Here is a 114,222-nt window from a genome sequence, read left to right on the forward strand (position 1 = left end):
TCAACCGGTTCTCGCACGCCAGCGCCACCGGTCCGGCGTTCAGCCGCGAGTGGGGCGACGACTACTTCTCGCGCACCGCGATGCCGGCGCTGCGGGTGCCGGACTTCAACATGTCGAGCGTGTCCCAGGCCCTGTGAGGGGCCAGCACGCACGCCAGCCGGGTCGTGTGCCTGAGTACGCGCTCTGACGCGCCGTCGGGCACACGACCCGGGCTGCGCCGTACGCCCCGCCGGGGCTCCGCGCCGTCCGGCCCGGCGCGGCGACTGACCACGCGAAACCCGCACCTCCCACGTGTTCCTTCACGTGGGAAGTGCGGGTTTCACGAGTTAACTTGTGAAACCTGCGCGCTCCTGGGGCGAGGTGCGCACCATCCCAGCCCCCGCCGGCTCAGCCGGGGACGCCCCCGGGCACCGGGGACTCCGGGTCGTAGGGCACCCGGGTGAACAGGAACGTGCGGATGTCCAGGTGGGCGATCGAGCCGTCCGGGCGCCGCACCACGCGCAGCTCCTCGCCGCGGTGGTGGCCGTGGGTGCCGATGATCCGCCCGTCGCGCACCGCGAACCGGTAGACCACCACCCCACCCTTGCGCGCCAAAAGTTCCACGCCACGTCGCCGGTTCTCCAGCTCGAACACGAACCGGGTGTAGCCCCAGTGCCAGACGCCGGGCAGGCCGGCCAGCTCCGGCGGCACCGCGGCCACCGGTCGCCACGGTGCCGGGATCGTGGGCTCGCTCGTCTCCAGCTCCTCGAGCAGCCGCGCGGCCAGCGCGGCGGCGCGCAGGCCGGTGGTGCCGTTGGCGAAGCCCACCACGCCCTGGCGCCGGACCCGGTCGACGAAGCACGTCGCGACGAAGCCGGGCATCGACCCGGTGTGCCCCACCAGGGTCCCGGAGCCCCCGGGGAACATCTGGAAGCCCAGGCCGTGCGCGTAGCCGATCCCGCTCGCGAGCTCCCCCGAGCGCGGCACGAACGCCTCCTCGAGCCGCTCGAGGCTCAGCACGTCCGGGTGTCCCCGCAGCAGGAACCGGGTCCAGGTCCCCAGGTCGTTCACCGTGCTCCACAGCTGACCGGCCGGCGCCATCGCGCCGGTGTCGGGGTGCGGCTCGCGCAGCAGGGTCCGCTCGTAGGGGTGCACGCTCCAGCCCTCGGCGTGCACGCCGTGCGCCTGGTACGACGTCCGGTCCATCCCCAGCGGAGCCAGCACCCGCTTCTGCAGTGCCTCCCACCAGGAGCGGCCGGTCAGCCGAGCGACCACCTCGCCCAGCAGGCCGTAGGCGAGGTTCGAGTAGTGGAAGGAGCCCTCGGTGCCCCGGGCCGCGTCGGCCCCGTCGTTGGCGGCGGCCAGCTCCTCGAAGGGCCCGTTCTCGGAGCGCTCCCACCACGGCCCGTTGGGCTCCGACTGCAGCCCGCCGGAGTGCGCCAGCAGCGACCGGATCGTCCGGTCGCCGTAGCCCACCTCGCCGAGCACGGCGCCGAGCGTGTCGTCCAGCGACAGCCGGCCCTCGGCGACGAGCTGGAGCACCAGCACCGCGGTCATCGTCTTGGTGATGGAGCCGATCTTGTACTGGGTGTCGCGCGGGTCGCCGGGCACGTCGCCGTACCCCTCGCACCAGACGAGCTCGCCCTCGCGCAGCACCCCGGCGACCACCGAGGGCGCCCGGTTCTCCACCTGGGTCTGGGCCAGCGCCAGCCGGAGCCGGTGCGCCGTCGAGTCGAGCACCGCACGCGTGGGACGCATCGCGCTCATTCGGCGAACGCCTCGAGCGGCGGGCAGGCGCAGACCAGGTTGCGGTCGCCGTAGGCCTGGTCGATGCGGGCCACCGGCGGCCAGTACTTGTCCGGGTCGATCCCGGCCGGGAAGACGCCGAGCTCGCGCGGGTAGCTACGCTCCCACTCGCCCACCAGCGCGCGCGCCGTGTGCGGCGCATGCCGCAGCGGGGACTCCTGGGGCGTCCACTCCCCCGCGGCCACCCGGTCGATCTCGGCGCGGATCGCGATCATCGCGTCGACGAAGCGGTCGATCTCGGCCAGGTCCTCGGACTCGGTGGGCTCCACCATCAGCGTGCCGGCGACGGGGAACGACATCGTCGGGGCGTGGAAGCCGTAGTCGACCAGACGCTTGGCGACGTCGTCGACGCTGACGCCGGTCTCCTTGCTCAGCGCCCGCAGGTCGAGGATGCACTCGTGGGCGACCAGCCCCCGGTGACCGCGGTAGAGCACCGGGAAGTGCTCCCCGAGCCGCGCGGCCATGTAGTTGGCCGACAGCACCGCGGTCGCGGTGGCCCGAGTCAGCCCCTCGGCCCCCATCAGCCGGACGTAGGCCCAGGAGATCGGCAGGATGCCCGCCGATCCGTACGGCGCCGCGCTGATCGGCCCGATCCCGTCGCGCTTGTCGGCCTCGGGGTGCATCGCGTGCGAGGGCAGGTACGGCGCCAGGTGCGCGCGCACCGCCACCGGGCCGACGCCCGGTCCCCCGCCACCGTGCGGGATGCAGAACGTCTTGTGCAGGTTGAGGTGCGACACGTCCCCGCCGAACTCGCCGGGGCGGGCGTAGCCGAGCAGCGCGTTCAGGTTGGCACCGTCGACGTAGACCTGCCCGCCGTGCTCGTGCACGATCTCGCACAGCTCGGTGATCGAGTCCTCGTAGGCCCCGTGCGTAGACGGGTAGGTGACCATGATCGCGGCCAGGTCGTCGGCGTGCTCGGCGCACTTGGCGCGCAGGTCGTCGAGGTCGACCGCGCCGTCCTCGCGTGCCCTGACCACCACGACGCGCATCCCGGCCATCACCGCCGAGGCGGCGTTGGTGCCGTGCGCCGAGGACGGGATCAGGCACACGTCGCGCGCGGCGCCGCCGTGGGCGCGGTGGTAGCCGCGGATCGCGAGCAGCCCGGCGAGCTCGCCCTGCGAGCCGGCGTTGGGCTGGATGGAGACCCGGTCGTAGCCGGTGACCTCGGCCAGCCAGCCCTCGAGGTCCGCGACCAGCTGGCGGTAGCCCGCGGCGTCCTCGGCCGGGGCGAACGGGTGCAGGTCGGCGAAGCCCGGCAGGCTGATCGGCTCCATCTCGACGGTCGCGTTGAGCTTCATCGTGCACGAGCCGAGCGGGATCATCCCGCGGTCCAGCGCGTAGTCGCGCGCCGAGAGCCGACGCAGGTAGCGCAGCATCTGGGTCTCGCTGTGGTGCGCGGCAAACACCTCGTGGGTGAGGTACGCCGTGGTGCGGCGCAGCGGGTCGGGCAGCCGGTCCTCGCACGCCCGGTCGAGAGCGTCGACGTCCACGGCCAGGCCGAAGGCCTTGAGCACGCTGGTCAGCGTGGAGCGGCTGGTGGTCTCCGAGGTCGAGATGCCGACCCGGTCGGCGTCGACCAACCGCAGGTGCAGACCCAGCGCGCGGGCGGAGGCGACCACGTCGGCGGCCCGGCCGGGGACCCGCACCGAGATCGTGTCGAAGAAGTCCCGGTGCTCGATCTCGAGGCCGGCCGACTCCAGGGCGGCGGCGATCACCGCGGCGTAGCGGTGGGTGCGGGTGGCGATCGCGCGCAGCCCGTCCGGCCCGTGGTGCACGGCGTACATGGCGGCCACCACGGCCAACAGCACCTGGGCGGTGCAGATGTTGGAGGTCGCCTTGTCGCGGCGGATGTGCTGCTCGCGGGTCTGCAGCGCCAACCGGTAGGCGGGGCGTCCCTCGGCGTCGACCGAGACTCCCACCAGCCGTCCGGGCAGGTGCCGCTCGAGCCCGGCGCCCACCGCCATGAAGCCGGCGTGCGGGCCGCCGTAGAACAGCGGCACGCCGAAGCGCTGCGAGGAGCCCACCACCACGTCGGCGCCGAGCTCGCCGGGCGCCTCGAGCAGGGTGAGCGCCAGCAGGTCGGCGGCGACCACGGCCAACCCGCCACGCTCATGGACCTGCCCGATCACCATGCGGGGATCGAGGATCCGGCCGGAGGCGCCGGGATACTGCACCAGCACTCCGCTGACCGGGGCGTCCCCGCCCGGCAGGCCCTCGCCGAGGTCGGCGACGACGACCTCGATGCCCATCGCCTCGGCGCGGGTGCGCACCACGTCGATGGTCTGCGGCAGCGCGTCGGCGTCGACGACGAACGGGCCCGAGGCCTTGCGGTTCGCGCGACGTACCAGCGTCATCGCCTCGGCCGCGGCGGTGCCCTCGTCGAGCAGGGAGGCGTTGGCGGTGGGCAGGCCGGTCAGGTCGCCGACCACGGTCTGGAAGTTCAGCAGCGCCTCGAGGCGGCCCTGCGAGATCTCCGGCTGGTAGGGCGTGTAGGCGGTGTACCAGCTGGGGTCCTCGAGCACGTTGCGCCGGATCACACCCGGCGTGATCGTCGCGTGGTAGCCCAGCCCGATCATCGCCTCGGCCGGGCGGTTGGAGGCGGCCAGGGCCCGCAGCTCGCGTGCGGCGACCTGCTCGCTGACCGGCCGCGGGAGGGACAGGGTGGCGCTGGAACGGATGCCGCCGGGGACGGCGGCGTCCATCAGCTCGTCGAGGGACTCGAAGCCCACGCGGGCGAGCATCGTGGCCACGTCGTCCTCGCGAGGCCCGATGTGGCGCTGCGCGAACGGCGCCACCGCGTCGAGCTGCGCGAGGGTGGGGCGGTCGGCCGGCTGACCCGCCTCGGGGGACGGACTGCTGACGGGATCGGACACGAAGGCTCCTCGATGACGGTCGTCCAGGACGCCTCCCCCTCTGTCACGCCCGCGCCACGTGCGCGGGCCGCTTCAGAGTCGCCTGCTCCGCACGGTCCGGGCGCCTGAGAGGTTCCGGGGAGGAATTGCCCCTTCGGCGCTCCGTCCGGCCCTGGTGCTCTCGGCCGGCGGAGACTCTCCCGTGCGGGATCGTCAGCCCTGCGAACCTACCATCTGCCCACCAGCGCCGGTTCAACCGAACAAGCCCCACCGCCTCACAGTCGTGCTGTGCGGTGGTGGGGCTTGTTGCGAAGAGCAGGTCAGCTGATCTTGCGGGCGGCGCGGCGGGCGGCGAGCTCGTCGCCGGTGCTCGCGTCGTCGGCGGAGGCGGTGCGCTCGCTGGGCAGCTCGGCGAGGGTCCCCTCGATCTCGCGCCACACGCCCCCGATGGCGATGCCGAAGACACCCTGGCCACCCTGGAGCAGGTCGATGACCTCGTCGTTGCTGGTGCACTCGTAGACCGAGACGCCGTCGCTCATCAAGGTGACGCGGGTCAGGTCGTCGGTGCCGCGGTTGAGCAGGTGCTGCACGGCGGTGCGGATCTGCTGCAGCGAGATCCCGGCGTCCAGCAGGCGCTTGATCACCTTGAGGATCAGGATGTCGCGGAACGAGTACAGACGCTGCGATCCGGAGCCCGAGGCGCCGCGCACGGTGGGCTCCACCAGGCCGGTGCGGGCCCAGTAGTCGAGTTGGCGGTAGGTGATGCCGGCGGCGTTGCACGCCGTGGGTCCCCGGTACCCCGTGTCGCTGGGCAGCGGCGACACGTCGTCGGTGAAGAGCAGCCCCTGCTCGCCTGCCAGCTCGGCGGCCTGCGCCGCCTGCTGATCCTGAGCCTTGGCAGGATTCTGCCCATTGTCGTTCACGCCCACGTACTTCCTCCGGTCAGATACTCCGTTATGCGTAACTCCCGAGGGGGAAGCGCTGGGGCTGCGGAAGCAACGACAGCGTTGGAGTTACAACAGAGACACTCCAAGGTAGATCCCCGAGGGTGGGTGGTCAACGCGCTCGGCGGCGTGTCGCAACCCTCAACCTCAAGGTGAGGGTGAGTCTTGACTCACTGGGAGTCGAAGTCCTCCGGAGCCACCTGGTCCAGGAACTCACGGAACTTCTCCACCTCGTCCTCCTGCTCCGCGGGCACCGAGAGCCCCGCTTCGTCGAGGACCTCCTCGGCGCAGACGATGCGGCTGCCGGTGCGCAGAGCCAGCGCGATCGAGTCCGACGGACGGGCGCTGACCTCGGTGCCCGAGCCCAGCACCAGCGTCGCGAAGAACACGCCGTCGCGCATGTCGGTGATCTGCACCTCGCTGAGCTCGGTGCCGGTCGCCTCGAGCACGTCCTTCATCAGGTCGTGCGTGAGCGGGCGCGGCGGCACCACGCCCTGCTGGGCGAACGCGATCGCGGTCGCCTCGACGGCCCCGATCCAGATCGGGAGATAGCGCTCCCCGCCGACCTCGCGCAGCAGCACTATGGGCTGGTTGGAGGGCATCTCGACCCTCACTCCGATGACATCGACTTCGCGCACATCACTCACCCTACTCTGCTGTCCACATGGCGCCGCGGCCCCTCAGGAGCCGCGCAGCCCGGCCTTCACCAGCATCGCGTGCAGACGCACAGAGAGCGCGGCGATCTCGTTGACCGCCTCCTCGGCGCGGGCCCGAGCGGAGGCGTCACGTCCCCCGCGCATCGGCGCCACCACCTGCTCCACCAGCCCGACCTCACGGTCCGCCGCCGACTTGAACGCACGCAGGTGGCGCGGCTCGATGCCGAACCCGGCGAGCTCGCGCGCGGTGCGCGCGATCACCAGCGCGTCGGCGTCGTAGTGGCCGGTGCCCGGGCGCCGCCGGACCAGCGCGAACTGCTCCAGCTGGTCGAGCAGCTCCTCGGAGATCTCGGCCACCTTGACCAGCTCGCGCCTCGACAGCCGAAGATCGCTGCGCTGCGCGAACGACTCGGCGCTGGGCAGCCCGTCCGCGGCCAGCGCGACCTGCGGCACCGTGGGCCCGACCGGCTCGATGGGCGGCGGCTCGAGCCCGCGGTCGATCGCGTCGAGGTGCTCGCCGATCACCTTCAACGGCAGGTAGTGGTCGCGCTGCATGCGCAGGATGTAGCGCAGCCGCTCGACGTCCTGGCCGGAGAACTTCCGGTAGCCGGCCTGGGTCCGCTCGGGCTTGATCAGCCCCTTGTCCTCGAGGAAGCGGATCTTGGGGATCGTCACCCCGGGGAAGTCGGCACGCAGCTCGTCGAGCACCTGCCCGATGTTCATCCGGGCACGAGAGGACCCCGGTGTGCCCGCCGACTGGGCGGCCGAGGCGCCTGCGGTGGGTCGCAAGACGTCAGCCGTTCGGGTGCCCGGAGAAGAACACGAGGCGGTACTTGCCGATCTGCACCTCGTCGCCGTCCTTGAGCTGCACCTCGTCGATGCGGTCCCGGTTGACGTAGGTGCCGTTCAGGCTGCCCACGTCGCTGACCGAGAAGGTCGACCCGACCCGGCGGAACTCCGCGTGGCGCCGCGAGACCGTGACGTCGTCGAGAAAGATCTCGCTGTCGGGGTGCCGGCCCGCGTTGACCACGTCGGTGTCGAGCAGGAACCGGCTGCCGGCGCCGGGTCCTCGCTGCACCACGAGCAGCGCGTGCCCGCTCGGCAGCGCGTCGACCGCCGCCGCGTCGACCGCGTTGAGCTGGCGATCGGAGGTGTCGGCCTTCTCCGGCACGCCGAAGGTGATCGTGGCGGTGGAGTCGCCCACGGCAGCGCCTCCGACCGCGGGCGTCTGCGAGGTCGGGGCGGGGTCGGAGTCAGTCACCAGGCGAGCGCCGCACTGCGAGCAGAAGCGGGCTTCGTCGGGGTTCTGCTTCCCGCAGGCGGTGCAGAAAGGCATCGGGTCTTCCTCCAGTGCGGCGTTCTCGGGGGACTTCCGGGGGTGACCGATCAAACCCTCAAGCAGGGGCTGAGGCTGATGGTTCCTACGAACCTATCAGCCGTCCCGGCTGGGGCAACCCGGATCGGTCGTTCGCTCACGACTCCAGCGAGGCGGTGTACGCCGCGGCGTCGAGGAGGCCGTCCACGACGGTCGCGTCTGCGGGCACCACCTCGAAGAGCCAGCCTGCTCCGTAGGGGTCGCTGTTGACGAGCTCCGGGGTCGCATCCAGCGCGTCGTTGCGGGCCACGACCTCGCCGGTGATCGGGGCGTAGACGTCACTGACCGACTTCGTCGACTCGAGCTCGCCACAGGTGGTGCCGCCTTCGACGCTCTCCCCCACCTCGGGCAGGGACACGAAGACGATGTCGCCGAGGGCGTCCTGGGCGAAGTCGGTGATGCCGATCCGCACGGCCCCCTGGCTCTCCCCCGGGACGCGGACCCACTCGTGCTCGCTGGTGTACTTCAGATCTTCGGGATACACGTCGATCTCCTCGTCTGGGCGGTGGGTCGGCGGCACGGGGGTGGCCGATCTCGGTGCAGGCTACTGGCCCGGGTCCGCCTGCGCGTAGTCCGGCTGCTCCGGCTGGCGGACGCTCTCGATGATGACCTCGTCGAGCTCCTCGACCTCGACGCTCGCGCCGTCCTCCTCGAGCTGCTCACGCGGGCCCTGGGCGAACTCCAGCGCCTCGGCGAGAGTGTTGGGCTCCCCGATCACCTCGATCACGAACGGCGAGGTGAGCAGCTGGCCGTCCAGGCGGATCCCGCCGGCGCCGTCCTCGAAGGCGCTCTGGGCGACGACGCGGACCCGGTCGTTGAACTCCATCGCCTCGGCCCCCGCGGTGCGCAGCTCCTGGACCGTGTCGAGGATGGACGCGACGCTGACCGTGCCGTCCTCCTCCTCGATGGTCAGCCGGATGCCCGGACCCGACACCGCGACCTGGCCGGCGAGGATGGCGAGGGCGTCGCCCCTCTCCTGGGCCTCCTCCAGCGCGGCCTGGCGCGAGGAGGTCGTCGTCTTCAGGTCGTCGCGGATCTCCTCGAGCCGGCTGATCTCGCTCTCCGCCCGCTCCGAGGTCCCCGAGAGGCCGTTCAGCACGTCGATCAGGTCCTGCTCGCGGTAGGCCGCGTAGGTCTCGTCGTCCTCGTTGGCGCGCACCTGGGTCACCGCGGCGAAGCCGACCACCGCCAGCAGCACCCCGACCACTGCCTGCGCCCGCGAGGGACGCATCAGGGCGCCGCCGAGCCGGGTGCGGCCCGACGCCGGCTCACGCTCCGGCCCGTCCGGCTTGCGCTCAGGCATGGAACAGGTGCCGTCGGATGGCGGCGACGTTGGAGAAGATCCGGATGCCGAGGACCACGATCACGCCGGTGGAGAGCTGTCCGCCGACGCCGAGCTTGTCCCCGAGGTAGACGATCGCCGCGGCGATCACCACGTTGCTCACGAAGGAGACGACGAAGACCTTGTCGTCGAAGATCCCGTCCAGGTAGGCGCGCAGGCCACCGAAGACCGCGTCGAGCGCGGCCACCACGGCGATGGGCAGGTAGGGCTCGAACCCCAGCGGGACATCGGGCTGGAGGATCAGTCCGAGGACGATCCCGACAAGCAGCCCCAGGGCGGCGATCACGACGTGGCTTCCTCTCCGGTGGAACGGTTGGCACCTGCGACATAGGGCTGGACATGGCGCAACTGCCGCGACTGCGCCGCAGGCAGCGACAGCGAGTCCACGGGCTCCATGTCGAAGGGTAGTTCGAGGCCGCGCTGCACGCGCAGGAACTCGAGGCCGCTCGACGTGTCGGCGAACCGCGACTGCAGCGACCCGGTGTCCCCGATCGCCAGGACCGTGTACGGCGCGGACACGGCGTGCAGCCGCGGCTCGCCGCTCAGGTAGACCGCGAGACCGGTGTTGTAGAACGCCGAGAGCGACGTCAGCCGCACGCCGTTCACGCTGATCGCCTCCGCCCCGGCGTTCCACAGACCGTCCACCAGCGCCGCGAGCTCGTAGGAGAGCAGGGCGTGCGCGGGGTTCCCGCTGGGGGCGGCTCCGACGGTGACGCGGAGGCCGGGGCCACGCACCGCCACGTGCCCGGTGCGGATCTCGAGCCGGCGCAGCCGTGACTCCGCGGCCTGCTCGTCCTCGGCGACTCTCTCCAGCGAGCTGGAGAGGGCGGCGTTCTGCTCGCGCAGCTCGGCGATCTCGCGCTGGGCCTCGGCGAACTCCGCACGCCCCGCGGTGACCTTGCTGATCAGGCTGGCGCGCCGGGTCTCGTCGGCGGTGGCGTTGCGCTCGGTCTGCACGAAGGCGACCACGATCAGCAGTCCGAAGACGGCCGCCACCACCGCGGCGGTCACGTGCCGCGGCGTCCGACGCTCCGACTGGTCGGGGTCGGAGCCGTCCGGCCCGTCCCCCTCGGAGCCGCGTGCGATCCGCGCCTTGCGATCGGCGACGACCTGGTAGTCCTGCTCCAGCGACTGCTGGGTGATCAGGGTGAGCAGCGGCAGGGTGACGTGATCGGGCAGCTGTCGACCGGGCCGCGGGGGCTCAACCATCGCTCACCTCGTCATCGGCGCGCTGCCCGCTGCCGGCCAGCAGCTTGCGGACCTGCCACACGTACAGCAGCCCGGCCCACCAGTAGAGCCCGATGCCCCAGAAGGCGAAGGCCCAGCCGAACACCTCGGCGAGCGTGGCGACCACACCCTCCCCGTCGCCGAGGAGCAGGAGCGGGAAGGCGTAGAGCAGGTTGAACGTCGCCGCCTTGCCCAGGAAGTGCACCGGCAGGGCGCTGTAGCCGCGGGTGCGCAGGAAGGGGACCATCGCGACCAGCATCACGTCGCGCAGCGGCAGTACGACCGCGACCCACCAGGGGATGATCTCGCGCAGGGCCAGGGCGACGATGACCGCCAGGATGTAGAGGCGGTCCGCGACCGGGTCGAGGATCTCCCCCAGCACCGTGCGCTGGTCCCAGCGCCGGGCGAGGTAGCCGTCAGCCCAGTCGGTGATCCCCGAGAGCATCAGCAGGCCCAGCGCCCAGGCGTCGGCCTCCGGGCCCAGCACGAGCCACAGGAACACCGGCACCCCGGCGAGCCGGGCCATGCTGAGCAGGTTGGGGACGGTCCATACCTGCGAGCGCTGCGTCATCTCGCCGGGCATGGGGTCGCCTGCATGTCGCGTGTCGCCAATCTCGTGTCTCTCGTCTGCCCCGACCGGGCGCTCCTCTCGGACCGTTCACACCCTAACGGCCACACCCCCGCGGCCCCGCGCCCACGGCGCCGCTCACGCGGACTCCTCGTGGTGCGCGGCGTCGCGGATCTCCCCCACCAGCTCCTCGAGGACGTCCTCCAGGGTGGCCAGACCGAGGAGCTTGCCCTCGGGGCTGACCACGCGGGCCACGTGGGCGCCCCGGCGCTGCAGCGTCTCCAGCGCGTCGTGCAGCGCGTCGCCCTCGCGGACCAGCGCGAACGGCCGGATCCACTTGTCGTCGATCACCCGGTCGCGGCGGGACTCGTCGGTCTCCAGCACGTCCTTGATGTGCAGGTAGCCGAGCAGCTCGCCGTCGTCGCTCTGCACCGGGAACCGGCTGAAGCCGGTGGCCGCGCACAGGTCCTCCACGTCGGCGGCGGTCGAGCCGCGCCGTACGGTGGCGAGCGTGTCGAGCGGCATCAGCACCGCGTCCACGGACTTCTCGGTGAAGCCCAGGGCGCCGGCGAGCCGGTCGTACTGGCCCTGCTCGAGCAGCCCCTCGCCTCGCGACTCCTCGACCAGCGCGGCGACCTCCTCGCGGGTGAAGGTCGAGCTGACCTCGTCGGTCGGCTCGACGCGCAGCAGCCGCAGCGCCCCGTTGGCGATGGCGTTCAGCCCGACGATGATGGGCCGCAGGACCGTCACCACGCCCATCATCGGCGGACCGAGCACCAGGGCGGCGCGGTCCGGCCCCGCCAGCGCGATGTTCTTGGGCACCATCTCGCCGAGCACCACGTGCAGGTAGACGACCACGGCCAGCGCGATCACGAACGCGATCGGGTGCAGCAGCTGGTCGGGCACGTGCACGGCGTGCAGCACCGGCTCCAGCAGGTGCGCCACCGCCGGCTCCCCGACGGCACCGAGGCCCAGGGAGCAGATGGTGATGCCGAGCTGGGCGCCGGCCATCACCAGCGACACGTTCTCCATGGCGCGCAGCGTGGTGCGCGCCACCCGCGAGCCCTCCTGGGCGCGGGGCTCGATCTGGCTGCGGCGCGCCGAGAGCAGCGCGAACTCGGCGCCGACGAAGAAGGCGTTGAGCGCCAGCAGGAGCACCGCGACGAGCACGGCGGTGAGGTCGCTCATCGGTCCCCCTCCCCCGCGTCGGCGTCGGCGTCGGCGTCGGCGTCGTCGAGGACGCGCAGCGACACCCGGTCGATGCGCAGCCCGTCCATGTGCTCGACGGTGAGCTCGGCCACCAGCTCCCGCGGGTGGTCGGGATCGGCCCGGTCGGGTACGACGACCCGGGTGTGGTCGCCGGCCACCGGGACCCGGCCCAGCTGGCGCAGCACCAGGCCGGCGATCGTGTCGTAGTCCTCGTGGTCGGGCAGCTCGATCCCGGTGGCGTCGGCCACCTCGTCGGGTCGCAGCAGCCCGGACAGCGACCAGACGCCGTCGCGGCGCAGCCGGGCCCGCGAGCCCATCCGGTCGTGCTCGTCGGCGATGTCGCCGACGATCTCCTCCACCACGTCCTCCAGGGTGACGATGCCGGCTTGCCCGCCGTACTCGTCGAGCACCACGGCCATCTGGAAGCCGTCGGCGCGCAGCAGCGTCAGCAGCGGGTCCAGGCGCAGGGAGTCGGGGACCACGATCGGCTTGACCATGATGTGCTTGATGCGGGTCGTGGCCCGCTCGGAGACCGGCAGTGCCACTGCGTGCTTGACGTGCACCGTGCCGACCACGGCGTCCTCGGCGTCGAGCACCGGGAAGCGCGAGTGGCCGCTCTGCCGGGCCAGCTCGATCACGGTGCTCGCGCGGTCGCCGGCCTCGACGCTGACGGTGCGCACCCGCGGCGTCATGATCTCCCCCGCGGTGCGGCTGCTGAACTCCACCGAGCGCTCCATCAGCTCGGCGGTGTCGGCGTCGAGGGTGCCCTGGTTCGCCGAGCGCTGGATCAGCGAGCTCAGCTCGTTCGCGCTGCGCGCCGAGCGGAGCTCCTCCTGGGGCTCGATGCCGAGGCGGCGCACCAGCGCGTTCGCGGAGTTGTTGAGGAAGCGGATCGGCACCGCGTTGAGCCGGGTGAAGCCGCGCTGGAAGCCCTGGGTGGCCCGGGCCACCTCCATCGGCTTGGCGATGGCGAGGTTCTTGGGCACCAGCTCGCCGAAGATCATCGTGAGCGCGGTGCCGAGCCCGAGCCCGAGCGCGATCGCGATCGGCGACACCCAGGACTCCGGGACCCCCGCGGCCCCGAGCGGGCCGTCCACCAGGTTGGCGATGGCCGGCTCGGCGAGGTAGCCGATGGCGAGATTGGTGATGGTGATCCCGACCTGGGCGCCGGAGAGCTGGGTGGACAGGGAGCGCAGCGCGCTCTGGATGCCCTCGGCGCCCGACTCGCCGTCGGCGACGGCACGGTCCACGCGAGCGCGGTCGATCGTGACCAGGGAGAACTCGGCGGCGACGAAGAGCCCGCAGAGCGCGACCAGCATCAGGGAGAGCCCCAGCAGGAGCAACTCGATCATTGACGCTCTCCCTCACGCAGCGCGGAACGGGAGAGCCGGGGACTTTGAGAACCGTCCATGGGCGGAGCTTGAGGTCCTTCTACGAGGGGGCGTGATCCCCCGCAGCCTACCGGGCGAGCGCCGATGCGTCCGAGCGATGCCGGACCGCGGCCCGCGACAGCGCCCCCCGCGGCTGGCCACGGCGGGCTAGGGTGCGCCCCATCAGCCACGCGATGCCGGGGTCCTCCCGCTCGGCGAAGGGAGCACGATGACCAGGAAGCTCACGACGTTCGCCTCCGGCGGCCACTTCTTCGAGGGGCCACGTTGGCACGAGGGCCGCTGGTGGGCCTCGGACTTCTACCGCCACGCGGTGTTCAGCTTCGCCGAGGACGGCACCGAGACCGAGGAGCTCTCGGTCCCCGGCCAGCCCTCAGGGCTGGGTTGGCTGCCCGACGGCTCCCTGCTGGTGGTGTCGATGAAGGACCGCCGGCTGCTGCGCCGGGCGCCGAACGGGGAGGTGTCGGTGTACGCCGACCTCTCCGAGGTCGCCACCGGGCACCTCAACGACCTGGTCGTGGACGCTCAAGGCCGCGCCTACGTGGGCAACTTCGGCTTCGACCTGATGGGCGGTGCCGAGATGCGCGACGCCTGCATCGCGCGCGTGGACCCCGACGGCTCGGTCACCGTGGCCGCCGAGGGACTGCGCTTCCCGAACGGGATGGTGCTCGAGGACGACACGCTGATCGTCGCCGAGACCACCGGCGCCCGGTTCACCTCGTTCCGGGTGGGGCCGGACGGGTCCCTCGACGACCGGAGCGTGTGGGCCTCGATGGGCGAGGTCCCGCAGACCACCTCGGTGATGGAGGCGCTCGCCACCGGGCTGCCCGCCCCCGACGGGTGCACGCTCGACGCCGAGGGGAACGTGTGGTTCGCCGACGCGGTCAACGGCCGGGTCTCGCGGGTGGCCCCGGGAGGCTTCGTCGCGGAGTCGATCCAGCTGCCGGCCGGGCTGGGCGCGTTCGCCTGTGCCCTGGGCGGCGAGGACGGTCGCACGCTGCTGATCTGCGTCGCCCCCGACTTCTTCGAGGAGAACCGGACGGCCGCGGCCGAGGCGATGCTGATGACCACCACCGTCGACGTGCCGCACGCCGGACTGCCCTGACGCCGCTCAGGCGGGCCCGTCCGAGCCCGGCTTCGTGATCGGGGCCGTCTCGACGGGCTCGTCGGGGCGGTCGTGCGCCTCGGTCTCCAGGGACCTGGCCACCGGGTCCGGCTCCGAGACCTCGGTGACGAGCTGGTCGAGGTAGCGCAGGATCACCGCGGCGACCGCCACGACCGGCACGGCGAGGAACGCGCCGACGATGCCGAAGAGCGTGGAGCCCAGCATCACCGAGAGCAGCACGATCGCGGCGTGCAGCTGCATGCTCTTCGACTGCAGCCACGGCTGCAGGACGTTGCCCTCCAGCTGCTGCACGCCCACGATCACCGCGAGAATGATCAGCGCGCCCGTCACGCCGTTCGACACCAGGGCGACCAGCACCGCGATGGCCCCCACGACCAGGGCGCCCACGATCGGGACGAACCCCCCCAGGAACGTCAGGATCGCCAGCGGTACGGCGAGCGGGACGCCGACGACGATCAGGCCGATGCCGATGAAGATCGCGTCGATCAGGCTGACCAGCGCCTGGGTGCGGATGAAGCCGCCGAGGGTCCCCCAGGTCTGGGCCGCGACCTCGGCCAGGTGCGGCCCGACCCGGCGCCCGCTCACCCGCCGCACCCACGGGATGAAGCGGCGCCCGTCCTTGAGGAAGAAGAAGGTCAGCAGCAGCGTCACGAACAGGGTGAGCAGCGCGGACGACACCGCGCCCACCCCGACCAGCACCCCCGAGGCGATGGTGCCGGCACTGTCGGTCAGCCAGCCCTGGGCCGCCTCGATCGCGTCGTCGACCTGCTCGCCGGTGACCGGGAGATCGCTGGTGCGCACCCAGTCCTGGATCTGCTGCAGGCCCTGCGAGGCGTCGTCGGCGATGTCGCCGGACTGCGACGCCACCGACGGCGCGATCCCGAAGCCGACGGCGACGAGCAGGCCGATGCCGCCGAGCAGGACCACCCCCGCGGCGAGCGAGCTGGGCAGTCGCAGGCGCCGCTCGAGGAACCTGGCCGGGGGTTGCAGCACCGTGGTCACGATCAGGGCGAGGACCACCGGCAGGAGGATCGACCAGAGCTGCTGGACGACCAGGCCCAGCAGGTAGGCGCCCAGCGCGATGAGCACCCATCGGGCGCTCCACCGCGCCACCCAGGCGAGACCGTCTCCGATCACCTTCTCGCGGGCGGGGGTGGAGGTCGGGGGGGCCGCCGGGGCCAGGTCGTCGTCGATCACGCCCCCGATAGTGCCAAGAAGTGCCTGACGATAAACAACGGCGCGCTCAGACCCGCTTGAACACGCGCAGCCAGTCCACCTGCATGCGCACGCTGGACTTGCCCCGGGGCAGCGACGGCATCCGGCCGCCCCGCAGCGGGTGCACGTGGGTCTGGAAGCCCGGCCACATCACCCGGTCGGGGATCGCCTCCCGGTTGCGGACCACGTGCACCACCCGGCCGTCGATCACGAACCGCAACGCCCGCGGGCCCCAGCGGACGCTGAAGACGTGCCAGCGGGTCAGGTTCGCGCGCGTGATGTGCTGGTCCAACCGGTGACGCACGGCGGTGCCGTAGTGGGCGGTGGTCATCACCCGGTGACGCTCGCCCCAGGTCTCGAAGACCTCGAAGTAGTTGATCTCCGGGGGCCAGCCGCGCCCCGGCCACAGCAGCGCGGTTCCCGACACCCCGGCGCCGCGGTCGAAGCGGATCCGGGCGTCCCAGCGCCCGTAGCGCCGCTGTGCGGCGCCCCAGCCCCAGGCCCCGATGCCGCCGCTGCGCCAGACCCCGCGCGCGTCGGGGTGGTTGGCGAGCGTCAGCACGCCCTTGCGCACCCACACCCGGTCCGGGTCCCACACGGTCCGCGGACAGCAGCCGGGCCGTCCTTCGAACTTGTTCCAGCGTTCAGTTCGGTAGCTGTTGAAATTCTCGGTGGCCACCCGCTGCCAGCCCTTGCGGGCGGCAGCGCCGGCCGGGGCCTGCGAGGACGTCGGGACCATCAGCAGGATCAGTCCCAGCACCAGCGCGACGCCGATCAGCCAGCGCAGCCAGGGCGCGCTGATCGGGGACCGGGGAGCGGGTCGAGCAGGGGGACGAGCAGAGGGACGAGAAGGCTGCATCAGGGAGGCTTCCGTTCGCTGCCCCCCGCGATTTTCACCGTAGCACCCGTGACCCAGACCACACCGGCCGCCGACCCGGCGTCCAGCGGCTCCCCCGCTCGCTCGGGAAGCCCCCAGGTGGCGAGCGCGGCCAGCACGAAGAAGCCCGCGAACACCGCGAAGAGCAGCCCGGTGCCACCGCCCACTGCGAGCAGCCAGGGCACCGACAGCGGCGCCACCACGGAGGCGATCCGCCCGAACCCGGCCGCCCACCCGGTCCCCGTCCCGCGCAGCCGGGTGGGGTAGACCTCGGGCGAGACCGCATAGAGGGCGCCCCAGGCGCCGAGGTTGAAGAACGACAGCCCCATCCCGAACCCGAGGATGGTGGCGCCGGTGTCGGCGTGCCCGAAGAGCAGGGCGAAGACCGCGGAGCCGAGCAGGAAGACCGACAGCGTGGCCCGGCGACCCCAGACCTCCACCAGCACCGCGGCGAGCGCGTAGCCGGGCAGCTGGGCCAGCGTGATCACCAGCGTGTAGCCGAAGGACTGCACCAGGTCCATGCCGGAGTCGACGAGCAGCTTGGGGATCCAGATGAAGGCGCCGTAGTAGGAGAAGTTCACCCCGAACCAGACCAGCCAGAGCGAGAGCGTGTGCAGGCGCAGCCCGGCAGCCCAGAGCGCCGCCGGGCCCGGGGTCGGCGCGGACGGCCCCGGGTCGGGAGCGGTGGCGGCACCACGGGGCGGCTCGGTGCCCGCCGACGCCTCGAAGCGTCGTACGGCGTCCTCGGCCTCGCGGTGGCGCCCCCGGCTCTCCAGGAAGCGCACCGACTCCGGCAGCCCGAAGCGCACCACCGCGGCGTAGAGCGCGGGGACGGCCCCGAGCGCGAGTGCCCAGCGCCAGCCGTCGTCGGAGAGCGGGATGACGTAGTAGCCGATCAGCGCGGCCAGCAGCCAGCCCACGGCCCAGAACGCCTCGAGCGCGACCACCACCCGGCCGCGGATCCGCGCCGGCGCGAACTCGCTGACCAGGGTGGAGGCCACCGGCAGCTCGGCGCCGAGACCGAGGCCGATGAGGAAGCGGAAGACCAGCAGCGAGGCCACCGACCACGACAGCGCCGCGGCACCGGTCGCCAGACCGTAGACCAGCAGGGTGATCGCGAAGACCTGGCGCCGGCCGATCCGGTCGGCCAGGAGCCCTCCCGCGCTGGCCCCGATCGCCATCCCGACGAAGCCGATCGCGGCGATCCAGGAGAGCGTGGTGTCGCCGAGGTCCCACTGGATCGCCAGGGCGGCCATCACGAAGCTGATCAGGCCGACGTCCATCGCGTCGAGGGCCCAGCCCATCCCGGAGCCGGCCACCAGGCGTCGGTGCTGACGGGTGAACGGGAGCCGGTCCAGCCGCTCGCTGCGGGTGAGGGCCTCGGCGGCCGGGCCGGCCGGGGTCGGTGCGTCCATCCGGATGTTCTACCGCACCCGCGACGGGCGGCACCCTACGCCCGGGCACTGGTCGGGACGCGGTTTACGGCACGGAAGTTGCGCCGGCCCTAAAGTCCCCGGCCCGGAAGACCGATTCGGATGGTGTCGCTGAACCCAACGAGGGGAAACCCAATGGCCGCCGAGATGACCCCAGTACCGGAGAAGGTCCGCCCGACCATGCTCCGGTGCCGCACCTGCACCGAGGTGAAGGAGGTGCGCGCCTTCACGGCCAAGGCCGCGATGAAGACCGGGTACCACCTGGACTGCAAGTCGTGTGAGAACGCCCGGACCCGCGCCCGGCGCGCGGCCGCCAAGCTCGGCCGCTCGAGCAAGCTGCCCGGCATCCCCGGGGCGCCGTCGGTGCTGGTCCCGGCGCCCTCGGCGCTGGAGCGCCGTGAGCGGGTCGAGGTCCGCCGGGCCCAGGTGGCCGCGGTCACCTCGCCCGAGGGGCTGCAGCACCTGCGTCGGCTGTACGGCGCGGGGCCGGTGCCGCCGTGCCGGGTCTGCGGCGCCGCGCTCACCCCGCGGGCGTCCAAGGGCGCCTACACGACCGAGTACGCCTGCAGCAACCGCAGCGTCTCGATCGAGGAGTTCCTCTCCCCCAACGGTCACCACGCGAAGTCGCTGTGGCGCCAGCCCCGGCCCGGCGACCCGCGCGTGATCGCCCTGCTCGACGTCGTCGAGGACAGCCTCGAGGGCACCGACGTGGCCCGGCTGATGGCCGACGTTCTGGCCCAGGCCCTGGGCGTCACCGACGACGGCGGGCTCGCCCGCCCGCTCGACCTGGCGCACATGGCCGCCTCCAGGCTCGCCGAGGCCAGCGGCGCCCAGCCGCTGCGCGCCGTGACCGCACAGCGCTGAGGACGCCTCGCGCGGTCCCCCCGCGCCCTCAGCCGGTCGGCGTGGCCAGCTCGTAGACGTGCGAGTGGTGGTCGGGGGTCTTGGCGATCATGAAGAGCTTGTCCATCTCCGGCTCCAGCGCGCTGACCTTGTCCAACGGCGCCCCGATGATGAGCTGGAAGCCCAGCGACTTCCACGCCTGCACCGAGCGGCCGGCGAACTCCGAGTCGGACTTCACGAACCCCTCGTCGAGGAAGACCGGCGCGAAGCGCGGACGGATCCGCTCCTCGTCGCCGAGCTGGTAGCGCAGGGCCGCGCCCACGATGAAGGCCACCAGCTCCTGGCTCTCGCCACCGCTCTTGCCGCCCAGCGTGGAGTAGGAGCCGACCTCGCGGTTCTCGCGGTCGTAGCGCACCGCCGTCACCTCGACGTGCTTGCGTACGTCGAGGAAGTGGTCGCGGCGGGCCAGCACGGCCGGCGAGGCGCCGTCGGGCCGGCTGATCAGCGTCATGAAGCTGCGCAGCCGGGCGAAGCGCTCCTCGACCTCCTCGGGGCTCAGGTCCTTGGTCGAGGTCGACGACAGCGACTTGAGGGTGCGCTTGAACCGGGTGACGTCCTCGCTGGCCAGGCGGCGCAGCTTGATCTGCAGGTAATCGCCCGCCGGGCCGAACTGCAGGGTGCCCAGGATCTCGTTGACCGGACGCAGCCGCTCCTCGATCTCCTCGACGGCGGTGTCGAAGGCGGCGTAGAGCGGCACCAGGTCCTGTCCCGACCAGCCCGCCAGCCGCCGGCTCCACTCGGCGCGGCGCGCGTGCAGGCCGGCCTCCACGATGTGGTCGAGGATGTCGCGGTAGCCGTCGACGGAGCCGACCTCGACGCCGAGGTTCGGGTCGGGCCAACGGCTCTGGTACTGCTCGAGCAGCGTGGTGATCGCCTCGGCGGCGCGTCGAGCCTCCTCGCGGGCGGCACGCGACTGCTCGGCGAGCCGACCGCGCAGGCGGCGCAGGTTGTCGTGGAAGCCGCGCAGGTCCTCGGGGTCGCCGACCTCGCCGAGCTGGCCGTCGAGGTAGGCGCAGGCCGCCTGGTCGAGGTCGACCCGCTGCTCGGCGTCGATGCGGTCGAGCTCGCGGGTGACGGTGTCCTTAGTGTCGGCGAGCTCCTCGGCGCGCCGGCTGAGCTCGTTGACCGCGGCCTGGGCGGTGTGCTTGCGGCTGCCGACCTCGTCGAGCTGGGCGAGCACCTCCGCACGCTCGGCACCGAGCTGGCTGAGCAGGTCGTTGCTGCCCAGCAGCCGCTCGTGGGCCTCGACGTTGGCGGCGATCCGGGCGTCGACGTCGTCGAGGTCGACGGTGCTCCAGCGGGTGTTGAGCACGGCCAGGTGGGCGTCGCGGCGCCGCTCGAGGTCCTCGATCCGGGCACGCACGTCGCCGTGCTCCGCGGCCAGCGCGTCGAGGCGCTCGTCGAGGGCGGCGATGTCGGCGGCGATCTCGCGCAACCGCGACTCGTTGGAGAACCCGATCATCCGGGTGCTGCTCAGGTCGCCGTGCGCGGCGCGGCGCCCGTTGCGGGTCTGACCGGACCGGCTGACCTGGGGCTCGCTGCCCCGGAAGTCGTGGGCGGTCTCCACGCACAGGTGGTCGGTACGGGGGCTGGAGACCCGGTCCTGGACCCACCAGGAGAACGGCGACTCCTTGGTGACCAGCTTGCCCGAGACCCGGCGCGGGTCGCCGACGCCGGGGCGGTGCGGGCGGTGCGCGACACCCTCGAAGTTGACCCGGATCGGCAGACGCAGGGAGTCGATGGCGCGGGAGAACTCCTCGAACCGGTCGTCCTCGACCAGCACGATCCGCGCCAGCGACGCCAGCGTCACCTCGACCGCGCGGCGCCATCCCTCCTCCCCCGGCGCGACGTCGACCAGCTCGGCCACGAAGGGAAGCTCGTCGGGGTCCATGCCGGCTGCCTCGGCGAGGGCCACCCGCGCCTCGTGCAGCGCGCGCGGGACGACGCTGGCGCGTCCGCTGAGGGAGTCGCGCTCGGCGACCAGCTCACGGCGGGCGTGCTCCTGGGGCCAGCGCCGCTCGTGCAGCGCGGTCTGCTCGGCGTCGAGCCCGGCCCGCTCGGTGGGGTAGGCGGCCAGGAAGTCGTCGGCCGCCAGGCGGGCCTTGTCGAACTCCGCCTCGTCGGCCGGCGGCGTGCCGAGCGCGCCGTACGCGGCCCGGAAGACCCGGCGGGCCTTGTCGGTGTCCTCGCGCAGGTCCTCGAGCCGCTCGCGCTCGTGGCGCAGCCGCTGCAGGCTCTGGCCGCCGTTCGCGTGCATCTCCTCGGCGAGGATGTCGGCGCGGTCCTGGAGCACCCGCTCGAGCGCGATCGCCTCGCGCGCGGCGAGCTGCTGGCGGGCCAGCTCCTCGTGGTTGGCGTCCTCGGCGCTCTCGAGCAGCGCGTCCTCGGTGCGCAGCGCCCACAGCACCAGCGGGGTGTCGCCGTCGCGGGAGACCCCGAAGGTGTCGATCAGCCGCTCCTGCTCCCGGGCCGTGTCCAGCTCGAGCTGCAGCTCGGGCAGGCGGCGCAGCACCCGCTCCTTGTCCGCCTCGGTCTGCATCGCGTCGTAGGCGGCCTCGAGGTCCTCGAAGTGCTCCACGGCGCGCTCGGCCTTGGCGTAGGTGCCGGGCTGCTCCAGGACCATCGACTTGTAGAGGCCGTCGACGGTGTTCACCTGCATCCCCGACTGCACGCGCGCCAGCAGGCGCAGCGCCTTGCGGCCGTCGCCGTTCTGGCCGATGCCGAGCCGGGTGTGCAGGGTCTGCTCGAAGGCCCGCACCGTCTCGTGGAGGTTGATGCCCTCGAAGGCGCCGCGCAGGGTGCGCTTGTCGAAGCGGGAGGCCGCCAGCGGCTCGAGCTCGCGCAGGTCGAGGTAGCCGTCGTAGGTGGCCCGGGTCTGCGACACGTCGGCGTACGTCGCGGCGCCGGCCCGCGCGTAGTACACGCGCAGCACCGTGAACCGCTGGCGACGGTCGTTGACGAAGGTCAGCGCCAGCGCGCCCCAGACGGGTCGCCCGTCGTCGCCGCGCAGCACCTTCTCGGTCGGACCGCCGGCCTCGCCGGCCCGGTTGTCGTCGATCTTGCCCTTGAGGTAGGTGAGCAGGTTGCGCTGGTCGGCCGAGCGGGCCTTGCTCGTGGAGACGTCGTTGGAGGCGCCGTTGAACGGCACGTCCGAGGGCATCATCACCGCGATGTAGGCGTCGAGGAACGTGCTCTTGCCGGTGCCGGTGGCGCCGGTCAGCAGCATCGAGTCGAGGGAGAACTCCACCGAGTGGTAGCCGTGGAAGCCGCCCCAGTTGACCATCTGCAGGGTCTCCGCGCGCCACTGCGTGGTGCCCTCGGTGGCGCCGGGGATGTGCATGAGCGGCTCTTGGGCGATCATGCGGGCACCTCGTCGTCCTGCTCGGTCTCGTCGGGCTCGGTCTCGTCCGGCTCGGTCTCGTCGTCCTGCTCGGCCTGTGCGTCGTCCGGGCCCCCGTCGTCGGGGTCGTCGCTGGTCGCCCGGGTCAGCCACTCGGCCAGCTCGTTGAGCCGCTGCAGGGGCAGCAGCACCTCGATCACCGGTGCCACCTTGAAGCGCTCGGGGTCGTTGGTGCGCAGCAGGATGCGCGCCTTGACCAGGGTGGCGAGGGCGTTCTCGGCCCGGCGGCGGTCACCGGAGCGGTCGGTGGCGTGCTCGGGCCGGAAGGCGGCGATCTCGTCGAGCAGGCCCTCGCGGTCCACCAGGACCACGCCGTTGCCGTCGGAGCGCTGGCTGCGGAAGCGCTGGCGCAGGACGACGAGCAGGATCGTCTCCTCGCGGGTGTAGGCGGTGTCGTGCAGCAGCGTCGGGAAGGCGGGACCGATCTCGGGGACGGCCTGGCGCTTGAACGCGACCTGGTAGGCGTGGTCGATGTGCAGATCGAGGAAGAGGTCGTTGAGCCGGCTCTTGAGCAGCGGCAGGTCGGCCAGCAGGGTGCGCCACTCCCCCGGGTTGCGCTCGGCGCTGAGGTAGCGGTGCTTGAGCAGCGCGACGAGGGTCCGTCGCTGCTCCATCGTCAGCGCGCCCTCGTCGCCCTCGAACAGCGAGAGCGAGGAGTCCTCGGCGGGAGCGTCGTCCTCGAAGGCGGCGTCGAGGTCGTGGACGTCATTCATCGACAGGTCCTTGCGTGGCGGGGGCGTCGGCGGGGGCGGGGACGGGTGCGGCGAGCCGGAGGACCGGGGTCTCGAAGACCCGGCGGGTGCCGTCGGGGCGGACCGCCTCGAAGCGGTCGACGGCCTGCTTGTCGGCGGTGGCATCCCACTGGGTGAGCAGGTGGAGCATCCCGACGATCTCCACGGGACGGCGCAGCTCGGGGGGCAGCGCGTTGAACACCTCGGCGGCCGAGGTGAGCTCGCCCTGGGAGACGGCCTCGCCGAGCAGGTCGCGCAGCTCGCCGAGCGAGGGGCCACCCTGCTGACGCAGCTGCTCGAGGCTGAGGCCGACGGGTGTCTCCACCGGGTCGGGGATGCTCAGCGACTCCGGTGCCACGTCGGCGGCCGGGTCGTGCAGGCGCTCGCGCAGGTGGGGCAGGTGGAAGGTGCCGGGGATCAGCTCCACCTCCACGCGGGAGCGGGGGCCTGCGGTCTCCATCCAGGTGACCAGCAGCCGCTCGACGTGGCGCAGGGTCTGGTCGACCTCCCGGTCGCGGGCCACGTCGTGGTGCACGATGTGCTCGCGCAGCGTGGAGGAGAGCCGGGTGCGCTGGGCGAGCACGTCGTCGATCCCGCGTCGGATGACGGCGACGGCGCTGCGGAAGTCGCGGTGGTCGTCGGGGCCGAGGCTGTTCGCGAAGGGGTGCTGCAGGATGGCCTGGATGTCGCGCCCGAGCTCGTCGAGCAGCTCCTTGTCGCGCAGCAGCTCGAAGGCACCCTCGAACGCGCGGCCCTCCTGGGTGGCCTCGAGCAGCTCGTCTGAGCGGCGCAGGTACTCGTCGAGCACCTCGCCCACCGGGCGGTCCTCCTCGCGGAAGTCGCGCACGATCTTGCGGTGCATGGCCGCCACCGACTCCTCGACGCGCTTGAAGTCGCCGGGCAGCTGGCCGATCAGGTCCATCAGGTCGACGTAGCCGGTCTGCATGTCGTCGATGCTGGCCGGCTCGATCTCTCCGCCGGCGACGATCCGGTCACGCTCGGCGGTGAGGCGCTCGATCTGGTCGTTGAGGCGGGCGACGCGGGTCGCCGGATCGGGGTTGGCCTCGGTGGCCCAGCGTCGTACGGCGTCGACGATGGTGTTGATCCGCGAGCCGCTGATCAGCGCCCGGTCCCGGGTCAGGCTCTGCACCAGGTCGAGCGCGTCGACGGCGTGCGAGGTGAGGGAGTACTCCTCGTCGCCGGACTCGTCGAGGGTGCGGTAGAGCCACTGGTCGCCCATCCACCGCAGGCACAACGAGCGGCCGGTCTGGTTGGGCGGCACCTCGACGCCGGCGATGCGCAGCTCGTCGAGGTAGGCGTCGATCTGGGTGTGCAGGCGGTCGGCGTGGACGGTGCGCACGTCGGAGCTGAACGACGTCCGGAAGACCGACAGCACCAGCGGGGCCCATTTGCGGTCGAGCAGACGCAGCGTCGGCCTGTCGAACGCCTCGGTGACCCGCGCCAGCTCGGCGACGATGCCGCTCATGCCCCTCCCGGGTCCTCCGCACGCGTCCGCCGGGTGCGGACGAGATGCCTGGAGGACGGTAGGCGCTCGCGGTGGCGACCTCGCATTCGGGGGTGTCGGCGGTCCAGCCGGGTGCGCCGCAGGTCACCTGCTGGGGCGCCGCCTCGCCCGGGCTCGGGCCAGTCTCCGCCAGATCCAGGCCGACGGGATCACCTCGTCGGCGAGGACGTACGCCGCGGAGGTCTCCTGGGTGAGCGTCGCCTCCAGGGCGTGGCGCGCCGAGGGGCGCCCTGCGACCAGGAGCCTGTCCCCCGGCCGGAGGAGCTCGTCGTCCTCAGGCGCCGGGGTCACCACCTCGTCACGCAGCAGGGCGAGCGGGACGGCGGCCAAGGGGCTCTCCCGATCGTTCGGGGAGCGCAGCAGGTCACCGAGACGCACCTGGCCTGCCTCCAGCCAGGGCATCACGGCGGGGGCGTCACGCTCGCCGATCTCGACGCGCCAGATGTTCGGTGTCCAGGGTCCGCACCGCTGGACCAGCCGGTCGACGACCTGCGCGGCCCACGCGTCACCGAGGTGCGGGACTTGGGGCAGGAAGCGCATCAGGGAGGGGTTGGCGAGGCGGGCGAGGACCTCGTGGGCGACCACCTCGGCGCGGACCATCGCGTGGTCGATGCCGAGCGCCTCGAACAGGGCGGCGTTGCCGGGCTCGTTGTGCCGGGCGACGAGGACCAGGTCGGGATTGGCGAGCCGTGCCACCTCCAGCAGCCACAGGTTCGTCATGTCGTTGTGGGTGGCGGCGACGAAGGCGACGGCGCTGGACAGGTCGGCCTCGTCGAGGGCGGCCTGCGGGAAGCGGTCGGCGCCACCCTGGACGCGCTCGCCCTCGACGACCGTCACCTCGATGTGCTCCTGGCGCAGGTCCGCGGTGATGTCGCGGCCGAAGTCGTCGAAGCCGCAGACCACCCAGCGCCCACGCGGCAGGGGCGGTCGGCGCTGTGGGAGCGGGGTGCCGGGCGCGCTGGTCAGCCACATCATCAGCTGGTGGGCCGCCGGGGAGCGGTACAGGATCCGCAGGTGGTTGCCGAAGCGCTCGAGCGGGTTGACCACCTCGGTGTCCCCGAAGGCGCGCATCCGGTCCTCGGTCTCGTGCGAGCTGGCCTGGGCGATCACCGGCAGGGTGGGCCGGATCAGCGACGTGGTCATCGCGACGTCGAGGTTGACGTCGTCGTGCTCGCTCAGGGCGAGGACGGCTTCGCAGTCGGCGCTGCCCAGCCCGGCGAGGATGAGGTTGTCGGTGTTGCGGGCGTCGCCGACCAGGACCGGGACGTCGGCCCGGTAGGCGTCCAGCTCGATGGACGCCGCCCGCTCGTCGTCGCGATCGATGATCACGAAGCGGCGGCCCATGTCGTCCAGCGAGCGGGCGATGCGCCGGCCGATCTCGCCGTACCCGATCAGCAGGAGGTACGGCGCGCCGATGTGGCGCACCTTGCGCTCGAAGAGCCGGCGGGCCACGGCGCGGCGGAAGGCACGGTCCTGCACCAGCGAGAGCATCGAGCCGATCGCGTAGGCCCAGCCGATCACCGACATGAAGATCGAGCCGGTGACCCACATCCGCTGGGCGGGCGAGAACGGGTAGGGCAGCTCGCCGAACCCGATCGTGGTGGCGGTGTAGCTCATGAAGTAGAAGGCGTCGAAGAGGCTGAGCCGGTGCGGCTGGCCGGCCGCGTCGGTGCCCGGGATCAGGGACAGTCCCAGCACGCTCAGCGCGAAGAGCGCGATGAGCAGGATCAGCGGCGCGCGCATCCGCCGCAGGACGAGGAAGATGCCGGCGGTGGCCTGCTCCTGGGCACCCTCGGGGAGCTCGACGGCGACGGCCTCCACGTGCTCGCGCCGGGTGCGGCCGCCGACGATCCCGGCCAGGCTGCTCGGTAGCCGGTTCCCCATGGGCTCGGCCCCGTCAGCGACGCTGGAACGAGACGGTCTCGACGACGAGCAGGACCACCGAGACCACGTTGGCGAAGAGCGCGCCGGCGGACAGCGAGACCACCGCCGAGGTCATCTCGACGGTCATGCCGGCCTCGGTCACGTGGCTGGCGTAGGACCAGACCACGGCAGCCGCGATGAGCTGCAGGCTGGCCACCAGGCTGGTCGCCAGGTGCACGGCGCCGATCTGGGTGCGGTCACCGAACTTGAGCACCGTGGCGATCAGGTTCACCACCACAGCGGCGAACAGCTCGTAGACGTTGTGCACCGCCGGGTCACCGATGTCGCCGAGGGTGAACCCGAAGTTGAGGGTCGCCGCGAGCAGCACGAAGAAGCCGAAGACGACATTCTCCAGGTTCATGGCACCCTCCCAGCGCGCGGACTCGGGCATCGTAGCCTCACCTACCCCGCCGAACGCGGAAGTCGGGAGGCCGCCGCGCCCGCCGGTGTGGCGCGGACGTGCCACTGACCCCGCCGGGTGGTGCCTGGGCGGGGTGCGGGGCGGGGCACCTACTGGTCGGGTGGAGGCAGGTCCGGCTTGGGCGGGGTGGCGTGCGGATTCGCGCGTCGGCGGTCTCGGGAGACGTCGAGGGTGCCGGTGTGGTCGCGCAGGTACTGGTAGCCCTGGGGGCTGGTCCACAGGTAGCTGCCCTTGTCGAGGGCGGTGTAGCTCCAGGGGCTGTGGGTCTTGTGGCGGTGATGTCGCCGGCAGAGTGGGGCGAGGTTGCATGAGCAGGTGGTGCCGCCGGTGGCGTGGTCTTGGATGTGGTCGCAGTCGGCGCGATGCTGCTCGGGCGTGAGGCGTCGGGCTGGTCGGGTGCACCAGGGGAAGACGCAGGTGTGGTCGATGAGGGTCAGGCGTTCGACGAGGCGGTCGGGGGTCTCGTAGGCGTTGACGTGGACGTGGTCCTCGAGATCGATGACCGGCTTCACGATCACCTGGGTGTCGGGGGTGGCGCACCAGTCGCGGATCTGGTCGACCGAGACGAAGGAGGCGGTGTTCTCCACGCGCGCCAGGTGTACGTCGGTGTCGTCGAGGCCCCGGGCGCGCAGCGCGTCGTGGGAGAGGTGGACGTAGAGCACCACCTGACGCGGTCGCCGGGCCTTATCGGTGTCGCCCTGCGCAGCAGTGTGCGGTTGATCGGAAGCACACGGTGCGTCGGATCCACCGCACTGACCTGCGGCTGCCTCGCCGGCGCCCAGGTCGAGGGCAAGCTGGCGCCGTGCCAGCTCCCCCGCGGCCTTCGCCCGCCGCACGCCCAACGGGTCCACCGACCCCAACGCCTGCTGCTGCGCCGCACCCGCAGCCACCGCAGCGTCGAGGTCCAACGCGTCGGCGAGGTCGAGCTCCCCGCGCACCGTCATGGTGCCGTCGTAGGAGACCTGATCGGTGTCGATGTCGAAACACCGCCCGTCCGCAGCCGCGCGGCGCCGCTGCTCGGCCTCCTCTGGCTGGAACCGCACCCGCGCCTCCTCGACCAACCGGTCCAGGGCGGCGACACCGATCTTGTGCGCCACCGCGGCGACGTGGGTGTCCACGAACCCCGCACCCGCCGGGACCAGGCTCAGCGTCGCGTCCGCGATGCGTCGTGCTTTCCACGCCACGAGGTCCCCAGTCACCACCCGCGCCCAGACCTTCGGCAGCCGGTGGCGCAGCTCGAGAGCCTGACCCACATACCGGCGCCCGGCGTCGGTAGACATGCCGATCGCGAGGGCGAACTCGGTGACCGCGAACTCCGCGACCAGAGGCGCCCCGGGTCCCGCGACCGGGATCCCATGGTCGCCGTACGGCCCGTGGATCACCGCCGCCGCCTCCAACGACTCCACCGAGTGCATCGCCGCCCAGTCCACCGCCAACTGCAGCTGACGAGCCTCGGCCGCATCCGCCGTACCCCGCGAGACCCGCGCGGCAGCCAGCACCGCACGAGCGGTGTCGGGGGTGGCGGTCCGGGTCATGGATCCACTCAAGCAGGCAGCACCGACACTCCTGCCCCCAGAAACCGCCCCGACACGCGGACTGTGGAGAACTCATCCGAAAGCGTTCTCGAAGACGCCCGCTCGCGCTCGCTCCTCAACCACCGAGACGGCTCTCACCCACCGCCGATCGAGGTGAGGGAACCCCACGAGCCACTGATGCGTCCCAGGGAAGTGATGCGTCTCCTCGCGCTGCCCTGCGTGGTCGCTGCGCTCGCCCTGACCGGCGGTTGTGGCGCCGCCCCCGGAACAGCGCAGCCCCACACGGAAGCCACGCCTCCGGCGACGGAGCCCGCCCCTAGGAGGGTGACGGTGAGCGTCAACCACTGCTTCGTCGTCCCTGTCTCGTTCGACGGCGAACAGTGGAACGTGCCGTTCGAGAAGCAGTTCGGCTGGGGAGGCCTGCAGCCCCGGCATTGGCAGGGCACCGGGCTCATGGTGCGCGTGGCCGAGGACCAGGCACGCTACCGCGACGACGGCGGTGCAGTCCGCGTGTTCAAGCCGGTCGACGATCCCGCTGTGCGCCCCGTGGAGACCGCTCCATGTGCCTGAACGCCCGGGTCTCAGCCCGTGCGCCCGAACCGGCCCGCGGCCCCTGACTGGGTCGTTCGTCGGGCCACCCTAGGCAGGCCCGCGTTCACCGGTTCTTCCGCGTACCCGCGCGAGCAGTAGCCAGCACGACGACCTCGCGCTACTAGGAGTCTGCGGGCCCGTAACCAGTTGCCCAGGCGCAGGTTCTTCGCTTCCTGGGCAGTGTCGCGCATGAAGCGATGGTGCTCGAACCCACCCTCGATCGCCGCGCCACTGTCCACGTGACGCAGGAACTCCTACAGCGACATGCTCATCACACCGCCTCGACGGTGGCGGTGACCGCGCCGTCAAGCGCCGCGATGCGCTCAGCGGCATCACCGTCGAGCCTGCCCAGAACCACGATGCCGGGGAAGTACGACTGGTCGCCGTAGTAGAGGACGAGGTGGTTCCCGGGTGCGTAGTAGCCCACGTCGCCAACGTCGGGGTCCATGCCCTCGGGCTGGCCGTCGAGGGAGAGCGGCTCAGGAAGCGGCCCGGTCTTCTCCACCCCGCCGTGGTCGACCATGTCGACGGTCACCGGCACCTGCGCGAAAAGGTCCTGGGAGGCGGCGCTGTCGTCCAGCGTCGCCGTGAAGCGCTGATCGCCGATCGTGATCCTCAGCTGCACGAGGTCCTCCCCGTCGGGCTGGTCATCGCCGGGTCCGCCGTTATGGCACCGATCATGGCAGCAAGCAGCAATTGGTGGCGGTTGCGCCTACTCGTCCTTCAGGGCCCGGTGTGGAGGGGAGGACGCACAGACGCTGTGCTTCATCCCGATCGGGTACCGCGCTCGCGACGTACCGTCCCCTGCGCCGGAGACGTGCCGCTCACCTCGTCACACGCGAGCCTGGTCCGCCAGCACCGCAGCCGCCATCTCCTTCGCCCGCGGGTACTGCGCCTTCCCGGCGGCCGAGCGCGGGATCTTGTCCACGACGGCGAGCACCCGCGGCAGCTTGTAGCCCGACAGCGACGCGCGCAGGAAGCTGCGCAGCTCCTCCAGCTCGACGGTGTGGCCCTCGCGGGGCTGGACCACCGCCGCCACCGCCTGCCCGTACTTCTCGTCCGGGACCCCGACCACGAGCACGTCGTACACGCCGGGGTGTGCCATCAGCGCGGTCTCGACCTCCTCGGGGTAGACCTTCTCGCCGCCGGTGTTGACGCAGTTGGAGCCCCGCCCGAGCAGCACCACCTTGTTGTCGGGCTCGATCCGCGCGAAGTCTCCCGGCACCGAGCAGCGCTCCCCGTCGATCTCGATGAACGTCTGGGCCGACTTCACGGGGTCCTTGTAGTAGCCGACCGGGACGTGGCCCATCCGCCCGAGGCGACCGACCTTGCCTACGTTGGTGGCGGGATCCAGCACCCGGTTGGCCTCGTCGAGCACGACGGTCGAGGGCCCGAGCGAGACCAGCGGGCCGTCGCTGCGGATGTTGCCCACCTCCTGCAGCCCGGTCCCTTGGAAGCCGGTCTCCGAGGCCCCGACGGAGTCGGTGAAGAAGCTGTTCGGGAAGGCGGCCATCCAGCGCTCCTTGACCGAGCGGCTGAAGATGGCGGCCGAGCTGGAGATCGCGATCAGGTCGGGGCAGTCGTAGTCGCCGGCCTCGTAGGTCTCGATCAACGGGCGCGCCATCGCGTCCCCGGTCATGAAGATCAGCTGGACGCCCTCGCGCTCGATGACCTGCCAGGTCCGCACCGGGTCGAACTTCGGCTCGAGGATCGTCAGGTGGCCGGCGAACAGGTGCATCAGCAGCCCCGCCTGCGCTCCACCGTGCATCAGCGGGCTCAGCGGGAAGGTGACCATCCGCCCGTCCTGCTTGGCCTGCTCGGACTGGTCGTACTCCCCCAGCGCCTGGCCGGTCATGAAGTCGATGCCGCCGCCGAGCACCCGCCAGAAGTCCTCGTGGCGCCACATCACGCCCTTGGGGAACCCGGTCGTGCCTCCGGTGTAGATGATGTGGATGTCGTCGGGGCTGCGCTCGTCGAAGTCCCGTTCGGGGCTCTGCCCGGCCAGCGCGTCCTCCCACAGCACTCCGCCGTACGACGAGAAGTCCGCGGTGCTGTCGGGCTCCATCACGTCCGGCATGACCACCAGGGTCTGCAGCTTCTGGTGCTTGGGGGCGCACCGCTCCACCAGCGGCGCATACGAACGCTCGTGGACGAGCGCGACCAGGTCGGCGTTGTCGAAGAGGTAGTCGAGCTCGCCCTCGACGTAGCGATAGTTCACGTTGACGTTGACCGCGCGGATCTTCGTCACCGCCATGACCGCGACCACGTGCTCGATGCTGTTCTTGGCGTAGACGCCAACGTGGTCGCCGGGGCCGACGCCCCGGGAGGCGAGGAAGTGCGCGAGCCGGTTGGCGTCGGCCTCCAGCTCGGCAAGGGTCACCATCCGGTCCCCCACCTTCACGGCGGGCTTGTCCGGGGCGGCATCGACGGCGTGTTCGAAGAGGTCAGCGATGTTGAGGGCCACGCCGGGCACACTAGAACACGTTCTCGTTTGGCGCCAGGGTCGCGGCACGACCGTGCAGACGCCGCCCCTGCGGCAGGCTCAGCCGAGGTCGAACTCCACCGGGTTGATCCCGACGGCGAAGCACGCGTCGCGCACGGCCAGCTTCTCGTTCTCGTCGAAGTTCCCGTCGGCGCCGCCGATGATGATGCCGATCTGGATGACCGCCCGCGCCTGGTCCTCCTTCTTCTTCAGCTTCCCGATCACCTGGAGGACCTCGAGCTTCCCGAAGTCGTAGTCGTTGTTGAGCTTGTCGCAGAAGCCCTCGAAGTCGGTGCGCAGGTCGGCGGCGGGGAAGACCTTGAGGACGTCGTTGCTCGAGATGAGTCCGACGACCTTGGCCCGCTCCCCGGCGTCGACGTTCCCGTCGGCCGCCGCGATCAGGGCGCACATGCCCATCGCGGCCTTCGCGAAGTCCTTGTTCTTGAACTGGCCGACCTTGAGCTGGAGCTGGTCGTTCATGTCGTTGCTGCGCTGCTTGAGCTGGTCCCAGAAAGCCATGGGTGCGTGGTTCCTCTGCGGTGGGCGACTGCGGCCGCGAGCGCGACCCAGGAGTTGCTGCCTCGACCCTACGGGGGTCTGCCCCACCAGCGTCGAAGATGACGAAACCCGCTCGGCGGGCACGATCACGCGGACAGCGGCTGCCGCCGCTCAGGCGCCGCACCGACGGCAGGGCCGCGGCGAGCAGCGAGCCGCCGGCCATCACCGCCACGCAGACCCACAGCCAGGCGGTCAAGCCGGTGACGGCGCTGATCGGGCCGGTGAGCACCAGCCCGAGCGGACGGGCCAGGAACGACCCGACGAGGTCGAAGGAGTAGACCCGGGCGAGCTTGTCTGGGGCGATGTTCTGCTGGATGGACAGGTCCCAGTTGATCGAGAAGAACTCCAGGCCGGCACCGTGCAGGAACGCGCCCAGCAGGAGCAGGGTGAGGGTGTCGCCGAGCGCGATGGCCGCCGGGAAGCACGCCGTCAGCGCCAGTACGACGGTGCCGACGAACAGCCCGCGGCGCGGCCGGAACCACAGCGAGACCAGACCGCCGGCCATGAACCCAGCCATCAGCGTGGCCAGCGCCCAGCCCCAGGCGGCCTCGTCCCAGGCGTCGCGCACGGCGATGGGCCCCAGCACGCCCTGCACCCCGCCGTAGAAGAGGTGGTAGAGGGTCGCCTGCAGGATCAGCGTCCACAGCCAGGTGTGCCGGAGGACCTCGCAGGCGCCCTCCCCCAGCTCGCCCAGCAGCGACGTCGACCCGTCTCCGGCCGGCAGCGGCGCCACCCGGAGCCGGTGGAAGCAGTACGCCGCCACCGCGAACGACGCGGCGTCCACGAGGATCGGCCAGCCCGGACCGGCCAGCGCGACGAGGATGCCGGCGCCGGCGAACCCGCCGATCATCGCCAGGTTCTGCAGCAGCCGTCGTAGCGTCACGGCCGTCGCCAGGAGCTCGTCGGGCACGGTCTGACGGGTCAGGGCCGACGATGCCGGACCGCTCAGCGCGGACAGTGCGCCGTTGAGCATGCCGACCAGGCCCAGCAGCAGGATGCTCGACCAGCCCCCGATCAGGCTCACGGCCATGAACCCGTGCGTGAGCGCGGCCCCGAGCGCCGAGCCCTGCATCAGCACCGCCCGCGGCAGCCGGTCCCCGAGCACGCCGCCGAACAGCGTGGTGAGCACGTTGGTCAGCGCGTAGGCAGCCCCGACGAGCCCGAGCTCGGTCGCCGAGCCTCCGAGGTCGAGCACGGCGAAGGCGAGCGCCACCGGTGTGATGGCGTTGCCCAGGGCGCTGGTCGTGGTGCCGGTGACCAGCCACCGGTAGTCCGGGTGGGCGAGGGGCGACGCGGGCGAGACGAGCGACACGGGCCGATCCTGGGGTCGACCCGCCTCAGCGGAACGCCGACTCGCCCGTCAGCGCCTGGCCGATGACGAGCTGGTGCACCTCGCTGGTGCCCTCGTAGGTCAGCACGGACTCGAGGTTGTTGGCGTGGCGCATCAGCGGGTACTCCAGCGTGATCCCGGCGGCGCCGAGGATCGTGCGGCACTCGCGCGCGATGGCGAGCGCCTCGCGCACATTGTTCAGCTTGCCGAGGCTGACCTGCTCGGGACGCAGCGTGCCGGCGTCCTTGAGCCGGCCGAGGTGCAGCGCGAGCAGCATCCCCTTGCCGAGCTCGAGGGCCATGTCGGCGAGCTTGGCCTGGGTGAGCTGGAAGCCGCTCAGGCTCCGGTCGAAGATCTCGCGCTGAGCGGCGTAGGCCAGCGCCGTCTCCAGGCAGTCGCGGGCGGCGCCGAGCGAGCCGAAGACGATCCCGAACCGGGCCTCGTTCAGGCACGACAGCGGCCCCGACAGCCCCCGGGCGCCGGGCAGCCGGGCGGTGTCGGGCAGCCGCACCCGGTCGAGCACGAGCTCGCTGGTGACCGAGGCGCGCAGGGACATCTTCCGCTTGATCTCCACGGCGCCGAAGCCCGGCGTACCGGTGGGCACCACGAAGCCGCGCACCCCCTCCTCGGTCTGCGCCCAGACCACGGCGACGTCGGCCACCGAGCCGTTGGTGATCCACATCTTGGTGCCGCTGAGCACCCAGTCGTCGCCGTCGCGCACGGCGCGGGTGCGCATCCCGCCGGGGTCGGAGCCGAAGTCGGGCTCGGTCAGCCCGAAGCAACCGATCGCCTCACCGGCGGCCATCGACGGCAGCCACTCCTCCTTCTGCTCCGGGGAGCCGTGCTGCCAGATCGCGAACATCGCCAGCGAGCCCTGCACCGAGACCAGTGATCGCAGCCCCGAGTCGGCCGCCTCCAGCTCCATGCAGGCCAGCCCGTACGCCGTGGCGCTGGTGCCGGCGCACCCGTAGCCCTCCAGGTGCATGCCGAGCACGCCCAGGTCGCCCAGCTCCCGGGCCAGCTCGCGCGCCGGGATGCGGCCCTCCTCGTACCAGTCGGCCACCCGTGGCTTGACCTTGGACTCGACGAACTGGCGGACCGTGTCACGCATCGCCCGCTCCTCGTCGCTGAGCAGGGCGTCGGTGCCGAAGAGCGCGAGCGGTGTCTGAGGCATGGGACTCCTCCGGGAGGTCGGTGGACGTGGCCGCGGTGCCACTGGAGCACACCATCACCGCCAATGTCTCACCATCCGTCTTTACGTCTATGTCTAGTGGATAACTATGCTTTAATCCCTCCGCGTCCTGCGACGCTCCGTCACGGGATCGAAGGAGGCCTGCTCCCCATGACACAGACCCACGCTCCGAGCGCCACGCTCGGCGCCCCACCCTCGGGGCCCCGGCCCCCGCGGGCCGCCTCCGGCGAGCGCGACGAGGTCCGGCGCGCGCGGCGCAGCCAGCGCCTCCGCCGGGCGGCGCTGCACTGCTCGTCGCTCGCGACGCTGGTGCTCGTGTGGTGGCTGGTCACCGAGGCCGGCCTGGTCCGCGCGCTGTACCTGCCCTCGCCAGGGGCGGTCTGGGATGCCTTCGTCCGCGCGAACACCGACCACCCCCTCAGCCCGGGATCCGAGCGGATGGTCCGCGGCGAGCAGAACTACTACCTGTGGGAGCACCTGCTCGCCAGCCTCCAGCGGATCGCGATCGGCGTCGGAGCCGGCGTGGCCGTCGGCGTGCCGCTCGGGCTGGTGATGGGGACGACCTGGCTGGGGACGCTGCTCGAGCCGTACCTGAACTTCCTGCGCTCGCTGCCGCCGCTGGCCTACATCGGGCTGCTCATCGTCTGGTTCGGCATCGGCGACACCTCCAAGATCTGGCTGCTGTTCCTGGCCGCGTTTCCCCCGGTGGCGATGGCCACCATCAGCGGCGTGCGCGGCGTGCGCGAGGACCAGGTCAACGCGGTCCGCTCGCTGGGCGCCTCGAGACGGCAGGTGCTCACCACCGTGGTCCTGCCGGCCACCCTGCCCGAGGTGCTGACCGGGATCCGGGTCGCCACTGGCTTCGCCTGGACCACCGTCGTCGCCGCGGAGATCGCCAACGGCATCCCCGGCATCGGCGGCCTCGCCTACCTGGCCGGCGAGCAGCTGCAGAGCGCGCTGGTCATCGCCTCGATCATCGTCATCGGCCTGGCCGCGATCGCCCTCGACCTCGGGTTGAAGACCCTCGAATCCGTCCTTGTCCCCTGGCGGGGCAAGGCATGACCGCCCGCACGGGCCTTGAGAAGGAGCATCAGTGATCACACCATCCCGGCGAGGTGCGGCCGCCCTGGCCGCCGCCGCGCTCGCGCTGTCCCTGTCCGGCTGCGTGGAGTCAGGACGCAGCACCAGCGCCGCGGCATCGGAGTCCGAGTGCCCCTGGGAGCCCGACGAGTCGGTGACGGCCAGCGCCCGCATCGCCTGGCAGCCCATCCCGAACGCGGACGTGGTGGTCAAGGACCTCGGCCTGCTGGAGGCCTGCATGCCGAACGCGAAGATCTCCTGGGTCCAGGCCGCCTCCGGGGGCGACGTGGTGAAGTACTACGGCTCCGGCGACGTCGACCTCGGGCTGATGGGCTCCTCCCCCGCGACCATCGCCTCGTCGAAGCCCGTCGTCGACGACGTCGACCTCTCGGTGGTGTGGATCCACGACGTGATCGGTGACGCGGAGTCCCTGGTCGTCAGGGACCCGGCGATCAAGGACATCAAGGGGCTGAGCGGCAAGAAGGTCGCGGTGCCGTTCAGCAGCACCGCCCACTACTCGCTGCTGCAGGCCCTGACCGACGCCGGGCTCGAGGCGGGCAAGGACGTCGAGGTGATCAACCTCGACCCCGACAAGATGCCGGCGGCCTGGCAGGGCGACCAGATCGACGCCGCCTGGGTCTGGGACCCGGTGCAGAGCCAGCTCCTCGACGACGGCGGGACGCGGCTGCTCTCGAGCGCGGACACGGCGGAGGCCGGGCGCCCGACGTACGACCTGGGGACCGCCAGCACGACGTTCCTCGAGGAGAACCCGGAGTTCATGGCGCAGTGGGCCAAGGCCCAGGACCACGCGGTCGGTCTCCTCAAGGACGACCCGGACGCCGCCACCGAGTCCATCGCCGCCGTGCTCGGCATCGAGCAGGCTGCCGCGAAGACCCAGATCAAGGGTCTGACCTTCCTCACCGCCGAGGAGCAGGCCGGTGACGAGTGGCTCGGCGGCAAGCTAGCCGAGGACCTCCTCACCACCGCCCGCTTCCTGCTCGACCAGGGCGGCATCGAGGCGGTCGGCACGCAGAAGCAGTACGCCGAGCACGTCGACGCCGCGCCTGCCCGGAGCGTGAGCGGTGGCTGAGCCGGCGCGCAGCGGGCACCAGCGCGAGGTGCAGTTCGAGGCCGTGTCGCATCACTTCACGGTGGGCGGCACCGCCATCCCCGCGCTCGGCCCCGTCGACCTCTCGATCCGGCCCGGCGAGTTCGTGACCCTCGCCGGGCCGTCGGGCTGCGGCAAGACCACCCTGCTGCGTCTGTTGGCGGGGTTCATGACCCCGACCGCGGGCGCTGTCCGCGTGGGCGCCGAGCCGGTGCGCGGACCGGGCGCCGAGCGCGGCGTCGTCTTCCAGCAGTCGACGCTGTTCCCCTGGCTCTCCGTGCGCCGCAACGTGGAGCTCGGCCCGAAGCTGCGCGGGGTGGCGTCGCGCGAGCGCGCCGAGATCGCGCGGCACCACCTCGAGCTGGTGGGGCTCTCGGAGTTCGCCGACCACCGCCCCTACGAGCTCTCCGGGGGCATGCAGCAGCGGTGTCAGATCGCGCGGGTGCTGGCGAACGAGCCCGACATCGTGCTGATGGACGAGCCGTTCGCCGCCCTGGACGCCCTCACCCGGGAGCGGCTGCAGGAGGAGCTCCTGGAGATCTGGCGGGCGACGGGCCGCACGATCGTGTTCATCACCCACAGCGTCGACGAGGCGGTCTTCCTGGGCTCGCGGGTGCTGGTGATGAGTCCGCGTCCGGGTCGGATCGTGCTCGACTGCCCGGCGGTGTTCGGTCAGGGCAGGCAGCCCGCGGCCGAGATCCGCGGCCTGCCGGAGTACGTCGCGCTGACCGAGCGGGTCCGCGAGGCCATCGCCGCCTGACGGCCTCGCGCCGGGCGCTCAGAGCGCGCGCGCGACCCGCCAGGCCGAGTGCACCGCACCCTGGATGTAGCCGACCTCGCCGGCGTCTCCGACCACCTCGACCGGGATGCCCCGCTCGACCAGCTCCTGCTCGAGCGGGGCTCCCGCCGCCACCTCGGAGGCGACGACGACCAGGTCGGCCGGGGCGAAACGCTCGTTGCCCTCGTGGTCGCGGTAGCGCACCGCGGTGGGGGTGATCTCCTCGGCGGTGGCCTGGCGCTCGATCTTCACGCCGTGCTCGGTGGCCGTGCGCACGGTGTTCCAGCGACGCGGCAGCGCCATCGGCAGCCCGGCCTGGGCGCCGCTCTCCAGCACGGTGACCGACTTGCCTCGCTCGGCGAAGAACTCGGCCAGCTCCAGGCCCACCAGCGAGCCGCCGATGACGGTGACGTTCTTGCCGACCGGCAGGAACGCACGCGTCGCGCGGCGCATCAGCTCCGGGTGACGGGTGGCTCCGGTGAGTCGCCCGGCCCGCGCGGCCCAGCGCATCAGGCGCCCGTTGCGGCTCTTGTCGGCAGGCGGGGCCTCACCGGTCCCGGTGAGCAGCGCGCGCAGCGAGTCTCCGGTCTGCACGTGCGCCAGCTCGGCTCCCGGGATGGCCGGCAGCCCGCGGTGTGCGCCGGTGGCGAGCACCACGGTGCTGGGCCGCAGCGCCGCGATCGACTCGGCCGTGGCCCGCTGCCCCAGCTGGACGACGACGCCGAGCCGCTCGAGCTCGTGCTGCTGGTAGTCCAGGAGGGGGCCGTTGGGCGGGGTGGTGAGCTGGGAGAACCAGGCGGAGCCGCCCAGCCGGTCGCCCGCCTCGACCAGCGTCACGCGGTGGCCGCGCTCGCGGGCCACCCGCGCCGTCTCCATCCCACCGGGGCCGCCGCCGACGACGACCACGTGACGCGGGGACACGACGGGCAGGAACGTCGCCTGCTTCTCGTCGCCCAGCGCCGGGTTGACCGCGCAGACCGGGGTGTCGTCCCAGAAGTTCTGCTCGACGCAGACGTAGCAGTTGATGCAGGGGCGCACGGACTCGCGGCGCCCGGCGCGCAGCTTGTTGACCAGCTCGGGGTCCACCAGCAGCTGGCGCCCCATCGCCACGAAGTCGGCGTCGCCGGAGGCGACGATCTCCTCGCCGACCTCGGGCAGGACCCGGCCGACCGCGATCACGGGGATGCCGACGGCGGCCTTCACCCGGCGGGTCTGGTCGCGGTAGGCGCCGACCTGGTTGGGAAGCGGGCCCTTGAGGAAGTCGCGGAACGGGTTGCGACCCCAGCCGGTGACGTGGATGGCGTCGGCTCCCGCGGCCTCGAAGAGGCGGGCGGCCTCGATGCACTCCTCGGTGCTGAGTGCGCCCTCCTCGCCGAACTCCTCGCCGGCCACCCGGACCAGCACGGCCAGCCGGTCGCCGACCATCGCCTTGACCGCGGCGATGACCTGGCAGGCCAGCTTCGCCCGGTTCTCCAGCGATCCGCCCCATCCATCGGTACGCCGGTTGTCGGCGCTGCTGAGGAAGCCGCCGAGGATGTAGCCGTGGGCGCAGTGGATCTCGATCGCGTCGGCACCGGCCTCCATCACCCGGCGGGCCGCCTGGGCGAACTGCTCGATCAGCCAGGTGATGTCGTCCTCGGTCGCCTCGCGGTAGGACGGAGCCTTGCCGGCGGTCACCCCCGCCATCAGCCGCAGCTCCTCAGGGGTGTTGTCGCGCAGCGAGCTGAGGTCCTGCTTGCCGACCGGCTTCGAGGGCACCAGCATCGGCCGGCCCTGGAGAGTGTCCACCCGGGCGACCTTGCCGTGGTGGGTCGCCTGGACGCACAGCAGGGAGCCGGCCGCGTGCACCGCGTCGGCGAGCGCCTTGAGCCCGGGGATGAACCGGTCCTCGGAGAGCGCCGGCTCCTTGAGGCTGGTGGCTCCGACCGGGAACGCCACCGCCGAGGCGGAGGTGATCACCATGCCGGTGCCACCGGCGGCCCGCGCGACGTAGTGCTCGATGTCCTCCGCGACGATCTCGCCCTCGTGGCACACGTTCATGTCCATCGCCGGCATGATCACCCGGTTCGGCAGGGTGATCGGGCCGATCCGGCCGGGAGACAGCAGGTGGGTGAAGCTCTGTCCGGTTCGGCGAGTGCGCATTCTCCCGACTGTAGGGCCGGGTCCGCCCGCCGTGGGCGTCGGCCCCGGAGAACGGGACATAGACGATGTCAGGGTTCAGCGCTTCTCGACCTCGGCGAGGGCGGCGGCCATCGTCCGCCGCGCGATCTCCTCCGCGAGCGCAGTGGGGTCGTCCAGTCCCCCGGCGGCGAGCCAGGCATGGTCGAGACGCATCTCGAAAGCGCCTTCGCGAGGCACGCCTGAGCTGCCTCTCCCCGGCTCGGGAGGCAGCAGGATCTGGTAGGTGATCGTCATGGTTCTTCCGTGCTTGTTCTCGCGGACGTCGAAGCTCACCGCGCGCACCGGCGGCCAGGTCAGATCACCGTGTTGCTGCTCTTCACCGAGGATGTCCCGCGCTTCGCGAAGGAGTGCGTTGATGCCTGGGTCCTTGCTCCAGACCGACTCAGGAGGTGGATCGGTGAACGTCGGCTCATACCTGATGTGGTGGCCAGGACCCAGCTCGTCCTTGAGTCTGGCGGCCAACGCTCGGCCACGCTCCTCCCAAGCATCGTGGTTCAAGGTGCCGAGACCGGACTCGAAGCTCTGGTACTCCTGCGACCACTGCAAGATGCTGTCCCGCAGGTCGTCGCTGATCGGGAGTAAGTACTCCAACTCGCCGCCAAAGGGGCCGTGATCCTCCAGCGCATAGCTGTTGCCCATCTCGCTGTGGGTGAACCAGATCCACATCGGCGGCTCCGGAACCTTCGAGCCCATCGACGCCTCTTCTCATCCCGTTCCCCAATTGGGCTAGTCCCATTCCGCGACGTCACCTGTGCACCTACGGCGGGAGACCGCCGACCCGGTCATCGCCAAGGCGTGCGCTCAAGGTGATGGGCAGACATACGTCCTTTCGCCCAATAGGACGCACTGGGGCGCGCGCTTTGGCCGCTCAGCCGTTGAACCCTGGGCCCTCAAGAGGGCTTGTTGACACGGCGCTCGTAGGCGAGTCTGCCGTGGCCGCTGACTGAAATCGCGCGCCGGCGCTGATCAGCTTCGTCGCCTGCGTACCTCACTAGGTGCCCGCCCCGACGCGAAGCCGCCCGACCTACTTTGCTGCTTCAAGTCCGGGTGCGCGCCAAGCGCGTGCTGACATGGACTCCGTCCGCCGGTGGCGCTACCAATCGTCGGGAAACTCGATGTCGTCCAGCAGGTCCCAGTCTGGACCAGGCACGTATGGATCGAGAGCCGGAGCGATGCGGCGCCAACGATCTCGAAGTGGCAGCCCGAATGCTGGATCGGCATGCGCCGCGTAGTGAACCCAGCCGGCGAGACGCTCGATGCTCATGGGCTTCGGCGACCTCTGTCGAGCGTCGCTGACTCCGAACCTCTCGGCGAAGTACAACTCACGACGAAGTCGCTCCTTCATTGGCCTTGGGATGTGAGCTCCAGCGTGGTCCCCAACGTAGAGCCCGGTGACGAACTGTGGACCCCCACGCCTCATGAATCGAGTCTTGGTGGGATTGATGCTCCACCCGAGGGTCCCAAGTTGAATCTCCAGAGACTCCAAGAAATCATCGTCGATTGAGTCCTTTGTGCCCGAGAACGCCAGGTCGTCCACGTAACGAGTAAACGTGACTCCGCGAGTTTGAGCGAACGCCGCCAGCGCTTCATCGGTCCTGAGGAAAGCCATGTTTGAGAGAAGCGGACTAGTGCTAAATCCCTGGGCTAGCTTGCCGTCAACGAGTGTGACTGATGCGACGAGCTCCGCGCACTCGTCAGTGAAGCCGAACAGGGCAAGTCCTGAGCAAACTTTTTCGCTCCCGATCGAATCGAAAAAGTCCTTGATGTCGACCTTCAGCACGACGTCCCGCCCCAGGTGGCACGCAGCATTGGTCACGGTGCCTCTCCCCTGTACGAACCCGTGAACCTCGTCAGGAGCCTCATACCCCGACGTGGATGTGAGACCCAGTCTGAGATGTTTGAGTACTCGGTCCAGCCCAACGTTTGGGCGCAGCACTTCTCGAGGGCGTCGTCGCTTCTGCGGCACGGCAATGCGCGTATAGCCGAGGCCGTCGACGAGGAGCATCTCTCCCCAACGGACTAGTACGTCAGCGGACTTCATGTGGCTGGCACTCGCCAAGGTTTCGACGTCGACTTCGAACATGTTCTCTCCGCTCGATGCGACCGAGGGTGGGCCCTGCGCCTGCTATGCAATCCAACGCGTGCGACTCGCACACCTCGTGGCTCCACCCTCGGTGCGTCTGTAAGTCTACCAACGCTCGATGTCGAAACCGCGGCGAATGACGCGGGAGCCATCAATCGAGCGCGCTACCGAGAGCGACCCCTCAATCGATCGAAAAAATCTTGACTCAAAGTTCAGTGGATCCAGCACCGGGGGTTCGTCTCCTTGACGTATGCGCCACTGATTGAACACATGGAGGACGTAATCAGGGAGGGCCAAGAGGCTTGGATCCCGCTTCATGCCGAACATGACGACGACTTCTGGGCCGTGTCGTCGAGTCGCGGTCGCGGCTCTTGTGGCTACTCGCCTGAAATACTCGTTCAACTCCTGTGCTGACTCGAAGAGGATCCTGACTTTGGGCCTTCCGTGGTAAGTTCGGAGAACGTCTCGCAAGAGTCGATCGAGAACCATCATCAGTCGCTGCTTCTCGGACAGCTCAGGCATCGACGACCCATCGCTGTAAACGATGAACGTCTTAAACGCCAAGTTGTCGGCGAGAAAGTCAACGAATGCCGACTTGACTTCCCGCGGGTCTGAAGATGCATGGAATCCGCGTCGTCGGAATTCCTCGAAGCTCGGTAGACCCTCGAGATAGAAGGTCCGTCGCCACGTTGTGTATAGCGCCTCGATGTCAGCATTCAGTCGGCGAGCCTCGCTTAATTCGATGACGATCGCCGCTGCTGCCACGAATGGGCTGTAACTCTCGTCCACTAGCACGAGCACCGAGCCCTCTGGATCGTCCAGATCGCTGTCATCGAACCCTGTGGTGTTCACGGGGTAAGAGCCAATGCTGGCGCGATCAAGGTCGTTGCCATCCCACTAGCATGCCAAAGGTCAGTGTCGATCCCTCGCGTCACACGTGTTCCTGGGCCAAGAGGGCGTTCAACGACTTGTGAGGTTCCCCAGACCGCTTGGCGCCCTGCCGTCGATCGCCAGCACCGCTAACCGCACGGGTCGACGAACTGCGTCCTTCCCCCGCGTGCCGGCACGGTCCGCGCCTTGAGGGGATCGAGTGGCGTGCGTCCGTAGGCGACCCGTTCCCCTTGATGGACAGCGGACAGGTCCTGTGGGACGCGATCCCCGGCAGGGTTCCTCTATCGGCGCGCAGGATGGCGAGCAACGGCCGTTGCTGATCGGTATCTCCGAGCAGACCGCACGATGGCTATTCCACCGACAATGCCAGGGATCTGCAGGAACACGACTGCGTTGAGTGCGTCGCTCGACAGCGGCAGCCGATCGAAGAACTGTGCGATCCCTGTGACGACGAGCATCACGTAGGACACCTGCATCAGGAACAGATGCCAGAACAGCCAGCCGGACTTGCCGCGGCGCCACACTGGTTGAGCTATTCCAGCCGCGGCCACCACAAGCACCAGCATCGAGACGGCATGGAAGATGCTCGGACCTTCCCGCAATTCGAAGATCCCAAATGACGAGAGAGCCATCACGGCGATGGCAGCGACGTACGTCCATCCCCATCGACGGTGTGATGCGGTGCCCTTCCTCAAGATCAGGACGACGGCCCCGCTGATTCCCGCGAACACGGCTGTAGCAACGTGCAGGAAGATCATCGGGGCCCATCCTGCCACCTCGATTCACCGTTCCAAGGTAGATGCCGTACCTGGCTCCGCAACCGGGACCGCCGAAGTTGCGTCTTTCCACCGCCTTAGCCCCCCATGTCAGGCCGCGGGAGTCACGTCGACAATCAGTGGAACGTGATCGGACCGACGCGGTAAGACCCAGTCCTCGTAGCTGCCGACGGTCATCGAGAGCCTGCTCGCCCACTCCTTGGGGACGAAGGCATGATCAATGTGGAACGGATGTTCCCGACGGAGCCAGCGGTAGTACGTGGGCTCGAGGGGTGCGCCCATCGCCCGGGTTGCCGTGAAGGCGCTCACGAGCCCGCGCTCTTCGAGCAGCCGCACATTCTCCGTGTGAGCCGCGGCTGTGGTGGCGATGGGAGCGTTGAAGTCACCTGCTAGCACGACCGGGCCGGCCAGCTTTGGCAGGACGTCATCGATGACGCGCCGTGCCTGCGAAGTGTAAGAGCCGAAAAGTCTGGGCTCTACACCCCAGAATCCCAACAAGGTGAACGAAGTGGGTCCAGTCACGGCCATGGGGAGCAACCCCGCCGTCGGCTGGATCTCGGTATGAGCTGTCACCCGCCATGGCTCTTGCGCGAAAACCCCTAGCAACTTAGGAGCGCCAGGGAGTGGCTGAACGTAGCTGGACGTAAGCCCGCGAACTTGGAGGGCGTCAGCTGTGATGCGGGTGCACTCAGCAACGACTGCGACATCGAAGTTCAACTCCCGCAGATGGACGTAGTTGGAAGAGAACTTCTCGTAGCAGTTCCAGGCGATGAGGCGCATGCACGAGAGTGTGTCCGGCCCCGCCCTGGGACCGGCCAAGCACCCTGGGTCAGACCCTTGACCTCCCGCGCTGCGGAGCGCCATAAGGCCGTGTGCAGCGTGAGCGACCACGCGGCCCTCCATCGCGTCGTCATGCTCGACATGAGGACGCGCGTCCATCGAGTGCAAGCCGTATGCGAGGGCCCTGAAATCAGATTTCGCCACGTACATCGTCCGCCGGATGCCATGCCGACCGCCTCGTTCGCGCCACTGAGGCAGATCAGGCCGGGAGGCAGGCTCAAGATTCCGAAGGGGCCCGGTCCGTCCCTGCGTTCTCATCCGCGACCTCCAGTGCAGACACGGCCGAAAGGTCCCGGGGTTCGGCGAGCTCAAGGCCGGCGAGATGCCTCTCCAGCCGCTTCGCCATCGGTCGGAAGGTCACGAACGTCAAGCCACCCGACGCGATTCCCCCCAGGACGGGAACGAACTTGGCGACGCCGTTCGCGAAGACCTGCTTCGTCATCCGAGCGCCGAGGAGCCCGGCGACCTTTTTGACCACGGGATAGACGGTCCCCTGCGTCAGCGCCTTCTGCGGCAGCTTCTTGACGACCTGGCCGGCAATCATCGTCGAGACCTTGGCGATCCCGGTCTGGGCAGTCTGGACGCCGAACATCACGCCAATGAAGAGCGTGAGGACCCCCGCAGTCGCCTCGTCGAGCTCCTCATCGTCAGCGAACAAGTCGGGCCAGCTGTAGATGTAGGCGAGCTTCTGTGCGATGCGGATGATGTGCCCGAAGTACTGCGCGAGATCGGCCGGCACAGTGCCCGTGATCGCAAAGCCCCCGGGGATGCCTGCAGCCGTTGAAAGCCCGGTGACTCGAGCCGTCTCGAAACGGATCGAGGTCGCAGCCACCTTCTCGATAACGCTAAGCGAAACACCCGCCGCGGCCGGCGTTTGCGCGATTGCTCGCTCGATCTGCTCGCCAGAGCAATGCCGCTTCAGGGCAGCGCGGAGGAAAGCGGCCCTGTCGATACGGACGCCAGGCAGCCGAGCCGACGCGTCAAGCACCTGCGTGAACTTCGTCCCAGAGCTTTCGATCTCTTTGCTCCCCGTCATGATGCGGATCGTAGGGCACTGGTGCCGCACATCGGCGCATGCGACGGTCGAGCCGCATGCCGAGGATCTGGTCGATTCAGAAGGGCGCCTCTGTAAACGCCAAGAGCATGTCGCTCACGACTGTGCGTCTTTCCACCGCCTGTCGGAGTCGCGGATCTACCGAGATCTGGTTGCCTGGCAGCCTGGGCGTCCCGCCTACTTTGACCCATGTCCAGCATTGGCGAACTCTTGCGCATAGATTTCGAGAGTCGCGGCGTCCGCTGCTGCGCATCGGCCCGCAGAAAAGTTCGGCCGTACGTCTAGACGTAGACAAACCAGTCGATCCGGTCAACCGGTGTCAAGGAGAATGGGATCGTCAATACCTAGGTAGGAGCTGCGCGGTGCCATTCCCGAACCGGACGAACGTGGGGTCGCTCGTTGCCGTCAACGATGCGACCTCCATCAGCCGTACCCGCCGGTCGGAGGCGACAGCCTGATGGCGTCGAAGTCGAAGCGCAAGAACGCTCGCATGAAGAGGAAGCGGCGCCGTCCGACCGAAACGGGCGGCATCGACCCGCACGTCGAGGTGGTGCTTGCGTCGGTCGAGGCAGTGTTCGACACCGTAGCGGACCTCGCCGGTTCTGCCGACCCTGGAGCTGCCGCTACGGCCGCACTCGTAGCTGCCGCCGACGAGATCGCCTCCCAGGTAGCTGGCATCGAGCCCGCGACCCTCATCGAGGTCGCCCGACTCGGCACACTGCCCTGGGCTCCCGAGGGCACGGTAGGGGTCGACCCCGACGCAGCCGTCGCTCGAGCAGAGCTCCTCGGTCTCATCGCGCTCGCCGCCAAGAACACGCCGCCCTCCCCTAGCATCGAGACAGACGAGGCGGCCGAACCCGGCGCCGGCGACGGTGTACAGCCGATCACCAACCTCATTCAGGGCACACTGCTCGGGCAGGTCGACGCCATCCTGCGCCTGGCGCAGGTTCGCGACCTCGTTGAGGCCGACAGGAGCAACCCGCTGGCATACGTCTCCGCGCTCATGCGGGGTTCGGAGATTTGGGTGCGGAACAACTCCTACCCGGACATGGTCGAGCAGACCGTCCGCGACCTGTTCGCTGCGCCGGCCGTCCGGTCGGCGCTGAAGGCTGACCTGGGCTTCGACGCGGACGAGGCGATCGCGGTACTGCACGCGTGCCACGAGGTCCAGGGCGACCTCATGAACGAGCGCATGAGGGCCATGTACGCGGCGATGCAGGTCGCGATGGACTCGGTCGGTCCCAACGGCGCCCCCGACCCGGACGCGGTCACTGTCGCTCGGACTGCCTGGACCGACGCATGTGAAGGCAACCCGGACGCGGTCGCCGCGACCGTCTCCCTGGTGGCAACGAAGTCCAGCCATGACCCGAGTGTCGCGGAGGCGGTGCTCAAGTATTTCTCGGTCGACATCGGGTCCTCGACGCCCTCAGATCTCGTGGACAAGTTCACTCGCGGCGACAACCCGCTCCGCACGCACCCGGTGGTCGCCGTCGGCGGTGACTTCATGCTGGTGCACAACGCCCACGTCTTCGGCGCAGTGCGCGAGAACCTCGAACAGCATCTGAAGGCCACCCCGGTTTGGGAGACGTACCAGAAGATGCGTGGCGACTTGCTCGAGGCGCGGACGACCGCCGCGCTCGCGCGGATCCTGCCAGGCGCGCATTTCCGCGAAGGGTTCAACTACTACGTCCCGGCGAACGCTGTCGAAAGGGGCCAGCCGCCTGCGACCTATACCAAGCGGGTAGAGGGCGACCACCTCATCATCGTCGACGATGTTGCATTCATCATCGAGGACAAGGCAGTTGCCGTCTCGCCCGACTCCCGGTCGGGTGAAACCCGACGGCTGCGGCGCGACCTGATAGGGATCGTCACCAAGGCCGCCGAACAGTCCAGGAGACTTCGCGACCGGATCGTGGAGGACAAGGGCGTAAGGATCGACGGGGAAGGGTGGGTCGACCTATCCCACATTCGGGAAATCCACACGATCGCGGTCTCCCTCGACGACCTGACCTCGGTCTCCACCGCTACCGCCGAGCTTGTAACCGCCGGCATCCTGACCGCCGACAACATCCCGTGGACGGTCTCCATCCATGACCTAGACCTCATCACGATGCTGGTCGACCACCCCGCTGAGTTCCTGCTCTACCTGCGCCGCCGCCGGAACGCGCTCACGACGGTCATGTATTCGACGGCGGACGAGCTCGACCTTTTCCTGTACTTCTTCTCCCAGGGCCTGTGGGTCGAGCCCGACCCGGATGCGATGCGGGCAGCGTTCCCGTTCCTCGGGCCGGTCAAGACGGCCGAACGGCGGCGGTTCGAGCAGCAGGCGCCGGGGCTCATCACGAGTCACACGGATGCGCTCGACCAGTGGTACTACGCCCAGAAAACGGCAGACGCCGGGGCGGCGGTTACGGTGCCGCCGAAGCCGGCCTTCGCGGCCAGCCCGCTCCGCCCCATGATTGACGAGCTGAGATCCCGTGGCGACTACGGATGGCTCAGCATCTCCGCGACGCTGCTGTCGGGTTCGGCAGCAGCACAGGCCAAGCTGGCGCACATCCCGCAAGACTTGCTGTCGAACCCGTTCGGAGATGGTCGCGAGCGCAGTCAGACCATTCCGTGGGTCGCGCCGACGCTCGAAGAGGCTTGGCTCCTTGCGTGGTTCACCCGCCCGGCGGGCCGCGACCCGAAGAAGTTCGAGGAGAAGGCTCGCAACTACCTCCGCACCAAGATGCATCAAGTGAGCATGCCGCGCGGCGCCGTGTTCGTGTTCAGCGAGCAGGCCAAGGAGTTGGTCGATGTGTACTTCGATGACCACGTCGGCGACCTCAACCCCGAGCTCGCGAGGCTCTCGCACTTCCTGATGCCACCCACTTCCTTCACTGGCCAGATCAACCCCGCCGGGAAGGTACGCGCCGGGACTCGAAAGCAGTCCGGTAAGCGCAAGTAGCACCCCTTCCGCTGAAGGTCGTGCCACACGCGCCGAACTTCGGTCTCCCGGGTGAACCGATCCACGGGAGCGGTGTCAAGAATCTGAGTAGGTTCGGACGACGAGAACGAGAGCGCGGCTCGAACGTGGTCGGTCCGATGCGTCTATTCGCCGCCCGGCGGACGCGCGACTCTGCCGCGCGCGAGCGAGCCCCTCATCGTCCCCCGCCGCTGCGGGGTTCATGCGCGCTCGACGACAAGCAGACCCCGGTCCACGCCGGAGCCGGCTCACCGGAAGGATGTCAGTTTGACGGTCAACTTCTATCTAAGAACTGCCAGTCCCTCCCCGTTTGGCAAGTATTGCTAGCTGAGCGTGCTCCGCAGCCAGGGGCACGACGTTGCTCGCGCTCAGGGAATCGCCGATCTGGCCGCCTCGTCGCCGGCAACGGCAACCCGACCATTGTCACGTTCAGCGACGGACCGCGGAGCACCTGCTACTCCGACTTCCGGACGTACGTTCGCGCCATGAACGGGCCAGGCGTCAACCCGTCTCGCACGGTGTGCGGGTCCGGCCCGAAGCCCGGTTCACGGTGGACCCGCGCGGAGTGCGGCGGCGGCCCCTCAGGCTGACTAGGCAAGGAACCGCCCGGTTGCGCCTCCCGAGCTGTTGCGGCCTGCCTAACGGTGGGGCCGCTTCGCCGTACCGTTCTCCCGTGTCTGCCGACCCATTCGTCCTCGCCTCACGCGTCATCACGCAGCAAGGCCGCCACCTCACCGTCCTCCTCAAGCAAGCCAACGACCTCGCCGACAACCCTCCCGAAGGCACTCCGGCACGTGCAGATTTCGACCACATCAACAACCACAAGCAGAAGAAGGACCTGCTTGGCCTGCGCTGGTGGGCACACAAGGGCTCCATCCTCAACCTTTCGTCCGGTGAAGAACACGTGCGCGGCTTGATGGCGATCGTCGTCTCCGAACAGTTGATGCCGCTGCCTGCGATGACGCTCGGCAGAGCCATCTACGAGGCCGCGTTCAACACGTTCTGGCTCATCCAGCCCGACGTCAGCACCGAGCAGCGCATCGCGCGATGGGCCGGCAGGCTCCTCCACGACAGTCAGGAGCCGCCGAACGCCCTTGATAGCTTCGGAGGGGCCGACGCCGCAGAGCGTGAGAAAGAGCGGGTCATCGAGGGACGCAGCCTCGGCCAGAAATTGATGAGGCAGGCCGGCATCGAGTTGAAGCTGAAGGGTGGAGATCGCAGCGAAGAGACGCGGCTCGTCACTTATCAGGGCGAGGCGTCACTGCTGACACCGAAAGTGACAGATCAGGTGGCTCGGTTCACCCCGAACCAGCAGTCTCTGTGGCCCCTGTTCTCCGGAGCAGCACACAGCCGCGGATGGCTGGTGGAGGGCCTCGAGGGTGACGCGGCAACGATCTGGTCGTCCGTGCTGGTGCCGCTGCTCGACGTGTCCGACGCGCTGGTGATCGAGGTGTGCACTTACTTCGGCTTGGACGCCCGCCCGACGCTTGAACGGACCCACCTACACCGCCGGACGATGCTGGCGCAGGCACGACCACAGCAGCAGGGGATGCGTGCCGGCTGGGACGCGTATAGGAAGGCTGGCGGGGCGCCAACTTTGCCGAGGCGGTGAGGGAGACCCCTTGCGGGCAACCGGCCAGAGGCTCTCGGCGCCGTCACGTGGCTCGAGCCGCGGCGGAGGTGCGTCTAACCGCCGCCTGACGGCGCGCCACGTCGCGGCGGACCGGCACGCCGACGACCGTGCGTTCAAGATGTCCAGGAGTCACCTGGGCTGGACTAGTTCGCGGCTCGGAGCTGGCCGGGCCTCGGGAGCTCGGTCGTCGGTGACCCTCCAGTACTCCAAGTCGCGCTGGCAGTAACTAGTCGGACAGGTCGGTCTGGGCTGCGGTGATGCGTTCGCGGATGCGCCCGATTTCTCGGCCGATGAGGACCGGCAGGTCGAGGGTCTCGACATCGAGCTCGGACACCCACGTGCGCGCATCGGCAGGGGTGAAGGAGTCTTCGTCGATGAAGCCACTCAACGCCAGGACGCTGGCACGTGACAGGCCCAACGACATCAGTGAGACCTCGCTGACGCGGGAGACACCGAGCTCGAGCATCATCTCGATGTCCATTGTCGAGGCTTGTGTCGTGATGCCTCGGGCGGCGGTCTCGAGGGTAAGGATGTTGAGATAGCACGACAGATACTTCGGCGCCTCGAACCTGGCGTACTTCTCAACGTCACCCATCGTCTCTCTGATGAGAGCTGGGAGCGGTCGGAGCTGGTTGCGGCCGCGGTAGAAGTCGTAGCGTTCGCGGATGATGCGCGCCAACGGGTAGCCGCGCATCCAGTTCACCATCACCATCGCGAGCTGGAACTGGCGGGCTTCGTTGCCGAAGTCCCCGCCGAGGAACTCGACGGTCAGGTTCAGCGCCTCGGTGTACAGCGAGTAAGCCTGCGGGTGGGCGGGACCTGGCAGCATCATCGCGGTGAGGGTGGCGTCGTCGAGGCTGGTGAAGAACTCGTGCAGTGCGTTCATCCGCAGCGGGTTGATGCCGGTGTGCCGAGTCAGAATCTCGAGGGGAACGGTAAGGCCCTCGAGGGCCTCTTCGAGCACGGCTTCGAGTTCGGCGATCGCGTTGGGCGCGTCGTGTGGTAGGCCTGGGATCTGTGCAAGCGGGATACCCCGGGCTAAGCGGCCGCACAGGAAGTTGAACACCGACTCGTACAGGGCAGTATCGGCGCCTTGCTCGTAGGTCGGGCCGGCGAGGATGAGGTCGATTAGGGACGCGGGTTCACGGATCGGTTCATCGGCGGCACGCTTGATGGGTTGGGCGGTCCGCAGACGTGGCGGGTGAGCCCACACGCCCTTGCGGCGCGGGTCCACACACACGATGTTCCCGCCGAACTCCTTGCCCCACCGACCCGCCCGGCCTGCCAGATTCCAGAAGTCAGCAGGCTCCATCGGGTTCCCGAGGCCTTTGCGCGGGGCGCGGACGAACAGGTTGCGGCACGGCAGGTTCACCCCCTCCAGCAGGGTGGAGGTGCAAACGAGGTAGGTCAGGGCACCGGTCTTGAAGAGCCGCTCGATCTCGGCCTTCAACAGGAGCGGCATGTTGCCGTAGTGAAACGCGACCCCGCGGCCGAGGACCTCGATGAGGCGGTAGCTGTCGTGCACTGCGGTGGCGGCGAGCTCTTGGAGCGCGATGATGTCGGCGTCCTCGCTCACGTCGGCTCCCTCGCCGAGGTGGTCGTGCAGGTACAGCGCGATGTCCTCGGCCTGGGCCTGGGTGTTGGCGTATACGACGTTCCCGCCCACGCCAGCAGCACTCGTCACCTCGCCCGTGCGAGCACCTCGGGCGGCGCCTGGGTTGGCGCCGAGAGCGACGGCGACGAGAGCAAACCGTTCGATGTCGGAGGTCGTGCGGACGGGCAGCTCGATGCGTCCGACGGCCAGGTGGTCGCCTTCGTAGACGAGCTCGACGTCCATCAGGACTGGTTTGCCCTTGACGCGGTCGACCCACAGCAGGTTCTGGTTGACGGTGACCATCGAGCTGGTGATCGGGGCGGTCTTGGCCTGGGCGGGTGCAGCTTCGAGGAGCAGCTGAGGGTTGGCGGTTAGAGGGGACGCGAAAAGGACCTGGGTTCCGGCGTCACGACGGATGGTCTCGTCGAGGACGAGTTGGAGCAAGACGCCCCGAGACCCGTCGCCAAACTTGTGGGCCTCGTCGATGAAGATGACGTCGGGCGCGAACATCGGTTTCTGTGCCTGCAGCAGGTGCAGTCGCTCCTGGGTCAGGACGTACACCTCCTTGTCGGCGTCTTCGCGGGTCGCGTCCCACGGCATCGTGTGGATGGCGACGTTCTTGGGGAATGAGTCGCCGAAGTCGGCGCTCACCTCCTCGATGAGGGCGCGCGTGGGGACGAGGTAGACGCCGACGAACTGTTCCTTGCGTGCGGCGGCGTCGAGGAACCACTGCTTGACGATGAACGACTTCCCGGCCGAGGTGGGTGCGGAGATACTGACCCAGGTGTTTTCGTTGGCTGCGTTCCAGAACGAGCGCTGGAACGCGTTGGTCGTGACGTGGTCGCCGTTGGCCAGGTCGATGCGCAGGTCGAGGCGACGGCGGATGACGTCGAGCTGCATCGTCGCGGGCGCGTTCGTCCAGGCGTTGGGATCTACGAGGTCGCGGGCGGCGGCAAGGTCGATGGCGGGCCGGTTCCCCGAACGTTCCAGGAGCAGGACTGCGGCCTCTCGTTCCTCGTCGTGCGCCTCAGGGTCCTGGAGACAGGATTGCAGGACACGTAGGACGGCGTCTTGAACCTGGGTCGATCGTGACTCGGTCGCAGCGCTGGCACACAGCAGCCCGTATGCCCACCTGCGCACGGCCACGTTCTCGCTTCCGGTGCCGCCCTCAGCACTTTCGGCAGGTCCGTGGGGAGCTGCCGCAGTGATGGCGGGAAGGTCACGCAAGAGCGTCGCTAGCATCGAACTGTAAAGAAGCCGTTGGAAGCGGTCCATCCGAGAACCACAGCGTCGACAGGCGAGACCGCACCAGCGACGCTGGCGGCATCGTTGGCTGGGCTGTCGACCAAGGCCTCGGGCTCGCCGGTGTCGTTGGGGCCTTGCGGGGGTTCGGTCATGCGTCGTCGTCCGCGATGGTGCCGTGCAGCTGCTCAGCCAAGGCCTTGCGGAACAGGCTCACGGATGGGAACGGCACGCAGAACACTTCGAGCTCGACCTTCTCGAGTTTGTGGGTGCCGATGCCCTTCTCGACTCGTTTGGTCCAGGCCTCCACATGCGAGGTGACGTCGGCGAGCACCTGGTCGACGTCCTGGGTGGTGGGGTACTCGTCGAGGTCGAACCCGATGAGGCAGGCGCCACGGATTTCGATGTTCTGCGACATCGGGTCCTCGTCGTCGAGGTAGCGCAGGAGCACGGCGGCTAGCTCCTCGTCGGTGACGTTGAGGTTGTCCCGCACGAGCATCAGATCGCGCTCGGATGCGTCAGCGTCCGGGGTCAGGAACGGTGCGAGGCTCTTGAAGCCGGAGTCGATGGCCTGGTTCGGCTTTTGGTACAGCTTCGACTCGCCCCAGTAAAGGGCGAGGTGCCCGGTGTCGGTGATGGTCGCGTGTACGCCGTCAACCCCGTGGTAGTGGACCGCGGCGTTGGTCTTGAGTGACATCTTCGCCAAGATCTGCGGGATTCCGAGCACGGACTCGAGCAGGACGTACAGCAGCAGCTCCCCGCCTTCGCCGGAGGTGGTGAGGTTGGCGAACAGGTCACGCGCTTCCTGCTCGAGTGCGGAGAACGCGGCCGGGCTACCGGTCTTGGCGTACGTGTCGGCGGCCTCGCTGATGCGATGCCGCGGGATGCAATACTCGGTGATTCGCTGGGCCAGGAGACGCGCGAGCTTTTTCACTCTTGGTCTGCCCTGGGTGTCACGGGCGACGAAGTGGCAGCGGACCGTGGCACGGGTGTTGTCGATGAGGACGGGCTCACCGACGCTGTGGAGTACACCGCCGAGCGCTCCGGAGTCCTGGCGGATCAGCTGGCGTACGGCATCGACGATCCACGGAGCAGCACCGATGTTCTTCAGCGCATCGATCGCCTCTGTGGACATGTGACCGCAATTTCAGTTCGGTTCCTGGACTTGTCGGTCGCCAAGATACGGCCGCCAGCCGCCCTAGGAGCGCATTTCAGACCGATGGCGCACGGCGGAAGCGTCGGTTCTCGAACCGCTGCGCCCTCATCCTTCCGACGAACCTGATGTCGCAGACGTCTGCGCATTGCGGTCACGAACTTTCCAGGGTCGCACCGTGCTTCGCTTCGGAGCGGCGGGTTCAGCGCTGCCAGGTCCCGCGGTTGCGAGTACGCCCGGCATGTCCGCGGAACAGGACACCGTGCCGGGGGGGAGCAGCGACCCCGCGGGCCCACTTGTAGTAGCCCGTCCTCGCCAGACGAGTAGTTCGACCATACGATTGATCGGATAGATGGCCGCGGGTCCAAACTGGCCCCAGACACTCGCCGAAGCCCACCAGTTCTGGCCTCCCGCGGGAACGACCTCCGTGCCAAGACCCGTGCCTTTCTGAAGTGCGTCTTTCCACCGCCTACGGACGCGTTGAGTCACGCCTCGGACTAGCGTCGCTGGCCAAAGAGCTTGGCGCGTTGGCGGCGGGCGGGCTGAGCCAAGCCATTCGCCGCACGGAGCATCCCGTGCCCGACTCGACCGTCTTCCCGTTCCGGCCCACCACCATGACCACGGCCCAACTCGCAGCCGTCTCCTACCTCGCCCGCTACTCGGGACGCACGCACAAGCTCTACGCCTACCAGCTCGGGCGCTGGTTCACCTGGTGCGAGAACCACGGACTGGATCCACTCCTCGGTATCCAGCGTGCCCACGTCGAGCTGTACATCCACCAACTCGGCGAAACCGGCCTGATGGACTCCTCCATCGTCACGATGATGCACGGCGTCCGCGGCTTCTTCCGGTTCGCACACATCGACGGTCTGAACACTGCCGACCCGGCCGTCTACGCACGCCTTCCCAAGGTCCAACACGACGAGTCCCGCACCCAGGGACTCGACCGACTCGAACTCATCCGCTTCCTCCAAGTCGCCCAGACTCTCACGGTGCACCACGGGGCGCTCGCATTCCTCCTCGGCATCAACGCCCTGCGCGCATCCGAAGCAGCCGCGGTACGCATCGAGGACTACGCGGAAACGCTGCGGGGACACCGAGTCCTGCACCTGGTCGGCAAGGGCAACAAGCCCGCCACCATGCCGATCACGATCCCAGTGCTGCGTGTCCTTGAGGCCTGCCGAGGACAGCGATCCGACGGGCCGCTCGTCCTGAGACCGACCACGGGAAAGCCGATCGACCGCCGAGACGTTTACCGGATGGTTGTGCGGGTCGCCGAGGTCGCGGGGATCCCCCGACACATCAGCCCACACTCACTGCGTAACGCCGCCATCACCAACGCCCTCGACGCCGGCGTCCCGCTGCGCGACGCGCAGATCCTGGCACGCCACGCTGACCCACGCACGACCGAGCACTACGACCGCGCCCGCGGAAACCTCGACCGACACGGCGTCCACTTCCTCACCGCCTACGTCGCTGGAGTGTGAACGTCCTGCGTCCCGTGCGCCCAGAAGGATATGTGCCCCTTTCCGAGGGACGACAAGGCCTTGTCGCTGACACGTCGCGACGTTTCCTCGTTTCCCCCCGGCGATTCAGGCCATTCGACTTCAGGACGCGATGTAGGCCAGCATTGCCCCATGGCAGCCGGCGCGACGATGCACACGTTCGAGATCGAGCTGGCCGACATGGATCGGGGCGTCTACGAGCAGTTCACGCTTCGGGCGGCGCGGCATCCGTCAGAAACCGAGGCGTACCTCGTGACGCGTGTGCTCGCCTACTGCCTCGAATACGAAGAGGGCATCGCGTTCAGCGAGGGGATCTCGGCGGCCGCCGACCCGGCGGTGCTCGTGCGCGACCTAAGCGGGAAGCTGCTGGCCTGGATCGAGGTTGGGGCGCCGGACGCCGCGCGCCTTCACGCGGGCAGCAAGGCTGCTGAGCGCACGACCATCTACACGCACCGCGACCACACCAGGGTGCTGGCGCAGTGGGCGGGCGCGAAAATACATCGCTCCAGCGAAATCGTCCTGCACAACTTTGATCCCAGGTTCATCGATTCCGCCGTGGACGCGATCGAGCGCCGCAACGCGCTCACGCTCACTGTTACCGAGCGGCAGCTCTACCTCGAACTGAATGGCGTGCACCTTTCGTCGGCGGTCCACGATCATCCGATCAGTTAGTGGCGCGGGCTCCCCTGGCTGGCGGCCCCGCTGTTGCCGCGCAGCACTTCATCGGTGCCAGCAGGGCACGCCCGCTCCACCGCGAAAGCGCTATCGCGCGCTGCCCTCCTAGTACCGCCGACGCCGCTTCAAACGCACATTGTGTACCGCAGCGGCCGGGCAAGGCAGCGGGCGGCATTGGTCGCTTTTGTCAGTCAGGTTCCGTGTTGCGACTGGCCCCAGGGTCCTCTTCTGGTTCGAACGAGTTGGGTTCACCCATCGTCAGTTCGATGCCCTCCCCGCCACCCTCACCGTCCAGCGGGTCGCGCTCGGCGTCGTCCTGATCTTCGGGCGTCTGGGACTCCGATCCTTCAGCAGGCTGCTTGCTCATAGCTTCACCATCTCCTTTGTGCCTGATAAGACGCTCGCGCCGACCGACCTGCACGTCAAGTCCTACGGCGGAACGACGCACCATTGGCCTAGGCAGGGACTAACAGTGCCGCGAAACCTCCGACCGCCGGCGAGTCGTTCGGAGGGCCTCGCACAGGTTGCCAGTGCGTCCTACCGCCGCGAGGCGGACGTGCGGATCTGCCAATGAGCGTGCCCCTCTGCCAGGCACCCTTCGTCACGCCTTACCGGCAGACGCCAACCGGCTCGTTGTCAGAAGCGGGCACGAATACGACGCGCTGTCCCAGTGCCTCGAAGACTGCGCGGTCCGCCGACTCCATCGTCAGCACTCCCGCTTGATGAGGGTCACCCCACTCAGCCGGTGGACCGCTCCCCTCCTGGTTGTAAAGCGGAGGACTGGCGTGCCACCAGCGCCCGTCGATACGGACGATCTCGACCCCACAGTGCGTGTAGACGCTGATGAACGGCGTGGCGCTGGGCTCCTCGGTGGACGCTGGTGCCGTCGTCGGCGTGCTGCTGATGCAGCCGGTTGAAAGCACCGCAGAGATGAGCACGGCGGCGTAGCGAATGCAGTGCGTCGGTCTGCCCACGACCTTTCGACGCATCAGCTGCACTGACGGTTCCCGTTCTCTGGACCGACAACGCCGGTATGTTGCGCTCTTTAGCGCCCCGGAACCAGCGCTTCGTCCCAGTGCTCGCGCTCGGCCGGCGGAGAGAGCCGGACGCTCGCGTACAGGTCACGTCCCTCCCCCGCACCTCCATGTCCGCAGCGGAGTCGACCAGCAGCGCGAACGCGCCGCGCACCAGGGTCTGGTCGTCGGCGAGCAGGACCCGGATCACGACGGCACCCGCCAGATCTCCGGTAGCGGCAGGCTGGCCCGTACCTCGAATCCTCCGGACTCGCCAGGCCCGGCGGACAGCTCGCCGCCGACAGCCTGCGCCCGGCCTGTCATCCCGACGATCCCGAAGCCGGCCGATGTCACGATCGAGTCCGGTCGCGCAGGCCCGTGATCGACGACCGCGATCCGCAGCCGGTGGCCGTCCTGGTCGAGTCGGACGGTCGCGTGCTTGGCCATCGAGTGTCGGATGACATTGGTCAGCGACTCCTGGATGATCCGATAGGCCGCCTCGGCCATGTGGCACGCAGCTCATGGAGCGTGGCTCGGCTCGTGTCCGACAGGCTGGGTGTTGCCCAGCCCCAGGCACTCTGCTAAGCCGTTCAGATGACGGAGGGCAAGGGTCCGCGGCGAGAAACGGTCGAGCTGCGGGTCCACGGAGTCCACGGCACCTCCCCCGCAGCGATGCTCGGTCTCGACATGGGCGAGGTGCGCCAGGTCGCCGGCGACAACCTGACAGGCGTGTACCGGTCGAGGAGCGGAGAGATTCCCTACCGCAGGCTGGAGGGTCTGCCGGTCGCGGTCGAGGCGTACTCCTGGGGCACGCTCACCTCCGGCGTACGAGGCTTCCTCGGCTGGGTCCAGCGGGCGCTGTGGCTGTTGTTGCTGCCGTTCGCGCTGGCGAATCTGGCGTACTGGGCACGGCTCCAGCTCGCGTCGAGCGGGCGGACGGCGCTGTGGAGCGCTCGACTGACCCGGCTCGGCGGGCTGCTGCTCACGGCGTTCATGGTGTTGATCCCCGCCATGATCGGCGTCGACTTCATCGCGTGGCAGTGCTACCGCGGCGACAGCCCCGGTTGCGAGACGCTGCCCGGCGCACTCGACTGGATGGCCGACCTGTCGGCCACCCAACGCCTCGCCGTCGGCAGCGTGCTTCCGCTCCTCTTCGTCGCGGGGCTGTGGTTCCTCTCCCGACAGTCGCTGCTGCGCTACGAGGAGGTCACGTTCGGCGGCCGGGAGCCTCTCGACCGGACGCTGGTGTTGCGACACCCCAGGCTCTGGAACGGCAAGCTCCGCACGCAGCAGCTGCAGCGGGTCCACCTCACCGTGGCCCTCGCGACCGTGGTGGCGTTCTCGGGCGGTCACGTCGTCAACCACCAAGTGGGCGGTGGGGGCCTGCTCGACGCCACGTTCCTGATCGCGCTCGTTCTGGCCGGGCTCGCGACCGGGTGGGCGATGACGCTGCACCCTGACGACGTCGAGTACGACGGCCGTGCTCTGGCGGGACGACGAGCTCGACCGGACGGGTACGCCGGATGGCACCGGCGGGTGCCCGGCGTACTGCTGGGCGCGATGTGCACGGCCGTCGCAGCCCACCTCGGGTTGCTGTGGATGCATTCCGGCGACGTGAACCAGCAGGTCGATTACGTCGGCGACAACACCTGGTTCATCGGCGTCTTCGTCTCCCTCACCGCCGTGCACCTGGCGCTGTTCACCAGCGAACGGATGTCGCCACGGTGGTGCATCGTCACCGTGCTCGTGGTCGTCCTCCTGGCCGCCGGCGCGATGACCAGCCACCTCGGTCACCTCGACGCGCTCCCCGGAGCGGCGACGGCCTGGCGGGTCGCGGGAATCGTGGCTGCCGGGGTGCTCGTCGTCGTCTTGGGGGTCTGGCAGGTCAGGAACGGTCGTAGACACCGGCAGGAGGCCTGGAACGGCGCGGGCGCCTCGGTGATGCTGGCGGCGGCGGCGTGGGTCGCCTTGCTGTTCACGACCGGCATCGTGACTGCCGCGGCGGACTACCTCAACGGCGCGGACCACGGCGTCGACGACCTGGTCTCGCGACTCGGCGACTCCTCGACCTCCATCGCCACCGAGGCGGTCATGCAGTCCGGCGATGGCTCGACCCTCGCGCTGACGGGCGACGTCGTCGTACGCGACGCGGTGATCACGCTCGAGGGAGGGCAACCGGTGATCCGCTCCGGAACCGTGGAGTCAGAGCGGATCTTCGACGTCGACGAAGAGGCGGTGGCCGATCTCGACGGTGTGGCCCTGCAGAAGGGGCGCACCCGACTCGAGGAGGGCGTGCTCATCCTCGACTCCGACAGGTTGCGGATCGAGGACTCCTGCGTGCGGTTGACCGACCAGAGCCCGTGCTCAGCGGAGTCGCGCAGGTTCCTCGTCGGCGGCCTGCTCGAGCTGGCCGACGTCGAACCCGAAGGCGCGACCGACGGCGAGGCGGGGATCCGCATCGCCAGTGAGGACTCGGTGGAGCTGCGCCCGTCGTCCGCGCCTGCGGTGCCACTCGTCGTACCGCAGGTCCTGATCTGGTCACCGCTGGCGCAGACCGCGTGGCTGGTCGCGATCCTCGGCTGGATGCTGATCGCGGTGTGGTCCTTCCGTCGCAGCCATCCGGCCATCGACGAGCTGGTCGAGCAGGAGATCCCGCCCGGCTACCGGTCCGAGTGTCGCAAGGCTCGCCGTCGCGCGGCATTCGCCCACCGCGCCGAGCGGCTCCTCGACGTCATCGGTGCGATCACCTCGGTGCTCGCGATCAGCCTCATCGTCGTGTCCGCGGGAGGGAACAAGGCGCCCTGGGAGATCTGGGAGGTCCTCGCTCCCCTGGCCACCCTCGGCATGTACGTCGCGCTCGCGCTCGGCGCCGGGCTGGTGCTGCTGGCCTCACGGGTCCGTACGTCGGAAGGGACGCGCAAGGGGGTCGGGGTGCTGTGGGACCTCACCACCTTCTGGCCACGGGCGGCCCATCCGCTGGCACCGCCCTGCTACGCCGAACGGGTGGTCCCCGAACTGCGCACGCGGGTGGACTGGGCGCTGCACTACGACAAGGACGGGACGGACCTCCGGGCCGGCAACCAGGTCGTCCTGTCCGGTCACTCGCAGGGCTCGGTCATCGTCTGCGCCGTGCTCAGCCGGCTCCCCAGCGCCGACCTGAAACGGACTCGGGTGATCACCTACGGCAGCCAGATCCGCGCGCTCTACGGACGGGTCTTTCCTGCGGTCTTCGGTCCAGACCAGATCGGCTACGAACCGACGCCGAGGATGACACGTCTGACCTGCGCCTGGCCGGACGCGCCGGTCACGACCTCCGACGCTTCGTCCCCGCCCTGGGAAGCAAAGCCGGAGAGCCTCGCGGGCCGCCTGCACACCGCCGGCGGTGCCTGGGTGAACCTGTTCCGCCGCTCCGATCCCCTCGGCTTCCGGGTCTTCAGCGATGTGGACCGGCCGCCCGACACCTATGTCCGCGAAGTGCCCGACGTGATCGTCGGAGATGCCGGACCGACGGTGAACACCCACAGCGGCTATCAGCACACACTCGCCTACCGCGAGGTCGTCGCGGCATGGACCGGAGAGCCCGTCCGGACCGACCCCGTCGAGACCACGCGCATTCCACCTCTGCCGGTCTGAGCAGTCCGCAAACCGTCCCGAGGCGGGAGAGCGCGGATCGGCCGGGCTCTACTCCCGGACCCGGCCGGTCTCATACCCCCACATCGCGACCTCCACCCGGTTACGGGCGCCGAGCTTGGCCATGAGGCTGCCGATGTGGGTCTTCACCGTGCTGAGGCTGATGTGGAGCTCGGCGGCGATCTCGGCGTTCGTGCGACCCCGCGCGATGGTGAGCAGCACCTGCTCCTCACGTTCGGTGAGCGGGTCGAGGGGCTGGGCGGGAGGAGCTGCCCGCCCCGTGCCCGCGAACGTCGACAGCAACCGGCGGGTGATGCTGGGCGAGATCAGCGTGTCGCCTCGGGTGGCCGCCCGGATCGCCTCACCGAGCAGCTCGGGTCCGGCGTCCTTCAGCAGGAAGCCGGTGGCGCCGGCCGACAGCGCGCCGTGCACGTACTCGTCCAGGTCGAAGGTGGTGATCACGACGACCGCGACCGGGTCCTCGACGCCCGGCCCGGCCAGCAGGCGCGTCGCCTCGACCCCGTCGAGGACGGGCATCCGGATGTCCATCAGGCACACGTCGGGACGGAGCTCGCGGGCCAGCCGCACCGCCTCCTGCCCATCGCGTGCCTCCCCCACGACCTCGATGCCGTCCAGGGTGCCGAGGATCAGTCGCAGTCCGGTCCGCACGAGATCCTGGTCGTCGGCGACCAGCACCCGGATGCTCACGCCGACACCTGCCGCGGCAGTGTCGCGCTGACGGCCCAGCCGCGACCGGGGCAGGGACCTGCCCGGCACGCGCCACCCAGGAGCAGTGCGCGTTCCACCATCCCGGTCAGCCCGAACCCCGCTTCCGGGGCGGGGTCGGCTGCGCCCGGATCACCGTCGTCACGGACGACGAGGCTGACCGTCGACTCGTCGCCGACGATGCGCACGTCGATCAGGCTGGCGTTCCGGGCATGCCGCAGGGCATTGGTGACCGCCTCCTGGGCGATCCGGAAGACGGCGGCGTCGATCGCCGCCGGGAGGACAAGGTCGCCCGTGACCCTGACCTCCACCCGCGCCCCGGCAGGCGAGGTCCCGGACAGCCGCTCGAGGTCGGCGACACCGGGCTGCGGGGCGTAGTCGGCGGGCGCCTCGTTGCGCAGTACCCGGACCATCGCCCGCATCTCCGCGAGCGTGCGCGACGCCTCCACCTCGATCACCTCCAGTGCCTCGAGCGGCGACGACGGGCTGGTCGCCGCCAGGGCGCGCCCTGCCTGGGCCTGGACGGCGATGGCAGAGACGTGGTGGGCCACCGTGTCGTGCAGCTCGCGCGCCAACAGGACCCGCTCCTCAGCCTTCACCTGCTCGAGCCCCCTTTCCCGGGCGCCGTGCTGCGAACGCACGGCCCAGCCCAGGGCGAACGCGCACATCAGGACCGCGACCCCGCCGATCGCGTCGGCCGTCCCGGTCCAGTTGGTGAAGAGCGCCATGGTGGCCGTGGCCAGGATGAGCGCCATTCCCGCCGCCGCCTCTCGGCCGGACCCCCACCGGAAGAGTGAGTAGGGCAGCAGCAGGAGGTAGACCATCGTGTTCATGTCGAGCGCCGGTGCATCAACCGCCATCAGCGCGATGTCGACGACCGCGGTCACGCCGAAGGCGGTCGCGACCACTGCGAGCGGGTGGGTACGCCTCCATAGCAGCAGCGGCGCCAGCCCGACCGCCATCACCACCGACAGCCCTCGGAGCGGCAGGTCCTCACGCAGGACACCCTCCAGTACCCCGGAGACCGTCACGACCGCCAGCAGCGCCCAGTCCCGCCATACCCGGACGGGTGGGGCCGAGGGCCGAGGTTCCTCCAGCAGGGACCGCAGTGGATTGCTCACCCCCTCAGCGTAGGGAAACAGCGCCGCCCCGGGACCGGCCGAAAGTCTGACCCGGCCCCCCGCCCCCCGGCCGAAGGCATGACGGGCTCGGAGCCTCACGGCCGATGCCCGGCGGGCACGAGCGCCGTCACGGTGGAGTCAGGTCCTGCGCACCCGGTGCAGGCCGACACAGGAGGCCACCATGTCCAGCGCACCCGAACGCGAGGGTTGAGCCGATGATCACTGTCGAGTCCCTGACCCGGAGGTATGGCGGCTTCACCGCCGTGGACGACGTCTCCTTCACCGCCCAGCACGGCCGCGTGACCGGGTTCCTCGGTCCCAACGGCGCCGGCAAGTCCACCGCGATGCGCGTGATGGTCGGTCTGACCGTCCCGACCTCGGGCTCCGCGACCATCAACGGAGAACGCTTCGCCGACCTCCCCAACCCCGGCCTGCAGGTGGGCGTGCTGCTGGACGCCTCCGCGCAGCACGCCGGTCGCACCGGCCGCGAGATCCTCGCGGTCGCCGCCGCCACGATGGGCCTGCCCGGCTCTCGCGTCGACGAGATGCTGGAACTGGTGAGCCTGACCCCCGCCGAGGCCAAGCGCCGGGTGCGCAACTACTCGCTCGGCATGCGCCAGCGGCTCGGTATCGCCACGGCACTCCTCGGAGACCCCGAGGTGCTGATCCTCGACGAGCCCGCCAACGGACTCGACCCCGCAGGGATCCGATGGATGCGCGACCTGCTGACGGGCTTCGCCAGTGAGGGCGGCACGGTGCTGCTGTCCTCACACCTGCTCCACGAGATCGAGGTCATCGCCGACGACCTGGTCGTCATCGGCAACGGCAAGATCGTCGCGTCCGGCAGCAAGGAAGAGCTCCTCGCCGCGGCCGGGACGCTCGCCCGCTCGACGTCACCGCGCGACCTCGCTCACGCGCTCGAGCAGGCCGGGATCCCCACCACGCTCGCCGGGGACGGTTCGGTCCGCACCGATGCCGACCCCGCCCGGGTCGGGGCCGCGGCCCTGGCCGCCGGCATCGCCCTCACCGAGCTCCGGTCCGCCGAGGGCGCCGGGCTCGAAGACATGTTCCTGTCGCTCACTGCCGACACCCAACGCGAAGGAGTTGCGTCATGACCGCCACGATCGTCCCGCCGGCCACCACCACCGAGGCCGCACCGGTCCGCCGGACCGCCCGTCCCATCCCGACCACTCGGCTAGTCAAGGTCGAGCTGCGCAAGATGTTCAACACCCGCTCGGGATTCTGGATGCTCCTCAGCATCGGCGTCCTGTCGGTCATCGCGACCGGGGCGGTGATCATCTTCGCTCCCGACAGCGCCGTCACCTACGAGAGCTTCGCGACCGCGATCGGCTTCCCCATGTCGGTGATCCTGCCGATGATCGCGATCCTGGCCGTCACCAGTGAGTGGAGCCAGCGCAGTGGTCTCACCACGTTCGCCCTGGTGCCGAGCCGCGGACGGGTGATCGGCGCCAAGGCGGTCGCGGCCGTCCTGGTGGGCCTCGGCTCGATGGCCGTCGCCTTCGCGGTGGGCGCCGTCGGCAACCTGGCCGGCTCTGCGCTCGCCGGCGTCGACACCGTCTGGGACGTGTCGCTGTCCACCGCACCCCAGATCGTGCTCGGCAACCTGGTCGGGATGGCGATCGGCTTCACGCTCGGCGTGGTGCTGAGGGCCTCGGCCGCGGCGATCGTCGGGTATTTCGTGGTCTCGCTCGTGCTGCCCGGCATCCTGGCGCTGCTCGCGTCGGTGCGGGAATGGTTCCTGGACCTGCAGCCGTGGATCGACTGGAACTACACGCAGGTGGAACTCTTCGAGGGCGCCACGAACACCGGCGAGGAGTGGGCGATGCTCGGCTCGACCACGATGATCTGGATTGTTGTTCCCCTCATCGTCGGGCTGCTCTCCCTGCGCCGTTCCGAGGTCAAGTAGTCACGCACCTGCCTACCGCATTTGCCGGATTGACCTAGGCACGCAAGCAGGCGTTCCGTGGAAAGGCTGGGGGGTTGGGCCCACGCGGTTCAGCTCCGGTGGACGCCGAGGAGTGGAGCTGGACATGCCCGTCAACCCGCATCTGGCCGGCAGGCCATCGCCCATTCATCGGCGCTGCGTCGCTGTGATCGCGGCGATGGCCGTCTTCGCAGCGACCGCCTTCGCCGTCGCACCCGCGACGGCGGGTCCCCAGGGCGGTGACGACGGATCCGGCAGCCCAGGCGCCGCCGGATCCGGAGATCCGTACTTCCCGCTCGACGGGAACGGTGGCTACGACGTCAAGCACTACGACCTGCGCCTGGCCTACCGACCCAGCAGCGACGTCCTCGCGGGCGTCGCCACCTTCCGTGCTCGAGCGACCCAGGACCTCTCCCGCTTCAACCTCGACCTCGTCGGACTGCACATCCAGAGCCTGCGCGTCGACGGCAAACGAGCCGGCTGGTCCCGCGACGAGCACGAGCTGCGCATCACCCCGGCCTCCGACCTGAGGCACGGCGAGAGGTTCGTGGTGCGCATCGAATACTCCGGGGTGCCCCAGCCCTTCGACGAGCCCGGACTCGGGCTCTCCGGCTTCTTCGCCACCGACGACGGGTTCATCGTGGCGGGGCAGCCGCACGGCGCAGCAGGGTGGTTCCCGGTCAACGACCACCCGAGCGACCGCGCGGCCTACACCTTCCACGTCACGGTGCCGGAAGGGCTCGAAGCCGTCGCCAACGGCCGCTTGGTCGACCGCGACCGACACCACAGGTGGACGACCTGGACCTGGGACGCACCCGACCCGATGGCGAGCTACCTGGTGACCGTCGACGTCGGACAGTTCGACCTCGACGGCTACGTCGAGGACGGCATCCGCTACCTCGACGCCGTCGACCCGGACCTCTACACCCCGACCACACCGACAACCGGCAGCCGGCTGGCGATCTCCCAAGCGGCGGACTCGGCGTACAAGCGCCTTGCCCGGACCGTGACCGTCCCCGCCGCCGGCGGCACCCTGAGCTTCGTCCCGCACCGGCAGACCGAGCCCACCTGGGACTTCTTCCTGGTCGAGGCGCGCCCGGTGGGCAGTACCGCGTGGACGACCCTCGCCGACGAGACCGGCCACACCACGCAGGACACCGGCGCCGACTGCGTCGGCCTGGTCGCCCTGCACCCGTTCCTGGGCGAGCACTACCTGACCGCCGACGAGGAGACGGGGACCTGCGCCACGACCGGCCCGACCGGCGAGTGGAACGCCGCGAGCGGCATGTCGTTCGGCCCCGAGGAGTGGGAGGTGGACCTCTCCCGGTTCGCCGGACAGCAGATCGAGCTCTCCTTGACCTACCTCGGTGACAGCGCCGTCAGCCTCGGCGGTGTCACCGTCGACGACGTCGAGACCTCGTGGGGCGAGGGCGCCACCTCGTTCGAGACCGGACTCGACGGATGGACGGTCCCGGGCCCGCCCGCGGGCAGCCCGGGCAACGAGAACGACTGGATCGTGGGCACCCAGGCCGAAGCGCCCGGCCCGATCGGGGACGTCATCGACGCCTCGCTGGCGCGACAGCCGGAGATCATCGACTTCCTGTCCGGCTACTTCGGTCCGTACCCATGGCGCGACGCCGGAGCGATCGTGGACGACATCCAGGGCCTCGGGTTCGCCCTCGAGACCCAGACCCGACCCATCTACGCCTTCGACTTCTTCACCGACGCCGTCTCCGGCGACGCGGTCGTCGTCCACGAGCTCGCACACCAGTGGTACGGAGACAGCCTCACCCTTCGCCGCTGGCGCGACATCTGGCTCAACGAGGGCTTCGCCACGTACGCCGAGTGGTTGTGGTCCGAGGCCGAGGGGCTCGGCACCGCGCAGGAGACCTTCGACTTCTTCTACAACGACTTCATCCCGCCCGAGGACCCCGGATGGCAGATCGCCATCGGGGACCCGGGAGCCGACCAGATCTTCGAGTTCCCGGTCTACTTCCGAGGCGCCATGACGCTACACCAGCTGCGACTGGCAGTCGGGGACGAGGACTTCTTCCGCATCCTGCGAGCCTGGGCAGGGTCGCAGCGCGGTGAGCTCGTCCGGACCGAGACGTTCATCCGTCTCGCTGAGCGGATCTCGGGCGAGCAGCTGGACGACCTATTCGAAGCCTGGTTGTACACCCCGGGCCGCCCCGCCCTGCCGGACGCCGCCGTGACCGAGCGAAAGGGGAACGGCGGTGTGCCACCGGCCGCGCGGGCGACGCTACGGATCGCGCAGGCGGAGGTCGGCGAACGACGCTGAACTGAGCAGGTTCGCGCTCGGCGCGCGAGTAGCCGCTTGCCGCCGTCGATCTTCTTGGGGGAAGCAAAGTAGTTCGCCGACTCCCGGCCAGACCGTCGGCTAACTCCGCGGCGCTCGTATGCCCCTACTGCTTGGAGCCTTCGATCGAGGCGGTGACGGGTTCGGGGGCGACGAGGATGCAGACGACGCCGCTGTCCTCGCTGAAGGACAGCTCGTTGCCCGGGGAGAAGTACAGCACCTCCAAGGATGACGTGTGCTCCGGGATGCCGACGTAGCCGGAGAACCGTTCCAGGCATCCAGCTGCACTGATCTGGTCCACTTCCTCCCGGGTCGTCCACTGGCCATCGAGATCGAAGTTGGCGTACACCTCGGCATCGTGTGGCTCGGAACACGGGAGGATGGGAACAGTCAGTTGCTCGTCACCGTTTGCTACGGGTGCGGGGAGGCAGTCGCCGACGCGCAAGCCGGTGATCGTGGTTCGGCCGCCGTCGGTGACCCGCCCGTCATCGTCACGCTCGGCGCCTGCGACAAGGAGCAGCGTGCCGACAATGATGCCGACGAACACCCAGGCGCCCACGACGCACAGGGCGGCCACGGCCATGCCCTTGCCGTGATCGCGGCCGTCCCTTGACCGCGAAATGACCTGAGCCGCGAGGATCACGGCGATGATCCAGGTGATGACGGAGGGGAAGCATGCCAGTCCCAGGGCCCAGCCTGCCCGCGTCTTCGACGGCCTATCCTGGTTGCCGCTCGGCGGGGGCGCGTAGCTCGGGAAGGGCGAAACCGGATAGGGCTCGTAGGGAGGGTGGCTCACTGCCCTAACAGTAGGTAGTGCACCACGGTAGCGTTTGTGTTTTCCAAGTAAGCCTGCCTGTGAGTGTGCGGCTCTTCCCGTGACCCCGCCTGCCGCTCGGCACATCCGTCGTAGAGGCGAACCAGTCGATTCTTCCTCCGCCAGCGTCCCGGCATGCCGTGGGGCGGATGCGGGTCGGGCTGATCTCCCGAGCTGCGGGGCATGCGGCGCAGCCATTCCGCCCTTCACCTGCCAGCCGGCGCCGCGCTTCCGTGCCCCATTAGCGACGCCAACTATGGGGTCAGCAACCGGATGATCTCCCGTGCCGGAGCCCCGCGGATGCCGGTGTACCCGGTCCCCGCCCACAGGTGGGCCGCCTGAGCGTCGCCGGCCGCCAGAGCCGCCGCGCGCAGTGGTGCGGTGAGGTGGTGCAGGTGCGGGTAGCCGGCCGGTGCGTCGCGGTGCTCGCGCATGAACCGGTTGCTCAGGCCCCTGGCCCATCGGCCGGTGAAGGCGCGGGTCGGCTCGGTGTGGGTGAACGTCGGGTCGACCAGGGCTGCGCGATGGACCGGATGGGTGCCCGCTTCGTCGGCCAGCAACAGGGCCGTGCCCACCTGGGCGGCCACCGCACCGCGTCGCCTCACCACCTCGACGTCCGACGCATCGCTGAGCCCACCCGCCGCCACCACCGGGACGTCCACTTGAGGAACGATGGCGGCCAGCAGCTCCACGAGGTCGGTGCGGGCGTCCGGCTCGGCCTCGAGGTCCCAGACGCCTCGGTGCCCGCCCGCCTCCGGCCCCTGGACGCAGAGAGCGTCAGCACCGCGCTGCACCGCTGCACGCGCCTCCGCGACCGTCGTCACGGTGACGGTCGAGTGAATCCCCCGCTCAGCCAAGCGCCCAAACACCTGGACGCTCGGGCAGCCGAAGGTGAACGAGACCGCGTCGGGGCGCAGGTCCAGCACCAGCCCCAGCTTCGCGTCCCACCCGTCGTCGTCCCAGCGCGGGTCGCCCAGACTCACCCCGCGCCGGGCGGCCTCGGGCAGCAACGAACGACGGTACGCGTCCAGCGCGTCGGGAAGCGCGTCGTACGGCTCGACGACGAACAGGTTGAGGCCGACCGGTCCTGACGTCGCCCGGCGCATCTCCTCGACCTCGGACGCCACCTTGGCGGCCGGCTTGTAGCCCGCGGCCAGATACCCCAGACCACCGGCCTCACAGACCTCGGCGGCGAGCGCCGGGCCCGAGGCTCCTCCGGCCATCGGCGCGCCCACGACGGGGACCCGCAGATCCCGAGGGTCGAACATGGCCCCAGGCTAGCCCCGCCGCTCAGGCGTGCGGAGCGAAGCGGTAGCCCATCCCGGGCTCGGTCACGAACAGGGTGGGCCGGGCAAGGTCAGGCTCAAGCTTGCGCCGGATGCTGGCGATGTGGACGCGCAGGTAGTTGGTCTGTCGCTCGAAGCTGGGGCCCCACACCGCCTGGAGCAGCTCGCCCTGGCGCACGAGGCGCCCACGTCGGCGCACCAGGTGCTCCACGATCTTCCACTCGGTCGGCGTGAGGTGGATCTCGGCGCCGTCGCGTGAGGCTCGCGAGTCTCCGATGTCCAGCGCCAGGTCCCCCACCTGGACGCAGAACGCCGGCTCCTCGCCGCCCGCTCGCCGGGTGACCGCCCTGATCCTGGCCAGCAGCTCCTCGATCGAGAACGGCTTGGTGATGAAGTCGTCCGCACCGAGGTCGAGCGCCTCCACCTTGTCGTCGGAGCCGGTGCGGGCCGAGACCACGATCACCGGGACCTGCGTGAAGGCCCGCAGCCGCCGCAGGACCGTGATCCCGTCCAGGTCGGGCAGCCCGAGGTCGAGCAGGATGACGTCGGGCATCCTCTCGTCGACGATCTGGAGCGCCGAGCGTCCGTCGCCTGCGGTCTCCACGTCGTAGTCGCGGGCCCGCAGGTTGATCGAGAGCGTGCGGAGGATGGCCGGGTCGTCATCGACCACGAGCGCGATCGTCATTCCTGTTCCCTGCCTGGTGTCTGGAGCTCGACGACGAAGGTGAGCCCTCCGCCGGGGGTCTCTTCGTTGCTGATGGTGCCACCCATCGCCTCGACGAACCCGCGGGCCACGGCCAGGCCGAGCCCCACGCCGTCCTGGTGCGGGACGTCGCCGAGCCTCTGGAACGGTGCGAACAGCCGGGTGTGCTCCCGGTCGCGCACCCCGGGGCCGCTGTCCGCGACCCGCAGAGTGACCACTCCGGCGCTCTCCGCGGAGTCGACCCGGATCCGCGCGCTCCGGGGGGTGTACTTCAGGGCGTTCTCGCACACGTTGGCGACCACCCGGTCGAGCAGGCCGGGGTCGGCCAGGACGTCGGTCTCCTCATCGATGTCGACCTCGATCCGGTCGCCCCCGTCCAGCGCGCGGATCGCGTTGCACGCCACCGAGGCCAACGGCACGGCCGTCAGCGAGACCTGCAGGGTGCCGGTGTTGATCCGGCTCATGTCCAGCAGGTTCGCCACCAGCGCGGTCAGCCGGTCGGTGGACTCCTCGATCGTCTCCAGCAGGTCGGCCTCGTCCTGGGCCGACCACACCACCTCCGCGCTGCGCAGGCTCGACACGGCGGCCTTGACGGCGGCGAGCGGCGAGCGCAGGTCGTGCGAGACGGCCGCCAGCAGCGCGGTGCGGGTCCGCTCGGTCTCGGCGAGTCGGTGCCGCTCCACCTCGGCGGCCCCCGCACGACGGCGTTCGTCCATGACCTTGGCGTAGGCGGCGTACGCGTTGAGCAGTCCGCGGTCCGTCGCGGAGAGCGGGGTGCCCTCCAGCACCAGGGTGGTCCGCTCGTCGACCGCCGCGGCCAGGTCGGCGCGCTCCGAGGAGGTGGAGGCCGCGCCGTGGCAGGCGACGACCTCCTCGACACCGCTCTCGGCGCGCCGCAGCACCGAGGCCCCGCGCGCCCCGAACACCTCGCAGGCCGAGGCGAGCAGCCCCTCCAGGTCGTCGCTGGAGTTGAGCAGGCTGTGTGACAGCACGGTCAGGGCGTCGGCCTCCGCGCGCGCCTTGGTGGCTTGGGCGGTACGCCGAGCCGCGGTGTCGACGACGGTCGCCACGGCGATCCCCACCACGATGAAGAGCAGGATCGCGAACGCGTTCTCCGGCTCCTCGATGGTCAGCGTGCGCACCGGAGGCGTGAACAGCAGATTGAGCAGCAGGCCGCTGCCCAGGGCCGAGACCACCGCAGGCAGCAGGCCGCCGATCAGCGCGGTGGCCACCACCACCACCATCAAGGCCATCGCCTCGGTCGGCAGACCGTGCAGGTCGTCGGTCCAGAGCAGCACCAGGCTGAGCAGGAGCGGCGCCAGCACCCCGAAGGCGAAGCCCAGGCCACGGCGGCGGGCGCTCAGGGTCTCGGGGGGTCGCCACCGACTGCCGGTGCGCGCATAGTCGTGGGTGACGATGTGGATGTCGATGTCCCCCGCACCGGCGATGACCCGCTCGCCGACGCCGGGACGCAGCAGCGTCGAGACCCGTCCGCGGCGGCTGGCGCCGACGATGAGCTGGGTGGCGTTCTCGGCCCGGGCGAAGTCGAGGATCGCCTCGGCCGGGTCGTCACCCACCACGGTGTGCAGCGTGCCGCCCAGCTCCTCGGCCTTGCCCCGCAACCGGGCCAGCTCGTCGGGGGACACGGTCGTCAGACCGTCGTTGCGCGTCACGTACAGGGCCCGCCACTGGGTGCCGGAGCCGCGTGAGGCGATCCGGGCGGCGCGTCTCATCAACGTGCTCGACTCCGGCCCGCCGGTGACCGGTACGACGAGCCGCTCGCGAGCCGGCCAACTGGACGCGATGCGGTGCTCGCTGCGGTAGCGGTCCAGCCCCTCCTCGACCCGGTCGGCCAACCAGAGCAGCGCGAGCTCGCGCAGCGCCGTCAGGTTGCCCTCGCGGAAGTACTGCGCCTGGGCTGCGTCGACCTTGTCCGCGGAGTAGATGTTGCCGTGCGCCATCCGTCGCCGCAGCGACTGCGGGCTCATGTCGACCAGCTCGATCTGGTCCGCGGAGCGCACCAGCTGATCGGGGACCGTTTCGCGCTGGCGCACCCCGGTGATCGCCTCGGTGACGTCGTTGAGGGACTCCAGGTGCTGGATGTTGACGGTGGTGACCACCTCGATCCCCGCGTCGCGGATCGCCTCGACGTCCTGCCACCGCTTCTCGAAGGTGCTGCCCGGGACGTTGCTGTGCGCCAGCTCGTCCACGAGCACCACCGCCGGCTTCCGCGCGAGCACGGCGTCGAGATCCATCTCCTCCTGGCAGGTGCCGCGGTAGGAGATCTGGCGCCGCGGCACCACCTCGAGGCCGACCAGCTGCTCCGCGGTGTGCACCCGCCCGTGGGTCTCGACGTACCCCACGACGACGTCACGGCCGCGCTGGAGCCGGCGATGCCCCTCGTCGAGCATGGCGAAGGTCTTGCCGACGCCGGGGGCGGCGCCCAGGTAGACCCGCAGCCTCCCGCGTTCCATGCGGACAGTCTCCACGCCGGTCTCCGCCACGCCGCCCCCGCCTCCCTAGGAGGTCCGCCGGTGCACGGCCAGGTTCAGGTCGAGCACGTTGACCCCGACCTCGCCGAGGAAGCCCAGCACCCGCTCGGCGGTGCTGTCCGCGATGAGCTCGCGCAGGGTCTCCTCGCTCACCCCGGTCGCGCGCGCGACCCGCGGCACCTGCAGGGCGGCATACTCCGGGGAGATGTGCGGGTCGAGGCCGGAGCCGGAGGCGGTCAGGGCGTCCGGGGGCACCTCGGACTCCTCGATGGACTCCGTCTGGGCGACCGTGGCGCGCCGCTCCTCGATCAGCGCGAGCAGATCGGGGCTGGAGGGGCCCAGGTTGCTGGGCGCCGAGGCCAGGCTGTCGTAGCCCCCCGCCGAGGGCCGGGAGTGGAACCACGCCTCGCCCTCGAAGCTCTGGCCCAGGAGCCGTGAGCCGACGACCATGCCGTCGTGGTGGACCGGTTGGCCGGTGGCGCGCTCACCCAGGAGCTGACCGACGCCCCAGACCGCGAGGGGGTAGCCGACGCCGAGGACGACGGTGAGCACGAGCAGGGCGCGCAGTCCGGCGAGGGACTGGCGGAGAAGGTCTGTGAGCATGGTGATCAGCCGATCCCGGGGATGGTGGAGACGATGAGGTCGAGGAGCTTGATGCCGAGGAACGGCACCACGACGCCGCCGACACCGAAGACGGTGACGTTGCGCCGCAGGACGCTGGTGGCCGAGGCCGCCCGGAACCGCACACCGCGCAGGGCGAGCGGGATGAGCGCGACGATGATCAGCGCGTTGAAGATCACCGCGGAGAGGATCGCCGACTGCGGCGTGGCCAGGCCCATCACGTTGAGCGCGTCCAGCGAGGGGTAGGCGGCCGCGAACATGGCCGGGATGATCGCGAAGTACTTGGCGACGTCGTTGGCGATCGAGAAGGTGGTCAACGCTCCGCGGGTGATCAGCAGCTGCTTGCCGATCTCCACGATGTCGATCAGCTTGGTCGGGTCGGAGTCGAGGTCGACCATGTTGCCGGCCTCCTTGGCGGCGGCGGTGCCGCTGTTCATCGCCACCCCGACGTCGGCCGCGGCCAGCGCGGGGGCGTCGTTGGTGCCGTCGCCGGTCATCGCGACCAGCCGGCCCCCTTGCTGCTCACGGCGGATGTAGCCCAGCTTGTCCTCCGGCGTCGCCTCGGCCAGGAAGTCGTCGACCCCCGCCTCGTCGGCGATCGCCCGGGCCGTGAGGGCGTTGTCGCCGGTGACCATCACCGTGCGGATGCCCATCGCGCGCAGCTCGGCGAACCGCTCGGTCATCCCCTCCTTGACCACGTCCTTGAGGTGGACGACACCGAGCACCCGGGCCGGGCCGTCGTCCCGTACGGCGGAGGGGTCCTTGACCGCGATCACCAGCGGGGTGCCGCCCTGGCGCGAGATCTCCTCGATGCCGTCGAGCACCTCGGTCGGCGGGTTGCCCCCGCCCCAGGCGGCGACCGCCGAGGTCGCGCCCTTGCGGATCTCGGCGCCGTCGGCCAGGTCGACACCCGACATCCGGGTCTGGGCGGTGAACTCCACGAAGCCGGCCCCGGCGGGCAGGTCGCGGTCGTCGGCGCCCTGGGCCAGGGCCAGCTCCACGATCGAGCGCCCCTCCGGGGTCTGGTCGGCCAGGCTGGAGAGCCGGGCGGTGTCGCGCAGCTCGGTCTCGCTCACGCCGGGGGCCGGGACGAACCGGCTCGCGCGGCGGTTGCCGTAGGTGATGGTGCCGGTCTTGTCGAGCAGCAGCGTGCTCACGTCGCCGGCCGCCTCCACGGCCCGCCCCGACATCGCCAGCACGTTGACGCGCACCAGGCGGTCCATGCCGGCGATGCCGATGGCCGAGAGCAGCGCCCCGATGGTGGTGGGGATCAGGCACACCAGCAGCGCGACGAGCACCACCACGTCCTGGGGTGCGCCGGCGTACGCCGCCATCGGGGCCAGGGTGGCCACCGCGGCGAGGAACACCAGGGTCAGGCTGATCAGCAGGATCGAGAGGGCGACCTCGTTGGGCGTCCTGCGCCGCGACGTCCCCTCGACCAGCGCGATCATCTTGTCGAGGAAGGTCTCCCCCGCGGCGGCGGTGATCCGGACCACGATCCGGTCGGAGAGCACCTTGGTCCCGCCGGTGACCGCGCTCCGGTCGCCTCCGGCCTCCCGGATCACCGGCGCGGACTCGCCGGTGATCGCGGACTCGTCGACGGAGGCGATGCCCTCCACGATCTCGCCGTCGCCGGGGATGACCTCCCCGGCCTCGACCACCACCCGGTCGCCGACCGCGAGCTGGGTGCCCGGCACCCGGCTCTCGTCGCCCGCCGCATCCAGCCTCCGGGCGATCGTGTCGCTGCGCGCCGCGCGCAGCGAGGCCGCCTGGGCCTTGCCGCGCCCTTCGGCGACCGCCTCGGCGAGGTTGCCGAAGATCACGGTCAGCCACAGCCAGACGGCCAGGCTGATCACGAAGACGCCCGGGTCACCGAAGGCGGCCACGGTGGTGATCACCGAGCCGATCCAGACCAGGAACATCACCGGGGAGCGCCACAGGTGGCGCGGGTCGAGCTTGCGCAGCGCCTCGGGGAGCTGTTCGAAACCCTGGGCGGCGAGCGTGCGCAGCGAGAGTCCCGCGGTGGGACGGCGGGCGGGGGGCGGCGCCGGTGCGACCGGCGGGGTGGACGTGATGGTGCTCATGCGAGTGCCTCTGCGATAGGTCCGAGGGAAAGGGCGGGGAAGTAGGTCAGGCCGGTGACGATCACGATCACGCCCACCAGGAGCGCCACGAACATGGGTCGGTGCGTGGGCAGCGTGCCGGCGGTCGCGGGGATCCGCGGCTGCTCGGCCAGCGAGCCGGCCAGCAGCAGGACCAGGACGATCGGGATCAGCCGGCCCAGCAGCATGGCCAGGGCCAGGGTGATCTGGAAGAAGTCCGAGGTGACGGTGAGGCCGCCGAAGGCGCTGCCGTTGTTGTTGGCCGCCGAGGTGTAGGCGTAGAGCACCTCGCTGAACCCGTGCCCGCCCGCGTTGCCCATCGCGTCCACGGTGGAGCCGCGGGCCATCGCGATCCCGGTGCCGACCAGGACCAGGGTGGGCGTGGTCAGGGTGTACAGCGCGACGTAGGTCATCTGCCGCGACCCGATCTTCTTGCCGAGCAGCTCGGGGGTCCGCCCGACCAGGAGGCCGGCGATGAAGACGGTGACGATGGCCATCACCAGGATCCCGTAGATGCCGGAGCCGACGCCGCCGGGCGTGATCTCGCCGAGCATCATGTTGACCAGCACTCCCCCGCCGCCGACGGGCGTGAAGGAGTCGTGGGCGGCGTTCACCGCGCCGGTCGACGTACCGGTGGAGACCATGCCGAACAGGGCCGTGGCCCACTCGCCGAACCGCGTCTCCTTGCCCTCCATCGCGGCGCCGGCCGCCTGTGCCGCCTGGGAGCGCGCGCCGGACTCGGCAGCCGTGACGAGGGTGAGGGACAGCGCCATCAGGATCCCCATCGCGCCGAGCACGGCCAGCCCCTGGCGGCGGTTGTCCAGCATCGTGCCGAGCGTGCGGGTCAGGCTGATCGGGATGACGAGCATCAGGAAGATCTCGAGCAGGTTGGTGAATCCGTTCGGGTTCTCCATCGGGTGCGCGGAGTTGGCGTTGAAGAAGCCGCCGCCGTTGGTGCCCAGCTCCTTGATGGCCTCCTGGCTGGCGACCGGGCCGCCGGTGAGCACCTGGCCGTGACCGGCGAGCGTGTCCATGCCCGTGTCGGTGAAGGTCTGCACCACTCCCCCGGCCATCAGCAGGACGGCCGCGAGGAACGCCATCGGCAGCAGGATCCGCAGCGTCCCGCGGGTCAGGTCGACCCAGAAGTTGCCCAGGTCCCCGCTGCGGACCCGGACGAACCCTCGGATCAGCGCGACGGCGATCGCCATCCCCACCGCCGCCGACAGGAAGTTCTGCACCGCGAGACCTGCCATCTGGGCCGTGAAGCCCAGCGTGGACTCGCCGCCGTAGGACTGCCAGTTGGTGTTGGCGACGAACGACACCGCGGTGTTGAACGCCATCGAGAGACCCATGCCGTCCAGGTCACGGTCCAGAGGAAGGTGGGACTGACCCATCAGGATCGCCATCAGCGCCAGGACGCCGACCAGGGAGAACCCGACCACGCTCAGCGCGTAGGCCTTGGGGCTCTGCCCCGTCTGCGGGTTCACCCCGCTGAGCCGGTAGACCAGCGCCTCGACGCGTAGGTGGGAGGTGCCCGTGTAGACGCGAGCCATGTAGTCGCCCAGCGGCGCGTACACCGCGGCGAGCAGGAGAGCCAGAGCCGCGATCTGCAGCAGCCCGGCGACGGTGTCGGACACTAGAAACGCTCCGGGAGGATCAGGGCCACGAGCAGATAGACCGCTACGCCGACGACCGCCAGGACGAGAAGACCGCTTTCCACATTCATGTCGCCCAGCCAAGACCGTCGTCGGCGAGGCACCCGCGATCTTGACGCCGACTTAACGGCGCTTGACGCGATCTTGTCTGCGCCCTGTTCCGCAGCCGCGTGCGGGAGTAGCGTCCGAACCGGCTGAGCCGTTCGGGCGGGCCGGGCGAGGGGAGCTGGCGATGGCGGACTCGTTGCTCTCGCGGAGCTGGCAGTACCTGGCGGTGCGGGGCGTGGCCGGCGTGGTCTTCGGGGTGCTGGCGATGGCGGCACCGCTGACCACGGTGATCGCCCTGGCGCTGCTGTGGGGGATCTGGGCCCTCTTCGACGGCGTCGGCGCGCTGGCCCAGGCCTTCAGCTCACACCGGGGCGCGGGGCGGTGGACGCTGGTCCTCACCGGCGTGGTGTCCCTGCTGGCCGCGTTCTTCGCCATCGCGCGGCCCGGGCTGTCCGCGGAGGCGCTGACCTGGGTCCTGGGGATCTGGCTGGTGGCGCGCGGGCTCCTGGAGGTCACGCTGGCGGTGGTCGACCGGGTCGAGTCGCGATGGGGGATGATCCTCGGTGGCCTGGTCGACGTCGTGCTCGGCGTGCTGTTCATGGCCAACCCCGGCCTCGGTGCGGTCAGCATCGCGCTGGTGCTGGGCCTGACCGCGCTCGTGTGGGGGGTCGTGCTGTGTGCGCTGGCGTTCTGGGTCTACCGCGCGGCCAGGAGGGTCGGCTAGGGCTCCTCGCCGTGAGCCGCCAGTAGACCGGCCCTCACCAGCATCCGCTCGACCCGTTCCCGTTCGAGGTCCCGAGCCGTACCGGGCCGCAGCGACTCCAGCTGCTGGTCCAGCTCGAGGGCCCGGCAGTCGGCGACCAGGACCTCGTCGTACGCCTCGAGCCAGCCGCGCCTGCGCGCCACCGGCATCCCCGGTGGAGCATGCCGAAGGGCGTCCCGGAGGCGCTGGGTGTCAGCGGCGAGCCGCTCGACCGGGGGGCCGGGCGGTGGCACGGGCCTCGCCGGGTGGCCGTCGAGCCACCGACCGAGACGACGGGCACGTGCGACGTAGACGCTCCAGGAGGGAATCACCCAGAGCGCACCCAGCACGGCGGCGACCAGGCCGACCTTGATCAACAGGCCAACGTCCACCTTTCGATGATCACCCCGGGCACTGGCCCAGACAAGATCCCGCGGAGCCGGTGACCGGTCAGCCCGCGCCGCCGAGGATCTCCGCCACGGCCGAGTCCACGTCCTCGGCCGTCGTCCAGCGGCCCAGCGAGAGACGCACCGCGCTCAGTGCGCGCCGCGGCTCGACGCCCATCGCGCTCAGCACGGGCGAGGGCTCGTGACGGCCGCTGTGACAGGCTGACCCGGTCGACGCCGCGAGGCGCGGCGCGGCCGCGAGGAGCTCGTGCCCGACGACGCCCTCGAGGCTGACGTTGAGCGTGTTGGGCAGGCGCTCGGCCACGGGCCCGTTCAGCCGGACCTCGCTGGGCCAGCGGCTCTGCAGACCCTCCTGCATCCGGTCGCGCAGCGCCTCCAACCGCTGCGGCACCCCGGTGGCCACGTCGTCGGCGGCGAGCCTGGCCGCCGCACCGAGGGCGGCGATCAGCGCGACGCTCTCGGTCCCTGCGCGCCGGCCGCCCTCCTGTCCCCCGCCGTACCCGATCGGCTCGAGGTCCAGACCGGCGCGCACGTAGAGCGCCGCGATGCCCTTCGGCGCGTACATCTTGTGGCCCACGACGGTGAGCAGGTCGACGTCGAGGGCGTGCACGTCGAGCGGGATCTTCCCGGCTGCCTGAGCGGCGTCGCAGTGCAGCAGGGCGCCGTGGGCGTGCGCGACGGCCGCCAGCTCCGCGATCGGCTGGAGCGCGCCGGTCTCGTTGTTGGCGGCCATCACCGAGACGACGGTCCGCGCGCCCGCCGTTGTCGGGGACCCGGGGTCGGCGAGCATCCGCTCGAGGAGCGCCGGGTCGACCAGGCCCTGCGGCGTCACCGGCAGCACGCTGACGCGGGTGCCGTGCAGGCGTGCCAGCGCCTCGCCGGCGCCCAGCACCGACGGGTGCTCGGTGGCCTGGGTGACGACGTGCGAGCGGGGCGAGGACGGCGACAGCACGCTGCCCCGCAGCGCGAGCAGGTTCGCCTCAGAACCCGACCCGGTGAAGACGACGTCACCGCCACGCGCACCGTCGCGGCGGGCTCCGAGGAGCCCCGCGACGTCGAGTCGGGCCTGCTCGACGACCCGGTGCGGCTCGTGACCGAACGCGTGCGCGCTCGACGGGTTGCCGAACGCGTGGGTCAGGTAGGGCAGCGCGGCCTCGAGCACCCGGGGGTCGACCGGGGTGGTCGCGTTGTAGTCGAGATAGACGGGGCCTGTCCGCAGACCCTCCGGCACGCCCGGCGGCTCGGCGCGCGAGCGATCGACGGGCTTCGTGGCAGGTTCCCGCTGCGGCATCGGCCCAGCGTAGTCGCCGCCTAGGCTCCGTCTCGGCTGTCGCGGAACACCGCCTCCCGGCCTTCGCGGCGGGCCAGGGCCGCCTCCTCGAAGTTGTCGGTGAGCAGCCGCAGGTAGCTGGCTGGACCACGGCCACCTGTGGCACCTGCCCGACGACCCGGACGGTGCGCGGCACCTTGTAGCCCGAGAGCCGGGGCCGCAGGTGGCGCCGGACGTCGTCGACGTCGATGCCCTGGCGCGGCGCGAGCAGGGCGGCGACCTGCTGCCCGAAGCGGGGATCGGGCAGCCCCAGCACCAGGGCGTCGAAGCCATGCCGACACCCTGGCCGCGCGTCTGATCCACGTCACTACCGCGCCCTGCGAGACCGGCGCGGCTCAGCCGCCTGCGGCACCCACCGGCCGCTGCTCGCACATCCGCCGCACAGCGGCACGCGACAGCTTGCCGGTGGCCGTCAGCGGCAGGTCGTCGAGGATGACGTAGTCGCTTGGCACCTTGTACGGCGTGAGCCGCTGGCGCACGTGCGCGGCCAGCTCCGCGTCGCTGGGGGGCTCGCCCACCGCGACCACGCAACCGAGGAGCCGCTGGCCCGAGCGGGCGTCGCGCACCCCGACCACGGCGACGTCGGCGACACCGGGATGCTCGCGCAGCGCGGCCTCCACCTCGCGGGGATCGACGTTGAAGCCCGAGACGATGATGGTGTCGTTGGCCCGCCCGGCGATCGCGATTCGTCCCGCGGCGTCGAGCTCGCCGAGGTCGCCGGTGTCGAACCAGCCTCCCGGGAGCAGGTCGTGGCCGGGCCCGTAGGGGCGGGCGACGTGGAAGCCGCGGACCTGGACGTGGCCGCGCACGCCCGCGGGCACCGCGCCGCCGAGCTCGTCACAGACCCGCACCTCGGTGTCCGGCAACGGCACCATCCACGCCAGCCGGCCGTCCGGGGCGCGTGGGATCGCCCCCAGCGCGACGGTGCCGCAGGTCTCGGTCATCCCGTAGCCGGTGGCCACCCGCGGAATGCCGAGCTGCTCCGCGAGCCGAGCCATGTCGGGGGCGGACACCTCGGTGCTACCGACGATCGCGACCCGGGTGTGCGGTGCCGGCGTGCCGAGGTCGAGGCCGGCGAGGTCGTGGTAGATCGTGGGCGGCCCGGCGAGCACGGTGATCCGCTCCTCGCGCAGCAGCCTCGTCAACCGCACCGCGTCGTAGTCGGGCAGCAGCCGGACGGTGGCGCCGGCCATCATCGCCACCAGCAGGATCCCGTTGAACCCGAAGGAGTGCGTCAGCGGCACGGTGGCGAGCCACACGTCGTCGTCGGTGGCGTCGAGCACGCGCGCGACGTGCGCGTAGACCCGCAGCAGCTGCTCGTGGCTCATCGGCACCGCCTTGACCTCGCCGGAGGTGCCCGAGCTGCACAGCACGAGCGCCGGGCCGGCGGCGGCGTCCGGCCCGCCCGGGGCTTGGCCGCGCTCAGCGGGCAGGGCTTCGGCGAGCAGGGCGTCGGCGGGCAGGGCGTCGGCGGGCAGGGCGTCGAGCTCCGCGAACGTGACCGCGCCCGCGGGGGGTGCCAGCGACTCGTCGATGAGCACCAGCCGCGGCGCGAGCTCGCCCAGCAGGCGCTGGCGCTCGACGTCCGGCACGCGATGCCCCAGCGGTACGACGGTCGCCCCGGCCCGCAGCACGCCGAACGCGGCGCTGACCCAGGCGGTGCGGTTGGGGCCCTGGACCACCACCCGATCACCCGCCACGACGCCCCGCTCACCGAGGAACCGGGCGACGGCACGAGCGCGACCGGCCAGCTCGGCGTAGGTCAGCGTGGTCGCGTCGTCGCGCACCGCGATGCTGTCGGGATGCGTGCGCGCGCGCAGCTCGCACAGCTCACTCAGCGTGCGGACCTCACCCTGGGTGATCATGCTCCGCATCAAAGCAAAGTGATCTGCTGCTTGCCCAGGTCCTCCCACCCATCGAAATCGCCGCGCACACGCGGTGCTCAGGCCAGCGCACCTCCATCGACGACGAACTCCGCACCGGTGGTGTAGGCGCTGGCGTCGCTGGCCAGGAAGGCCACCATCGCGGCGACCTCGTCCGGCGTACCTCGCCGCGGGATCGGCAGGTGCGAGAGGTCCATCGTGCTGCCGGCGATCATCGGCGTGTCGACCGAGCCCGGGCACACGCAGTTGACGCGGATCCCGCGTGGGCCGAGCTCGCGCGCGGCGGACCGGCTCGCCCCGCGCAGCCCCCACTTGGAGGCCGCGTACGGCAGCGCGCCGGCGTGCCCGCGCATCCCCGAGATCGATGCCACGTTCACGATCGCCGAGCCCGGTGGCATCAACGGCACCACGGCCTGCATGCCGAGCATCGGTCCCAGCAGGTTCACCTCGAGCACGGAGCGCAGGTCCTGCTCCGGCCAGGTGGTCAGGTCGCCGGTGCGGTAGACGCCGGCGTTGTTGACGAGCACGTCGAGACGACCGTGCCGCTCCCGGACCGCCGCCACCACCCGTTCCCAATCGGCGGCCGAGGAGGTGTCGTGGCGGTGGTGGGTGGCCCCTCCCCCGAGCCGCTCGGCCAGCGCCTCGGCCTCGTCGGCGCGCACATCGGTGAGCACCACCACGGCCCCCAGCTCGGTGAAGAGCGCGGCCTCGGCGGCGCCCTGCCCCCGGGCGGCACCGGTCACCAGCACGACCTTGCCGGCCAGGTCGACGACGGGAGCGCTCATGAGCCGAGCACGAATCCGACGTAGCCGCCGTCGCGCGACTCGTCGCACAGCGCGCCGTAGGCGGCGAACCCGCCCAGGTACGGCATGAACCCACGCGGCTTGCCCTCGACGTTCGCCCCCATGTACCAGGACTTCGCCTCCACGAAAAGCGTGGCGGAGGCGACCTCGTCGACGTGCGCCGTCCACGCCTCGGCCGCGTCGAGACGCGCCTCGACCTGGGTGTGCCCCTGCTCCTCGCAGTGCCGGAGCAGATCGACGACCCAGTTCACCTGCTGCTCCCCGGCCAGCACCATGTTGCTCAGCACCGAGGGGCTGCCGACGCCGGCCAGGTTGAACAGGTTCGGGAAGCCCGGCACGCAGAGACCGAGGTAGGTCACCGGCCCGTCGGACCAGGCCTCGGTGATCCGCTCGCCGCGCGGCCCGACGAGGTCGATCCGGGTCATCGCGCCGGTCATCGCGTCGAAGCCGGTGGCCAGCACCAGCACGTCGAGCGGGTGGAAGCCCGAGGCGGTCCGCACGCCCCCCGCTTCGATGACCTCGAAGGGGTCGCGGCGCAGGTTGACCAGCTCCACGTTGTCGCGGTTGTAGGTCTCGTAGTAGTTCGTGTCGGTGCAGATCCGCTTCGTCCCGATCGGGTGGTCGGTGGGCACCAGGTCGTCGGCGACGCGCGGGTCGCGGACGATCTCGCGGATCCGCTCCTCGGCGTAGACGCGGGCGAGGTCGTTGATCTTCGGGTCGATGGACTGCCGGGGGAACGCCTTGCCGAACAGCACGCCACCGCGCTGCCAGTAGTCCGCCAGCACGTCGCGGCGAGCCTCCTCGGACATCGCGAAGGGGTCCTCGGGGTGGCTCGTGTGGGGCGAGCCCGCCGGCCCGGCCCATGACAGCCGCCGGCGCTCGGGGTAGGCGAGCATCGCCTGCTCCCACTCCTCGTCGGACAGCGCACGGTTGAAGGCCGGTACCGAGAAGTTGGGGCTGCGCTGGAAGACCGTGAGGTGCGTGGCCTGCTCGGCGAGCAGGGGGATGCACTGGACCCCCGACGAGCCGGTGCCGATCACGCCGACGCGCTGACCGCTGACGTCGACCTCCTCGTCCGGCCAGCTCGAGGTCCGCAGGATCGTGCCCGCGAAGTCGGCGAGCCCGGGGATGGCGGGGTCAACCGGCGCCGAGAGGCTGCCGGTCCCCAGCACGAGGTACCGGGCGCGCAGCTCTTCACCGGCGTCGGTGGTGACCACCCAGCGCGACTCGTCCTCGTCGAAGCGGCCACCCACGACCCGGGTGTCGAAGCGGTAGTGCTGGCGCAGGTCGAAGCGGTCCGCGACGTGCTGGAGGTAGCGCAGGATCTCCGGCTGGGTGGCGTAGCGCTCGCTCCAACGCCAGCTGCGCTGCAGCTCCTCGTCGAAGGAGTAGGAGTAGTCGAGGCTCTCGACGTCGCAGCGGGCACCCGGGTAACGGTTCCACCACCAGGTGCCGCCCACCTCGGGTGCGGCCTCCACTCCGGCGACGCTCCACCCCTCCTGGTTCGCTCGGTGGACGGCGTACAGGCCCGAGAAGCCGGCGCCCACCACCAGGACGTCGACGGCTGTGCTGGTCATGCGTTCTCCTTCGTTGTGCCCGGGGCGCCGAGCAGGCGTCGTACGTCGTGCCACAGCAGGTCGCGGGCAGCGGCCGCGGCCCCGAACGGGCCGATGGTGGCGAAACCGTGGAACAGATCGGGGAAGTGCCGGTGCCGCACGGGCACCCCGGCGTCGCGCAGCAGCGCGGCGTAGCGGTGCCCCTCGCTGGACAGGGGGTCGAGACCGGCCGTGACCACCACGGCCGGGGCGAGCCCGGCATGAGTGGCGGCCCGGGTCGGGACGACGTGCTCGGGCGGGCTGGGCAGCGGTGTCGTGGCGGCATCCCCGCCGAGGTACTGGCGCCAGTACCACTCCATCGCCGCGCGGGTGTTGAAGTGGCCGGTCGCGTAGCGCCGGTAGCTCTCCGACTCGAAGTCCGGCTCGACCACGGGGTAGAGCAGGACCTGGCCGGCCAGCGGCAGGTCCTCCCGGTCGCGCACCCGCAGTGCGGTGACCGCGGCGAGGTTGCCGCCGGCGCTGTCCCCGGCGACGACGACCCGCTGCGGGTCGACGCCGAGGCGCTCGGCGCAGGCGTGCACCCATGCCAGCGCGGCGAGGGCGTCGTCCGCCGCCGCCGGCGCCGGGTGCTCGGGTGCCAGCCGGTAGTCGACCGAGACGACCACCGCGTCGACGCCTCGGGCCAGCGCGCGACAGAAGCCGTCGTGGCTCTCGATGCTGCAGAACACGAAGCCGCCGCCGTGCAGGAACACCACGCCGGGCCGGTCACTCGCCTCTCCGTGCGGGTGGTAGACCCGCACGCGGAGCTCCCCCGCGCCGGTCGCGACGAGATGGTCCTCGACCGCGCGCACGTCGTCGAGGTTCGTCGGTGGCACAGCGCGCGCCGCCACCGCGGCGCGCGCCTCGGGGCCGCTCATCAGGTGTACGGGTGGGAAGCCGTTCTCGAGGGTGGCGAGCAGCCCCGCCACCTCGCCTCCCAGGGCGTCGTCCAGCACGGTCACCGAGGCCTCCTGCCTGTTTTGGTCCGAACTATTCCTAACCGAAATACTGTGTCACCACAAGAGGTGAAGCCCACACCGACATATGTCGAAGGAGAACATGCCGGGTAGAGCGCACCGTTAGGCTCGTGGTATGACGAGTGACGTCCCCGAGACCCCGCTTCCCGACCTGCGCCCGACCAGCTGGGCCGTACTGGGCATGCTGTCCTTCGGCGAGGAGCTCTCCGGCTACGACCTGAAGAAGTGGGCCGACTGGAGCCTCCGCTTCTTCTACTGGGCGCCGTCGTACAGCCAGATCTACGGCGAGCTCCGCAAGCTGGAGGACTACGGCTTCGCCATTTCCCGGGTGGTCAACAAGGACGACGTGCGCGGCAAGCGGCTCTACCGGATCACCCCCGAGGGTGAGCGGGCGGTGGCGCGCTGGGCCGCGGAGGCGCCGGTGGAGCCGGTGGTGCTCAAGCACGGGGTGATGCTGCGGATGTGGCTCGGCCACGCCAGCGACCCGGCGCTGCTGCGCTCGATGCTCGAGGAGCACCGCAACCAGACCGAGAAGATGCGGGTCCGGGCCGAGGTGGACGCCGAGGGCGCGCGCGAGGAGCCGGGCTGGGCGTTCCCCGAGATGGTGCTGCGCTGGTCGGAGCGCTACTACGCCGACGAGCGCGACCGCGCCGACGAGATGCTCGCCGAGCTCGACGACGCGGTCGCCAAGCTCAAGCGCTCTCCGGGCGGACAGAGCTCGGCACGGCGCTCGTCTCAGGAGCTGCGCTCGCACAAGGCGTGAGCCTCTCGCCCAGCGTGGCGGCGAGGTCGGCGTGGTGGCAGGCGACGAAGTGCCCGGGCCCCGCCTCCTGCAGCTGGGGCTCCTGGGTGGCGCACACCTCGGTGGCGAGGGGGCACCGGGTGCGGAACCGGCATCCGCTGGGGGGGTCCAGCGGCGAGGGGAGCTCCGCGGAGCGGGTCTTCTCGGCCACCCCGTCGGCGTCGATGACCGCGCCCGGCAGGTGCGCCTCGGGCACCGAGTCGAGCAGCAGCTGGGTGTAGGGGTGCCGCGCATGCAGCGCGAGACGTCCGGACGGGACGATCTCGCAGACCTTGCCGAGGTACATCACCATGATCCGGTCGCTGATGTTCTTCACCACCGCCAGGTCGTGGGCGATGAAGACCATGCTGAGCCGGTAGCGCTCCTTGGTGTCCTCGAGCAGGTTCAGGATCTGCGCCTGGACCGAGACATCGAGGCTGGAGACCGGCTCGTCGCAGATCAGCACCTGCGGGTCCAGCATCAGCGCCCGGGCGATGCACACCCGTTGGCACTGGCCGCCGGAGAGCTCGTGGGGCCGGCGGTCCCAGACCACGTCCGGGTCCAGCCCGACGGAGCTGAGCACCTCCCGGATCTGGGCGTCCTCGACCTTCTGACCCCGGATCCGCGGGCCCTCGGCGACGAGGTCCTTGACCTTGCGCCGCGGGTTCAGCGAGGAGACCGGGTCCTGGAAGATCATCTGCATCCCCGCGCGACGCTTGCGCAGCTGGTTGCCCGAGCTGGCGGTGAGGGTGTCCCCACCGAGGCGGACCTCACCGCTGGTCGGCGCGGGCAGCTGCATCAGCGCCCGGCCGGTGCTGGACTTGCCACAGCCGGACTCGCCGAGGATGCCGAGCGTCTCCCCGTCGACGAGGTCGAAGCTGATCCCCGAGACGGCGTGCACGATGTCACCGCCCTTCGCCGGGAACTCCACGACGAGCTCGGAGACGCTGAGGACCCTCTCCTCGGGCGGGCGCAGGTGGATGCGACCGGATCCGGCCATCAGCTCTCTCCAGACTCGTTGACGGGGTGGTAGCAGGCATGCAGGTGTCGGACGGGGGGTGAGTCCCCGAGGTCGACGGTGGTGCCGAGCGCGGGGCCGCCGGCCGGCCGCAGCGCGGGAACCGCCTGGAGGCAGTCCTCGCGGGCGTGGCGGCAGCGCGCGGCGAACCGACACCCGCTCGGCGGGCGGACCATGTCCGGCGGGGCGCCGTCGATGGCCTCCAGCCGCAGGTGCGGCGCCTGCTCCAACCGCGGGATGGCGGCGAGCAGCGCCTCGGTGTAGGGGTGCTGGGGGGCGTCGAAGAGGTCACGCGCGTCGGCGGTCTCGACCACCCGGCCGGCGTACATCACCGCGACCCGGTCGGTGCGGCCCGCCACCACGCCGAGGTTGTGGCTGATCAGGATCAGCGCCATCCCGAGCTCGCGGCGCAACCGGTCCAGGAGGTCGAGGATCTGGCGCTGGACGGTGACGTCGAGCGCGGTGGTGGGCTCGTCGGCGATGAGCAGCTTCGGGTCGTTGGCCAGGGCCATCGCGATCACCACGCGCTGGCGCATGCCGCCGGACATCTCGTGCGGGTACTGGTCGATGCGCCTGGCCGCGTCGGGGATGCCGACCAGGTCGAGCAGCTCCAGAGCGCGCACCCGGGCCTGCTTGCGGTTCAGTCCGCGGTGCTTGCGCAGGGTCTCGGTGAGATGGGTGCCGATCTTCTTGACCGGGTTGAGCGCCGTCATCGGGTCCTGGAAGACCATCCCGATGGAGGCGCCCCACAGCTCGCGCAGGGCGCGGGTCGGCATCTTCTGGACGTCGCGCCCGTCGAAGTGCACGGACCCGGTCACGGTCATGTCCGGGCCGCTGGTGTGCAGGCCCATGATCGTGCGGCCCAGCACCGACTTGCCCGAGCCGGACTCCCCGACGATGCCGAGGGCCTCTCCGGGCGCGAGCGTGAGCGAGACGCCGTCGACGGCCTTGAGGTTGCCGCGGGCGGTCCGGATCACCGTGCGCAGGTCGTCGACCACGAGCAACGGCGCCGCGGCGGCGGGCGGGCGCTCGTCGATGAGCAGGGAGGTGTCAGTCATCGGGGCTCCTAGAGCTTCGCCGAGCGCGGGTCGAAGCGCTTGCGCGCCTTCTCACCGAGCGCGTTGAAGGCGAACACGGTCAGGAACAGCACGGTGCCGGGGACCAGCACGATGTGCGGGTGCTCCTCGAAGACCCGCCCCTCGCCCTCGGCGATCATGTTGCCCCAGGAGGGTGCGGGTGCCTGGATGCCGAGACCCAGGAAGCTCAGCGACGCCTCGGCGACGATCAGCACCGAGATGATCACCATGCCGTACGACGCCAGCGGCAGCAGCACGTTGGGCAGTAGCTCGCGGAACATCACCCGGGCGTTCGAGGCGCCCATCGACTTGCCGGCCAGCACGAACTCGCGCTGGGCGAAGGCCATCGTGCTCGCGCGGGCCATCCGGATCATGCTCGGCAGGGCGAGCAGCGAGAGGCCCAGTGCGATGTTGCGCAGCGTCGGGTCGAGGACCTTGGCCAGCGCGATCAGCAGGATCAGCGGCGGAACGGCGAGCAGGGAGTTGGTGAAGACGCCGACCACCCGGTCGATGCTCCCGCGGAAGTAGCCGGCCACGATGCCGATCGAGCCACCGACGACGATGCCGATCAGTACCGCGCCGATCGAGACGACCAGCGAGGCTCGGGCGCCGTAGAGGGTGCGGGCGAGCAGGTCGAGGCCGAAGTTGTTGGTGCCCAGCGGGAACTGGCTGAGCAGGTCGGGCCGCGCCAGCGCCGGGTCGAGCATCGTGGTGGCGATGTCCTCGTGTTCGCCCAACGGCAGCAACGGCGCCGCCACCGCTGCCGCGACGAGCAGCACCAGCCACACCAGGCACAGCCAGAGGGTCAGGTCGAAGGACGAGCCGAAACGCCACCGGCCCAGCTCCGCGGCCCCGAAGTAGAGGACCACGAGCGCGACCAGGGCCGCGCCCGCCTGGGTCCAGCCGGTGTCCTGCAGGCCCACGATGGCGGCGACCAGGCCGGCGACACCGATCAGGCTCAGCACGACGCCGCGCCAGGGCCGGGCTCGGTCGGTGCCGGGCTCGCCTGGCTCGCCGGGCTCGGTCGCGGTCGGCTGCTCGCCGACGGGGAGCGTGGCGAGGTCGAGGGGGGAGACGGCGCGCTCAGACATGGGACCTCCTGACCCGGGGGTCCAGGTAACCGTAGGAAACGTCGATCAGGGCGTTGGTGACGACGTAGATGACCGCGATCAGCAGGACCGCGCCCTGGACCGTGACGTAGTCGCCGGTGTTGGCGGCGCCGATCACCAGCGTGCCCATCCCGGGCAGCGCGAACAGGTACTCCACGATCACGGTGCTGCCGATGAGCCGGCCGAGACTGATGCCCATCAGCGTCATCAGCGAGAACGAGGACGGTCGCAGCGCATCGCTGAACAGGACGTGGACGGTGCCCATCCCCTTGGCCTTGGCCGCGAGGATGAAGTCCTCCTGGAGCGTGGTGATCAGGTCGGTGCGCAGGATGCGGGTGAACATCGCGGTCTCCGCGAGCGCGATCGTCAGGGCCGGCAGGAAGGCGTGGTAGAGGTTGTCGCCCAGCCCCTCGGTCGCCCGGGACCACTCCGCCCGGGGGAACCAGCCGAGCCCGTTGGCGAAGATCATGATCACCAGCAGGCCGACCAGGAAGCTGGGGATCGAGAGCACGCCGAAGGTGCCGGCGCTGATGATCCGGTCCACCCGGCCGCCGGCGTTGTAGGCCGACCACATCGCCAGCGGGAGGCTGAAGATCAGCGCCATCCCCATGCCGAGGGCGGCCAGCTCGACGCTGACCGGCATCGCGCTGGCGATCCGCTCGGTCACGTCGTGGTACGGCGGCACCACCGACTGGCCGAGGTCGCCGGTCAGCGCCGACCCCAGCCAGTCGAGGTACCGCACCGGGAGTGGGTCGTTGAGGCCGAGGTCCTCGCGGACCTCCTCATAGGCCTCCGGCGCGTGGCCCTCGCCGAGGATCGTCACGGCCGGGTCGGTGTCCATCATCGAGACCAGGGCGAAGGTGCCGAAGCTGACGACGAGCAGGACCGCGACGAGCTCGGTGAGCTGGATCAGCACGCCGCGCAGGCGCCCGCGTCCGCGGCGACGACGCCGCGGGGGCGCAGCCGATGGCGGGGGCGACGCGGCGCTGGTCGGATCGGATCGCAGCGTGGTGCTCATGAGCCGGCCACCGGGGGGTGGCACTGCAGCAGCATCGATGTGGTTCCTCTCGGGTGACGAGCCGGGGTGGGGGGTGGGCGGCGGGGACACCGGCCGATCAGGGGAAGGTGACGACCACGCGCGTCGCCTGCCCGCGGCGCATCTGGTCGAAGCCCGCGTCGGCCTCCTCCAGGGGGATCCGGCCGGACACCAGGGCGTCCAGCTCCAGGCGCCCCTGCAGGTAGAGGTCCGCGAGCACCGGGATGTCGCGGGGGAAGTGGTTGGCGCCCATCAGCAGCCCCCGCACGCCCTTGGCCGAGGTGACCAGCGGCAGGCCGGGCAGCACGAGCTGCTCGCCGACCGGCGGGATGCCCACGACGTTCGCGATCCGGCCGGCACGCAGCATGGCGACCGCCTGCGCGACCGTGGCCTGGCGCCCCACCACGTCGAAGGCGTGGTCCACTCCCCCGGTGAGCTCCTGGACCGCGGCGACGGGGTCGCTCGAGGCGGCGTCGACGACGTGGGTGGCACCGAAGCGCCGGGCCAGCTCCAGCTTCTCGGCGCCGAGGTCGACCGCCACGATCGTGGTGGCACCGGCCAGCCGCGCCCCTTGGACGACGTTCAGCCCGACACCGCCGCAGCCGATCACCGCCACGCTGTCCCCGGGCCGGACCTCGGCCCCGTGCAGCGCCGCGCCGACGCCGGTCAGCACCGCGCAGCCGAGCAGCGCGGCACGGTCGACCGGCAGCTCGGCGGGGACCCGGACCACCGAGTTGCGGTGCAGCACGGTCCGCTCGGCGAGGCCGCCGAGGCCGGCGACCTGACCGACCGGCTCGCCCGCGCGCAGCAGCCGGGGCACGGGCCGCCCGGCTCGGCCCAGGTCGTTGCGACGATCGCAGAGGAACGTGCGGCCCGCGCGGCACTCCGCGCAGTGCCCGCAGAACATCGACAGGCAGGCGACCACCCGATCCCCGGGCGCCAGGTCGCCGACCGCGGAGCCGACCCCCTCGATGGTGCCGGCGATCTCGTGGCCGGGCACGGTCGGCATCACCGTCGGCAGCTCGCCGTCGATCATGTGCAGGTCGGAGTGGCACAGTCCGCACGCCTCGACCCGCACGCGGACCTCGTCGGGGGCCAGCCAGTCGTCGAGCTCGAGCTCCTGGATCTCCAGATGGCCCGGGGCCGCGGTGAGGACGGCTGCGCGCACCAGGGTGCGCGTCGCGCCGGGCGTGGCCGCAGCCACGAAGGCGCCGGCGTCGCCATCGGTGGTCGGGTGGGTCGGGTAGGTCGTCACAGCTGAACCGCCTTGATCTCGAAGTACTCGTCCAGTCCGAATCGGCCGCCCTCGCGCCCGTAGCCGGAGTGCTTGTAGCCGCCGAAGGGCGCGGAGATGTTGAACTGGCCGCCGTTGACGGCGACCTGGCCGGTGCGCATCCGGCGGGCCACCGACAGGGCGCGGTCCGCGTCCGCGGACCAGACCGCCCCGGAGAGCCCGTAGTCGGTGGCGTTGGCGACCGCGATGGCCTCCTCCTCGGAGTCGACCGGGATCACGCACAGGACCGGCCCGAAGACCTCCTCGCGGGCGATCCGCAGGTGCGGCGCGACGCGCAGCACGGTCGGGCGCACGTAGTGGCCGCCGGCCGGTGCACCGGGTACCGGCCCGGGCCCGCCCGCGACCAGCACGGCACCCTCGGCGAGGGCGCGCTCCACATGGCCCACCACCCGCTCGCGCTGTGCTGCCGAGGCGACCGGGCCGACGTCCGTCGCCGCGTCGCGCGGGTCGCCGGTCACCAGCCGGTCGACGGCGGCGGCGAGGAACTGCTCGACCTCGGCGAGGCGCGAGCGCGGCACGATCAGCCGGGTCAGCGCGGCGCAGGTCTGTCCGTTGTTGAGCAGGCAGCCCTGCAGGGCGGCGGGCAGTGCCCGCGCGAAGTCGGCGTCGTCGAGCAGGACGCTGGCGGACTTGCCACCGAGCTCGAGGGTGACCCGGGTGATGCCCGGGGCCGCCAGCTCGGCGATGCGGGCACCGGTCCGGGTGGAGCCGGTGAAGCTGACGATCCCGACCCGGGGGTCGGCGACCAGCGGCTCGCCGGCCTCGGTCCCGGTGCCGATCACCAGGTTGGCGACGCCGGCCGGCAGCCCCGCCTCGGCCAGCACCTCGAAGAAGCCGATCGTGGTCAGCGGCGCGACCTCCGAGGGCTTGAGCACCACCGTGCAGCCGGCGGCGAGAGCGGGGACGAGCTTGGTGGCGAGCTGGTAGAGCGGGTAGTTCCAGGCGGTGATGGCCGCGGCCACCCCGATCGGCTCACGCACCACCAGCGAGTTGCCCACGCGCTCCTCGAAGACGTAGGACTCCAGCGCCGAGGCCACATCGCGCACCGCCGCGGCCACCAGGTGTCCGTGCACCGTGCCGGCCGCGCGGACCGGGGTGCCGACCTCCAGTGCGGCGAGCGCGCCGAACTCGTCGGCACGCTTGGTGACCAGGTCGGCGGTGGCGCGCAACAGCTCGACCCGCTCGGTCACCGTGCTCGCCGACCAGGCGGGCCAGGCCGCGTCGGCGGCGGCGCACGCCCGGTCCACGTCCGTGGCGCCGGCGCCGGCGAAGCGAGCGAGGACGGTTCCGTCCGCGGCGCTGCCCACCTCGATCCCGCCGCCGGACCCCTCGGCCCACTGTCCGTCGACGTACGTCGCGCGCGCCTGCTGCATGCCACTCCCCTCACCTCGTCCGACCCCGAGCCGAACATTTGCTTGCCAGGACGCAATATGTCATCTAGGAATAGTTCAACCTAATACATACGAGCGGTCAAGGGGCAACGCATGGAGACCAGGGAGCGCATCCACATCGACGGGGAGTGGGTCGAGCCGCACGGGACAGAGCACCTCGACCTGGTCGACCCACGCACCGGCGAGGTGCACGCGCGGGTGCGCCTGGCCGACGCCGAGGACGTCGACCGCGCGGTCGCCGGCGCCCGGCGCGTCGTCGACGAGGGCCCGGCCTGGCCCGTCGCCGAGAGGCTGACGGCGCTCCGGGCGCTGCACGAGCGGATCGCCGAGCGCACCGAGGTGTTCGCCGAGACGATGTCGGCCGAGATCGGCTCGCCGGCGGCGTTCGCGCGCCAGGTCCAGGTGGGGATGCCGCTGGCCACCCTGGCCACCACCCTCGACGTGCTCGAGGGCTACGCCTTCGAGGAGCCGCTCGGCGACTCCACCATCGCCCGGGAGCCGATCGGCGTGGTCGCGGCGATCTCGCCGTGGAACTTCCCGCTGCACCAGGCGCTGGCCAAGGTGGGCGCCGCACTCGCCGCCGGGTGCCCGGTGGTGCTCAAGCCCGCCGAGACCACCCCGCTGACGGCGTACCTGCTCGTGGAGGCCGCGCGCGACGCCGGTGTGCCGCCCGGGTGGCTGCAGCTGCTGCCCGGTCGCGGGGACGTGGTCGGCGCCGCGCTGGCCGAGCACCCCGGGGTGGACATGGTCTCGTTCACCGGCTCCACCGCCGTCGGGCGCTCGATCCAGCGCGCGGCCGCGGGCACGGTGAAGCGGGTGGCCCTCGAGCTCGGCGGGAAGTCGCCGAGCGTCCTGCTCGACGACCTGGACGACGAGGCGTTCGCGAGCGCGGTGCGCACCAGCGTCGGCTTCTGCATGATGAACACCGGGCAGACCTGCGCGGCCTGGACCCGCCTGGTCGTGCCCGAGGAGCGGTACGACGACGCGGTCACCCTGGCGAGTGAGACGGCCCGGGCCTTCGTCCCCGGGGAGAACCTGGGCCCGCTCGCCTCCGCGGCGCAGTGGGAGCGGGTGGTGGGCCACCTCGCGCGCGCCGTCGAGGAGGGGGCGGAGGTCGTCCACGGCGATCCCGCGCCCGACCGTCCGGCGCGCGGGTTCCACCTCGGCCCGGTCGTGCTCGGCCGGGTCACCCCCGAGATGGCGGTGGCCCGCGAGGAGGTCTTCGGGCCCGTGCTCGCGATCCAGGCCCATCGCGGCGACGACGACGCGGTCCGCCTCGCCAACGCCACCGACTACGGACTCTCCGCGGGCGTCTTCGGGGCCGACCCCGAGCGCGCCTTCGCCGTGGCCCGGCGGATCAGGTCCGGGACCGTGCACGTGAACGGCATCAACGGCAACCGGCTCGCCCCGTTCGGCGGCTACAAGCAGTCCGGCCTCGGCCGCGAGTACGGCCGCTTCGGCCTCGAGGAGTTCCTCGAGATCAAGTCGATCCAGCCCCCGCCTCGGGCCTGAGCCCCCACCCCCACGACCCTTCGGAGGATCCATGGCCCTCGACGCCGCCACCACCGCCCTGCTCCAGCAGCTCGCCGCCGCCGGCGGCCCACCCATGCACGAGACCTCCCCCATCGAGGCCCGCGCCCGGATGGCCGGCCTGGCCACCCTCTATCCGCCCGGCCCGGAGCCGGCGAGCGCCGAGGACGTCAGCGTGCCCGCCCGGGGCGGCACGCTGACCGCCCGGGTGATCTCTCCCGCCTCCCCGCGCGGGATCCTGCTCTACCTGCACGGCGGCGGCTGGGTGGTCGGCTCGCCCGCCGAGCACGAGTCGCTGGGGCGCGAGCTCGCCCACCGCACCGGGTGCACGGTCGTGCTCGGCGGCTACCGGCTGGCTCCCGAGAGCCCGTGGCCGGCGGCCGTCGAGGACGCCCAGGACCTGCTCGCCTGGGTGAGCCGGCATCGCGGCGACCTCGCCGGCGCCGACGCCCCGCTGGTGATCGCCGGCGACAGCGCCGGAGGCAACCTGGCCACGATCCTGACCCGCCACGCCCGCGACGCCGGCGGGCCCGAGATCGCGCTGCAGGTGCTGGTCTATCCGGTGGTCGACCACGACTTCGACAACGGCTCGTACACCGACCCGGCCAACCAGCTCGCGCTGAACCGCGACACCCTGCGCTGGTTCTGGGACCAGTACGTGCCCGAGGAGCACCGAGACCATCCCGATGTGTCGCCGGCCCGCGCCGAGCGGCTGGCCGGACTTCCGCCCGCGGTGGTGATCACCGCCGAGCACGACGTGCTGCGCGACGAGGGCGAGGCGTACGCCGCGGCGCTGGGCGCGGCCGGGGTGCCGGTGACGTGTCGCCGCTTCCCAGGCCAGATGCACGGCTTCTTCACCATGGTCGGCCTGCTCCCCGCCTCCTTCGAGGCGCTGGACCACGTCGCCGCCGAGATCGACCGGCACCTCGCCGGCAGCCACCCGACCCCGCTCACCGAGGAGCACGCATGAGTGCCACCGCCCCCGTCACCTCCGTCGACGCAGTGGTGGTGGGCGCCGGCTTCGCCGGCCTCTACGCCCTGCACCGCCTGCGCGGTCAGGGCCTGTCGGTGCGGGTGATCGAGGCCGGCTCGGACGTGGGCGGCACCTGGTACTGGAACCGCTACCCGGGTGCGCGCTGCGACATCGAGAGCGTCTTCTACTCCTACAGCTTCGACGCCGACCTGGCCCGGGAGTGGGAGTGGTCCGAGCGCTACGCCGCGCAGCCCGAGATCCTCGCCTACCTGCGTCACGTCGCCGACCGCTTCGACCTGCGCCGCGACATCACCCTGGACACCCGGGTGGTCTCCGCGCACCTCGACGAGCCGGCCGGCCGCTGGCGGGTCACCACCGATGCCGGCGAGGAGCTGTCCGCGTCGTACCTGGTGCTCGCCGTCGGCCTGCTGTCCAGCACCAACCTGCCGCAGATCGAGGGCCGCGACTCGTTCGCGGGGCCGACGTACCACACCGGCGCGTGGCCCCACGAGCCCGTGGACTTCACCGGTCGGCGGGTCGGCGTGATCGGCACCGGGTCCTCCGGCATCCAGCTCATCCCGCTGGTGGCCGATCAGGCCGCGCACGTCACGGTCTTCCAGCGCACGCCCAACTTCAGCCTGCCGGCGAAGAACGGCGCCCCGGACCCGGAGAAGGTGGCGCGACTGCGCGAGGACCACGCGGCGGTCAAGGAGGAGGTGCGGGGCTCGTCGTACGGCATCCTGCTCGAGCCGCCGACCTGCAGCGCCCTGGAGGTGCCGGAGCAGGAGCGGGAGGCCAAGTACCGCGAGCGGTGGGAGGAGGGCACGCTCACCGGCATCCTGCAGGCGTACAACGACCTGGTCCGCAACGAGGAGTCCAACCACACCGCGGCCGAGTTCGTGCGCCGCCGGATCGCGGAGATCGTCCGCGACCCGCAGGTCGCCGAGGACCTGACGCCGCGCGGCTACGCCTACGGCACCAAGCGCCCCTGCCTGGACACCGGCTACTACGCGACGTTCAACCGCGACGACGTCACGCTGGTGAACCTGCGGCGCACGCCGATCGAGCGGATCACCCCCACCGGGGTCGTCGCCGGGGGCGTGGAGCACGAGCTCGACGACCTCGTCTACGCCACCGGCTACGACGCGATGACCGGGCCGCTGCTGGCGATCGACATCCGCGGGCGCGACGGGCGCACCCTGCGCGAGGCCTGGGCGGACGGACCGCGCAGCTATCTCGGGATCGGGGTGTCGGGCTTCCCGAACATGTTCACCCTCACCGGGCCCGGGAGCCCCTCCGCACTGAGCAACGCGGTGGTCTCGATCGAGCAGCACGTGGAGTGGGTCGCCGATCTGCTGGCCCACCTGCGGGAGGCCGGGACCCCGATGGTCGAGGCGGACGAGCGCGCGGAGAAGGAGTGGACCGAGCACGTCCAGCTCGCCGGCAACGCGACGCTCTACCCCCGCACCGACTCCTGGTACATGGGCGCCAACGTCCCCGGCAAGCCCCGCGTCTTCCTGCCCTACATCGGCGGCGTAGGCAACTACCGCACCCACTGCGACCAGGTCGCCCGAGACGGCTACCCCGGCTTCCACCTCACCTAACCCCCCAGTCGGCGCAAACTCGCGTCGCCTGGGGCCCGAGTCGGCGCGAACTCGCGTCGCAGAGGGCCCGAGTCGGCGCGAACTCGCGTCGTACGGGGCGCGAGTCGGCGCGAACTCGCATCGTCGGGGGCGCGAGTCGGCGCGAACTCGCGGGGATGAGGATCCCTCCGGGCGTGACTTCGCGCAGCGTGTGAGCCGCCGCTGGATCCTCGAAGGGCCTGGGGATGCGCGTACGCCGCCCGGACTGGCCACATGAAACCCGCACTTCCCACACGTTCCTTCACGTGGGAAGTGCGGGTTTCATGTGGTGAGCGGGGAATCCGACACCCCCGCGACCCCCGCGATCGTCTCCCCGCTCGCCCCCTCCCCCGAGCTTCGGGCACCTGCCGGGGCCTCGGTGTTCACCACACGGCAGGCACTCGTCGTACCCACGCGACAGCACGCCGCCCGGCGGACCTGGACGGTTCGCCGGACGGCGTGCTCATCTCTCTGACTCAAGGCCCCGACGGGCTGCGTGACCGCAGGCCCAGCAGCCCGATTTCGGCGCCACTCGGGGCTGCCGACCGCGAAGTAAAGCCGACTCGGCCCCCGTACGACGCGAACTCACGCCGACTCGGCCCCCGTACGACGCGAGCTTGCGCCGACTCAGCGGCCGAACGACGCGAACTCACGCCGACTCAGCGGCCGTACGACGCGAACTTGCGCCGACTCGGCCCCCGTACGACGCGAACTCACGCCGACTCGGCGGCCGTACGACGCGAGCTTGCGCCGACTCGGCGGCCGTGCGACGCGAGCTCACGCCGACGGGGTGGGTCAGCTGATCCAAGCCTCGTCGAGGAGGACCATCGAGTTGGCCGCCCCCTTGACGCCGTGCACGTCGTCGTTCCAGGCGGTGAGCTCGGCCATCGGCATCCAGGCCAGGAACGGGACGCTCTCGTTCCACGCCTGCTGGATCTTGACCATCGCCGCCTGCTGGGCGGCCTCGTCGGCCGCACCCTGGAACTCCTCCAGCGCCGCGTCCATCTCCGGGCTGGTCGGCATCCCGTAGGTCTGGGTGCCGGTGCTGTGCAGCGACGCGAAGAGCTTCGAGAAGGGGTCGCCCTCGCGGTAGTTGATGCCCCAGCCGGCGAGGTCGTAGTCCCGCTCGACAGCCAGCTTGTTGATCAGGTCGGTGACGGTCGGGACCATCTCGATCTCGACCTCGAAGCCGACGGCCTCCAGGGCCGCCTTGACGACCTGGCCGGTGTCGCGCGACGCCGAGGTGTTCGAGTCGAGGTAGGTGATCTTGCCGTCGTAGCCCTCGGCCTTGGCCTCGTCGAGCAGCTTCTTGGCGCCCTCGGGATCGGGCTCGACGCCCTCCATCTCCTCGGAGAACCAGCGGGAGTAGTCGGGGAAGAGCAGCGTGCTGGCCATGCCGTGCCCGTCGTAGACGCGCTGGCGCACCATGTCGGGCGCGATCGCCATCTGGATGGCCTTGCGCACCCGGACATCGGAGCCGGGCCGGTCCTCGGCGCCGTTGATCAGCGTGGTGTCGCTGACGGCGACCAGGTTGGCGTAGCCACGGTGGCCGTCCTTGAGCACCCCGTCGACGACGTCGGGGTCGCGGAAGAACGCCATGTCAACGCTGCCGCTGTCGAAGGAGTCCTGGACCGTCGTCTGCTCACCCAGGTAGACGAAGCGCAGCTCGTCGAGGTTCGGGCGGCCGTTCCAGTACTTCTCGTTGGCCGCGAGCTTCATCTCCTCGCCGGCGCGCTGGTGCACGAACGTGAACGGACCGGCACCGACCGGCTTGAAGCCCTCGCCGACCGCGCCGGACGCCTCGCCGACGATCATGCCGGGGCCGGAGGCGAGCATCGCCGGGAACATCGCCCACGGCTTGTTCAGCGAGTAGACGACGGTCTTGTCGTCGGTGGCCTCGACGCCGGTGACGTTGCTCTTCCACAGCGCCGCCTCGGGAGCGGGCGCCGCGGCGTACCGCTCCTGGCTGGCCTTGACGGCGGCCGCGTCGAGCGGAGTGCCGTCGGAGAAGCTCACCTCGTCACGCAGGGTCAGGGTCCACTCGGTGTGGTCGCCGTTGGGCTCGATGGACTCGGCGAGCTGCGGGACGAAGTCCTTCGCCTCGGTGTCGTAGCGCAGCAGCACGTCGTAGATGGCCGCCATCTCCGTGCCACCGGTGGTCACCGCGGCGATCGTCACCGCCGGGTCGAGGCTGCGCGGCTCGGAGTAGATGGCATAGCTCAGCTCTCCGCCGGTCTTGGGCTCGCCAGCCGAGTCCTCGTCTCCCACCATGCCCTCGGTGTACTCGAACTCACCGCCGGAGGCGCCGCCGCCACCGCCGCTGCCGTCCCCGTCCGTGTCCTCGCCGCCGCCGCAGCCGACCAGCAGCATCATCGCCGCCACCAGCACCGCAGCGGGCCGCAGCACGCTTCTGCCTCGCTTCATCGCTTTCCTCCAAGTCGAGGAGCCCCAACGGGAAGGGGCACCACACCTGGACTATATCGGTTAGGCATACTCCGGGGAAGCATGTGGCAACCAGATACTTCCCCGGTTTCCCGCCCCGGTCAGGAGGGGCTCGGTCGGCCTCCGCGCACCAGCCGGCCGGGCAGCTCCCCGGTGGCTTCCCCGTCGACATAGGTCTCCACGCCCGAGACGAACGTGTGCCGATACCCGTCGGCGCGCTGCAGCAGGCGCCGCCCGCCGGCCGGGAGGTCGTGGTGCATCTCCGGCTTGTGCAGGTGCAGCCCGTCCAGGTCGACCACCAGCAGGTCGGCCTTGTGCCCGGGCACCAGCAGGCCGCGGTCGAGCAGCCCGACCGCCTCCGCCGTGGCCCGCGCCTGGCGCGCGACCATCAGCTCGATCGGGAACGTCTCCCGGTCGCGCACCCAGTGCTGCAGCAGCGTGGTCGGGAACGAGCCGTCGCAGATCGTGCCGACGTGCGCCCCGCCGTCGGAGAGCCCGGGGATCGTGAACTCGTGCCCGAGCATCTCCGCGCAGCCGTCGAGCGATCCGTCGACGTAGTTGGTGAACGGCAGGTAGAACATCCCGCGGCCGTCGTCGGAGATGAGGATCTCGTAGGCCAGCTCGAGCGGGGTGATGCCGCGCGCGGCCGCCCGGTTGGCGATCGTGGACGCCGGGTCGGGCTCGTAGTTCGGCGGGTCGGTGAGCTCGAACATGATCTCGAAGCGGTCCAGCAGGGCGCCGCCGATGAGGTTCGAGGCGTCGACGATCCCCAGCTCCAGGATCTCCGCGCGCAGCGCCGGCTCGCGCATCGCCCGGGCCTGCTCCGCCGGTGGCAGGTGCGAGATCCGCAGCCACGCCGGATTCGCCGCGAACGGGTTCAGCGTGCAGTCCAGACCCATCAGGATGCCGATCCCGCGCGCCGCGACCTGCGCGCGCAGCCGGTGCCCCTGGGCGTTGGCGCGGTCCAGGAAGGCGAGGGCCTTGCGGAAGCGGTCGGGGTACGACGGGCTCTGCGCCAGCGAGAACGACATCGGCCGGCCGGCCGCCGCCGCCATCGCGGTGATCAGGTCGAAGTCGGTCTCGATGGTGTCGTCGTCCCAGTCGGTGACCAGCTGCAGGACGCCCTGCCCGGTCGCGCCGACGGCCCGCGAGATGGCCACCAGCTCGTCGCGCCCCGCGGCGTACGACGGGGTCAGCTCGCCGGCGCGGGTCTTGTGGTTGAGGGTCCGCGAGGTGGTGAAGCCGAGCGCGCCGGCCTCGATCGCCTCGGCGGCCAGCTTCGCCATCAGCGCCACCTCCTCGTCGGTGGCCTGGGCGTGTGCGGCGGCCCGGTCCCCCATCGCCCGCACCCGCAGCGCCGCGTGCGGCACCTGGGCGGCGAAGTCGAGGTCGTGGGGACGGCGCTCCAGGGCGTCGAGGTACTCGGGGAAGGACTGCCAGTCCCAGGCCAAGCCCTCGGTGAGCGCGACGCCGGGGATGTCCTCGACGCCCTCCATCAGCGCGATCAGCCGCGCGTGGTCCGCCGGCACGGCCGGGGCGAAGCCCACGCCGCAGTTGCCCATCACCACGGTGGTGACGCCGTGCCACGACGACGGCTGCAGCCGGCTGTCCCAGGTCGCCTGCCCGTCGTAGTGGGTGTGCACGTCGACGAAGCCCGGCAGCACCAGCGCGCCGTCCGCGGCGACCTCGCGGTGCCCGCGGCCCGAGACCCGGCCGACCTCGACCACCACCCCGTCGCGCACCGCCACATCCGCGGTCCGCGGCTGCGCACCCGTCCCGTCCACGACGGTGCCCCCTCGCACCACCAGGTCATGCTCAGCCATCGTCGTCACCCTTCGTTCGGTAGTGCAGCAGCGTGATGCCGCTGTCGGGGTCGTCGTGGAAGACCGGGACCACGCGCATGCCCACCCGCAGGTCGCCGGGGTCCACCTCGACCAGCTCGGTGCTCACCCGCGGACCCTCGTCCCACTCGACGACGGCCAGCACCTGCGGTACGGCGTCGGCCCACGGCGGCGCCGTCGGTCGGTGCGCGACGGTGAAGGTGTGCAGCGTCCCGTGGCCCGAGATCTCGCGCCACTCCAGGTCGTCGGCGAGGGTGCCGGGCGCCAGCAGCCGGGGATAGAACACCCACTGGCCCCCCGAGGGGGAGAACTGGATCCGGATCCGGTGCTCGCGCAGCGCGTCCCAGTACGGCTGGGAGACCGGGGTCGGCTCCGGCAGCGGCCGGGCCTCGATCGCGGTGACGGTCTCGGTCATCTCACTCCCCCTGCAGGAGCAGGGCGACCTGCTCGCTCATGATGCCGCCGTTGCCGGTGACGAACGCCGTGTCACAGTCGGCGACCTGGGCCTGCTCGGCGCGCCCCATCAGCTGGCGCGCGGCGTCGACGACGTGGTGCATGCCGCCGGCCATCCCGGCTTGGCCGAAGGACAGCTGCCCGCCCGCCGTGTTGACCGGGAAGTCGCCGCGGAACGTCAGATCGCGCTCGGTCACCCACTGCATGCCGGTGCCCTTGGCACAGAAGCCCGCGTCCTCCAGGCTCATCAGCACGGTGATCGTGTAGCAGTCGTAGATCGACGCCATGTCGACGTCGGCGCGGTCCAGCCCGGCCATCGCGAAGGCCCGGTCCGCGGCCCGCGCGATCGGCGTGCGCACCAGGTCCTCGGCGTACGTCGGGGTCTTGAAGGCGACGTGCTCGCCGAAGCCGGTGATCCGCACCGGGCGGTGCCGCGAGCGCCGCGCCAGGTCGGCGTTGCCGACCAGCACCGCGGCTCCGCCCTGCACCCGCATGACGACCTCGAGCATGTGGATCGGGTCCGCGATGACAGGGCTGGCCAGCACGTCCTCGACGCTGAGCGGCTTCCCGTGGAAGACGGCGTCCGGGTGCGCGCACGCGTTGGTGCGCTGGTCCACGGCGATCTTCGCGGTGGCGCGCGGGTCGTAGCCGAACTCCGCGGCGTAGCGCTGGGCGATCTGGGCGTACGGCGCGTTCTGCCCGACGTTGCCGTACGGGATCTCGAACTCGGCCTGGGGCGAGCCGTACTTGCCGCTGGACGCGCCGTACCAAAGCGGCGCGCCGGGCGCCGACGTCCGCGCGGACCGCGGCAGCATCATCGACCCCGGCACCACGCACAGCACCGCCTCGCAGATGCCGAGCTCGACGGCCGCCGCGGCACGCCAGACCATCCCGGCCGCCGTCGCCCCGCCGAGGTCGACGCGCTCGCCGAAGTCCAGCGGCAGCCCCAGGTACTCCGAGAGCGTCGCGGGCGCGAACATCTCGGACTCCTGCACGCCGTGGGTGACCAGGCCGTTGACCACCGAGGCCGGCAGGCCGGCGTCGTCCAGGACGAGCTTGGCCAGTCGCGCGTACTGGTCGAGGGTGAACATCGCCGGGCCGCTCTGCTTCTTCTCCGCCGGCAGCTCGGCGATCCCGAGGATCGCGGCCTCACCGCGCAGGCCGCTCACCCGGCACTCCCCCGCAGCGGCAGGGAGACGGTGGCGCTGCCGGGCATCAGCACGTCCTCGCCGCGACGCCCGGCGACCTCGAGCTCCACCAGCCCGCGCCCGTCCTCGACCCGGGTCGCGGTGACCCGGCCGCCGAAGGACAGCTGCTGGCCGGGGAACGCGACGGCGCGGTTCTGCGCGGCGAACGAGACCAGCCGACCGGCGCCGCCGATCCAGTCGGTCACCGCCCGGGCCAGCAGCGCGGACTGCAGCGGGCCCTGGACCAGGACGTCGTCGTAACCCTCGCGCTCGCGCGCCCACTGCTTGTCGTAGTGGATGCGGTGGCCGTTGTAGGTGGCGGCGCTGAACAGGAACATCTGCGTCTCGTCGACGACCACCTCCAGGCTCGGGAGCTCCTGCCCGACGGCGACGTCCTCGAAGCACAGCTGCGCGTTCCTCACGCTCGGGCTCTCCTGCTGGCTCACGGCGGTGCTCCTCACGGGCGGGCGATCATCGACGTGGTGGCCTCGGCCACCAGCCGGTCGCGCTGGTCGGTGTACGTCGTGCGCCAGGTGACGAGCACGAACGGGCCGCTGCGGCCCTGCTTCTGCACGATCGACTCCACCCGGCGCTCCATCGTGAGCACGTCGCCGTGGCCGCAGGAGCGGTGGAACGTGGTGCTCTCGCCGCCGGCCATCCGGCGCGGGGCGTCGGGGAACGCCAGGTCTCCCGACGAGGCGCCCGAGGAGCCGTCGGCGCGCAGCCGGTCCATCGCGGTGACGCCGAGGACGGCGTACTGCAGGTACAGCGGTGGCGCGACGACGTCGTCGTAGCCGTGCGCGCGGGCGTGGTCCGGGTCGAACCAGAGCGGGTTGTCCTCGCCCACCGAGACCGCCCAGCGCTGCCAGTCGCGGCGGACGACCTCACCGGTGGCACGGGCGACCACCTCACCCACCTGGGCGGCGGCCGCGGCCGGCACCAGGTCCGGCACGGGTTCCTGCGTCTGCTGGGTCATCTCATTCCCTCTCCGGCCGCTCAGGCCAGCTGGTGGTCGGTCACGAGGCCGCGCGCCACCAGGTCGTCGTACTGCTCCCGGGACCAGCCCAGGACGGTCAGGTACACGTGCTCGTTGTCCTCGCCGAAGCCCGCCACGGGCCGGCCGAACGCGAGGTCGAGGTCGTCGCTGCGCCACGGGTGCCCGGGGTAGCGGTGGGTGCCGATCGCGGGGTGGCTGCGCTCGCGCCACCAGCCGCGGGCCTCGAGGTGGGCGTCGTCGAGCAGCTGCGGCTCGCTCACCACCTCCGCGGCCGGCACGCCGGCGCGCTGCAGGGCCGCGACGACGTCGTCGGCCTCCCGCCCGGCGCACCACTCGCCCAGCGCGGCGCGGATGCCGGCGCTGTGAGCGCGACGTACGGCGCCGTCCGCGTCGGCGCCCGGCAGCCGGGGGTCGTCCCCGAGGCCGGGCACCGAGAGCAGGCCGCGCCAGTCCCGGTCGTCGCGGACCGTGACCGCGACCCAGCGGTCCTCCCCGGCCACGCGCAGCACGTCCTGGACCGCCCACGGGTCGGCGTTGCCGAGCACCGGCGGGTCCCGGTGGTTGAGCTGGTGGTCGAGGAAGAGCTCGCCGACCTCGGCCATCACGTTCTCGGCCTGGGCGAACTCGACCAGTCCCCCGCGCCCGGTCGCCTCCCGGTCCCACAGCGCGGCCAGGACGGCGAACCCGACGCCGGCCGGCGCGGCCTCGTCCATGTGGTAGTTCTCGCCGGCCGAGTCGGGGTCCTCGCCCTCGTAGCCGTCCATCGCGGCGATGCCGACCAGGCTGTTGAAGTTGGGCCCGTAGCCCAGGTAGTCGCTCATCGGCCCGCTCATGCCCAGCGGCGGCATCCGCACCACGACCAGGCGCGGGTTCAGCTCGAGCAGCCGCTCGTGGCCGAGGCCGAGCTTCTCCAGCACCCCGTTGGAGTTGTTCTCCACCAGCACGTCGCTGACCGCGACCAGGTCGAGGAAGGCGCGGTGACCCTCGGGGGTGTCGAGGTTCATGCACGCCGAGAGCTTGTTGCGCGCGTGCCAGTTGAACAGCGCGGAGCGGTCGTAGGGGCGCTCGCCGGGATCCTTGTCGGGGTAGGTGCCCCCGTGGTAGCCGGTCTTCTCGAACGACGCCTTGGTCACCTTCGCCGACACCTGGCGGCTGAGCCGGTCGTTGCCCTCCACCCGGATCACCTCCGCGCCGAGGTCGCCCAGCAGCGCGGTCGCGCCGGGGCCCGACCAGACGACCGTCAGGTCGATCACCCGGATCCCGGCCAGCGGCCGGTCGTCGGGATCGATGCTCATGCGGGCACCTCCAGGGTTGCCTCGTGGCGCACCTGGGCGCCGTGCTGGTCCAGCAAGGGGGCGGTGGCCCGCAGCGCGTAGCCGCGCTCCATCCGCCACGGCGGCCCGGCGTACTCCAGCAGGCCCGCCCGGGGGTGCTCGGCGGCCACGAAGGCGCCGCGCTCGCGGAAGTGCGGGTGCGCGAGCACCTCGGAGACCGACAGGTACGCCGTGACCGGGATGCGCCGAGCCTCGGCCGCCTCCATCACCGCGATCTTGGGCCGCGCCGCGATCCACTCGGCGACGTAGGCCAGGAAGTCCGCGCGGTCGTCGCCGGCCACCGTCTGGCGGTCCAGGAACCGCTCGCGGAAGACGGCGTCGTCGGCGCCGACCAGGTGCACGAAGCGGTTCCAGAACGCCTGGTTGGTCACGTAGACCATCACGAACCCGTCGGCGGCCCGGAACGGCCCGGTGAAGGTGGCGCCGTGCCGGTGCGGGCTGCGCGCGCCGCGGGGGGCGGTGATGCCGGAGTAGGACGCCGAGAGCAGGTACGACGCGCGCCGGTCGGCGCCGGCCAGCAGCACCTCCTGCCCGGAGACGTCGATCGTCGCGCCGCGGCCGGTGCGCCGCGCGCCCAGCACCGCGGCGAGCGTGGCCTGCCCGGCGCTGCGCCCCACCGTGTAGTGCTCGAGCAGCCCGGGCTTGCGCAGCGGCTCGCGCTCGGCCTGCCCGGTGGCGTGCATCGGGCCGCCGGCCGCCTGCAGCACCAGGCCGCTGGCCTCGTGGTCGCGGCGCGGGCCGGTCTGGCCGAACGCGCTGATCCGGGTCACCACCAGCCGCGGGTTGGCCGCGCGCAGCACGTCGGGGCCGAGCCCGAGCCGCTCGAGGTGGCCGGGCCGGAACGACTCGACCACGGCGTGGGCTCCGCGGACCAGGCCGAGCAGCACCTCGCGGTCGGCGGCGTCGTGCAGGTCCAGCGCGACCGAGCGCTTGTTGGTGTTCAGGTGCAGGAACAGCGCGCTGCGCTCGGGGTCGGGTCGGTCGTCGGGGAACGGCCCCCAGCGGCGGGTGAGGCTGCCCTCGCCCGGCTTCTCGACCTTGACCACGTCGGCGCCGAAGTCGGCGAACAGCTTGGTCGCGTACTCGCCGGCGACCCAGCGGGACAGGTCCAGGATCCGCATCCCGGAGAGCACCTGGTCAGTCAAGGCCGTTCGCCTCCTCGAGCCAGCGGCCGGCGACGTCCGCGCCACCGCCGAGGGAGCCGAGCAGGCGGGCCCGCTCGGACCACAGGTGCAGGTCGGTCTCGACGACGTAGCCCATGCCGCCGTGCAGCTGGTGCGCATCGAGCGTGGTGCGCCGGTACGCGGACGCGGCGTGCACCACCGCCACCGCCGTCTCCCGCAGCGCCGGCCGGCCGCGGCCGTGCCAGAAGACCGCGCTGCGCGCCGCCAGCCGGGCGCCCTGCACCGCGATGTGCATGTCGGCGACCAGGTGCTGGGCGGCCTGGAACGACGCGATCGGGCGACCGAACTGCTCGCGGCCCCGGGTGTGCGCCACGGTCCGCTCCAGCACGGCACCGGCGCCGGCGGCCATGTCCACGCACTGCAGGGCGCGGACCAGCAGGGCGGCCCGGCGCACCTCCTCGGGCCGCAGCCCCGCGCCGTCGGGTCCGGTGAGGGCGTCGGGGGCCGCCACCGCCACGTGGTCGAGGTCGAGCTGGTGGAGGCGGTCGCCGTCGCTGGTCGGCAGCGAGGTCACCGAGACCCCGGCGGCCCGCGGGTCCAGCAGGAGACCGACGAGGCGATCCGGCTCGCCGTACGTGGTGAGCGTGGCGGTGGCCAGCACGCAGTGCGCGAGGTCGGCGTCCAGGACGTGGTCGAGGCGACCGCTCACCTCGACGGACCCGTCGGCGAGCAGCTCGGCGCGCAGGCTCGGGCGCACCTCGGCGGCGTCGTACGGGCTGGCCAGGGCCACCGTGCCCCGCAGCTCGCCGCGGCACAGGCCGGGCAGCACCCGCCCGCGCTGCGCCGCGGATCCGAGGGCGGTCACCGCGAGCCCGAGGTGCAGCGTGCTGAGCACGATCGTGGGGCACAGCGCCCGACCGGCCTCGGCGAAGACGACGGCCAGGTCGTCGAGGGTCCCGCCGGCGCCTCCGACCTCCTCGGCGAAGGGCAGAGCGAGCACCTCCGCGCCGACCAGGGCCGACCAGAGCTTCTCGGGGAAGCGCTCCGGGCCCGGCCCGCGCAGGCCGCGGACCAGCTCCGGGCCGCAGTGTGTGGTGAACAGGTCACGCAGGCTGGTCGCGAGATCGCGCTCCTGGGTGGTGACGACGAGCTTCACGGCGTTCCTCTCAGCGTCCGTAGGACGGCATTGCGTGGCCTCGTTGGGCGATGACGTCGCGCAGCACCTCGTTGGTGCCGGCGCCGAAGCGCAGCAGCGGGGCGATGCGGTAGAGCCGTTCGAAGCGACCGTCGTCGGGGGCGGCCGCGGTGCGGTGCCCGAGCAGCCCGTCGGGGCCGAGCAGGTCGAGGGCGACCTCGGCGATGCGCTGGCGCAGCTCGCTGGTGAAGATCTTCTCGGTGCTCACCTCGATGCTCGGGATCACGCCGTCGTCGAGCAGGGACGCGGCCTCGAAGCCCATCAGCGTGGCCACCTCGACGTCCGCGTCGAGCTGGGCGAGCCGGCGGCGCACCGCAGGATCGTGCGCGGGCACCCGCCCGTCGCGGCGCGGGCGTCGCGCCAGCTCGACCAGGTCGTCGACCGCGCGTCGCAGGTCACCGGCGTTGGTGAGCGCGCCGCGCTCGAGGTCGAGCGCGCCGGTGATGTAGCGCCAGCCCCGGTTCGCCTCCCCGATCAGGTTCGTCGCGGGCACCCGGACGTCGTCGAAGTAGGCCTCATTGGTGCGGTAGCCCGACCACGCGGTCAGCGGCCGGATGCTCACCCCGGGGTGGTCGATGGGCACGATGACCACCGAGATGCCCCGGTGCTTCGGGGCGTCGGGGTCGGTGCGCACGCACAACCACTCGTGCGTGGAGCGCTGGGCGCCGCTGTTCCAGGTCTTGGCCCCGTTGATCACCCACTCGCCGTCCTCCAGCGTCCCCTCCAGCACCGCCCGGGTGCGCAGGCTGGCCAGGTCGGTGCCGGCCCCCGGCTCGGAGTAGCCGACCGCGCAGACCATCTCGCCGCGGGCGATCGCGGGCAGGAACTCGGCCTTGTTGCGCTCGGTGCCGTGGCGCATGATCATCGGCGCCACCGAGGTCACGGTGAGGTCCGGGCCCGGGACGCCCCAATACTCGAACTCGCTGACCAGCAGGTGCTGGTAGATGGGCCCCAGCCCGAGGCCGCCGTGCTCGACCGGCCAGTTGAGCCCGAACCAGCCCTTCTCGCCGATCTTGCGGCGGAACGCGGCGAGCTCGCCGTCGCGCTTCTCGAGGTCGTGCTCCGCAAGCTCTGCACGCAGAGCCGCGGTGACATTCGCGCGGAGGAAGGCCCGCACCTCCTCGCGCCACGCGCGCTGGCCGGCATCGAGCTCGAAGTCCACCGCAGCCCCTCTCGTCAGTACGTTCTGAACTATGTCTAATCGGCATATACAGTCAATGGCAGCGGGGAGGTGGTGTCAAACATCGATCCCAGATCCGAGACAGGCGACCAGGCGGGCGCCGCGTCGCCGAGCACAGAGAAAGGGAGGGACGGCCATGCCCCTTGCCCAGGAGCGCGTCGCAGCGTCTGACCAGATGGATACGGAGGTCCCGCGCACCTCGGTGGTCGCCCGGGTCACCCGGATCCTCGACGTCTTCGGCCAGACCCCGGGACCACTGCTGCTCGAGGAGGTCGCCGCGATCGCCGGGCTGCCCCGATCGACCACGTTCCGGATCATGGCCCAGCTCGTCGAGCAGCACTGGCTCGAGCACGGGCAGCGCGGCTACCGGCTCGGCCCACGCGCGCTGGGAGCTGCCAGCCCCCTCCAGCGAGGCGAGCGGACGTACGGCCGGCTGCGACAGGCCGCAGCCAACGAGCTCAACGACCTGCACCTCGCCACCGGCGCGGTCGTGCACCTCGGGGTGCTCGAGGGGGGCCTGCTGCTGTACCTGGACAAGCTCGGGGGCGCCGCGCTGCACTCGGTGCCCTCCCAGGTCGGCGGCCAGGTCCCCGCCGACACCACGCCCATGGGCCGGGCGATGCTGGCGACCCTGAGCCCCGAACAGGTCGACGCCCTGGCCCTGACCACGGCGGACCGCCCGCGGCGGGGGGCACTGGACCGGGTGGACCTGCACGCGCGCCTGCACGCCTGCCGTCGGCGAGCCGGACTCGACGTGGTGCGCTGGCCCGGGATACGGGGCATCGTGGCGCTGGGGGCCCCCGTGCACGGCAGCAACGGGCTGGTCGCGGCGATCGGCGTGGCCGCGCGGGGCGAGCGGCTGATCCCCGAGACGCTGGCGCCCGTCCTGCTCGCCGCCTCCCGTCGCCTCACCTGCGAGCTGGGCGGTACGCCCCGCTCCGGGCGTCGGCGGACCCCAGGCCGGTAGCCGGCCGGGCGCTCACGGGAGGTAGCCGGTGTGCACGACCGGCTCCGGGCGATCCACCCGCACGGCCAGGCGAAGCCCGGCCAGCAACGCGTTGCGCAGCTCCCGGGGGTCGACGACGTCGTCGTATGTGGCGCTCGCGGCGAGCCGCCACGGTCCGGCGGCCTCGTTGGCGACCAGCGCCTCGCGGGTCTGTGGGTCGGCCCCCGAGGTGGCACCGCCGACCGCGGCCGGGATGCCACCGAGCATCGCCCCCGGGAAGGCAAGCGACAGGGTCTGTCCGCCGAACGCGTTCTGGCCCATCACCGAGCTGCCGAACCCGAACGCCTTGCGCACGGTGACGTGCAGCTTCGGGACCCGGGCCCGGTGCTGCGCGGCGTACATCCGGGCTCCCGACCGCAGGATGCCGGCGCGCTCGGAGGCGCTGCCGGCCAGGACCCCGGGGTTGTCGGCCAGCTGCACCAGCGGGAGGTGGAAGGCCGCCGCCCGCTCGACGAAGCGAGCGCCCTTCTCCGCCGCGGCAACGTCGATCGCCCCGGCCAGCACGTCCGGTTGGTTCGCGAGTACGGCGACCGGCCGGCCGCCCAGCCGGGCCAGTGCCGTGATCAGCGACCGCCCGTGCCGGGCCTGGACCTCGAGCAGTGACCCGGCGTCGACGAGCTCCTCGAGCAGCAGTCGCATGTCGTAGGGGCGACGCGGGTCCGGTGGCACCACGTCGAGGACCCGGTCCAGCAGCCGCTCGCCGGTGTCCGGCCCGGCACTGGTCGGCGGATGCTGCCACGCGTTCGAGGGCAGGTACGACAACCAGCGCCGTACGGCGTGCAGGGCGCTGCGCGCATCGGGTGCCACCTCGTGGACCAGCCCGCTGGCCTGCGCGTGCACCTCGGCGCCACCGAGCTCCTCCTTGGTGACCACCTCGCCGAGCGATGCCCGCACCAGCGGCGGGCCCGCGGTGAACAGCGACCCCTCGCCCTCCACCAGCACCACGTGGTCGGCGAGCGGCGCCGCCAGGGCGCCGTGCCCGGCGGAGGGGCCGGCGACCACCACGGCGGTCGGGACCAGCCCGGCCAGCTCGACCAGTGCCTGGAGGTCGTTGGGGGCCGGGCGGTGGACCGCGAGGGCGTTGGTCGCGCGGTGGCCGGCACCGGCGAGGACCAGCACCAGCGGCACCCGCTCCTGCCGGGCCAGCGCTGCCAGCCGGGCCCGCTTCGTCGCCCCGGCGGTGCCGATCGAGCCTCCGGCCACGGTGAAGTCCTCGACGCCGAGGAGCACCGGTCGACCGTCCACCAGCCCGGAGCCGGCGACGAACGCGTCCGCCGACACGGTGCCGTCGCCGGCCAACAGGCCGAGCTCGGCGAAGCTGCCTGCGTCGAGCAGCTCGGCCACCATGGCCCGGGCGTCGAGGCGGCCCGCGGCCCGGGTCTTCGCCAGCTTCTCCGGACCGCCCATCGTCCGCGCCGCGGCGCGGCGTCGTTCCAGGTCAGCCAGCAGCGGCGCCCAGTCGTCGCGGTGTCCGGTCATCGCGCTCACCTGACCTGGACCGAGCGCCGCATCACCTTGCCGGTGGCGTTACGCGGCAGCGACTCCGACGTCAGCGTCCAGCGGGTGGGGACCTTGTAGCGCGCGATCAGCGCCTGCACATGCGCGCGCAGCTCTTCCGCGCTCGCGGTGGCGTCCGGCTCGAGCACGACCACGGCGGCGACCTCCTCGCCCAGGTCGGCGTGCGGGACGCCCAGCACGATGCTCTCGCGCACGTCGGGGTGGGTGTCCAGGGCGTTCTCCACCTCGGCCGGGTAGACGTTCTCGGCGCCACGCAGGATCAGGTCGGAGCGTCGGCTGGCGATGCGCAGCCGGCCGTCGTGCATCGAGCCCAGGTCGCCGGTGCGCAGGAACCCGTCCGGCGTGGTCGCCGCGGCGCTCGCCTCCGGGTCGCGCCAGTAGCCGATCATCACCAGCGGTCCGCGCAGGCAGATCTCGCCCTCCACCCCGTCCGGCACCCGCCGATCCTCGGCGTCGCGCACCTCGACCTCCATGGTCGGCACCGGTCGCCCGACCGTGTCGGGATCGGCGGCGAGGTCGGCGGCGCCGGCCAGGGTGGCCGCGCTCGAGGACTCGGTCAGCCCGTACGTCGTACCCAGGGCGCGTCCGGCGAGGGGCAGCACCTCGCGCACCCGCTGCTTCAGCGTCGGCGCCGACGGCGCGCTGTTGACGGTGAAGGTCCGCAGCGAGGACAGGTCGTAGTCGTCGAGGCCGTGCCGCTCGGCGTGCTCGACCAGCCGGCTGGCCATCGTCGGCACCGCGCCCCAGTTCGTGACCCGCTCGGCCTCCACCAGCCGCAGCACCCGGTCGATGTCGAACTTGCCGAGGTGGAGCACCGCGGTGTCGCCGACGACGAGTCGGATCACCGCGATGTTGTGCAGCGCGGCGATGTGGAACAGCGGGGTGGCCAGCAGGAAGCGGCGCGGCGGCGGCGCCATCCCCAGCTCCGCGGCGACGGCGTCGTTGAGCAGGTGGAACCAGACGGCGCCGATCACGTTGCGGTGGGAGTGGGTGGCGCCCTTGGGTCGGCCGCTGGTGCCGCTGGTGAAGAACACGACGGCGGGGTCGTCCTCCCCGACGACCGTGGCGACGTCCGCGGGCAGCGCCGCCCCGGCGTACCGCTCGACCAGTGTCGGGAGGTCGCCCTCGAGCGAGAGCACCGCGATGCCGGGCTCGCCGACCAGCGGCCTGCGTGCGGCGTCGGTGAGGATCAGGGTCGGCTCGGTGCGCTCGATGGCGTAGGCGATCTCCGGCGCCGCCCACAGTGAGTTCATCCCCACCACGACCGCGCCGAGCGCCTGGGCCGCCCAGAACGCGACGATCCACTCCGGGCAGTTGGCCGCGCAGATCGCCACCCGGTCGCCGGGGCCGACGCCGTACTCGGTGCGCAGGGCCCGGGCCAGCGCGGCGACGGCGTCGAGGTGCTCGGCGTAGGTCAGCCGCGAGCGTTCGGTGACCAGGTACTCGGCGTCCCCGTGCCGCACCGAGGCGGCGAGCAGCTCGCCGAGGCTCCGCTGGCGATGGGCGAAGACCTGCAGCGGGCGTCCACGCACGTCCTCGACCCGGATCTCGAACGGCCGGCCCGGCGCGGTCAGCCTGGCCACCGCCTCGTCGCGGGTGGTCATCCCCGCGCGCTCCGCTCGACCTCGACGAAGAGCCCGCTGGCCTCGACGGTGCGCCGGCCCTCGTGCTCGATCCACCCCTCGATCCAGGTCTTGCGTCCCTCCCGGCTCACGATCCGCGCCCCCAGCGTCAGGGGCTCGTCGAGGGGCGTGCGGATCCGGTAGTCCAGCTCGAGCCGGGCGGTGACCGCGGGCCGGCCGCCGACCTGCATCAGCAGACCCAGCATGGTGTCCATCAACCAGGCTCCGACGCCTCCGTGCACGGAGTCCAGCGGTCCCTCGTGCAGGGCGTTGGCGGTCAGTGTGGCGCGTGCCTCGTCGGCGCCGAAGTGCACCTCCAGCGGCACCCCCCAGGGGTTGAGCACGCTCACCCGGTACGGCAGCCCGGCGTCCCGCGCCTGCGCCGGCGCCTCGAAGCCGGCGCGCACCACGCGCGCCCGGCGCCGCTGACCGAGCTCCTCGGCGACCCCGTCCAGCACCTCCCGCGCCCGGCGCAGGTCGGCCTCATCCATCTCGGTGGTCGCCACGGCGAGGTTCAGCCTGTGCACGGCCGCCACCAGCTCCTGGGCGGCGCTGCGGTGCCCCGCGTCGAGGTCGGCGGCGTACCGCCCGGGTGCGCGGCCGGTCGTGGTCATCGAGGAACCTCTCGGGGGGAAGGTGCACAGCAGGAGGCTCGGACGCTAACCGCGTACCCGGCCGCTTCACCCTGGGTTCCCGCTGAGCGAAACCGGGCTCCGGCTGCCCGGGCGCCGGTTTCCCCGGTCGGCCGGGGAACGCTGACCCTGTCGGCCGAAACTTCGCCCGACAACATCAGTGATTGACAGCGCGCACTACCCCAGGGGCCCCAGGGCGCGCTTGCGCCCCAGCCACCCGCCCGAGCGCCGCCCCCCGCTCGCCCCACAGGCGGCCGACTGCGCGCGCTACCGCTTCCGCTCCACGAACGCCGCCAGCGCTTCATCGTGGTCGACGGTGTGGTGGGAGAGGGCCTGCATGGCGGCGCTCAGCTCGAGCACGCTCTCCAGGCTCCGCTGACGCGACTCGCGCAGCAACTTCTTGGCCATGCGCACCGCATGCGGGGGGTTCTTGGCTACCCGGGCGGCCAGCGCGTGCGCCTCCTCGAGGAGCCGCTCTGGCTCGGTGACCCGCGAGACGAGGCCCCACTGCAGCGCGGTTTCGGCGTCCACCCGATCGCCGGTGAGGGCCATCTCGGCCGCCCTCGCAGGCCCGATCGTGTGGGTGAGCAGCCATGCGCCGCCGTCGCCGGGGATCAACCCCAGCTGCACGAAGCTCTCCGCGAAGAACGCCTTCGACGAGGCCACGCGCATGTCGCACATCAGCGCCAGGTCGCAGCCGGCGCCCACGGCGGGGCCGTTGACCGCCGCGATCAGCGGCACCTCGCAGCGGGCGAGCGCGAGCGGGATCTGCTGGATCCCGTGCCGGTACCCGTTGCGCTGCTCGTACGGCGTACCGCCGAACATCCCGCGCCGTTCGGCCATGTCCGCCACGTTGCCGCCTGCGGAGAAGGCACTCCCGGCTCCGGTGAGCACGACGCAGCGCACGTCAGGGTCGCGGTCGACGCGGTCGGCATGCGCCACGAACGCCTCGACGACGTCTGGTCCGGAGATGGGGTTGCGGGACTCGGCCAGGTTCATCGTCCACGTCTCGACGTGGTCGGTCTTCTCCACCAGCAGGACTTCGGTCATGGCGTGCTCCTCGACTTCTCAGGGCGTGCGGTTGCAGGTACGAATCACAGCGAGACGAGCACGATCTCCGGCCAGGTCAGCAGGAGGACCGCGATCACCAGCATCGCCACGGCGAAGGGGAAGGCTCCACGGAACACCTCACCGACCGGCCGGTTGGCGGCCCGCGAGACCACGAAGACGTTGAGCCCCATCGGCGGAGTCACCATGCCCACCTCGGCGAGCAGCACCACGAAGATGCCGAACCAGATCGGGTCGTAGCCCAAGGCGACGACAACGGGGAGGACGACCGGCACCGTCAGCGCGATGATCGCGATCTGGTCCATGAAGAAACCGAGCACGACGTAGACCAACCCGATGCAGAGCATGATCGTGAAAGCGGGGATCGTCAGTCCGGCGATCCACTCGACCAGCTCGGGGGTCACCTGGGTCTCGGTGAGGAAGTGGCCGAAGATGTG

Annotated in this window: 96 protein-coding genes, 2 pseudogenes and 1 riboswitch (2 of these 99 running past the window's edge); of the genes and pseudogenes, 22 read left to right on the forward strand and 76 right to left on the reverse strand. The window is 71.0% G+C overall.

All coding sequences use genetic code 11. The features are described from left to right. On the forward strand, positions 1-137 hold the 3' portion of the coding sequence (locus AC6EI4_RS11385; protein ID WP_498451508.1) for a metallopeptidase TldD-related protein. It extends 1,261 nt beyond the left edge of the window; 137 of the gene's 1,398 nt are visible here — the last part of the coding sequence; the start codon falls outside the window, past its left edge; the stop codon is at positions 135-137. 250 nt (positions 138-387) lie between these two features. Here the strand turns inward: AC6EI4_RS11385 and AC6EI4_RS11390 are convergent, their stop codons facing one another. The 13 genes from AC6EI4_RS11390 to AC6EI4_RS11450 form a co-directional block, all read right to left on the reverse strand. Next, the gene (locus AC6EI4_RS11390) at positions 388-1,746 is read right to left on the reverse strand and encodes a serine hydrolase domain-containing protein (RefSeq protein ID WP_498451509.1); all 1,359 of its coding nucleotides are present in this window, start codon (positions 1,744-1,746) and stop codon (positions 388-390) included. Then, positions 1,743-4,580: an aminomethyl-transferring glycine dehydrogenase gene (gcvP, locus tag AC6EI4_RS11395; protein WP_498451602.1), complete on the reverse strand. Its 2,838-nt coding sequence runs from the start codon at positions 4,578-4,580 to the stop codon at positions 1,743-1,745. The genes AC6EI4_RS11390 and gcvP overlap by 4 nt, the downstream gene beginning before the upstream one ends. A 160-nt stretch (positions 4,581-4,740) precedes the next feature. Continuing rightward, a riboswitch (glycine riboswitch) is annotated at positions 4,741-4,850 on the reverse strand. Between the two features lie 107 nt (positions 4,851-4,957). Continuing rightward, complete coding sequence (locus tag AC6EI4_RS11400) at positions 4,958-5,560, reverse strand: MerR family transcriptional regulator (protein WP_498425002.1); 603 nt, start codon at positions 5,558-5,560, stop codon at positions 4,958-4,960. Between the two features lie 191 nt (positions 5,561-5,751). After that, positions 5,752-6,219, reverse strand: a complete 468-nt coding sequence (locus AC6EI4_RS11405; protein WP_498425001.1) for a bifunctional nuclease family protein — start codon at positions 6,217-6,219, stop codon at positions 5,752-5,754. Between the two features lie 42 nt (positions 6,220-6,261). Next, positions 6,262-6,960, reverse strand: a complete 699-nt coding sequence (ftsR, locus tag AC6EI4_RS11410) for a transcriptional regulator FtsR (RefSeq protein ID WP_498425000.1) — start codon at positions 6,958-6,960, stop codon at positions 6,262-6,264. Between the two features lie 70 nt (positions 6,961-7,030). After that, the gene (locus tag AC6EI4_RS11415; protein ID WP_498424999.1) at positions 7,031-7,573 is read right to left on the reverse strand and encodes a zinc-ribbon and FHA domain-containing protein; all 543 of its coding nucleotides are present in this window, start codon (positions 7,571-7,573) and stop codon (positions 7,031-7,033) included. A gap of 136 nt (positions 7,574-7,709) precedes the next feature. Beyond that, on the reverse strand, positions 7,710-8,096 hold the full coding sequence (gene gcvH / locus AC6EI4_RS11420) for a glycine cleavage system protein GcvH (protein WP_498451510.1): 387 nt from the start codon (positions 8,094-8,096) through the stop codon (positions 7,710-7,712). A gap of 60 nt (positions 8,097-8,156) precedes the next feature. After that, complete coding sequence (locus AC6EI4_RS11425; protein ID WP_498451511.1) at positions 8,157-8,915, reverse strand: DUF881 domain-containing protein; 759 nt, start codon at positions 8,913-8,915, stop codon at positions 8,157-8,159. After that, the gene (locus tag AC6EI4_RS11430; RefSeq protein ID WP_498424995.1) at positions 8,908-9,240 is read right to left on the reverse strand and encodes a small basic family protein; all 333 of its coding nucleotides are present in this window, start codon (positions 9,238-9,240) and stop codon (positions 8,908-8,910) included. Before AC6EI4_RS11430 ends, AC6EI4_RS11425 begins: the two co-directional genes overlap by 8 nt. Continuing rightward, the gene (locus AC6EI4_RS11435; protein ID WP_498451512.1) at positions 9,237-10,163 is read right to left on the reverse strand and encodes a DUF881 domain-containing protein; all 927 of its coding nucleotides are present in this window, start codon (positions 10,161-10,163) and stop codon (positions 9,237-9,239) included. The genes AC6EI4_RS11430 and AC6EI4_RS11435 overlap by 4 nt, the downstream gene beginning before the upstream one ends. Beyond that, positions 10,156-10,764 (reverse strand): cardiolipin synthase ClsA, encoded by a 609-nt coding sequence (clsA, locus tag AC6EI4_RS11440; protein WP_498424992.1) that lies wholly within the window; start codon positions 10,762-10,764, stop codon positions 10,156-10,158. Before clsA ends, AC6EI4_RS11435 begins: the two co-directional genes overlap by 8 nt. A gap of 123 nt (positions 10,765-10,887) precedes the next feature. Next, positions 10,888-11,937, reverse strand: a complete 1,050-nt coding sequence (locus AC6EI4_RS11445) for a hemolysin family protein (protein ID WP_498451513.1) — start codon at positions 11,935-11,937, stop codon at positions 10,888-10,890. Continuing rightward, entirely contained in the window at positions 11,934-13,310 is a 1,377-nt protein-coding gene (locus AC6EI4_RS11450; protein WP_498451514.1) for a hemolysin family protein, read from the reverse strand. Before AC6EI4_RS11450 ends, AC6EI4_RS11445 begins: the two co-directional genes overlap by 4 nt. A gap of 247 nt (positions 13,311-13,557) precedes the next feature. On the opposite strand from AC6EI4_RS11450, the gene AC6EI4_RS11455 reads away from it, so the two are divergent. Continuing rightward, positions 13,558-14,451 (forward strand): SMP-30/gluconolactonase/LRE family protein, encoded by an 894-nt coding sequence (locus AC6EI4_RS11455; protein WP_498451515.1) that lies wholly within the window; start codon positions 13,558-13,560, stop codon positions 14,449-14,451. Positions 14,452-14,457: 6 nt separating this feature from the next. Here AC6EI4_RS11455 and AC6EI4_RS11460 read toward each other — a convergent pair whose 3' ends face one another. Genes AC6EI4_RS11460 through AC6EI4_RS11470 form a run of 3 tightly spaced genes read right to left on the reverse strand, consistent with a single transcriptional unit; the run spans position 14,458 to position 17,979 of the window. Continuing rightward, a complete protein-coding gene (locus AC6EI4_RS11460) occupies positions 14,458-15,669 on the reverse strand; it encodes an AI-2E family transporter (protein WP_498451516.1) in 1,212 nt (403 codons plus the stop codon). Between the two features lie 46 nt (positions 15,670-15,715). Next, positions 15,716-16,546, reverse strand: coding sequence for a glycoside hydrolase family 16 protein (locus AC6EI4_RS11465; protein WP_498451517.1), 831 nt, complete (start codon positions 16,544-16,546; stop codon positions 15,716-15,718). Beyond that, the gene (locus AC6EI4_RS11470; RefSeq protein WP_498451518.1) at positions 16,546-17,979 is read right to left on the reverse strand and encodes an MFS transporter; all 1,434 of its coding nucleotides are present in this window, start codon (positions 17,977-17,979) and stop codon (positions 16,546-16,548) included. The genes AC6EI4_RS11465 and AC6EI4_RS11470 overlap by 1 nt, the downstream gene beginning before the upstream one ends. A gap of 153 nt (positions 17,980-18,132) precedes the next feature. Here AC6EI4_RS11470 and AC6EI4_RS11475 point away from each other — a divergent pair, with 153 nt between their 5' ends. Beyond that, complete coding sequence (locus tag AC6EI4_RS11475) at positions 18,133-18,861, forward strand: hypothetical protein (protein ID WP_498451519.1); 729 nt, start codon at positions 18,133-18,135, stop codon at positions 18,859-18,861. 28 nt (positions 18,862-18,889) lie between these two features. Here the strand turns inward: AC6EI4_RS11475 and AC6EI4_RS11480 are convergent, their stop codons facing one another. The 6 genes from AC6EI4_RS11480 to AC6EI4_RS11505 form a co-directional block, all read right to left on the reverse strand. Then, a complete protein-coding gene (locus AC6EI4_RS11480; RefSeq protein ID WP_498451520.1) occupies positions 18,890-22,261 on the reverse strand; it encodes an ATP-binding protein in 3,372 nt (1,123 codons plus the stop codon). Beyond that, complete coding sequence (locus tag AC6EI4_RS11485) at positions 22,258-23,013, reverse strand: DUF4194 domain-containing protein (RefSeq protein ID WP_498451521.1); 756 nt, start codon at positions 23,011-23,013, stop codon at positions 22,258-22,260. Before AC6EI4_RS11485 ends, AC6EI4_RS11480 begins: the two co-directional genes overlap by 4 nt. After that, on the reverse strand, positions 23,006-24,517 hold the full coding sequence (locus AC6EI4_RS11490) for a DUF3375 domain-containing protein (RefSeq protein WP_498424977.1): 1,512 nt from the start codon (positions 24,515-24,517) through the stop codon (positions 23,006-23,008). The genes AC6EI4_RS11485 and AC6EI4_RS11490 overlap by 8 nt, the downstream gene beginning before the upstream one ends. 123 nt (positions 24,518-24,640) lie before the next feature. Further along, the gene (locus AC6EI4_RS11495) at positions 24,641-26,440 is read right to left on the reverse strand and encodes an NAD-binding protein (RefSeq protein ID WP_498451522.1); all 1,800 of its coding nucleotides are present in this window, start codon (positions 26,438-26,440) and stop codon (positions 24,641-24,643) included. Between the two features lie 13 nt (positions 26,441-26,453). Further along, positions 26,454-26,840, reverse strand: coding sequence for a DUF6394 family protein (locus AC6EI4_RS11500; RefSeq protein ID WP_498451523.1), 387 nt, complete (start codon positions 26,838-26,840; stop codon positions 26,454-26,456). A 149-nt stretch (positions 26,841-26,989) separates the two neighbouring features. Next, a complete protein-coding gene (locus tag AC6EI4_RS11505; protein ID WP_498451524.1) occupies positions 26,990-28,435 on the reverse strand; it encodes an HNH endonuclease signature motif containing protein in 1,446 nt (481 codons plus the stop codon). Positions 28,436-28,765: 330 nt separating this feature from the next. On the opposite strand from AC6EI4_RS11505, the gene AC6EI4_RS11510 reads away from it, so the two are divergent. Next, positions 28,766-29,005: a hypothetical protein gene (locus AC6EI4_RS11510; RefSeq protein WP_498451525.1), complete on the forward strand. Its 240-nt coding sequence runs from the start codon at positions 28,766-28,768 to the stop codon at positions 29,003-29,005. A 292-nt stretch (positions 29,006-29,297) separates the two neighbouring features. Here AC6EI4_RS11510 and AC6EI4_RS11515 read toward each other — a convergent pair whose 3' ends face one another. From AC6EI4_RS11515 to AC6EI4_RS11525, 3 genes are all read right to left on the reverse strand, one after another. After that, positions 29,298-29,651, reverse strand: coding sequence for a cyclophilin-like fold protein (locus AC6EI4_RS11515; RefSeq protein ID WP_498451526.1), 354 nt, complete (start codon positions 29,649-29,651; stop codon positions 29,298-29,300). A 207-nt stretch (positions 29,652-29,858) separates the two neighbouring features. Then, on the reverse strand, positions 29,859-31,490 hold the full coding sequence (locus AC6EI4_RS11520; RefSeq protein ID WP_498451527.1) for an acyl-CoA synthetase: 1,632 nt from the start codon (positions 31,488-31,490) through the stop codon (positions 29,859-29,861). Positions 31,491-31,568: 78 nt separating this feature from the next. Continuing rightward, complete coding sequence (locus AC6EI4_RS11525; RefSeq protein WP_498424966.1) at positions 31,569-32,027, reverse strand: tellurite resistance TerB family protein; 459 nt, start codon at positions 32,025-32,027, stop codon at positions 31,569-31,571. 98 nt (positions 32,028-32,125) lie between these two features. On the opposite strand from AC6EI4_RS11525, the gene AC6EI4_RS11530 reads away from it, so the two are divergent. Beyond that, positions 32,126-32,344, forward strand: coding sequence for a hypothetical protein (locus AC6EI4_RS11530; RefSeq protein WP_498451528.1), 219 nt, complete (start codon positions 32,126-32,128; stop codon positions 32,342-32,344). A 206-nt stretch (positions 32,345-32,550) separates the two neighbouring features. Here the strand turns inward: AC6EI4_RS11530 and AC6EI4_RS11535 are convergent. Both AC6EI4_RS11535 and AC6EI4_RS11540 read right to left on the reverse strand, forming a co-directional pair. Then, positions 32,551-33,378, reverse strand: a pseudogene (locus AC6EI4_RS11535) (MFS transporter); the annotation flags it as partial. A gap of 25 nt (positions 33,379-33,403) precedes the next feature. Next, positions 33,404-34,570 carry an acyl-CoA dehydrogenase family protein gene (locus tag AC6EI4_RS11540; RefSeq protein WP_498451529.1) on the reverse strand — a complete coding sequence of 389 codons (1,167 nt, stop codon included), beginning with the start codon at positions 34,568-34,570 and terminating at the stop codon, positions 33,404-33,406. Between the two features lie 168 nt (positions 34,571-34,738). Here AC6EI4_RS11540 and AC6EI4_RS11545 point away from each other — a divergent pair, with 168 nt between their 5' ends. The 3 genes from AC6EI4_RS11545 to AC6EI4_RS11555 are packed head-to-tail and all read left to right on the forward strand — an operon-like array spanning position 34,739 to position 37,536. Beyond that, positions 34,739-35,650, forward strand: a complete 912-nt coding sequence (locus AC6EI4_RS11545; RefSeq protein ID WP_498451530.1) for an ABC transporter permease — start codon at positions 34,739-34,741, stop codon at positions 35,648-35,650. 31 nt (positions 35,651-35,681) lie between these two features. Then, positions 35,682-36,758 (forward strand): taurine ABC transporter substrate-binding protein, encoded by a 1,077-nt coding sequence (locus AC6EI4_RS11550; RefSeq protein WP_498451531.1) that lies wholly within the window; start codon positions 35,682-35,684, stop codon positions 36,756-36,758. Beyond that, positions 36,751-37,536: an ABC transporter ATP-binding protein gene (locus tag AC6EI4_RS11555; RefSeq protein ID WP_498451532.1), complete on the forward strand. Its 786-nt coding sequence runs from the start codon at positions 36,751-36,753 to the stop codon at positions 37,534-37,536. The genes AC6EI4_RS11550 and AC6EI4_RS11555 overlap by 8 nt, the downstream gene beginning before the upstream one ends. A gap of 18 nt (positions 37,537-37,554) precedes the next feature. On the opposite strand, the gene AC6EI4_RS11560 is transcribed toward AC6EI4_RS11555, so the two are convergent. The 7 genes from AC6EI4_RS11560 to AC6EI4_RS11590 form a co-directional block, all read right to left on the reverse strand. Beyond that, positions 37,555-39,696, reverse strand: coding sequence for an oxidoreductase (locus tag AC6EI4_RS11560; RefSeq protein WP_498451533.1), 2,142 nt, complete (start codon positions 39,694-39,696; stop codon positions 37,555-37,557). A gap of 75 nt (positions 39,697-39,771) precedes the next feature. After that, a complete protein-coding gene (locus AC6EI4_RS11565) occupies positions 39,772-40,428 on the reverse strand; it encodes a hypothetical protein (RefSeq protein ID WP_498451534.1) in 657 nt (218 codons plus the stop codon). Positions 40,429-40,828: 400 nt separating this feature from the next. Then, complete coding sequence (locus tag AC6EI4_RS11570) at positions 40,829-41,818, reverse strand: reverse transcriptase family protein (protein WP_498451535.1); 990 nt, start codon at positions 41,816-41,818, stop codon at positions 40,829-40,831. Positions 41,819-41,923: 105 nt separating this feature from the next. Next, a complete protein-coding gene (locus tag AC6EI4_RS11575; protein WP_498451536.1) occupies positions 41,924-42,670 on the reverse strand; it encodes a hypothetical protein in 747 nt (248 codons plus the stop codon). A gap of 320 nt (positions 42,671-42,990) precedes the next feature. Beyond that, positions 42,991-43,467: a DUF2306 domain-containing protein gene (locus AC6EI4_RS11580; RefSeq protein WP_498451537.1), complete on the reverse strand. Its 477-nt coding sequence runs from the start codon at positions 43,465-43,467 to the stop codon at positions 42,991-42,993. A gap of 108 nt (positions 43,468-43,575) precedes the next feature. Then, entirely contained in the window at positions 43,576-44,265 is a 690-nt protein-coding gene (locus AC6EI4_RS11585) for an endonuclease/exonuclease/phosphatase family protein (protein ID WP_498451538.1), read from the reverse strand. Positions 44,266-44,542: 277 nt separating this feature from the next. After that, positions 44,543-45,361, reverse strand: coding sequence for a hypothetical protein (locus tag AC6EI4_RS11590; protein ID WP_498451539.1), 819 nt, complete (start codon positions 45,359-45,361; stop codon positions 44,543-44,545). A 508-nt stretch (positions 45,362-45,869) separates the two neighbouring features. Between AC6EI4_RS11590 and AC6EI4_RS11595 the strand changes: the two genes are divergently transcribed. Next, entirely contained in the window at positions 45,870-48,326 is a 2,457-nt protein-coding gene (locus AC6EI4_RS11595; protein WP_498451540.1) for a hypothetical protein, read from the forward strand. A gap of 691 nt (positions 48,327-49,017) precedes the next feature. Beyond that, complete coding sequence (locus tag AC6EI4_RS11600) at positions 49,018-49,956, forward strand: hypothetical protein (RefSeq protein WP_498451541.1); 939 nt, start codon at positions 49,018-49,020, stop codon at positions 49,954-49,956. Between the two features lie 247 nt (positions 49,957-50,203). On the opposite strand, the gene AC6EI4_RS11605 is transcribed toward AC6EI4_RS11600, so the two are convergent. Together AC6EI4_RS11605 and AC6EI4_RS11610 are read right to left on the reverse strand one after the other, a co-directional pair. Then, positions 50,204-52,846 carry a DEAD/DEAH box helicase gene (locus AC6EI4_RS11605; protein WP_498451542.1) on the reverse strand — a complete coding sequence of 881 codons (2,643 nt, stop codon included), beginning with the start codon at positions 52,844-52,846 and terminating at the stop codon, positions 50,204-50,206. Between the two features lie 118 nt (positions 52,847-52,964). Further along, the gene (locus tag AC6EI4_RS11610) at positions 52,965-53,948 is read right to left on the reverse strand and encodes a HamA C-terminal domain-containing protein (RefSeq protein ID WP_498451543.1); all 984 of its coding nucleotides are present in this window, start codon (positions 53,946-53,948) and stop codon (positions 52,965-52,967) included. A gap of 593 nt (positions 53,949-54,541) precedes the next feature. Here AC6EI4_RS11610 and AC6EI4_RS11615 point away from each other — a divergent pair. Together AC6EI4_RS11615 and AC6EI4_RS11620 are read left to right on the forward strand one after the other, a co-directional pair. Next, positions 54,542-55,453, forward strand: a complete 912-nt coding sequence (locus AC6EI4_RS11615) for a tyrosine-type recombinase/integrase (RefSeq protein WP_498451544.1) — start codon at positions 54,542-54,544, stop codon at positions 55,451-55,453. Between the two features lie 150 nt (positions 55,454-55,603). Further along, positions 55,604-56,143: a YaeQ family protein gene (locus AC6EI4_RS11620; RefSeq protein ID WP_498451545.1), complete on the forward strand. Its 540-nt coding sequence runs from the start codon at positions 55,604-55,606 to the stop codon at positions 56,141-56,143. Between the two features lie 190 nt (positions 56,144-56,333). On the opposite strand, the gene AC6EI4_RS11625 is transcribed toward AC6EI4_RS11620, so the two are convergent. Beyond that, a complete protein-coding gene (locus tag AC6EI4_RS11625; RefSeq protein ID WP_498424942.1) occupies positions 56,334-56,513 on the reverse strand; it encodes a hypothetical protein in 180 nt (59 codons plus the stop codon). Positions 56,514-57,366: 853 nt separating this feature from the next. Beyond that, positions 57,367-57,666 carry a sensor histidine kinase gene (locus AC6EI4_RS11630; RefSeq protein ID WP_498451546.1) on the reverse strand — a complete coding sequence of 100 codons (300 nt, stop codon included), beginning with the start codon at positions 57,664-57,666 and terminating at the stop codon, positions 57,367-57,369. Positions 57,667-57,753: 87 nt separating this feature from the next. On the opposite strand from AC6EI4_RS11630, the gene AC6EI4_RS11635 reads away from it, so the two are divergent. After that, complete coding sequence (locus AC6EI4_RS11635) at positions 57,754-60,792, forward strand: hypothetical protein (RefSeq protein ID WP_498451547.1); 3,039 nt, start codon at positions 57,754-57,756, stop codon at positions 60,790-60,792. A 48-nt stretch (positions 60,793-60,840) separates the two neighbouring features. Here AC6EI4_RS11635 and AC6EI4_RS11640 read toward each other — a convergent pair whose 3' ends face one another. Next, positions 60,841-61,497, reverse strand: a complete 657-nt coding sequence (locus AC6EI4_RS11640) for a response regulator (RefSeq protein WP_498451548.1) — start codon at positions 61,495-61,497, stop codon at positions 60,841-60,843. Further along, the gene (locus AC6EI4_RS11645; RefSeq protein WP_498425043.1) at positions 61,494-62,636 is read right to left on the reverse strand and encodes a sensor histidine kinase; all 1,143 of its coding nucleotides are present in this window, start codon (positions 62,634-62,636) and stop codon (positions 61,494-61,496) included. The genes AC6EI4_RS11640 and AC6EI4_RS11645 overlap by 4 nt, the downstream gene beginning before the upstream one ends. A 215-nt stretch (positions 62,637-62,851) precedes the next feature. On the opposite strand from AC6EI4_RS11645, the gene AC6EI4_RS11650 reads away from it, so the two are divergent. The 3 genes from AC6EI4_RS11650 to AC6EI4_RS11660 all read left to right on the forward strand — a co-directional run bounded on the left by AC6EI4_RS11650 (position 62,852) and on the right by AC6EI4_RS11660 (position 66,880). After that, a complete protein-coding gene (locus tag AC6EI4_RS11650; protein ID WP_498451549.1) occupies positions 62,852-63,751 on the forward strand; it encodes an ABC transporter ATP-binding protein in 900 nt (299 codons plus the stop codon). After that, a complete protein-coding gene (locus AC6EI4_RS11655; RefSeq protein WP_498425045.1) occupies positions 63,748-64,563 on the forward strand; it encodes an ABC-2 transporter permease in 816 nt (271 codons plus the stop codon). The genes AC6EI4_RS11650 and AC6EI4_RS11655 overlap by 4 nt, the downstream gene beginning before the upstream one ends. Before the next feature lie 196 nt (positions 64,564-64,759). Continuing rightward, positions 64,760-66,880 carry a M1 family metallopeptidase gene (locus tag AC6EI4_RS11660; protein WP_498451550.1) on the forward strand — a complete coding sequence of 707 codons (2,121 nt, stop codon included), beginning with the start codon at positions 64,760-64,762 and terminating at the stop codon, positions 66,878-66,880. A 124-nt stretch (positions 66,881-67,004) separates the two neighbouring features. On the opposite strand, the gene AC6EI4_RS11665 is transcribed toward AC6EI4_RS11660, so the two are convergent. The 8 genes from AC6EI4_RS11665 to AC6EI4_RS11700 form a co-directional block, all read right to left on the reverse strand. Continuing rightward, a complete protein-coding gene (locus tag AC6EI4_RS11665) occupies positions 67,005-67,694 on the reverse strand; it encodes a septum formation family protein (RefSeq protein WP_498425047.1) in 690 nt (229 codons plus the stop codon). A 272-nt stretch (positions 67,695-67,966) separates the two neighbouring features. Beyond that, entirely contained in the window at positions 67,967-68,980 is a 1,014-nt protein-coding gene (locus AC6EI4_RS11670) for a nitronate monooxygenase (RefSeq protein ID WP_498451551.1), read from the reverse strand. 22 nt (positions 68,981-69,002) lie between these two features. Next, positions 69,003-69,683 carry a response regulator transcription factor gene (locus tag AC6EI4_RS11675; protein WP_498451552.1) on the reverse strand — a complete coding sequence of 227 codons (681 nt, stop codon included), beginning with the start codon at positions 69,681-69,683 and terminating at the stop codon, positions 69,003-69,005. Further along, positions 69,680-72,175 (reverse strand): ATP-binding protein, encoded by a 2,496-nt coding sequence (locus AC6EI4_RS11680; protein ID WP_498451553.1) that lies wholly within the window; start codon positions 72,173-72,175, stop codon positions 69,680-69,682. Before AC6EI4_RS11680 ends, AC6EI4_RS11675 begins: the two co-directional genes overlap by 4 nt. A gap of 45 nt (positions 72,176-72,220) precedes the next feature. Next, positions 72,221-72,796 (reverse strand): potassium-transporting ATPase subunit KdpC, encoded by a 576-nt coding sequence (gene kdpC / locus AC6EI4_RS11685; RefSeq protein WP_498451554.1) that lies wholly within the window; start codon positions 72,794-72,796, stop codon positions 72,221-72,223. A 5-nt stretch (positions 72,797-72,801) separates the two neighbouring features. After that, positions 72,802-74,898 (reverse strand): potassium-transporting ATPase subunit KdpB, encoded by a 2,097-nt coding sequence (kdpB, locus tag AC6EI4_RS11690; RefSeq protein WP_498451555.1) that lies wholly within the window; start codon positions 74,896-74,898, stop codon positions 72,802-72,804. Beyond that, entirely contained in the window at positions 74,895-76,553 is a 1,659-nt protein-coding gene (gene kdpA / locus AC6EI4_RS11695; RefSeq protein WP_498425053.1) for a potassium-transporting ATPase subunit KdpA, read from the reverse strand. The genes kdpB and kdpA overlap by 4 nt, the downstream gene beginning before the upstream one ends. Continuing rightward, complete coding sequence (locus tag AC6EI4_RS11700; RefSeq protein WP_498451556.1) at positions 76,553-76,642, reverse strand: potassium-transporting ATPase subunit F; 90 nt, start codon at positions 76,640-76,642, stop codon at positions 76,553-76,555. The genes kdpA and AC6EI4_RS11700 overlap by 1 nt, the downstream gene beginning before the upstream one ends. Positions 76,643-76,803: 161 nt before the next feature. On the opposite strand from AC6EI4_RS11700, the gene AC6EI4_RS11705 reads away from it, so the two are divergent. Beyond that, positions 76,804-77,343: an HdeD family acid-resistance protein gene (locus AC6EI4_RS11705; RefSeq protein WP_498451557.1), complete on the forward strand. Its 540-nt coding sequence runs from the start codon at positions 76,804-76,806 to the stop codon at positions 77,341-77,343. Here AC6EI4_RS11705 and AC6EI4_RS11710 read toward each other — a convergent pair. The 7 genes and pseudogenes from AC6EI4_RS11710 to AC6EI4_RS11740 form a co-directional block, all read right to left on the reverse strand. Beyond that, positions 77,340-77,753, reverse strand: a complete 414-nt coding sequence (locus AC6EI4_RS11710; RefSeq protein WP_498451558.1) for a hypothetical protein — start codon at positions 77,751-77,753, stop codon at positions 77,340-77,342. The genes AC6EI4_RS11705 and AC6EI4_RS11710 overlap by 4 nt on opposite strands. Before the next feature lie 58 nt (positions 77,754-77,811). Further along, positions 77,812-79,059 (reverse strand): cysteine desulfurase family protein, encoded by a 1,248-nt coding sequence (locus AC6EI4_RS11715; protein WP_498451559.1) that lies wholly within the window; start codon positions 79,057-79,059, stop codon positions 77,812-77,814. 196 nt (positions 79,060-79,255) lie between these two features. Beyond that, a pseudogene (locus AC6EI4_RS11720) lies at positions 79,256-79,354 on the reverse strand (hypothetical protein); the annotation flags it as partial. A gap of 79 nt (positions 79,355-79,433) precedes the next feature. Then, positions 79,434-80,963, reverse strand: coding sequence for a class I adenylate-forming enzyme family protein (locus AC6EI4_RS11725; protein ID WP_498451560.1), 1,530 nt, complete (start codon positions 80,961-80,963; stop codon positions 79,434-79,436). Between the two features lie 77 nt (positions 80,964-81,040). Continuing rightward, on the reverse strand, positions 81,041-81,766 hold the full coding sequence (locus tag AC6EI4_RS11730; RefSeq protein WP_498451561.1) for an SDR family NAD(P)-dependent oxidoreductase: 726 nt from the start codon (positions 81,764-81,766) through the stop codon (positions 81,041-81,043). Then, positions 81,763-83,361: a flavin-containing monooxygenase gene (locus AC6EI4_RS11735; RefSeq protein ID WP_498451562.1), complete on the reverse strand. Its 1,599-nt coding sequence runs from the start codon at positions 83,359-83,361 to the stop codon at positions 81,763-81,765. Before AC6EI4_RS11735 ends, AC6EI4_RS11730 begins: the two co-directional genes overlap by 4 nt. Then, positions 83,358-84,341 (reverse strand): alpha/beta hydrolase, encoded by a 984-nt coding sequence (locus AC6EI4_RS11740; protein WP_498451563.1) that lies wholly within the window; start codon positions 84,339-84,341, stop codon positions 83,358-83,360. The genes AC6EI4_RS11735 and AC6EI4_RS11740 overlap by 4 nt, the downstream gene beginning before the upstream one ends. A 130-nt stretch (positions 84,342-84,471) precedes the next feature. On the opposite strand from AC6EI4_RS11740, the gene AC6EI4_RS11745 reads away from it, so the two are divergent. Continuing rightward, the gene (locus AC6EI4_RS11745; RefSeq protein ID WP_498425060.1) at positions 84,472-85,119 is read left to right on the forward strand and encodes a PadR family transcriptional regulator; all 648 of its coding nucleotides are present in this window, start codon (positions 84,472-84,474) and stop codon (positions 85,117-85,119) included. On the opposite strand, the gene AC6EI4_RS11750 is transcribed toward AC6EI4_RS11745, so the two are convergent. The 6 genes from AC6EI4_RS11750 to AC6EI4_RS11775 form a co-directional block, all read right to left on the reverse strand. Next, positions 85,049-86,137 carry an ABC transporter ATP-binding protein gene (locus AC6EI4_RS11750; protein ID WP_498451564.1) on the reverse strand — a complete coding sequence of 363 codons (1,089 nt, stop codon included), beginning with the start codon at positions 86,135-86,137 and terminating at the stop codon, positions 85,049-85,051. The two genes, AC6EI4_RS11745 and AC6EI4_RS11750, sit on opposite strands and share 71 nt — an antisense overlap. Continuing rightward, positions 86,137-87,213, reverse strand: coding sequence for an ABC transporter ATP-binding protein (locus AC6EI4_RS11755; protein WP_498425062.1), 1,077 nt, complete (start codon positions 87,211-87,213; stop codon positions 86,137-86,139). The genes AC6EI4_RS11750 and AC6EI4_RS11755 overlap by 1 nt, the downstream gene beginning before the upstream one ends. Before the next feature lie 8 nt (positions 87,214-87,221). Continuing rightward, entirely contained in the window at positions 87,222-88,322 is a 1,101-nt protein-coding gene (locus tag AC6EI4_RS11760) for an ABC transporter permease (protein ID WP_498451565.1), read from the reverse strand. Next, entirely contained in the window at positions 88,315-89,256 is a 942-nt protein-coding gene (locus AC6EI4_RS11765; protein WP_498425064.1) for an ABC transporter permease, read from the reverse strand. Before AC6EI4_RS11765 ends, AC6EI4_RS11760 begins: the two co-directional genes overlap by 8 nt. A gap of 199 nt (positions 89,257-89,455) precedes the next feature. Beyond that, positions 89,456-90,631, reverse strand: a complete 1,176-nt coding sequence (locus AC6EI4_RS11770; protein ID WP_498425065.1) for a Zn-dependent alcohol dehydrogenase — start codon at positions 90,629-90,631, stop codon at positions 89,456-89,458. After that, positions 90,628-92,043, reverse strand: coding sequence for an aldehyde dehydrogenase family protein (locus AC6EI4_RS11775; protein WP_498451566.1), 1,416 nt, complete (start codon positions 92,041-92,043; stop codon positions 90,628-90,630). Before AC6EI4_RS11775 ends, AC6EI4_RS11770 begins: the two co-directional genes overlap by 4 nt. A gap of 111 nt (positions 92,044-92,154) precedes the next feature. Between AC6EI4_RS11775 and AC6EI4_RS11780 the strand changes: the two genes are divergently transcribed. Genes AC6EI4_RS11780 through AC6EI4_RS11790 form a run of 3 tightly spaced genes read left to right on the forward strand, consistent with a single transcriptional unit; the run spans position 92,155 to position 96,168 of the window. Continuing rightward, complete coding sequence (locus tag AC6EI4_RS11780; protein WP_498451567.1) at positions 92,155-93,573, forward strand: aldehyde dehydrogenase family protein; 1,419 nt, start codon at positions 92,155-92,157, stop codon at positions 93,571-93,573. A gap of 31 nt (positions 93,574-93,604) precedes the next feature. Beyond that, positions 93,605-94,561, forward strand: a complete 957-nt coding sequence (locus AC6EI4_RS11785) for an alpha/beta hydrolase (RefSeq protein ID WP_498451568.1) — start codon at positions 93,605-93,607, stop codon at positions 94,559-94,561. Further along, on the forward strand, positions 94,558-96,168 hold the full coding sequence (locus tag AC6EI4_RS11790) for a flavin-containing monooxygenase (RefSeq protein WP_498425069.1): 1,611 nt from the start codon (positions 94,558-94,560) through the stop codon (positions 96,166-96,168). Before AC6EI4_RS11785 ends, AC6EI4_RS11790 begins: the two co-directional genes overlap by 4 nt. An 813-nt stretch (positions 96,169-96,981) precedes the next feature. On the opposite strand, the gene AC6EI4_RS11795 is transcribed toward AC6EI4_RS11790, so the two are convergent. The 10 genes from AC6EI4_RS11795 to AC6EI4_RS11840 form a co-directional block, all read right to left on the reverse strand. Beyond that, positions 96,982-98,610 carry an ABC transporter substrate-binding protein gene (locus AC6EI4_RS11795; protein WP_498451569.1) on the reverse strand — a complete coding sequence of 543 codons (1,629 nt, stop codon included), beginning with the start codon at positions 98,608-98,610 and terminating at the stop codon, positions 96,982-96,984. Between the two features lie 119 nt (positions 98,611-98,729). Beyond that, positions 98,730-100,451, reverse strand: coding sequence for an N-acyl-D-amino-acid deacylase family protein (locus AC6EI4_RS11800; RefSeq protein ID WP_498451570.1), 1,722 nt, complete (start codon positions 100,449-100,451; stop codon positions 98,730-98,732). Further along, positions 100,444-100,884 carry a Zn-ribbon domain-containing OB-fold protein gene (locus AC6EI4_RS11805; protein ID WP_498451571.1) on the reverse strand — a complete coding sequence of 147 codons (441 nt, stop codon included), beginning with the start codon at positions 100,882-100,884 and terminating at the stop codon, positions 100,444-100,446. Before AC6EI4_RS11805 ends, AC6EI4_RS11800 begins: the two co-directional genes overlap by 8 nt. Before the next feature lies 1 nt (position 100,885). Then, a complete protein-coding gene (locus AC6EI4_RS11810) occupies positions 100,886-102,091 on the reverse strand; it encodes a thiolase family protein (protein ID WP_498451572.1) in 1,206 nt (401 codons plus the stop codon). Continuing rightward, entirely contained in the window at positions 102,088-102,555 is a 468-nt protein-coding gene (locus AC6EI4_RS11815) for a MaoC family dehydratase (RefSeq protein WP_498451573.1), read from the reverse strand. Before AC6EI4_RS11815 ends, AC6EI4_RS11810 begins: the two co-directional genes overlap by 4 nt. An 11-nt stretch (positions 102,556-102,566) precedes the next feature. After that, positions 102,567-103,085 carry an FAS1-like dehydratase domain-containing protein gene (locus AC6EI4_RS11820; protein WP_498425075.1) on the reverse strand — a complete coding sequence of 173 codons (519 nt, stop codon included), beginning with the start codon at positions 103,083-103,085 and terminating at the stop codon, positions 102,567-102,569. A gap of 20 nt (positions 103,086-103,105) precedes the next feature. Further along, on the reverse strand, positions 103,106-104,401 hold the full coding sequence (locus AC6EI4_RS11825; RefSeq protein ID WP_498451574.1) for a CaiB/BaiF CoA transferase family protein: 1,296 nt from the start codon (positions 104,399-104,401) through the stop codon (positions 103,106-103,108). Next, entirely contained in the window at positions 104,398-105,585 is a 1,188-nt protein-coding gene (locus tag AC6EI4_RS11830) for a CaiB/BaiF CoA transferase family protein (RefSeq protein WP_498451575.1), read from the reverse strand. The genes AC6EI4_RS11825 and AC6EI4_RS11830 overlap by 4 nt, the downstream gene beginning before the upstream one ends. Beyond that, a complete protein-coding gene (locus AC6EI4_RS11835; RefSeq protein WP_498451576.1) occupies positions 105,578-106,720 on the reverse strand; it encodes an acyl-CoA dehydrogenase family protein in 1,143 nt (380 codons plus the stop codon). The genes AC6EI4_RS11830 and AC6EI4_RS11835 overlap by 8 nt, the downstream gene beginning before the upstream one ends. A gap of 10 nt (positions 106,721-106,730) precedes the next feature. Beyond that, positions 106,731-107,921, reverse strand: a complete 1,191-nt coding sequence (locus AC6EI4_RS11840; protein WP_498451577.1) for an acyl-CoA dehydrogenase family protein — start codon at positions 107,919-107,921, stop codon at positions 106,731-106,733. 193 nt (positions 107,922-108,114) lie between these two features. Between AC6EI4_RS11840 and AC6EI4_RS11845 the strand changes: the two genes are divergently transcribed. Beyond that, the gene (locus AC6EI4_RS11845) at positions 108,115-108,906 is read left to right on the forward strand and encodes an IclR family transcriptional regulator (RefSeq protein WP_498451578.1); all 792 of its coding nucleotides are present in this window, start codon (positions 108,115-108,117) and stop codon (positions 108,904-108,906) included. A 12-nt stretch (positions 108,907-108,918) separates the two neighbouring features. Here AC6EI4_RS11845 and AC6EI4_RS11850 read toward each other — a convergent pair whose 3' ends face one another. From AC6EI4_RS11850 to AC6EI4_RS11870, 5 genes are all read right to left on the reverse strand, one after another. Further along, the gene (locus tag AC6EI4_RS11850; RefSeq protein ID WP_498451579.1) at positions 108,919-110,424 is read right to left on the reverse strand and encodes an acyl-CoA carboxylase subunit beta; all 1,506 of its coding nucleotides are present in this window, start codon (positions 110,422-110,424) and stop codon (positions 108,919-108,921) included. Positions 110,425-110,429: 5 nt separating this feature from the next. Further along, positions 110,430-112,067: a steroid-24-oyl-CoA synthetase gene (gene casG, locus AC6EI4_RS11855; protein WP_498451580.1), complete on the reverse strand. Its 1,638-nt coding sequence runs from the start codon at positions 112,065-112,067 to the stop codon at positions 110,430-110,432. Next, positions 112,064-112,699, reverse strand: a complete 636-nt coding sequence (locus tag AC6EI4_RS11860; protein ID WP_498451581.1) for a PaaI family thioesterase — start codon at positions 112,697-112,699, stop codon at positions 112,064-112,066. Before AC6EI4_RS11860 ends, casG begins: the two co-directional genes overlap by 4 nt. Positions 112,700-112,984: 285 nt before the next feature. Next, positions 112,985-113,767 carry a crotonase/enoyl-CoA hydratase family protein gene (locus AC6EI4_RS11865; protein WP_498451582.1) on the reverse strand — a complete coding sequence of 261 codons (783 nt, stop codon included), beginning with the start codon at positions 113,765-113,767 and terminating at the stop codon, positions 112,985-112,987. A gap of 44 nt (positions 113,768-113,811) precedes the next feature. Beyond that, on the reverse strand, positions 113,812-114,222 hold the final stretch of the coding sequence (locus AC6EI4_RS11870) for a TRAP transporter large permease (protein WP_498451583.1). Its footprint extends 864 nt past the window's final position; the window shows 411 of its 1,275 coding nt (coding positions 865-1,275); its start codon lies beyond the right edge, outside the window — the gene reads right to left on this strand; the stop codon is at positions 113,812-113,814.

Source organism: Nocardioides sp. Z43_10 (assembly GCF_059766615.1).

Bases quoted from the DNA above. Each gene is read 5' to 3' on its own strand.
- AC6EI4_RS11390 (WP_498451509.1), bottom strand. From the start codon at position 1,746: ATGAGCGCGATGCGTCCCACGCGTGCGGTGCTCGACTCGACGGCGCAC.
- ftsR (WP_498425000.1), bottom strand. From the start codon at position 6,960: ATGAACATCGGGCAGGTGCTCGACGAGCTGCGTGCCGACTTCCCCGGG.
- AC6EI4_RS11415 (WP_498424999.1), bottom strand. From the start codon at position 7,573: ATGCCTTTCTGCACCGCCTGCGGGAAGCAGAACCCCGACGAAGCCCGC.
- AC6EI4_RS11425 (WP_498451511.1), bottom strand. From the start codon at position 8,915: ATGCCTGAGCGCAAGCCGGACGGGCCGGAGCGTGAGCCGGCGTCGGGC.
- AC6EI4_RS11435 (WP_498451512.1), bottom strand. From the start codon at position 10,163: ATGGTTGAGCCCCCGCGGCCCGGTCGACAGCTGCCCGATCACGTCACC.
- clsA (WP_498424992.1), bottom strand. From the start codon at position 10,764: ATGCCCGGCGAGATGACGCAGCGCTCGCAGGTATGGACCGTCCCCAAC.
- AC6EI4_RS11445 (WP_498451513.1), bottom strand. From the start codon at position 11,937: ATGAGCGACCTCACCGCCGTGCTCGTCGCGGTGCTCCTGCTGGCGCTC.
- AC6EI4_RS11450 (WP_498451514.1), bottom strand. From the start codon at position 13,310: ATGATCGAGTTGCTCCTGCTGGGGCTCTCCCTGATGCTGGTCGCGCTC.
- AC6EI4_RS11455 (WP_498451515.1), top strand. From the start codon at position 13,558: ATGACCAGGAAGCTCACGACGTTCGCCTCCGGCGGCCACTTCTTCGAG.
- AC6EI4_RS11465 (WP_498451517.1), bottom strand. From the start codon at position 16,546: ATGCAGCCTTCTCGTCCCTCTGCTCGTCCCCCTGCTCGACCCGCTCCC.
- AC6EI4_RS11470 (WP_498451518.1), bottom strand. From the start codon at position 17,979: ATGGACGCACCGACCCCGGCCGGCCCGGCCGCCGAGGCCCTCACCCGC.
- AC6EI4_RS11475 (WP_498451519.1), top strand. From the start codon at position 18,133: ATGGCCGCCGAGATGACCCCAGTACCGGAGAAGGTCCGCCCGACCATG.
- AC6EI4_RS11480 (WP_498451520.1), bottom strand. From the start codon at position 22,261: ATGATCGCCCAAGAGCCGCTCATGCACATCCCCGGCGCCACCGAGGGC.
- AC6EI4_RS11485 (WP_498451521.1), bottom strand. From the start codon at position 23,013: ATGAATGACGTCCACGACCTCGACGCCGCCTTCGAGGACGACGCTCCC.
- AC6EI4_RS11490 (WP_498424977.1), bottom strand. From the start codon at position 24,517: ATGAGCGGCATCGTCGCCGAGCTGGCGCGGGTCACCGAGGCGTTCGAC.
- AC6EI4_RS11495 (WP_498451522.1), bottom strand. From the start codon at position 26,440: ATGGGGAACCGGCTACCGAGCAGCCTGGCCGGGATCGTCGGCGGCCGC.
- AC6EI4_RS11500 (WP_498451523.1), bottom strand. From the start codon at position 26,840: ATGAACCTGGAGAATGTCGTCTTCGGCTTCTTCGTGCTGCTCGCGGCG.
- AC6EI4_RS11505 (WP_498451524.1), bottom strand. From the start codon at position 28,435: ATGACCCGGACCGCCACCCCCGACACCGCTCGTGCGGTGCTGGCTGCC.
- AC6EI4_RS11525 (WP_498424966.1), bottom strand. From the start codon at position 32,027: ATGGCTTTCTGGGACCAGCTCAAGCAGCGCAGCAACGACATGAACGAC.
- AC6EI4_RS11530 (WP_498451528.1), top strand. From the start codon at position 32,126: ATGACGAAACCCGCTCGGCGGGCACGATCACGCGGACAGCGGCTGCCG.
- AC6EI4_RS11540 (WP_498451529.1), bottom strand. From the start codon at position 34,570: ATGCCTCAGACACCGCTCGCGCTCTTCGGCACCGACGCCCTGCTCAGC.
- AC6EI4_RS11545 (WP_498451530.1), top strand. From the start codon at position 34,739: ATGACACAGACCCACGCTCCGAGCGCCACGCTCGGCGCCCCACCCTCG.
- AC6EI4_RS11560 (WP_498451533.1), bottom strand. From the start codon at position 39,696: ATGCGCACTCGCCGAACCGGACAGAGCTTCACCCACCTGCTGTCTCCC.
- AC6EI4_RS11565 (WP_498451534.1), bottom strand. From the start codon at position 40,428: ATGGGCTCGAAGGTTCCGGAGCCGCCGATGTGGATCTGGTTCACCCAC.
- AC6EI4_RS11570 (WP_498451535.1), bottom strand. From the start codon at position 41,818: ATGTTCGAAGTCGACGTCGAAACCTTGGCGAGTGCCAGCCACATGAAG.
- AC6EI4_RS11580 (WP_498451537.1), bottom strand. From the start codon at position 43,467: ATGATCTTCCTGCACGTTGCTACAGCCGTGTTCGCGGGAATCAGCGGG.
- AC6EI4_RS11585 (WP_498451538.1), bottom strand. From the start codon at position 44,265: ATGCGCCTCATCGCCTGGAACTGCTACGAGAAGTTCTCTTCCAACTAC.
- AC6EI4_RS11590 (WP_498451539.1), bottom strand. From the start codon at position 45,361: ATGACGGGGAGCAAAGAGATCGAAAGCTCTGGGACGAAGTTCACGCAG.
- AC6EI4_RS11595 (WP_498451540.1), top strand. From the start codon at position 45,870: ATGAAGAGGAAGCGGCGCCGTCCGACCGAAACGGGCGGCATCGACCCG.
- AC6EI4_RS11605 (WP_498451542.1), bottom strand. From the start codon at position 52,846: ATGGACCGCTTCCAACGGCTTCTTTACAGTTCGATGCTAGCGACGCTC.
- AC6EI4_RS11610 (WP_498451543.1), bottom strand. From the start codon at position 53,948: ATGTCCACAGAGGCGATCGATGCGCTGAAGAACATCGGTGCTGCTCCG.
- AC6EI4_RS11620 (WP_498451545.1), top strand. From the start codon at position 55,604: ATGGCAGCCGGCGCGACGATGCACACGTTCGAGATCGAGCTGGCCGAC.
- AC6EI4_RS11625 (WP_498424942.1), bottom strand. From the start codon at position 56,513: ATGAGCAAGCAGCCTGCTGAAGGATCGGAGTCCCAGACGCCCGAAGAT.
- AC6EI4_RS11630 (WP_498451546.1), bottom strand. From the start codon at position 57,666: ATGGCCGAGGCGGCCTATCGGATCATCCAGGAGTCGCTGACCAATGTC.
- AC6EI4_RS11635 (WP_498451547.1), top strand. From the start codon at position 57,754: ATGACGGAGGGCAAGGGTCCGCGGCGAGAAACGGTCGAGCTGCGGGTC.
- AC6EI4_RS11650 (WP_498451549.1), top strand. From the start codon at position 62,852: ATGATCACTGTCGAGTCCCTGACCCGGAGGTATGGCGGCTTCACCGCC.
- AC6EI4_RS11655 (WP_498425045.1), top strand. From the start codon at position 63,748: ATGACCGCCACGATCGTCCCGCCGGCCACCACCACCGAGGCCGCACCG.
- AC6EI4_RS11660 (WP_498451550.1), top strand. From the start codon at position 64,760: ATGGCCGTCTTCGCAGCGACCGCCTTCGCCGTCGCACCCGCGACGGCG.
- AC6EI4_RS11670 (WP_498451551.1), bottom strand. From the start codon at position 68,980: ATGTTCGACCCTCGGGATCTGCGGGTCCCCGTCGTGGGCGCGCCGATG.
- AC6EI4_RS11675 (WP_498451552.1), bottom strand. From the start codon at position 69,683: ATGACGATCGCGCTCGTGGTCGATGACGACCCGGCCATCCTCCGCACG.
- AC6EI4_RS11680 (WP_498451553.1), bottom strand. From the start codon at position 72,175: ATGGAACGCGGGAGGCTGCGGGTCTACCTGGGCGCCGCCCCCGGCGTC.
- kdpC (WP_498451554.1), bottom strand. From the start codon at position 72,796: ATGCTCACAGACCTTCTCCGCCAGTCCCTCGCCGGACTGCGCGCCCTG.
- kdpB (WP_498451555.1), bottom strand. From the start codon at position 74,898: ATGAGCACCATCACGTCCACCCCGCCGGTCGCACCGGCGCCGCCCCCC.
- AC6EI4_RS11700 (WP_498451556.1), bottom strand. From the start codon at position 76,642: ATGAATGTGGAAAGCGGTCTTCTCGTCCTGGCGGTCGTCGGCGTAGCG.
- AC6EI4_RS11705 (WP_498451557.1), top strand. From the start codon at position 76,804: ATGGCGGACTCGTTGCTCTCGCGGAGCTGGCAGTACCTGGCGGTGCGG.
- AC6EI4_RS11715 (WP_498451559.1), bottom strand. From the start codon at position 79,059: ATGCCGCAGCGGGAACCTGCCACGAAGCCCGTCGATCGCTCGCGCGCC.
- AC6EI4_RS11725 (WP_498451560.1), bottom strand. From the start codon at position 80,963: ATGATCACCCAGGGTGAGGTCCGCACGCTGAGTGAGCTGTGCGAGCTG.
- AC6EI4_RS11730 (WP_498451561.1), bottom strand. From the start codon at position 81,766: ATGAGCGCTCCCGTCGTCGACCTGGCCGGCAAGGTCGTGCTGGTGACC.
- AC6EI4_RS11735 (WP_498451562.1), bottom strand. From the start codon at position 83,361: ATGACCAGCACAGCCGTCGACGTCCTGGTGGTGGGCGCCGGCTTCTCG.
- AC6EI4_RS11745 (WP_498425060.1), top strand. From the start codon at position 84,472: ATGACGAGTGACGTCCCCGAGACCCCGCTTCCCGACCTGCGCCCGACC.
- AC6EI4_RS11750 (WP_498451564.1), bottom strand. From the start codon at position 86,137: ATGGCCGGATCCGGTCGCATCCACCTGCGCCCGCCCGAGGAGAGGGTC.
- AC6EI4_RS11755 (WP_498425062.1), bottom strand. From the start codon at position 87,213: ATGACTGACACCTCCCTGCTCATCGACGAGCGCCCGCCCGCCGCCGCG.
- AC6EI4_RS11760 (WP_498451565.1), bottom strand. From the start codon at position 88,322: ATGTCTGAGCGCGCCGTCTCCCCCCTCGACCTCGCCACGCTCCCCGTC.
- AC6EI4_RS11775 (WP_498451566.1), bottom strand. From the start codon at position 92,043: ATGCAGCAGGCGCGCGCGACGTACGTCGACGGACAGTGGGCCGAGGGG.
- AC6EI4_RS11780 (WP_498451567.1), top strand. From the start codon at position 92,155: ATGGAGACCAGGGAGCGCATCCACATCGACGGGGAGTGGGTCGAGCCG.
- AC6EI4_RS11785 (WP_498451568.1), top strand. From the start codon at position 93,605: ATGGCCCTCGACGCCGCCACCACCGCCCTGCTCCAGCAGCTCGCCGCC.
- AC6EI4_RS11790 (WP_498425069.1), top strand. From the start codon at position 94,558: ATGAGTGCCACCGCCCCCGTCACCTCCGTCGACGCAGTGGTGGTGGGC.
- AC6EI4_RS11795 (WP_498451569.1), bottom strand. From the start codon at position 98,610: ATGAAGCGAGGCAGAAGCGTGCTGCGGCCCGCTGCGGTGCTGGTGGCG.
- AC6EI4_RS11800 (WP_498451570.1), bottom strand. From the start codon at position 100,451: ATGGCTGAGCATGACCTGGTGGTGCGAGGGGGCACCGTCGTGGACGGG.
- AC6EI4_RS11805 (WP_498451571.1), bottom strand. From the start codon at position 100,884: ATGACCGAGACCGTCACCGCGATCGAGGCCCGGCCGCTGCCGGAGCCG.
- AC6EI4_RS11820 (WP_498425075.1), bottom strand. From the start codon at position 103,085: ATGACCCAGCAGACGCAGGAACCCGTGCCGGACCTGGTGCCGGCCGCG.
- AC6EI4_RS11825 (WP_498451574.1), bottom strand. From the start codon at position 104,401: ATGAGCATCGATCCCGACGACCGGCCGCTGGCCGGGATCCGGGTGATC.
- AC6EI4_RS11845 (WP_498451578.1), top strand. From the start codon at position 108,115: ATGGATACGGAGGTCCCGCGCACCTCGGTGGTCGCCCGGGTCACCCGG.
- AC6EI4_RS11850 (WP_498451579.1), bottom strand. From the start codon at position 110,424: ATGACCGGACACCGCGACGACTGGGCGCCGCTGCTGGCTGACCTGGAA.
- casG (WP_498451580.1), bottom strand. From the start codon at position 112,067: ATGACCACCCGCGACGAGGCGGTGGCCAGGCTGACCGCGCCGGGCCGG.
- AC6EI4_RS11860 (WP_498451581.1), bottom strand. From the start codon at position 112,699: ATGACCACGACCGGCCGCGCACCCGGGCGGTACGCCGCCGACCTCGAC.
- AC6EI4_RS11865 (WP_498451582.1), bottom strand. From the start codon at position 113,767: ATGACCGAAGTCCTGCTGGTGGAGAAGACCGACCACGTCGAGACGTGG.